This is a genomic window from Oxobacter pfennigii (assembly GCF_001317355.1).
GTDB lineage: Bacteria > Bacillota > Clostridia > Clostridiales > Oxobacteraceae > Oxobacter > Oxobacter pfennigii.
Genome location: NZ_LKET01000068.1, coordinates 288358 through 403700, shown reverse-complemented (window position 1 = coordinate 403700; position 115343 = coordinate 288358). Strand labels below are relative to the sequence as shown.

General features: G+C 40.0%; 118 protein-coding genes, 2 pseudogenes and 2 riboswitches (2 of these 122 only partly in view). Of the genes and pseudogenes, 76 read left to right on the top strand and 44 right to left on the bottom strand.

The genetic code is table 11. The annotated features are described in order from the left end of the window. The 9 genes from OXPF_RS21350 to OXPF_RS21310 all read right to left on the bottom strand — a co-directional run. Positions 1–185, bottom strand: the beginning of a protein-coding gene (locus OXPF_RS21350) for a zinc ribbon domain-containing protein (protein ID WP_054877229.1). It extends 382 nt beyond the left edge of the window; only the first 185 of its 567 coding nucleotides appear in the window; the start codon lies at positions 183–185; its stop codon lies beyond the left edge, outside the window. 235 nt (positions 186–420) lie between these two features. After that, positions 421–1515: an ornithine racemase Orr gene (gene orr / locus OXPF_RS21345; protein WP_278308417.1), complete on the bottom strand. Its 1095-nt coding sequence runs from the start codon at positions 1513–1515 to the stop codon at positions 421–423. Between the two features lie 73 nt (positions 1516–1588). Next, entirely contained in the window at positions 1589–2938 is a 1350-nt protein-coding gene (locus OXPF_RS21340; protein ID WP_054877228.1) for a GlmL-related ornithine degradation protein, read from the bottom strand. Continuing rightward, the gene (gene oraE, locus OXPF_RS21335) at positions 2928–5135 is read right to left on the bottom strand and encodes a D-ornithine 4,5-aminomutase subunit OraE (protein WP_054877227.1); all 2208 of its coding nucleotides are present in this window, start codon (positions 5133–5135) and stop codon (positions 2928–2930) included. The genes OXPF_RS21340 and oraE overlap by 11 nt, the downstream gene beginning before the upstream one ends. Further along, the gene (locus tag OXPF_RS21330; RefSeq protein WP_054877226.1) at positions 5135–5500 is read right to left on the bottom strand and encodes an ornithine aminomutase subunit alpha; all 366 of its coding nucleotides are present in this window, start codon (positions 5498–5500) and stop codon (positions 5135–5137) included. The genes oraE and OXPF_RS21330 overlap by 1 nt, the downstream gene beginning before the upstream one ends. Before the next feature lie 15 nt (positions 5501–5515). Beyond that, a complete protein-coding gene (gene ortB, locus OXPF_RS21325; RefSeq protein ID WP_201779753.1) occupies positions 5516–6931 on the bottom strand; it encodes a 2-amino-4-oxopentanoate thiolase subunit OrtB in 1416 nt (471 codons plus the stop codon). Next, positions 6924–7238, bottom strand: coding sequence for a 2-amino-4-oxopentanoate thiolase subunit OrtA (gene ortA / locus OXPF_RS21320; protein WP_054877225.1), 315 nt, complete (start codon positions 7236–7238; stop codon positions 6924–6926). The genes ortB and ortA overlap by 8 nt, the downstream gene beginning before the upstream one ends. A gap of 274 nt (positions 7239–7512) precedes the next feature. Further along, positions 7513–8559 carry a 2,4-diaminopentanoate dehydrogenase gene (ord, locus tag OXPF_RS21315; RefSeq protein ID WP_083480089.1) on the bottom strand — a complete coding sequence of 349 codons (1047 nt, stop codon included), beginning with the start codon at positions 8557–8559 and terminating at the stop codon, positions 7513–7515. 280 nt (positions 8560–8839) lie between these two features. After that, on the bottom strand, positions 8840–10237 hold the full coding sequence (locus OXPF_RS21310) for a sigma-54 interaction domain-containing protein (protein ID WP_054877224.1): 1398 nt from the start codon (positions 10235–10237) through the stop codon (positions 8840–8842). 182 nt (positions 10238–10419) lie between these two features. Between OXPF_RS21310 and OXPF_RS21305 the strand changes: the two genes are divergently transcribed. Together OXPF_RS21305 and OXPF_RS21300 are read left to right on the top strand one after the other, a co-directional pair. Beyond that, the gene (locus OXPF_RS21305) at positions 10420–10683 is read left to right on the top strand and encodes a hypothetical protein (protein ID WP_054877223.1); all 264 of its coding nucleotides are present in this window, start codon (positions 10420–10422) and stop codon (positions 10681–10683) included. A 40-nt stretch (positions 10684–10723) separates the two neighbouring features. Next, on the top strand, positions 10724–11131 hold the full coding sequence (locus OXPF_RS21300) for a hypothetical protein (RefSeq protein WP_054877222.1): 408 nt from the start codon (positions 10724–10726) through the stop codon (positions 11129–11131). Between the two features lie 21 nt (positions 11132–11152). On the opposite strand, the gene OXPF_RS21295 is transcribed toward OXPF_RS21300, so the two are convergent. From OXPF_RS21295 to OXPF_RS21280, 4 genes are all read right to left on the bottom strand, one after another. After that, positions 11153–11917, bottom strand: a complete 765-nt coding sequence (locus OXPF_RS21295; RefSeq protein WP_054877221.1) for a DUF364 domain-containing protein — start codon at positions 11915–11917, stop codon at positions 11153–11155. Between the two features lie 14 nt (positions 11918–11931). After that, positions 11932–12939: an ATP-binding cassette domain-containing protein gene (locus OXPF_RS21290; protein WP_423230590.1), complete on the bottom strand. Its 1008-nt coding sequence runs from the start codon at positions 12937–12939 to the stop codon at positions 11932–11934. A gap of 5 nt (positions 12940–12944) precedes the next feature. Beyond that, the gene (locus tag OXPF_RS21285) at positions 12945–13637 is read right to left on the bottom strand and encodes a GTP-binding protein (RefSeq protein ID WP_054877219.1); all 693 of its coding nucleotides are present in this window, start codon (positions 13635–13637) and stop codon (positions 12945–12947) included. A gap of 224 nt (positions 13638–13861) precedes the next feature. Next, positions 13862–14509, bottom strand: a complete 648-nt coding sequence (locus OXPF_RS21280; RefSeq protein WP_054877218.1) for a TetR/AcrR family transcriptional regulator — start codon at positions 14507–14509, stop codon at positions 13862–13864. A gap of 453 nt (positions 14510–14962) precedes the next feature. Here OXPF_RS21280 and OXPF_RS21275 point away from each other — a divergent pair, with 453 nt between their 5' ends. The 3 genes from OXPF_RS21275 to OXPF_RS21270 all read left to right on the top strand — a co-directional run bounded on the left by OXPF_RS21275 (position 14963) and on the right by OXPF_RS21270 (position 16961). Then, entirely contained in the window at positions 14963–16111 is a 1149-nt protein-coding gene (locus tag OXPF_RS21275) for a uroporphyrinogen decarboxylase family protein (protein ID WP_054877217.1), read from the top strand. A gap of 9 nt (positions 16112–16120) precedes the next feature. Further along, entirely contained in the window at positions 16121–16264 is a 144-nt protein-coding gene (locus OXPF_RS22735; RefSeq protein WP_160317291.1) for a hypothetical protein, read from the top strand. A 61-nt stretch (positions 16265–16325) separates the two neighbouring features. Beyond that, positions 16326–16961 (top strand): cobalamin B12-binding domain-containing protein, encoded by a 636-nt coding sequence (locus tag OXPF_RS21270; RefSeq protein WP_054877216.1) that lies wholly within the window; start codon positions 16326–16328, stop codon positions 16959–16961. A gap of 117 nt (positions 16962–17078) precedes the next feature. On the opposite strand, the gene OXPF_RS21265 is transcribed toward OXPF_RS21270, so the two are convergent. The 5 genes from OXPF_RS21265 to OXPF_RS21245 all read right to left on the bottom strand — a co-directional run bounded on the left by OXPF_RS21265 (position 17079) and on the right by OXPF_RS21245 (position 20896). Continuing rightward, positions 17079–17324: a spore coat protein gene (locus OXPF_RS21265; protein WP_054877215.1), complete on the bottom strand. Its 246-nt coding sequence runs from the start codon at positions 17322–17324 to the stop codon at positions 17079–17081. An 11-nt stretch (positions 17325–17335) separates the two neighbouring features. Next, positions 17336–17521: a hypothetical protein gene (locus tag OXPF_RS21260; RefSeq protein ID WP_054877214.1), complete on the bottom strand. Its 186-nt coding sequence runs from the start codon at positions 17519–17521 to the stop codon at positions 17336–17338. A 166-nt stretch (positions 17522–17687) separates the two neighbouring features. Next, the gene (locus tag OXPF_RS21255; protein ID WP_054877213.1) at positions 17688–18050 is read right to left on the bottom strand and encodes a DUF5658 family protein; all 363 of its coding nucleotides are present in this window, start codon (positions 18048–18050) and stop codon (positions 17688–17690) included. Between the two features lie 208 nt (positions 18051–18258). Further along, positions 18259–20226: a sensor histidine kinase gene (locus OXPF_RS21250; protein WP_054877212.1), complete on the bottom strand. Its 1968-nt coding sequence runs from the start codon at positions 20224–20226 to the stop codon at positions 18259–18261. Continuing rightward, entirely contained in the window at positions 20201–20896 is a 696-nt protein-coding gene (locus tag OXPF_RS21245) for a response regulator transcription factor (RefSeq protein ID WP_054877211.1), read from the bottom strand. Before OXPF_RS21245 ends, OXPF_RS21250 begins: the two co-directional genes overlap by 26 nt. A 460-nt stretch (positions 20897–21356) precedes the next feature. Between OXPF_RS21245 and OXPF_RS21240 the strand changes: the two genes are divergently transcribed. The 3 genes from OXPF_RS21240 to OXPF_RS21235 all read left to right on the top strand — a co-directional run bounded on the left by OXPF_RS21240 (position 21357) and on the right by OXPF_RS21235 (position 23892). Further along, positions 21357–22526, top strand: coding sequence for a uroporphyrinogen decarboxylase family protein (locus OXPF_RS21240; RefSeq protein ID WP_054877210.1), 1170 nt, complete (start codon positions 21357–21359; stop codon positions 22524–22526). A gap of 14 nt (positions 22527–22540) precedes the next feature. Next, entirely contained in the window at positions 22541–22663 is a 123-nt protein-coding gene (locus OXPF_RS23475; protein WP_278308416.1) for a hypothetical protein, read from the top strand. A gap of 95 nt (positions 22664–22758) precedes the next feature. Then, positions 22759–23892 (top strand): uroporphyrinogen decarboxylase family protein, encoded by a 1134-nt coding sequence (locus OXPF_RS21235; protein ID WP_054877209.1) that lies wholly within the window; start codon positions 22759–22761, stop codon positions 23890–23892. Between the two features lie 147 nt (positions 23893–24039). Here OXPF_RS21235 and OXPF_RS21230 read toward each other — a convergent pair whose 3' ends face one another. From OXPF_RS21230 to OXPF_RS21215, 4 genes are read right to left on the bottom strand one after another with little or no spacing between them, the layout of a single operon-like run. After that, complete coding sequence (locus tag OXPF_RS21230) at positions 24040–24894, bottom strand: ABC transporter permease (RefSeq protein ID WP_054877208.1); 855 nt, start codon at positions 24892–24894, stop codon at positions 24040–24042. Next, a complete protein-coding gene (locus OXPF_RS21225; RefSeq protein ID WP_054877207.1) occupies positions 24894–25796 on the bottom strand; it encodes an ABC transporter ATP-binding protein in 903 nt (300 codons plus the stop codon). The genes OXPF_RS21230 and OXPF_RS21225 overlap by 1 nt, the downstream gene beginning before the upstream one ends. 4 nt (positions 25797–25800) lie before the next feature. Further along, a complete protein-coding gene (locus OXPF_RS21220) occupies positions 25801–26976 on the bottom strand; it encodes a DUF4367 domain-containing protein (RefSeq protein ID WP_054877206.1) in 1176 nt (391 codons plus the stop codon). Further along, positions 26977–27501 (bottom strand): sigma-70 family RNA polymerase sigma factor, encoded by a 525-nt coding sequence (locus tag OXPF_RS21215; RefSeq protein WP_054877205.1) that lies wholly within the window; start codon positions 27499–27501, stop codon positions 26977–26979. Positions 27502–28394: 893 nt separating this feature from the next. On the opposite strand from OXPF_RS21215, the gene OXPF_RS21205 reads away from it, so the two are divergent. From OXPF_RS21205 to OXPF_RS21080, 29 genes are all read left to right on the top strand, one after another. After that, complete coding sequence (locus OXPF_RS21205) at positions 28395–29966, top strand: PucR family transcriptional regulator (protein WP_054877203.1); 1572 nt, start codon at positions 28395–28397, stop codon at positions 29964–29966. Between the two features lie 696 nt (positions 29967–30662). Then, positions 30663–32099: an SLC13 family permease gene (locus tag OXPF_RS21200; RefSeq protein WP_054877202.1), complete on the top strand. Its 1437-nt coding sequence runs from the start codon at positions 30663–30665 to the stop codon at positions 32097–32099. A gap of 219 nt (positions 32100–32318) precedes the next feature. Continuing rightward, entirely contained in the window at positions 32319–33110 is a 792-nt protein-coding gene (locus tag OXPF_RS21195) for an ABC transporter ATP-binding protein (RefSeq protein WP_054877201.1), read from the top strand. 15 nt (positions 33111–33125) lie between these two features. Beyond that, complete coding sequence (locus OXPF_RS21190) at positions 33126–34205, top strand: ABC transporter substrate-binding protein (protein WP_054877200.1); 1080 nt, start codon at positions 33126–33128, stop codon at positions 34203–34205. 111 nt (positions 34206–34316) lie between these two features. Continuing rightward, positions 34317–35075, top strand: coding sequence for an ABC transporter permease (locus OXPF_RS21185; RefSeq protein ID WP_054877199.1), 759 nt, complete (start codon positions 34317–34319; stop codon positions 35073–35075). Between the two features lie 60 nt (positions 35076–35135). Then, entirely contained in the window at positions 35136–36230 is a 1095-nt protein-coding gene (locus OXPF_RS21180) for a uroporphyrinogen decarboxylase family protein (protein ID WP_054877198.1), read from the top strand. 28 nt (positions 36231–36258) lie between these two features. Beyond that, the gene (locus OXPF_RS21175; protein WP_054877197.1) at positions 36259–36909 is read left to right on the top strand and encodes a corrinoid protein; all 651 of its coding nucleotides are present in this window, start codon (positions 36259–36261) and stop codon (positions 36907–36909) included. A 217-nt stretch (positions 36910–37126) separates the two neighbouring features. Further along, positions 37127–37303, top strand: coding sequence for a hypothetical protein (locus OXPF_RS22730; protein WP_160317290.1), 177 nt, complete (start codon positions 37127–37129; stop codon positions 37301–37303). A 194-nt stretch (positions 37304–37497) separates the two neighbouring features. Beyond that, the gene (locus OXPF_RS21170; protein ID WP_054877196.1) at positions 37498–37872 is read left to right on the top strand and encodes a hypothetical protein; all 375 of its coding nucleotides are present in this window, start codon (positions 37498–37500) and stop codon (positions 37870–37872) included. Positions 37873–38103: 231 nt separating this feature from the next. Beyond that, a complete protein-coding gene (acs, locus tag OXPF_RS21165; protein ID WP_054877195.1) occupies positions 38104–40089 on the top strand; it encodes an acetate--CoA ligase in 1986 nt (661 codons plus the stop codon). A gap of 560 nt (positions 40090–40649) precedes the next feature. Next, positions 40650–41276 (top strand): cobalamin B12-binding domain-containing protein, encoded by a 627-nt coding sequence (locus OXPF_RS21160; protein WP_054877194.1) that lies wholly within the window; start codon positions 40650–40652, stop codon positions 41274–41276. A gap of 62 nt (positions 41277–41338) precedes the next feature. Further along, a complete protein-coding gene (locus OXPF_RS21155) occupies positions 41339–42442 on the top strand; it encodes a uroporphyrinogen decarboxylase family protein (RefSeq protein ID WP_054877193.1) in 1104 nt (367 codons plus the stop codon). A gap of 157 nt (positions 42443–42599) precedes the next feature. Continuing rightward, positions 42600–43202, top strand: coding sequence for a GTP-binding protein (locus OXPF_RS21150; RefSeq protein WP_054877192.1), 603 nt, complete (start codon positions 42600–42602; stop codon positions 43200–43202). Next, positions 43202–43723, top strand: a complete 522-nt coding sequence (locus OXPF_RS21145) for a hypothetical protein (protein WP_054877191.1) — start codon at positions 43202–43204, stop codon at positions 43721–43723. Before OXPF_RS21150 ends, OXPF_RS21145 begins: the two co-directional genes overlap by 1 nt. After that, complete coding sequence (pgsA, locus tag OXPF_RS21140) at positions 43707–44321, top strand: CDP-diacylglycerol--glycerol-3-phosphate 3-phosphatidyltransferase (RefSeq protein ID WP_054877190.1); 615 nt, start codon at positions 43707–43709, stop codon at positions 44319–44321. Before OXPF_RS21145 ends, pgsA begins: the two co-directional genes overlap by 17 nt. 73 nt (positions 44322–44394) lie before the next feature. Further along, entirely contained in the window at positions 44395–45120 is a 726-nt protein-coding gene (locus tag OXPF_RS21135; RefSeq protein WP_054877189.1) for a hypothetical protein, read from the top strand. 153 nt (positions 45121–45273) lie between these two features. Continuing rightward, positions 45274–45924 carry a cobalamin B12-binding domain-containing protein gene (locus tag OXPF_RS21130; RefSeq protein WP_054877188.1) on the top strand — a complete coding sequence of 217 codons (651 nt, stop codon included), beginning with the start codon at positions 45274–45276 and terminating at the stop codon, positions 45922–45924. Further along, a complete protein-coding gene (locus tag OXPF_RS21125; RefSeq protein ID WP_160317289.1) occupies positions 45905–46633 on the top strand; it encodes a GntR family transcriptional regulator in 729 nt (242 codons plus the stop codon). Before OXPF_RS21130 ends, OXPF_RS21125 begins: the two co-directional genes overlap by 20 nt. An 8-nt stretch (positions 46634–46641) precedes the next feature. After that, complete coding sequence (locus OXPF_RS21120; protein ID WP_152967824.1) at positions 46642–47340, top strand: GntR family transcriptional regulator; 699 nt, start codon at positions 46642–46644, stop codon at positions 47338–47340. Positions 47341–47553: 213 nt separating this feature from the next. Further along, on the top strand, positions 47554–48264 hold the full coding sequence (locus tag OXPF_RS21115) for a DUF1638 domain-containing protein (protein ID WP_054877185.1): 711 nt from the start codon (positions 47554–47556) through the stop codon (positions 48262–48264). A gap of 109 nt (positions 48265–48373) precedes the next feature. Further along, the gene (locus OXPF_RS21110) at positions 48374–49531 is read left to right on the top strand and encodes a uroporphyrinogen decarboxylase family protein (RefSeq protein ID WP_054877184.1); all 1158 of its coding nucleotides are present in this window, start codon (positions 48374–48376) and stop codon (positions 49529–49531) included. A 17-nt stretch (positions 49532–49548) separates the two neighbouring features. Further along, on the top strand, positions 49549–49677 hold the full coding sequence (locus tag OXPF_RS23470; protein WP_278308415.1) for a hypothetical protein: 129 nt from the start codon (positions 49549–49551) through the stop codon (positions 49675–49677). Positions 49678–49942: 265 nt separating this feature from the next. Next, the gene (locus OXPF_RS21105; protein WP_054877183.1) at positions 49943–50581 is read left to right on the top strand and encodes a cobalamin B12-binding domain-containing protein; all 639 of its coding nucleotides are present in this window, start codon (positions 49943–49945) and stop codon (positions 50579–50581) included. 1 nt (position 50582) lies between these two features. Next, positions 50583–51758 (top strand): uroporphyrinogen decarboxylase/cobalamine-independent methonine synthase family protein, encoded by a 1176-nt coding sequence (locus OXPF_RS21100; RefSeq protein ID WP_054877182.1) that lies wholly within the window; start codon positions 50583–50585, stop codon positions 51756–51758. A gap of 13 nt (positions 51759–51771) precedes the next feature. Then, positions 51772–51927, top strand: coding sequence for a hypothetical protein (locus tag OXPF_RS22725; RefSeq protein ID WP_160317288.1), 156 nt, complete (start codon positions 51772–51774; stop codon positions 51925–51927). 58 nt (positions 51928–51985) lie between these two features. Then, positions 51986–52675, top strand: a complete 690-nt coding sequence (locus tag OXPF_RS21095; protein WP_054877181.1) for a nucleoside recognition domain-containing protein — start codon at positions 51986–51988, stop codon at positions 52673–52675. Next, on the top strand, positions 52665–53138 hold the full coding sequence (locus tag OXPF_RS21090; protein ID WP_054877180.1) for a nucleoside recognition domain-containing protein: 474 nt from the start codon (positions 52665–52667) through the stop codon (positions 53136–53138). The genes OXPF_RS21095 and OXPF_RS21090 overlap by 11 nt, the downstream gene beginning before the upstream one ends. Before the next feature lie 178 nt (positions 53139–53316). After that, positions 53317–54756, top strand: a complete 1440-nt coding sequence (locus OXPF_RS21085) for an SLC13 family permease (RefSeq protein ID WP_054877179.1) — start codon at positions 53317–53319, stop codon at positions 54754–54756. 94 nt (positions 54757–54850) lie between these two features. Beyond that, entirely contained in the window at positions 54851–55660 is an 810-nt protein-coding gene (locus tag OXPF_RS21080) for a methyltetrahydrofolate cobalamin methyltransferase (RefSeq protein WP_054877178.1), read from the top strand. Between the two features lie 706 nt (positions 55661–56366). Here the strand turns inward: OXPF_RS21080 and OXPF_RS22010 are convergent. After that, the gene (locus OXPF_RS22010) at positions 56367–56540 is read right to left on the bottom strand and encodes a hypothetical protein (protein WP_201779752.1); all 174 of its coding nucleotides are present in this window, start codon (positions 56538–56540) and stop codon (positions 56367–56369) included. Positions 56541–56641: 101 nt separating this feature from the next. Here OXPF_RS22010 and OXPF_RS23230 point away from each other — a divergent pair, with 101 nt between their 5' ends. The 15 genes and pseudogenes from OXPF_RS23230 (at position 56642) to OXPF_RS21015 (ending at position 69503) form a co-directional block, all read left to right on the top strand. After that, the gene (locus OXPF_RS23230; protein WP_054877177.1) at positions 56642–57772 is read left to right on the top strand and encodes a DUF3885 domain-containing protein; all 1131 of its coding nucleotides are present in this window, start codon (positions 56642–56644) and stop codon (positions 57770–57772) included. A 103-nt stretch (positions 57773–57875) separates the two neighbouring features. Next, positions 57876–58934, top strand: coding sequence for a hypothetical protein (locus OXPF_RS21070; protein ID WP_054877176.1), 1059 nt, complete (start codon positions 57876–57878; stop codon positions 58932–58934). An 18-nt stretch (positions 58935–58952) separates the two neighbouring features. Beyond that, positions 58953–59417: a VOC family protein gene (locus OXPF_RS21065; RefSeq protein WP_054877175.1), complete on the top strand. Its 465-nt coding sequence runs from the start codon at positions 58953–58955 to the stop codon at positions 59415–59417. 2 nt (positions 59418–59419) lie between these two features. Continuing rightward, positions 59420–59938, top strand: coding sequence for a methyltransferase family protein (locus tag OXPF_RS21060; RefSeq protein WP_054877174.1), 519 nt, complete (start codon positions 59420–59422; stop codon positions 59936–59938). A 210-nt stretch (positions 59939–60148) separates the two neighbouring features. Beyond that, entirely contained in the window at positions 60149–60493 is a 345-nt protein-coding gene (locus OXPF_RS21055) for a PadR family transcriptional regulator (protein ID WP_054877173.1), read from the top strand. Then, positions 60474–61877, top strand: a complete 1404-nt coding sequence (locus OXPF_RS21050) for a DUF2812 domain-containing protein (protein WP_054877172.1) — start codon at positions 60474–60476, stop codon at positions 61875–61877. Before OXPF_RS21055 ends, OXPF_RS21050 begins: the two co-directional genes overlap by 20 nt. Before the next feature lie 100 nt (positions 61878–61977). Further along, positions 61978–62604, top strand: a complete 627-nt coding sequence (locus tag OXPF_RS21045) for a flavodoxin family protein (RefSeq protein ID WP_054877171.1) — start codon at positions 61978–61980, stop codon at positions 62602–62604. 650 nt (positions 62605–63254) lie between these two features. Continuing rightward, positions 63255–64625, top strand: a complete 1371-nt coding sequence (locus tag OXPF_RS21040; protein WP_054877170.1) for an aldehyde dehydrogenase — start codon at positions 63255–63257, stop codon at positions 64623–64625. Between the two features lie 59 nt (positions 64626–64684). Next, positions 64685–65572, top strand: a complete 888-nt coding sequence (locus tag OXPF_RS21035) for a DegV family protein (protein WP_054877169.1) — start codon at positions 64685–64687, stop codon at positions 65570–65572. Between the two features lie 88 nt (positions 65573–65660). Then, the gene (locus OXPF_RS21030; protein ID WP_054877168.1) at positions 65661–66182 is read left to right on the top strand and encodes an RNA polymerase sigma factor; all 522 of its coding nucleotides are present in this window, start codon (positions 65661–65663) and stop codon (positions 66180–66182) included. Then, complete coding sequence (locus OXPF_RS21025; protein ID WP_054877167.1) at positions 66179–67123, top strand: hypothetical protein; 945 nt, start codon at positions 66179–66181, stop codon at positions 67121–67123. The genes OXPF_RS21030 and OXPF_RS21025 overlap by 4 nt, the downstream gene beginning before the upstream one ends. A 257-nt stretch (positions 67124–67380) precedes the next feature. Further along, a complete protein-coding gene (locus tag OXPF_RS23465) occupies positions 67381–67839 on the top strand; it encodes a catalase (protein WP_054877166.1) in 459 nt (152 codons plus the stop codon). Positions 67840–67844: 5 nt separating this feature from the next. Then, complete coding sequence (locus OXPF_RS23460) at positions 67845–67955, top strand: hypothetical protein (protein WP_278308419.1); 111 nt, start codon at positions 67845–67847, stop codon at positions 67953–67955. A 52-nt stretch (positions 67956–68007) separates the two neighbouring features. After that, a pseudogene (locus OXPF_RS23700) lies at positions 68008–68112 on the top strand (winged helix-turn-helix transcriptional regulator); the annotation flags it as partial. Positions 68113–68627: 515 nt separating this feature from the next. After that, on the top strand, positions 68628–69503 hold the full coding sequence (locus OXPF_RS21015) for a bifunctional 5,10-methylenetetrahydrofolate dehydrogenase/5,10-methenyltetrahydrofolate cyclohydrolase (protein ID WP_054877165.1): 876 nt from the start codon (positions 68628–68630) through the stop codon (positions 69501–69503). Between the two features lie 115 nt (positions 69504–69618). On the opposite strand, the gene OXPF_RS21010 is transcribed toward OXPF_RS21015, so the two are convergent. The 3 genes from OXPF_RS21010 to OXPF_RS21000 form a co-directional block, all read right to left on the bottom strand. Then, entirely contained in the window at positions 69619–70164 is a 546-nt protein-coding gene (locus OXPF_RS21010) for an ECF transporter S component (RefSeq protein ID WP_054877164.1), read from the bottom strand. A 261-nt stretch (positions 70165–70425) separates the two neighbouring features. Continuing rightward, complete coding sequence (locus OXPF_RS21005; RefSeq protein ID WP_054877163.1) at positions 70426–71280, bottom strand: arylamine N-acetyltransferase family protein; 855 nt, start codon at positions 71278–71280, stop codon at positions 70426–70428. A 97-nt stretch (positions 71281–71377) separates the two neighbouring features. Next, entirely contained in the window at positions 71378–71926 is a 549-nt protein-coding gene (locus OXPF_RS21000; protein ID WP_054877162.1) for a signal peptidase II, read from the bottom strand. Positions 71927–72243: 317 nt separating this feature from the next. Between OXPF_RS21000 and OXPF_RS20995 the strand changes: the two genes are divergently transcribed. The 13 genes and pseudogenes from OXPF_RS20995 to OXPF_RS20935 all read left to right on the top strand — a co-directional run bounded on the left by OXPF_RS20995 (position 72244) and on the right by OXPF_RS20935 (position 86615). Then, positions 72244–73308 carry an iron-siderophore ABC transporter substrate-binding protein gene (locus OXPF_RS20995; RefSeq protein WP_054877161.1) on the top strand — a complete coding sequence of 355 codons (1065 nt, stop codon included), beginning with the start codon at positions 72244–72246 and terminating at the stop codon, positions 73306–73308. Continuing rightward, positions 73305–74303 carry a FecCD family ABC transporter permease gene (locus OXPF_RS20990; protein ID WP_054877160.1) on the top strand — a complete coding sequence of 333 codons (999 nt, stop codon included), beginning with the start codon at positions 73305–73307 and terminating at the stop codon, positions 74301–74303. Before OXPF_RS20995 ends, OXPF_RS20990 begins: the two co-directional genes overlap by 4 nt. 26 nt (positions 74304–74329) lie before the next feature. Beyond that, a complete protein-coding gene (locus OXPF_RS20985; protein WP_054877276.1) occupies positions 74330–75364 on the top strand; it encodes a FecCD family ABC transporter permease in 1035 nt (344 codons plus the stop codon). Further along, the gene (locus OXPF_RS20980) at positions 75361–76173 is read left to right on the top strand and encodes an ABC transporter ATP-binding protein (protein ID WP_054877159.1); all 813 of its coding nucleotides are present in this window, start codon (positions 75361–75363) and stop codon (positions 76171–76173) included. Before OXPF_RS20985 ends, OXPF_RS20980 begins: the two co-directional genes overlap by 4 nt. A gap of 441 nt (positions 76174–76614) precedes the next feature. Beyond that, positions 76615–78189, top strand: a complete 1575-nt coding sequence (locus OXPF_RS20975; protein ID WP_054877158.1) for an ABC transporter substrate-binding protein — start codon at positions 76615–76617, stop codon at positions 78187–78189. Positions 78190–78293: 104 nt separating this feature from the next. Continuing rightward, entirely contained in the window at positions 78294–79253 is a 960-nt protein-coding gene (locus tag OXPF_RS20970; protein WP_054877157.1) for an ABC transporter permease, read from the top strand. A 5-nt stretch (positions 79254–79258) separates the two neighbouring features. Next, positions 79259–80173: an ABC transporter permease gene (locus tag OXPF_RS20965; protein ID WP_242854474.1), complete on the top strand. Its 915-nt coding sequence runs from the start codon at positions 79259–79261 to the stop codon at positions 80171–80173. Between the two features lie 4 nt (positions 80174–80177). Then, positions 80178–81167, top strand: a complete 990-nt coding sequence (locus OXPF_RS20960; RefSeq protein WP_054877155.1) for an ABC transporter ATP-binding protein — start codon at positions 80178–80180, stop codon at positions 81165–81167. Continuing rightward, positions 81164–82135, top strand: a complete 972-nt coding sequence (locus OXPF_RS20955) for an ABC transporter ATP-binding protein (protein ID WP_054877154.1) — start codon at positions 81164–81166, stop codon at positions 82133–82135. The genes OXPF_RS20960 and OXPF_RS20955 overlap by 4 nt, the downstream gene beginning before the upstream one ends. Positions 82136–82302: 167 nt before the next feature. Next, positions 82303–82455 (top strand): annotated as a pseudogene (locus OXPF_RS22220) (glutathione-dependent formaldehyde dehydrogenase); the annotation flags it as partial. Positions 82456–82574: 119 nt separating this feature from the next. Beyond that, positions 82575–83288: an ABC transporter ATP-binding protein gene (locus OXPF_RS20945; RefSeq protein WP_054877152.1), complete on the top strand. Its 714-nt coding sequence runs from the start codon at positions 82575–82577 to the stop codon at positions 83286–83288. Further along, positions 83285–84877 (top strand): putative ABC exporter domain-containing protein, encoded by a 1593-nt coding sequence (locus OXPF_RS20940; RefSeq protein ID WP_054877151.1) that lies wholly within the window; start codon positions 83285–83287, stop codon positions 84875–84877. The genes OXPF_RS20945 and OXPF_RS20940 overlap by 4 nt, the downstream gene beginning before the upstream one ends. Before the next feature lie 376 nt (positions 84878–85253). Continuing rightward, entirely contained in the window at positions 85254–86615 is a 1362-nt protein-coding gene (locus OXPF_RS20935) for a uroporphyrinogen decarboxylase family protein (RefSeq protein WP_054877150.1), read from the top strand. A 74-nt stretch (positions 86616–86689) separates the two neighbouring features. On the opposite strand, the gene OXPF_RS20930 is transcribed toward OXPF_RS20935, so the two are convergent. After that, positions 86690–87694, bottom strand: a complete 1005-nt coding sequence (locus tag OXPF_RS20930; RefSeq protein ID WP_054877149.1) for a DUF3231 family protein — start codon at positions 87692–87694, stop codon at positions 86690–86692. Positions 87695–87913: 219 nt separating this feature from the next. Between OXPF_RS20930 and OXPF_RS20925 the strand changes: the two genes are divergently transcribed. From OXPF_RS20925 to OXPF_RS20910, 4 genes are all read left to right on the top strand, one after another. Further along, on the top strand, positions 87914–88276 hold the full coding sequence (locus tag OXPF_RS20925) for a VOC family protein (protein WP_054877148.1): 363 nt from the start codon (positions 87914–87916) through the stop codon (positions 88274–88276). 126 nt (positions 88277–88402) lie between these two features. Next, on the top strand, positions 88403–88846 hold the full coding sequence (locus OXPF_RS20920; protein ID WP_054877147.1) for a MarR family winged helix-turn-helix transcriptional regulator: 444 nt from the start codon (positions 88403–88405) through the stop codon (positions 88844–88846). 4 nt (positions 88847–88850) lie between these two features. After that, positions 88851–90236, top strand: a complete 1386-nt coding sequence (locus tag OXPF_RS20915; protein WP_054877146.1) for an MATE family efflux transporter — start codon at positions 88851–88853, stop codon at positions 90234–90236. 73 nt (positions 90237–90309) lie between these two features. Next, complete coding sequence (locus OXPF_RS20910; RefSeq protein ID WP_054877145.1) at positions 90310–91749, top strand: cobyric acid synthase; 1440 nt, start codon at positions 90310–90312, stop codon at positions 91747–91749. A gap of 53 nt (positions 91750–91802) precedes the next feature. Here the strand turns inward: OXPF_RS20910 and OXPF_RS20905 are convergent, their stop codons facing one another. The 6 genes from OXPF_RS20905 to OXPF_RS20880 all read right to left on the bottom strand — a co-directional run bounded on the left by OXPF_RS20905 (position 91803) and on the right by OXPF_RS20880 (position 97559). Beyond that, entirely contained in the window at positions 91803–92558 is a 756-nt protein-coding gene (locus OXPF_RS20905; protein WP_054877144.1) for an ABC transporter ATP-binding protein, read from the bottom strand. Then, positions 92559–93557, bottom strand: a complete 999-nt coding sequence (locus tag OXPF_RS20900; protein ID WP_054877143.1) for a FecCD family ABC transporter permease — start codon at positions 93555–93557, stop codon at positions 92559–92561. Then, entirely contained in the window at positions 93544–94509 is a 966-nt protein-coding gene (locus OXPF_RS20895; protein ID WP_054877142.1) for an ABC transporter substrate-binding protein, read from the bottom strand. The genes OXPF_RS20900 and OXPF_RS20895 overlap by 14 nt, the downstream gene beginning before the upstream one ends. Positions 94510–94633: 124 nt before the next feature. After that, positions 94634–94830: riboswitch (cobalamin riboswitch) on the bottom strand. Positions 94831–94889: 59 nt separating this feature from the next. Continuing rightward, positions 94890–96044, bottom strand: a complete 1155-nt coding sequence (locus tag OXPF_RS20890) for a double-cubane-cluster-containing anaerobic reductase (protein WP_054877141.1) — start codon at positions 96042–96044, stop codon at positions 94890–94892. Positions 96045–96179: 135 nt separating this feature from the next. Then, positions 96180–96389 (bottom strand): ferritin family protein, encoded by a 210-nt coding sequence (locus OXPF_RS20885; protein WP_054877140.1) that lies wholly within the window; start codon positions 96387–96389, stop codon positions 96180–96182. Positions 96390–96440: 51 nt separating this feature from the next. Then, the gene (locus OXPF_RS20880; protein ID WP_054877139.1) at positions 96441–97559 is read right to left on the bottom strand and encodes a SpoIIE family protein phosphatase; all 1119 of its coding nucleotides are present in this window, start codon (positions 97557–97559) and stop codon (positions 96441–96443) included. 514 nt (positions 97560–98073) lie between these two features. On the opposite strand from OXPF_RS20880, the gene OXPF_RS22825 reads away from it, so the two are divergent. Together OXPF_RS22825 and rsgA are read left to right on the top strand one after the other, a co-directional pair. Beyond that, positions 98074–98226 (top strand): hypothetical protein, encoded by a 153-nt coding sequence (locus tag OXPF_RS22825; RefSeq protein WP_162838570.1) that lies wholly within the window; start codon positions 98074–98076, stop codon positions 98224–98226. Beyond that, entirely contained in the window at positions 98226–99266 is a 1041-nt protein-coding gene (gene rsgA, locus OXPF_RS20875) for a ribosome small subunit-dependent GTPase A (RefSeq protein ID WP_054877138.1), read from the top strand. The genes OXPF_RS22825 and rsgA overlap by 1 nt, the downstream gene beginning before the upstream one ends. A 139-nt stretch (positions 99267–99405) precedes the next feature. Here the strand turns inward: rsgA and OXPF_RS20870 are convergent, their stop codons facing one another. From OXPF_RS20870 to OXPF_RS20850, 4 genes are all read right to left on the bottom strand, one after another. Then, positions 99406–100347, bottom strand: coding sequence for a hypothetical protein (locus OXPF_RS20870; protein ID WP_054877137.1), 942 nt, complete (start codon positions 100345–100347; stop codon positions 99406–99408). Between the two features lie 21 nt (positions 100348–100368). Continuing rightward, positions 100369–101019, bottom strand: a complete 651-nt coding sequence (gene anfO, locus OXPF_RS20865) for a Fe-only nitrogenase accessory protein AnfO (RefSeq protein WP_054877136.1) — start codon at positions 101017–101019, stop codon at positions 100369–100371. 247 nt (positions 101020–101266) lie between these two features. Then, the gene (locus OXPF_RS20860) at positions 101267–102013 is read right to left on the bottom strand and encodes a C40 family peptidase (protein ID WP_054877135.1); all 747 of its coding nucleotides are present in this window, start codon (positions 102011–102013) and stop codon (positions 101267–101269) included. Position 102014: 1 nt separating this feature from the next. Next, positions 102015–102149, bottom strand: a riboswitch (cyclic di-AMP (ydaO/yuaA leader). Between the two features lie 245 nt (positions 102150–102394). Continuing rightward, positions 102395–102991, bottom strand: a complete 597-nt coding sequence (locus tag OXPF_RS20850; protein ID WP_160317287.1) for a DNRLRE domain-containing protein — start codon at positions 102989–102991, stop codon at positions 102395–102397. Positions 102992–103118: 127 nt separating this feature from the next. On the opposite strand from OXPF_RS20850, the gene OXPF_RS20845 reads away from it, so the two are divergent. Continuing rightward, on the top strand, positions 103119–103406 hold the full coding sequence (locus OXPF_RS20845) for a hypothetical protein (protein WP_054877132.1): 288 nt from the start codon (positions 103119–103121) through the stop codon (positions 103404–103406). Positions 103407–103638: 232 nt separating this feature from the next. Here OXPF_RS20845 and OXPF_RS20840 read toward each other — a convergent pair whose 3' ends face one another. The 7 genes from OXPF_RS20840 to OXPF_RS20810 form a co-directional block, all read right to left on the bottom strand. Beyond that, positions 103639–106305 carry a cation-translocating P-type ATPase gene (locus OXPF_RS20840; RefSeq protein WP_054877131.1) on the bottom strand — a complete coding sequence of 889 codons (2667 nt, stop codon included), beginning with the start codon at positions 106303–106305 and terminating at the stop codon, positions 103639–103641. Positions 106306–106562: 257 nt separating this feature from the next. Continuing rightward, complete coding sequence (locus OXPF_RS20835; RefSeq protein WP_054877130.1) at positions 106563–107375, bottom strand: hypothetical protein; 813 nt, start codon at positions 107373–107375, stop codon at positions 106563–106565. Between the two features lie 7 nt (positions 107376–107382). Continuing rightward, positions 107383–108348, bottom strand: coding sequence for an ABC transporter ATP-binding protein (locus OXPF_RS20830; RefSeq protein WP_083480084.1), 966 nt, complete (start codon positions 108346–108348; stop codon positions 107383–107385). A gap of 2 nt (positions 108349–108350) precedes the next feature. Then, the gene (locus OXPF_RS20825; RefSeq protein WP_054877128.1) at positions 108351–109325 is read right to left on the bottom strand and encodes an ABC transporter ATP-binding protein; all 975 of its coding nucleotides are present in this window, start codon (positions 109323–109325) and stop codon (positions 108351–108353) included. Positions 109326–109334: 9 nt separating this feature from the next. After that, positions 109335–110891 (bottom strand): ABC transporter substrate-binding protein, encoded by a 1557-nt coding sequence (locus tag OXPF_RS20820; protein WP_054877127.1) that lies wholly within the window; start codon positions 110889–110891, stop codon positions 109335–109337. Between the two features lie 68 nt (positions 110892–110959). Then, positions 110960–111862 (bottom strand): ABC transporter permease, encoded by a 903-nt coding sequence (locus OXPF_RS20815; RefSeq protein WP_054877126.1) that lies wholly within the window; start codon positions 111860–111862, stop codon positions 110960–110962. Positions 111863–111873: 11 nt separating this feature from the next. After that, a complete protein-coding gene (locus OXPF_RS20810) occupies positions 111874–112815 on the bottom strand; it encodes an ABC transporter permease (protein WP_054877125.1) in 942 nt (313 codons plus the stop codon). Between the two features lie 600 nt (positions 112816–113415). On the opposite strand from OXPF_RS20810, the gene OXPF_RS20805 reads away from it, so the two are divergent. The 4 genes in view from OXPF_RS20805 to OXPF_RS20790 are tightly spaced (at most 23 nt apart) and all read left to right on the top strand, a layout consistent with a single transcriptional unit that may run on beyond the window. Then, entirely contained in the window at positions 113416–113874 is a 459-nt protein-coding gene (locus OXPF_RS20805) for an Lrp/AsnC family transcriptional regulator (RefSeq protein WP_054877124.1), read from the top strand. A gap of 23 nt (positions 113875–113897) precedes the next feature. After that, the gene (locus OXPF_RS20800) at positions 113898–114452 is read left to right on the top strand and encodes a chromate transporter (protein WP_201779751.1); all 555 of its coding nucleotides are present in this window, start codon (positions 113898–113900) and stop codon (positions 114450–114452) included. Then, positions 114433–114960: a chromate transporter gene (locus tag OXPF_RS20795; RefSeq protein ID WP_054877123.1), complete on the top strand. Its 528-nt coding sequence runs from the start codon at positions 114433–114435 to the stop codon at positions 114958–114960. Before OXPF_RS20800 ends, OXPF_RS20795 begins: the two co-directional genes overlap by 20 nt. A gap of 19 nt (positions 114961–114979) precedes the next feature. Then, on the top strand, positions 114980–115343 hold the 5' portion of the coding sequence (locus tag OXPF_RS20790) for a hypothetical protein (RefSeq protein WP_054877122.1). Its footprint extends 8 nt past the window's final position; only the first 364 of its 372 coding nucleotides appear in the window; it begins with the start codon at positions 114980–114982; the stop codon falls past the right edge of the window.

Genomic DNA, 115343 nt, shown 5'->3' with positions numbered 1-115343 from the left:
GCCGTATCCATTCCCGAAAACTTTTTCCAGGCGGAAGCTTCTCTTGCTTGAACAATGTATTCGTTATTGCTTTCAAAACTTTGGGTCTCTAATTTTTGAGTATTTTTCAGATACTCCGAAATTTCTAAAGATAATGCTCCAAGATCAAACCCGCTATTAACTGTATACTGCTTTTTATCCGCCATAAGATTAACCTCCTATAAATTTGCTGTTTATATTTAAAAGACAGGTTGCTGAAAACAGGCTTAGTTGCACGCTAATACCATTCTACTACCGGCCTTTTAATACTAGCAAGTGGTTTTTGTGGAAATTAATCAAAAAATAGTAAATAAGTGCGTAATAAGTGAACATATACTATAATGGCTGTTTGTTGATTATTGGAAGCAAACAGAGGATGAAGCTCAGAGTGCGAGGCAAAGCTTAAAGAGATGCTGTATTCGGAGAGTTACAAGGGTTAAGCATTACCTTTTTTACATAATTTGATGTCATGGAGCTTAAGAGGCTTCCATAGCCTAGTTTGAATTTGACTTCGCTCCCCGGTTCATATTCAGCTTTACACTCTGTTATATCAAGGAGCAGATGATCGCTGCTGGCGCCTAATATTTCCATACTGCTATCACAGGGTATAAGATCCTCGTGTCTTATATCCTGACGACCTAAAGCAACTATTGCTCTTTTACTCATACCTTTATCGGTAAACTCAGGCTTATTTCCAAAAGCATCCATATTGATCTGGCCAAAGGGCAGAGAGGGTTTTCTCTTTACCTCTATTATTTCGCCATAAAGCATAAAGCAATCGTCATATAAGCCTTCAATCTGCCTTCCATAGGCAGTTTCCCGGCCTAAGGCTATGGCTTCACCGATTCTTAAGTTGTTAATACCCTCAGGCATATTTTTATTTTCTATAAGATGGAGGCTGCTGGAATTGCCTCCCGATACAATGGGAAGTTCTATATTGAGCCTTTGTCTTATTTCTTTTGCTATATTTGTTAAAACAGATAGATTCAAGTTGGTGGGTATAACTCCGCCGTAGCAGGTTAGGTTTGTTCCGATACCTGCTATTTCTACGCCCGGAAGATATCTTACCTCCTCTATAAAGTTAAAATAATCTTTATACCATATGCCTTCTCTTAAATCTCCCAGGTCAAACATGAGTATTATCTTATGGGTTTTGTGCTGTTTTACGCATGTGTCAGAAATTTTATATATGGTGCCTATTTCTGAATTTAAGCTGTAATCGGCATATTCCACTACCTGTTCAACTTCACTGGGCATTGGAATGCGTAAAAGTACCTTCGGGATGCTAATGCCTTTTAATGCTATTATATTTTCGATTCTGGAATCGGAAAGGTATTTTACGCCGCCCTTTACCATTTCCATCGCAATGTCATAATTGCCGCAAAATACTTTTGCAACTCCCATTACGGATATATTATTGCTCTGACACAATTTAACTATATTTTCAGTATTATGCCTCAGTTTGTAAAGGTCAATTTCAATCCTTGGATTCACCAAGCCAATCACCTCCTTTTAATGTCTTCGATAATTATTTTATAATTCCTCTATAAACTGGTGTTAAAAATCATTGTTAAAGACTTAAGCTTTCCTTAAGAAGGCTAACTGCAGCCCTTTTATACTTTTTAGACAATACTCCAAGGGAAGCCATTATATAATGATTATCTATAAATATACTGAAATTGCCTTTGGGATAAAGGCTTCCCGTATTGGCTGACAGTGCTTTTTTTAATAGTTCCCTGCCGCTAAGCCTGGTTAAAGCACCCCCGGTGCCTATAACCCATTTCACATTCGTAAGGTCCTTGCCTTCGGCAATGGTTTTCTTGCCCGAAGGCCCGTAAAAAGACCGCAACTTTCCCGCGTGACGTCTTAGGGCAATGCTTACCGCCTCGTGAGTAATTTTTTCAATAAAGGATTTTTCCATATTGGTTTCCGGGATGGGTTTAGGGTCACGGATGAATTTTTCAATATCTTTTCCGAATTCTTCTAAAAGCTTATCATACTCAAGATATTCAATGATATTATGAAGATTGATATAGACACCCAGGTCTCCTTCTACCGTCCTTTTAGCCGCTGGCTCAGGGCTTATGAGTATTTTTTGTATTTCGTCGCTGCCTTCAGTAACCGAATGCACATCTGTTGTAGCTCCCCCTACATCAACAACAAGGAGGTCTCCTATATCTTCATAAAGAGACATGGAAGCCTCCATGACGGCACCGGGAGTGGGGATAATGGGTCCATTTACCAGTTCTTTAATCTTTGCCATCCCCGGAGCCCTGGTTATGTGCTCTTCAAAAGCCTGCTGTATTGCCTGTCTGGCAGGAGTGATATTGAGATCATCTATTCTTGGGTATACGTTATCAACCATATAAATTTTCTGATTGGCATCTTTGGTAATATCCATTATTTCCTGCCGGTTTTCTATATTTCCGGCATATATTATGGGAGTTTTAAGCCTCATATTTAATATCAATTCCATATTATAAAGAGCGGTATCCCTTTCACCGTAGTCAACTCCGCCAGCTACCAGTATGAGGTTAGGGTCTATTTCTTTTATTTTATTTAAATCGCTTTTTCGAAGTTTTCCGGCAGTTATATATTTTATTATGGCGCCGGCTCCCAGGGCAGCTTCTTTAGCTGCCCTGACAGTCATATCATAAACCAGGCCGTGAACCGTCATTTTAAGGCCTCCGGCGGCGCTGCTGGAAGCGAAAAATTCATTCCACTCCAGTGTATCTGTTTTCATATTTTCTTTTAAGTTATCAATTGACCTAAAAAGGCCTATGGTGACATCGCCCATCCCTACGCTTGTGGGTGCCTGGCCCTGCCCTAAGAATATTGGCTTGTCGGAGTCTATAGCGTCAAAGGCGTTGACAACCGTTGTGGTGCTTCCTATTTCCGCAACTAATATGTCAGCTTTCATATTGAAATTCACCCATTTCCATTTTCTTTTTTACAAGGAAGCTGGCTACGTCGTTTCCATGGGTGCCTCTCCCGAAGCCTGCATCTAAACCCGCTGAAACCGCTATTTCATTGGATACCTGGGTGCCGCCTCCCACCAGTATTATTTTATCCCTGACTCCCTTTTCAGTGCACAATTGGTTTAATTTTGCCATGTTGTCAATATGAACATTGTTGTGGGTTATAATGGTGCTTATGAGTATGGCACATGCATTTATTTCAATGGCGGCATCCACCAGCTTTTCAACAGGGCAGGAGGTACCGAGGTAATGGCATTCTATGCCGTATTTTTCTATACCGCCGTGCTTAATATCTATGATTTCCTTTAATCCGACGGAATGCTCATCTTCGCCTGCAGTTGCAGCCACGATTTTTAACGGATATTCCATTATGAAATTTTTTATATCATCATCGGACAATACTTCCGGTTTTTCAGGAATTACAAGGCTTGATATATCGATGGAAAAGGGAAGCTTCCCTTTTACTTCCACCAGGGTGCCTTCCGCATCCTGCATCTTTTGCCTGTGTATGACCACCACATCTTCAAGGCCCATTTTCTTTGCCATTTCTATTGCCGCAAATTCTGCCGTTCTTTCATTTACCGGCAAAAAGAATGTGGTGCTTATAATGCCGTCCCCCGCCCATTCCACCTCGGGCTTTAAACTATCTGTCTTTCTGTATTCATAGGTGGATTCAAGCCGTGAAGATACATTATCCTCTTCATCCAGTTCGTCTATATATGAAATCTTATCATGGTTGCACAGGGTGCAGCCGCCGATTAAATCACAGGGATTTTCGACATCATGAGGAAGGTTGTTATATCCGAAATGATGGCATACGGGGGCCATATAATCAGCGTCCCTTTCAACAACGGTGCCAGCGCCTGAACCGCCCTTTATGCTGCGGGCTATTCCGTCACCGTTTCTTTCGGGATAATATCCGGAATCTACAAAAAAGCCCTGCTCCACGGCGTTAAAATATCCGCCGTATTCCAATATCTCCTCTAAAAAGAGCACGGCCCGCTCTTTTAATTCCCTTACATTTTTTCCAAGCTCTCCGTCTCTTTTAATCTCCAGTATCTCATTTATGCCGTCCATGCCTAAAAGGGCCTGCTTGGCGGTGTTTATGGCATTTATATTGTTATAGTGCCAGGGCACGTTTCTTCCTTCATCCGGTGTTATGGTGCTTTGTATGTCCGCACCTGTAAGCCTTGAAATGAGAAGGTTAAGGGTGTGGGTCACCGTGGCTTCCCTCATGTCGGATTCCATATATTTGGTGTTCATCTGTGCCCTCATCTTGTAGCCTTTGAAAAGCTCCCTCAAAGCTACGGCATAAGGGAGGTCAATCCTTATACTGGGTGCCGGAGGTGCCGTAGGAGGTACTGTTGACAGTGAAATATTCTGGGGTTTCATTCCTGCCATCTTTGAATAGGCGGAGTTTATTCCATGCTGCACCATTAATTCCGGCATAACCTTCCAGGCTTTAACGGCTGTTGCATTGGCGTTATGAGCGCCGTCAATCTGGAGCATATCGGCAAAGGCCATCACTTTTTTTGCAACGGCAGCGTCTACAAATGACCTTACCATGTTTATATTCCTGTAGAGCACATTGTATTGCGGGTCCTGGTGAGCCCCGTTAACTCCTTCTTCAGCAAACATTACGGCAATATCCGGTCCTGCCACGCCGCTTATATAAGAGTGAAAATTAATGGGCCGCCCTACTTCCTCTTCGATTAAATCCAGTGCTTTCCTCGTAACCCGCACCTGCTTCCTTGAAATGGGCACGCCGCCGACACCCTCCGGGGTGCCTTCTATAAGTCCGTCAAAATGGCTCTGGCCTGCCGTGCGGATTACCATTATGTGATCTGCTCCGTTCCAGGCTGCCATCCTCATCCTTCTTATGTCATCCTCAAATCTTCCCGAGGCAATTTCCGTGGTGATTACACAGTCGGGCTGGGGGTCCATATATCCGAAACTTTTGGATGCGGGAAGGGGTAGGCTGTTTTTTAAGGGCTGTGATGCCTGACGGTATTCAAACTCTCCTATGTTATGAATACCTTTGTTTTCCCTCCAGTGCCAGCCTCTTCGCTTGGGCTTGTAGCTTTCAAGATCCTTTAATATTTCTTCTATATCGATTTTTACGTCTTTATTCAATTTCATCACACCCTTACCTCCTTAAAAAGCCCCAGGGCCTCCTCGGTATAATCGCCTTTTGAAAGGGCAAGCCCGGCTTCTTTAATTTCCAGGTTTTTTAATTTTGAAAGCCTGTATACGACGTTCCCGGCTCCCTTATTAAGGAGGTTTAATTCAATAACCCTGTTTACAATGGCCTTAGCTTCAATGCTTGAAAATCCCATTCTTAAAAGCACCGACCGCTCTATGGAAGGGGAAGTATTGGTTTTGGCCAATTCTATCATAGGCTCAACTATTTTGTTGCACAATTCCCAGAATCTTTTTTCCAGTTGATCTTCCGTCAAATCCTTTAAATGCTGTCTTCTCATTTCAAAATCATCTTGTCTCTTCATATAAACATACCTGCCTTATAAAACATTTATATCCATACTTTTTAGCACATTTATCACATAGCTAACATCTACATTAACATCTTCTGATAAGAATTTAAGGTCTTCTTTTGTGACCGACCGAACATTGTAGTTATCAATGCAATTTTTGATATATGATTTTTTAAGCCTGTCAAGGTCAACTTCTCTTGCCTTAATTAAAGAAGGGTGGGAGGGGATTATAATATTGGCGCCGGGTACTTCATCATCAGGATTTCCCGTAAGTATATCAATACCATTTTCTTTCGCGAAGGAAAGCTGGGGCAGGTGATGCTTGCCGGCACCTGTATATTCGGTTTCCTGAACGACGATGATTCTATCTTCCGGCATCTCTGAAGCCAGGGCAAAGGCTGCCGTAAGGGATGTATTTCCGGCTGGGCCTCGCTCCAAGCCTTCAAGCTGGGATAAAGCCTCGGTAATATAAAATACTTCCCCCTGATGAATAGTTACATATTTGTCCAGATACCTTAAGGGCCTTGCGGCACTGCGTGGTACATCGGACCTGTCAGGCCAGGTGGCAAAAGGTATTCCAAATCCTGTGTGGCCGGTGGTGAAGGACTTTCTGTTAAAATCCCTGTCGGAGGCCATATGAAGCCCCTTTAAATCCACGCTTGCGCCTATTATTTCTGCCTTTGATTTTGCTTTTCTTACTCCCCTTGCCGTTCCCGTTACATTGCCGCCTCCCGCATGGGTGACTACAACGGCATCAGGGTCCTTTCCCGTCCTTTCCCTGCACTGCTCCACCAATTCATAGCCTAAGGTTTCAATTCCAGCTATGCCGAAGGGGGAGTAGAGGGAAGCATTAAAATATCCTGTTTCCTCCAGCAATTTTAAAAATATATAGAATAATTCGGGGCCGACGGAGAGCTGGACTACTTCAGCGCCATAGCTTTCGCATTTTCTCTGTTTTTCAAGTATTTCCGGCTGGCCGGCTTTTTTGCTGTCGTAGCATTCCTGGACTATTATGCATTTTAAGCCCCTCATGGCTGCCTGGGAAGCCACTGCTGCTCCGTAATTGCCGCTGGTAGCAGAAATAACGCCCTTAAACCCAAGTTTCTTTGCATGATATACGGATACCGAAGCTCTTCTGTCTTTAAAGCTTCCGGAAGGGTTACATTGCTCGTCCTTTATAAAAATCCTGGCTCCGTACCCTAGTTTTGACAGCTTCCTAACCAGCTTTGTCATATTCTTAAGCTCAATTAAGGGTGTGCTGCCGACCCCTGTTTCTTTCTGTATTTTTGTTATTTCATCCAGTGAATATCCGGTATCCTTCATCATCCTTTCATAGTCAAAGGATATTGAACCTCTCTCAAAGTTATTGTAATCAAGGCCTATGGCCTTTTTCATGATCTCATTTTTCCTGGACATGACGCCTTTATAGCTCATATCATTCATTATTCTTTTCCTCCCATAAGATTTTTTTCAGATCTAATCCTATATGCAAAATCTCAGGGACGCATTTTCCAAAGCCGTGGCTGTAGCCGGGATTTATTTCGGTAAGCTCACCCTTTACGCATCTTCCGGTCACCGTAGTTATTTCTACTGTGTCATTAAGTTTGCCGTCATGGTTTATAAAGCCCTTTATCCACATTTCAAGAGGTACGTTTTTGGTGTCCTGGGGGAGGTTATCAGCCCTTTCTCCGGGATGGAGGACCACCTGGTGAATCTGCACCCAGTCACCCTTAACTGCCTGCTCGGTCATGTTTAATCATCTCCTTAACTTCTTGGTTTTTTAAACAGCTTAATATGATTCCATCCACCTGCTTCGTGACTTAGAGGCTGTAAACTCAGCTGTTCAATGTATGGGGACACTCCTCTGATTCGTTAAGGAATGTCCCCAACTTATCACCAAAACTCGCTGACGCTCAAACAATGGTGCAGCTATCCTGCGCCTTGTTAACAGTCTCTACAGTCCCTCCGCAATGTTCCTTCCATCATATTAAGCTGCTCTATCGAAATTAAATTATTGCGCTTAATTACCGGCCGGCTTTTATAAGCTTGGCGACATCTCCCATGAGAGCCCGGGGTATGGGAAGATCCTTCATGGTAACAAGGCCGGGCGCGGAGTTTATAACATGGGGTATCATATTTACCGCCGTGGCAATGGTACCGATTCCGCCGGGAGTTTCAGGCTTTATGGAAAGATTCAAATCCGGATCGCCTTCCAGCCAGATGTAATCTCCTGTATCAATATTTTCAACGGAAGGGTATATTTGCTGGGGGTGTTCTAAAGTTATAACAGCCTCCCCGTTTTTCATGCCATATCCTATGTGGCGGCATCCTGCCACCATGCCAGGTTCCACCTTTATATAGGGGGTTTCTCTGTAAGTATTCGAAATAATGGGCTCTCTTGTCTCAATAACTTCATCTATTTCTATGCCGATAGAGTCGGCAATCATAGTAATAGACTGCTTAAAGCCTATATGGCCTACTATGCTGCCGTCAGCAATTCCTTTTTTGAATTCTTCAGGTGTAGTCCCGACGCCCTGGGTTTTCATTACTGTTGTTCCAAAGGGGGATAAGTCGTTTATCCTTGCTGCCTTTATCTTTTTCACGCTTCTTTGGGCACCGGTCAAGGTTATAATAAGGGTATCCAGTACAAAGCCCGGATTTATTCCTGTACCCAGCACCGATACCTTATTTTCCTTAGCCAGTTCATCTATCTCTGATGCCAGCTTTTCATCAACAGTGTGGGGATAAGCCATTTCTTCCGCTATAGTGATGCAATTTTTACCGCTTTCAACTATAAGCTTTATCTGCGGGAATACATTCTTCAAAAAAGAATCGGTAGCCAGAAGGACTATATCCGCTTCCGTTTCTTTTATGGTTTTCTCATAATCTGCCGATACGGCCACATTAAGATTTCTGTTTAAGTTTAATACCTCTCCTAAATCCTTACCTGATTTTTCAGCCCTGCCGGCTATGGCGCCTGTGATTTTTATTCCTTCCTTTTCTGCAAGAAGCTTTGCTATGCCGCCGCCCATAGCACCGAGACCCCATATGATAACTTTTACTTCACTCAATCTAAAACCTCCAATATGCGTTTAATTATAGTGTTATGTATATAATAATTACTAATGCAAAACTTATGCCAAAATTTTATGACACTTGTTAATGCAGTTAAATATATGAAAATAGCGGCAGTATTGGATTATTATGCAGCTATAAAAAGAAACCCATATGCAAAATTATTTGCATATGGGTCGGTGTTAATTATTAGAATTATGAAAAAAATAGGTGTATAGCCACAAATATACTATGCAAAAATTATTGCAGGATGCAAATGATTTTGCACATATACGGCTATAAATTAAATTTTTTAATTTTATGCTGCAATGTCTGCCTTTTTATGTTTAAAACCCGGGCACATTTTGATATGTTGCCTTCACATTTCTTTAAAGCATCGGAAATTATTTTTTTCTCCACCATAAGAAGGGTATGGTCTAAGCTTATCTTTAATTCATAATCCTTAGGAGGAAAATCATAGTCCTTCTCCCTGAAAAGATTGGACTGGGCAGTGCCGGTAAAATGTTCCCTGCTTATTATATGTCCTGAGGAAACCATATTCATGGCGCCTTCAATATAATTCCTAAGCTCCCTTACATTACCCGGCCATGAATATGCCATCATGCTGCGCTCCGCATCCTCTGATATATACCATATATCTTTGGTCATAGCTTTATTGTAAAGGGCTATAAAATGCCTTATAAGCAGCGGAATGTCCTCTCTTCTCTCCCTGAGAGGGGGGATAGTAATGTTGACTACATTGAGCCTGTAATATAAGTCATCCCGCAGTGTACCGTTATCAACAGCTTTTATAGGGTCCACATTTGTAGTGGCAATTATCCTGACATCTATGGGTAGATCATTTACTCCGCCTATTCTTCTTATAGAGCCTTCCTGGAGAATTCTAAGAAGCTTTGACTGTAAATTTATATTCATTGAATTTATTTCGTCAAGAAGCAGCGTTCCTCCGTTTGCCTGCTCAAAAAGCCCCGGCCTGTTTACCGCACCGGTAAAGCCTCCTTTAACGGTGCCAAAGAGTATACCTTCAAGAAGGTCTTCGGGAAGGGCAGCGCAGTTTTGTGCAATAAATGGCTTTCCATGCCTGTTCCCGGAACTGTGTATACCCTGGGCTACAAGCTCCTTGCCTGTCCCCGTTTCCCCGTAAATAAGCACAGTGGAAGAGGAGCGGGAAGCTTTCTGGGCAACGGAGACTGCGTTTAAAAAATTAAGGTTGCAGCCTATTAAATCTTTAAAGCTGTAATGCCTTGTGCCGCCGCCGTTTTCTTTATTTATTATTTCCTGCTGCAGCGTGCTTATTTTATCATAGAGGGACTTTAAACCTGTATAATCCTTTGATATTTCAAGAGAGCCAATAATTTCATCATCCAAAAGGAGGGGGATGGTTGAATTTAAAGAGGTAATCTTGTAGCCCTCTCTGTTTGTATAGGTCTGGTACCTGTCTATAATAGGGGAGCCTTCCGTTAAAGCTTTGTACAAGGTACTTGTGTTTTCATCAAGGCTGGGGAATATATCAAGAAGATTCTTTCCTAAAACATCTTCGCTTTTTAATCCCTCCAGCCTTTCCATGGCATTATTGTAAATTATGGTGTTTCCCTTCTTATCAATGACATGTATACCTTCATCTATATATTTAAGCAAGACGCTCAGTACCGACCTTAAAATATTATTATCCATTATGTTTGCCCCCTTTTAGCACCACATACTGCGGCACTAGTATAACATAAAAAAATAATATTGTAAAAATGTAGCCAATTGTTAAAAAACAATTTAGCAGGATATTTTACAAGTTATATGATATAATGAATCCTTGTAGGATTAATTTTATATATGAGAATTATTATCAAGCGGGGTATTTCATGAAAACTGCCAAAGCAAAAATTTACGATGCTCATAAGTATTATAACGTACCAATTGATGTGGAACTGTTGAATAAAAAAATAAAGATTTATGATGAGAATTTTGAAAATACCGGAATTATTTTTTATGAAGGTTCAGTGGGTAAATTCTTAAAGGAAAGAAACCCTTCGGAATATCTGGTAAACCTTTTGATTGAATTGAAGGGCAAAGATAAGATATCATACAAATTGAGCAATGTGGAGAACTTTATCGAAAGAATATAATATATAAGTAATGCACCTTATATTGGGATGAGGGATTTAGATGGTTGCTGCACTTAAGTTTATTTCTGACATGCTTAATAATATGCACGACGATATAATGGGGATATGCAGTAGTTTAGGCTTAAACCTGACAGATAAGGAGCTGCATTTTTGGATAATCGGCATAACGGGAATTATCATATTTATCATAGCTGATTATGTTTTTAAAAAGCTGTCTAAATGGAATGTATCAATTATATCATTTATATATACTTTCACGGTTTTGATAGTGCTGGTATTCAGCCTGGAAATCCAGCAAAAAATTACCGGAAGGGGAAGGATGGATTTTGCCGATATTGAAGCTGGATTATACGGGTTTGCATTGGCATTTGGGGTGTATATTCTATTAAGGCTAATAGTTTATTTATGCGGCAAGCTTCTTAAATTTATAAATAAAAAAGTTCACTAGGGCTTAACTGTAAATATTAAATTATTCAGTTTTCTTAAAGGACACCTTTTGACCTGTTGAATATACTGTGGAGTTAAAAACTCCTGCTACTACATTAAAAGCTTTTTCGGCGTCTTTTATTATAAAGCCGGATAAATCATTAATTCCTGCTTGCAGAAGATAGGGTGAAAGAGTGGTAGTGGGGCCGACCAAAACAACATGCTCCGCATTTTTGGATAACTCTAATAGTCTTGGAAAGGTTTTGTCCACCATGCTGCGGGAGGAAATATAGACATAATCGCTCTGGGGCAGAATATATTCGCAGGCTGCAAAGGGGAAATCGCCTTCTTCTATTGGCTCCCAATCGATTATGCTAAGTTCGCATATAGGTTCAAAGAAGGTTTCAAGGTACGGGAAATGACCCATGACGGCTACTTTTTTACCTTTTACAGCATTTTGAGAAGTTATGAATGGGTCATTTAGCCTGTCCTCTGTATGTCTTGAATCGGAAAAAATTACTCCGTTGCTTCTGGCAATGACGGGGTTATTATAAAAGGAATTTATGGCGGCGTGGCCTATGGAAGCTTCGGGAAGGTTCCAGGACTTGACAAGCTCAGCTACCTGTCTTAAAGGTTTGCCTATAAGATTTCCCGAAAACAGGGGCAAACGGGTTTCCACCGGCATAACGGTGGAAACACCGGCTCCGTATCTATTAACTACTATGCTCATCCAGCTTCCGCAGACTATTTTATCTGCTGTAATATCAGCCGGTATACCTTCTATTAATGCATCATAAATTTCCCACATAAAAACCTTCCTTTCTAAATTTCAGTAATAAGCTCTCCGAACCTTAGCTTGTTTCGCAATTGCTGCATTGTATTGTCCATTTTTTCTATTTGTTCGAGAATGCGCATCTCTTCCTGTGTAGTCTCGATGACTTTGTGTATTCCGCCGTTTTTAATAACAATGCGCCGGTCAGCGCTTAAGGCAAGGAGGGGATCATGTGTTGCAATGAGGACTATTTTATCTTTTTTGGTCAGAACCTTTATGGCCTGTTTCCTGTCAATTCCGGCGTTTTCAATCTCGTCTATCAAAACCAAAGGAGAACTGCTTATAAATGCAGTATCTGCAATCATGAGGGCCCTTGATTGGCCGCCGCTTAACTGAGTCACCTTTGTATCGCCTGAGAATTTTTCGCCGGCAAGGCCGTTGGCGCAGTCCATGCAAAGGCTTATGGTGTTTTGAATGTCGGGAGAAAACCTGCTGCGGGCGTGGATTTCTAAAAATTCCCTGACTGTTAAATCCATTATATAATTCATGTTTTGTGAGAGCTGGGCTACCAGCTTTCCGTTCATATCAAATCGCTTTTCTTCCGTAAGTTCTTTGTTGTTTATAAGAATCAGCCGGTTTGTGGGGGTGTCACGCTGTGCCAGGCATTCTATATCTCCTAAAAGGCGGCTTTTTCCAGAGCCTGTAGGACCGACAATGGCCGCAACGTCCCCTTTGTTAAGAGTCAAGCTTATATTTTCGGCCTGGCCGGATTTGTTGCATCCGCCGATTATAGTAAGGGAGGATAACTCATCTTCACCTGAGCATGTATCATTGAAGGTCATTAAAAATTCATAAAGGTGAAGGGGCAAATCTATTTTTGAAATTCCGAACTCTTCTTCTATTGTCTCATCCACAGTATCCAGAATTTCAGGGAAGGCCATGTCCTTTGAAAGAATATTTATCCTCATATTGGCAAGAAAATCCGAAACAAGAGGGTACCTGTAAATAAGCTCGGATAAGGGAAGCGTATTTATTAATTTATACAGTTCTTTGTCCATAGTCATCAATCCAAATCGAAATTTATTTTTTTCATGGTGCCAAACTGGTGGGATTCGCCGATTCTGGTTTCACCGGTGCAATAGGAGCATACGGCTGCAGGGGTGGTAAATTTAAGCTTCATATCCTTCAAAGTTACCACATCTCTGGCAGCAGATAAGTGCTTTGCCAGCATGAAGGAGCCCTGGCCGGTGATGCCGTTCATATTTATGATTTTTGCCGTATTGTTGACCTGCCTGATATTAAAGGTAAACACTTCTCTTTCGGCCTGGGAGACTATATCGCCTTTGGTTACGGCGATTATGTCGGCAAGCTTTAGCATGGGACCGATTTTTCTTGGGGTATACACTCCTGATAAATTATCGATTACACAAACGGACATTATGCCGTTTATATAGGGAGAACAACGGTTGCACAATCCGGCGCTTTCCGTTATAAGAAAGTCGTAGCCGGAATTTAAGCCCCAGCGGACGGCATCTTCGATATTGCTTACGAAGAAATGGTCGGGGCATGTTTTGCCCGAATAGCCGGTTATGACTTTTACGCCCACCTCTTCATATCGAAGATAATCAAAGGATGTGAGACAGTCAAATTTGACGATTCCTACGCGTTCAGGGTTTACTTTCATTGTTTCAAGAAGCTTTATTATTACAGAGGTTTTCCCCGAGGAAGGAGGTCCTGCAACTGTTATCATTTTCATAGTTCCAACTCCTAAAACAATTAGTGATATAAAACAGCACATTTGTCTTATTATGTTTGGTATTACATCGTTATGAAAAACATTTCAATATAAAAATATATAATTTATGTCTTGTTTTGTGATGTTTCATATTGTTTAATATTATAGACCATGAATTTGAACAATTCAAGCCCTTTGAAGAATTCATTTTTACAGAATGTTGTTTTAAATAAATATAAAGACTCTTATATAAGAAATTTTATTTTGCTATAGTCCAGGGAGTTGAATATGGATATGGAATCCATCATGATGCTGTCTATAAAATGCTGATTCAGTTTATAGAGCCTTGGTATTATGCTGTTTACAACTGTTACAGCTTCTTGCACTGAAAGCTTTATGTTGCCGCTAAAGTAATTCAGGAAGAACTCCCGTCTGGCACCGAAGTCTACAAAGGAGTATGTATTGAAGAGCTCATCGGAAATTATTATGCTGTTATCTTCTATGTATTTTTTATATATATTGATAATGTATTCATTCAATATATGATAGTTTGACTTGTTTAAAAGCACCTCATGGTACACCCTCTTATTGTTGGAATTGTTCAGGATGATATCATAATATATCCTGGAGGTTACGGAGTGGGATAATAAGGAATTTGTGAATATTTCCGGCTTTGTTTCACGGAGGAAGTCCACAATGTTATCGAGAAAATCCTTATAAATACAGCTTATTATCTTATCCTTTTTGCAGAAGTAATAATGTACAAGGCTGATAGGCGCATCGCTTAATTCAGCTATTCTTTTTATTGTGGTATTGGTATAGCCAATTTCATAAAGCAGTTTTTTTGCTGTTTTGTAAATCTCTTCTTTTTTATCCTGTCCTTTTTTGTACATAATAAAGCCTGCCTTTATAAATTAGTAATGTATATATATTATAATACAAATTGTTAAAAGGAGGAAAGCCAAGGAGTTAAAATGCATATAAACTCCTTGGCAAAATTGATGAACATCAATATAAATCAATATTAATATATTTCCCTTTATAAGTAAATACTATATAAATGAAATAAAGTTTCTACATAAAAGCAAGTAAATTTTGCTTTTATAATTAAGCTGTTTGTACAAGCAAAACAAAAGCGCAGCGGTTTAATCCGTATTCAGTCCAAATAAATTCTTTTGGAAATAAGAATTTATTATGCATTTTAAATAATTAATTTATTGATATAAATTTTGATTTTAATTTATAAAAATCAAATTATTGCGTTGACGCATAATAAATTTTTCCATTATAATTAAATTGAATTATTTGGCTTAGTTAGAAAATTTTAATTTTACAAGGAGGATAAAATGAAATTAACAACAGAGCAAAGAGTGGAAATGATTAAAAAAGCCATCATGTGTGAAAAACCTGAAAGGGTACCCGTTGTTAACAAGGCAGAGCCATCTTATGCAATACAGTATGCGGGATATGACATGAAAAAAGCATTGTGGAGTCCCGAAATGATTGTAGATGCATATGACAAGTTGTACACAGATGTTTATGTGGATGCAACAGGCGGTTTGCCGAGATTTCCCTTGTTTTACAAAACCACGGGATCAAGAGCTTTTGTTCCAAGAGAGCAGGACGATTTTGTACAGCACCCCGAGGTAGAAGGATTACAGGCTGATGAATACGATGAATATATTGCCGACCCCTTCAAATGCATCGTAAACAAAATTGTTCCCCGTATTTACCCAAAGCTTGCTAAAGAAGGTGCTGAAGGCAGCCTCAATTATCTTCGCGCCATGATCGCCGACAACCAGATTAAGGCTAAATATATGGCGGGAACTATAGCAGTTGAAAAGAAGCACAACCTTGTTAGCATCCGTCGCGGTGCGGTGGAAGCACCTTTTGACTTTGTTGCCGATTTGCTTCGTGGATTTACTGGAATTTCAATGGACGTCAGAAGAAATCCCAATAAGGTTAAGGAAGCCGTTGAAGCAACTTTGCCTATAATGTATAAAGTGGCAAAGCTTGTCAATCCTGTTCCCAGCATTACCAATTCTTTGTTTATCCCTCTTCACATGCCTTCTTATATGAGGACCAAGGACTTTGAAAACTTATACTGGCCTACATTTAAAAGATTGGTAGTTGACCTTATTAATGACGGATATACACTTCAGATATTCTTTGAGAAAAACTGGACCAGGTACTACGAGTTCCTTCAGGAGCTGCCTAAGGGAGTCATTGCTTATTTTGAAGAAGATGATATGGGAGTAGTCAAGGAGAAAATAGGTAAGCAGATGTGCATCATGGGTAATTTCCCAATTACCATGTTAAGGCTTAACACAAAGCAGGAGTGCATTGACAAGGCAAAGGAAATCATTGATAAAGCAGCGCCCGGCGGCGGATATATGTTCTGTATGGATAAGTCCATTTTATCATTGAGCGATGCTAAACCCGAGAACCTTATTGCAGTAAGCGAATTTGTCCATGAATATGGCGTATATAAATAGGAGGTAGCTATGGAAGTTAAAAGTGAATTATTAAATTTCTGGGAAGATGCTCCAGTAGAGGGCTATAAGGCTGAAGAAGCAGATATCGTAAAAGATCCTCTTAATAATGTAGAAGACGCTTTGTTTGCATTTATAGTTACTTTGCTGTACTAATTGTTGTATAATTTAAAAAGCACAATTTGATTTTTATCAAATTGATTAAGGGAGGAATTACATTATGGATTTAAAGATTTTAACCCAGGCAGTCGGAGAGTTGGACGAAGAGAGAGTATTGGAAATGCTTCAAAGCTTTGTTGAAGGAAAGCCATCGGAAGAAGAAGCACAGAAGGTTGTAGCAGCTTGCCAGAGCGGCATGGCAATAGTCGGTGACTTATATGAAAAAGGCGAATATTTTGTCGGCGACCTTATATTTGCAGGAGAGCTTTTAACAAATGCAATAAATACATTAAAGCCTGTATTGGGCAGCGACAGTACTGCAAGCGCAGGAACAATTGTTTTAGGAACTGTTGCAGGAGATCTGCATGATATCGGAAAAAACATATTCAAGAGTATGTCAGAAGCAGCCGGTTTCAAAGTAATCGATTTAGGTATCGACCAGCCTGCCAGTGCTTTTGTTGAAAAGGTTAAAGAAGTTAAGCCTGTGGCAGTTGGAATGAGCGGTGTATTGACACTTGCCTTAGAAGCTATGAAAGATACCGTTGACGCTCTAAAGGAAGCCGGGCTTCGTGACAGCGTAAAAATCATAATCGGCGGAAACCCTGTTACTAAAGAAGCTTGCCAGCAGATTGGCGCTGATGCATTTACAACAAATGCAGCAGAAGGCGTTAAGATTATCCAGGGTTGGGTATAATAATAGAAGTTACTTAGCTTGCCTTAAAATTTCAGGCTGCAGCGAATTATTTGCTGCAGCCTGAAATTTTTTGAATATGTTACAGATTGTGTATTTTCTTAATCTATATTGGTTTTATTAACTGCCAAGCTGGGATTTAACCTCTTGGACATCCTGGTTATCCGCAGCCTGAGCCGGCTTATAAAAACCTTTTTGCTCAGCAAGCTTGTAAAGTTCATATTGTGATGCTTCGCAGCTGTTTCTTATCTGCTGAATTGCCGATCTTAAAGAAGGGTTGGAGCATTCAGCTATAACATTTGCATATGTCGTCATGCTGCTTTTGACAGAAGTAAGTGCATCATTTACCATAATCTTATCGTTCATAGTTATCCTCCTTAACTTAAAAATGACATGAGCTGCTGTTTTGTTTTCATTGCATCCTGGGCGGATTTCTCAAAATATGATTTAACCTGAGGGTCGACACACTGCTGTGCATAGTCTTGCATTTTCTGATATGCAGTGTCATGCGCACCAATGAGATGCCTTAAATTTTGAAGCTCCATTTGATTTAATTGTGACATAAGCTTTCACTCCTTTCATGTTAGTTCCAATAATTAGTGTCTTCAATTAGAAGTTAAATATTCAGAAACCGGACAGCTAAAAATTAAATTTGTAAAAACATATAATAAAAAAAGCAGCGTAAAACAGCGCAGCATACACATACTAAATGAAATTTTAAAATGTATTCTATATAAAAGCTCTTTTGAATACCGGCAGCATTAAAATCCATAATAAATGGGACATATTAACCATTGCATACATGGCCAATATACTGTTTATGAGAAGGTTTGATTTTTTTAATTGTTTGTCTGTTGCCTTTTGTATTCTAAGGTAAATGTATATTAAAAGCAAAGCAGGCAGAAGCACCTTCAAAATAAAGCTCGATGACATGCTTTGTACTGCTTCCACCATCAATAAGTTCATTTCTACATACATCCCGGTTCCGATTAGTAAAAGGGTAAATACTATATCCGATACATTAAGAACGTATAATATAAACAGCTTGAATTTTATGTTTTTCAAGCAATAGTCTTTTATAAAAGCTTTCATTTAAAACACCTCAAGTAAATATTACCATATCTATAAATTTGATTTCAATGTGGGAGTGCCGCATTTAAGGGAGTTTTTGCTATGGCAAACGGAGGCTGCCTGCCAGCGCAGCCTCCGTTTGGGGGAATTTCCACCTGTTGAAATATGAGTATATCGGATTATTTATTAAGTTTGTGAACTGTCCCTTAGCGGTGGAGCACTTAGGCTCCTACATATATAAGGGCATAGAGAGTGTGGCCTTGAAGAGGTCGCCGTCAATGTCGATGCTGAATTTTCCGCCCTGGAGGGTTATGAGGCTTTGGGCTATGGATAAGCCTAAGCCGGAGCCTTCGGTTGTCCTTGATTCATCACCCCGTACGAAACGCTCTGTCAATTGATCGGGGGAGATGTTCAATGGATGGGCGGACATATTTTTTATTGTTAAAGTTCCGTATTTGCCGTTTTTATCGATATTTATATACACCCTTGAATTTGCCATGGAGTATTTTGCGACGTTTGATAAAAGGTTGCCTACGATCCTCCACATATGGCTGCCGTCGGCCGCCACATATATTTTTTCTTCCGGTTCGCTGATACGGATATCAAGGCCGGCTGCATTTAGTTTTTCCTCATATTCACCGACAGACTGGGTTATTAGTTCATTAAGAACGATTTTTTCTTCCTTTACCGAAAGGTTGCCGGAAGATGCCTTGCTGGCTTCCATTAGGTCTTCAATCAGGGTTTTAAGCTTTGATGATTTTTCATCCAAAACAGCTACATATCCTGCAGCGGTCTCGTTATCAAGCTCTTCCTTTTTCAATAAATCCACATAATTTATTATGGAAGTAAGAGGAGTCTTCAAATCGTGGGACACATTGGTTATAAGATCCGTCTTCATGCGCTCGTCCTTTATGGCTTTCTGAACTGCCTTTTTAAGCCCTCCTTGAATGCTTTGTATGTCTTGCGAAAAACTTTTAAAAACTGCAGATATCTTTGTGCTGTCCAAAGGATAATCCAGGTTTCCCGATGATATTTCTCTTGAGGCTTCCATTATAGTTGTAAGTGATAATAAAGACTTCGATGCAAAATAGAGGACGGCGATGTTAAGGGGCAGCTGCAAGAATATAAATACTCCAATAGAGCCGCCGGTTACAGTTATTCCGAACAAAATTGAGTTTATTCCGGCATAAACCAGAAGCAATATTAATAACCAGGGCTTGAAGAGCCTTCCGCTGAAGCACAATAAGAATAATTTAAATATGCCGAGCAGAATTTTATAAATCAGCGTATGCTTAAATAGTCTTTTACCTTTGATCTGCCTTATGATGGAAAGCAGGTAGACTAAAGCTATAACCATATCAACGGCAAAGATTATCATGACGGTGATCAAGGACTCCCCAAGACCGATGTAACCCATTGAGCGGGCAAGGTCTAAAGATAAGAAAAAGATTATGATTATCAGTACAGTTGATACATCAGTATATAATCTGTCTATAGCAGTAAAATTTATACCGCCTCCCTTTTCATGCCTTCCTGTTACACAGGCAAGGTATATAAATGTGATAATTGCTATAAGAATTGAGGCTGCCATAGCCCCCAGGCAATAAGGATAGTACTGTTTAACTAAAGTATAAGTTTTATATTCATCATAGAAGGAATCACCTTCTATAAATTGAGTTCTTACTGCCGCAGTAACCTCATAGGGAGTGTTTGCAAGCATTGCCGATATATCGTCCTGAAGGTAGTTATAAAAAGAATCCTCCCATTTGTTTGCATAAACGAAGTATTTCTGTGAATTTATAAAGCTTTCAGCATTGCTTTCGGGTACGTTGGTTATGATTTCTCCTGTTTCTGTATTCTTTAATAAATATAGAAAGTTTACCGCTTGGGAAATGTTATTTTTTGCACGGCGCAAGCGGCTAAGATTATCAGATATTACCTCCCTATGGTTTCCCGAGTTTCTTATGCTTTCTTCATTTCTAAGTACAACGTTCATTTCCACTGCGTTATGAACAAGATTGGAAAAGCTGTCTTGAAATCTATATGTGTCATAATAATTATTGCTTCTTATATATTCGCCATAATTGCCGAATAAAAATAAACTGCCGACGGCGATAATGCTGCACAGCCATATTATAAAGGCGGCAGTAAATTTTGCGCCCCTTGAATAGTTAATACTTCTCGATTTTGTATCCAATACCCCACACCACCTTTAAATATTTTGGTTCTTTAGGATTGATTTCTATTTTTTCACGTATTCGCCTGATATGGACGGAAACCGTATTATCCGGCGAAAAGGAAGGTTCATTCCACACCTTTTCATATATCTGGTCCGTTGAATAAATACTGCCCATGTTTCTCATAAGAAAATGGATTATTCCGTATTCCGTTGCCGTAAGCTTTACGGCCTCGCCGTCCACTCTAAGTTCTTTTGCCTCGGTATCCAGTTCCAGGCCTCCGGTTTTTAAAATCTCCTCTTTTTTAACCATGCTGCCAAACTGGGTATAGCGGCGCATCTGGGATTTTACCCGGGCCATCAATTCCAAGGGATTAAAGGGCTTTGTAACATAATCGTCGGCTCCGAAATTTAAGCCCGTTATTTTATCTGTATCCTCGGATTTTGCAGAAAGCATTATTATTGGTATGTTCATTTCCTTACGGATTTTTATGGTAGCATTTAACCCGTCCAATTTAGGCATCATGATGTCCATTATTATAAGATGAACGTTGTGCTCTGATAATGCTTCAATTGCCTGGACACCGTTATAGGCTCTGAAAACCTCATAGCCTTCCTGCCTTAAATAGACTTCCAGGGCATCCACAATTGCCTTATCGTCGTCACATACCAGTACATTTAGCTTATCCATAAGATTTACCTCCTGCAATTCTTATCATATTTTCATCACCTGCCTTTAAAAAAAATTCTAGCAGGCATAATTTACAACAATGTCTATAAAAATCTTAAAACTTTCTTAAAATTAATGATCTTATTATATAGATAATACCATACCAAAAGTATCATCTATTTTTGAGCAATTTATTTAAAGTAGGTTTATAATGCATTTATTGTAAATTTTTTATATTTATAAAAAATAATTGACTGTTTAGTGTATTAGTGCCTATACTATAGTCATAAAAATACTATGGGACAAAATATAGGATTTTTATCCATTCTTATTTATTCAAATTCCAATACTCACTTCTTATACTAATTTTCATTGCTTTTTAAAAGTTAAACAATCCTGCAAGATATTTTTTCTCAAATTTTTTCCTGAACTTATGTCATTTATAAGGCTAAACAGTCTTTAAAATAAGGAGGAGAATCATTTGAATGTAAATGAATTGAGGGAAGCAAGGAAGAAAGACATCGCGGCTACCATTGAGTTCAAAGAACCAACCCGCGTTCCGGTGGGTATTGAGGTCATCACCTGGCCCATTGCCTATGCCGGATATAAAACGGAGGATGTAATTCAGGACCCGGATTTGATGGTGGAAGCCTACACCAAGGTTTTTGACAATCTTTATCTTGACTGCACAACCATGCTAAACGGGATAAATATGCCCATAGCAGCTATTAAGGCATTGGGTTCCGACGGATATGTGGTATCAAAAGACGGTGTGACCATACAGCATGTACAAAATACTGTTATGAGAGAGGACGAGTACCCCAAGCTTATAAACGATACCAGGAATTTTATGCTGAATGAGCTGCCGCTAAGAAAATTTAAAAAGCTGACAGGCAGCGATGAAGAAGCTTACGCAGCATTAAAGGAATCCATACGTTTATTTAATATACAGAGCAAAGGAAATGCAAAAATTGCCGAGACAATCGATAAAAAATACGGAGTCCCCAATATTACCGGTCCGGGAGGCCAATCTCCGCCTCTTGATGTTTTATTTGATGTGGTGAGAGGCTTTAAGGAAACCATAGCAGATTTAAGGCGCCGACCCAAAGAAGTTGAAGCTGCTTTGGAAGCTCTTTATGAGTTTGGAAAGCCAGCCAATACCGAGGAAGTGGTGGCTAAAAACCAGCCTTTTCCCTTTGCAATGACAGCATTACATACAACACCATTTATTAACAAAAAACAAATGGATGAATACTGGTGGCCATATATGAAAAAAATCGTCCAGAGAGTGGTGGATGCCGGAGGCAAGTTCTACATTAAAGGTGAAGGCAATACCAGTGTTATATATGATTATATGAAGGAGTTCCCTAAAGGAACTTTTGTGCTGCACTTAGGAGAAGAGGACGATGTATATGAGGCCTATGAAAAAATAGGTGACTTATCTGTTATATGCGCCGGCTTATCTCCCGTTCAGATGAAATATCTATCAAAAGAAAAATGCCTGGACGAGGCCAAGAGGATAGTTGATACCCTGGCTCCGGGAGGCGGGTTTATCTGGATGCCCAACAGGCCTCTTTTGTGCGCCGATGATGTTAATGTAGACAATCTCTTTACAGTCTATAGCTTCGTCCATGAATATGGAAAATATTAAAAGGAGGGTACCTTATGGAAGATAAAAAAATTACTGAGATGCTGGAGGAGCTTAAAAACGATGAATCCTGGGAAGAAGATTCCGCTGTAAGAGAAGCGGCTGTAAAAGCCTTTGAGAGAGTGTTAACCAATATGTAAATAAGCCGGGAAAATTCCTTTGAGTCTGCAAGGGTTTTTACAAAAAAGAGAAGGAGTGTCTCCTAACATAATATTGATAGAAGGAGGAAGGTTAAATGAAAACAGGTCAGGAGCTTTTTAAGGAAAGGCTTTTAAGAACTAAGCAAGCCGTTGCTTTGGAGAAACCCGACAGAGTCCCAATTTGCCTTGCCGGTCCCAGCTTTATTAAATATGGTGACCCTACTGCCGTATTGGCAGATTACTTAAGGAGGCCGGAATGGGCGGATGAAATGATATTCAAGGCCTATTCCATGCCGGTTTTAAACGAAATTGACAGCACCCCTATGGCAGGCTTTGACGCTTCGAGAATGGGAATGATTTGGTTCGCACAAATGAAGTTTCCCGGACGTGATTTGCCGGAAGATGCATTATGGCAGATTGTTGAAAAGCAGGTAATGTATGAAGAGGATTATGATACCATAGTTGAAAAGGGCTGGAATACTCTAAAGCCCGAGCTGTTTAAAAGGGCAGGCTATGATTTGGAGAATATGGCGCCTCCCAATGCGGAAAGAACAGCAAAGGTTCAGGCAAAATTCAAAGAAATGGGCTTTGTAGGGATGTTCGGAGGAGGGGGAGTATCCTTAATCCCGCCCTTTGAAGTGCTAAGCGCTGCCAGAACTCTTCCTAAATTTTTAATGGATTTAAGAAGAATACCCGACAAGGTAACAGCTGCCATTGATGTTATGGAAAAGGAAATGTTTGAGGACATGGAAAAGATGGTAGCCGCGTTGCCTGAAGTACCTCTGTTTACCAGCATGGGCGGAACCCGTGCTGGAAGTGATTTTATATCGCCTAAGTACTTTGAAAAATTCTATTGGCCCTTTATAAGAAACTATATATATAAGATTATTGATATAGGCTCAAATGCATGGCTTCATATGGATTCAAACTGGGAAGGATTTTTGCATTACTTCACTGAATTCCCCAAAGGCAGGGTGGTATTTGACCCTGACAGCGCTACGGACATATTTAAACTTAAGGAGACTTTGGGGGATATAATGTGCATCACGGGAGATGTGCCTCCGGCTATGTTAGCATTGGGTACCCCTGATGAAAATTACAACTATGCTAAAAAACTCATAGATGCCTTTGACGGAAGAGGGCTTATAATGATGTCCGGCTGCACCGTACCGCCTAATGCAACCTTGGAAAATGTAAAGGCCGTTATCTATGCAAGTATAGGGAAGTAAAATCCGGGGACGGTTCATTCCTATATGACTTTTATCAAGGTTGTCTATCCTTAATAAAGGCAACATAAGAATGAACTGTCTCTTAAGCTTAAACCTAAAAAAAGATGATACCATTGAGCAGAAGGCTCAATGGTATCATCTTTTTTACTATGATATATCTTTTTTTGAAAAGTATCTCATCGAAAAATATATAAAGCCTATTATATATATAAATATATAAACCATCATCCATGTGCTGGGCGAGCCCCCGGACATGGATCCCATCGGTGAAAAGATGCTGGCTAATCCCAAGGATGGGAATATGGTTGATACAAGCTTGCGGTATATTACATCAAAGGGGGATATGAGGCTCATCATAATGCCCCAGTTTATAAGGCTTTGATTTTTAATGGCAGAGCCAATCTGCTCCATGAAACCGCCTATTAACCCCATAATATATATACCTATTATAAGTATGCCGTTAGGCAGGGTTTTAAAATGGCTGCTTCCCCATATGGAAATGGACAGTATGGCAATGGGCTGAAGAATAAACAATAATAGGCCTTTAAACAGGTCAACCGTACTGATTGAAGTAATCACCGGAAGTTTCAATATGGAGCATATTAAAAGTACCAGAGCATATAACAAAATTGAATACATGGAAATTAAGATTGAAAGGCCTAAATATTTGCCCAGTATGTATTCCGACCTTTTTATGGGGCGGGTGATTATGGAATGGATTACTCCGCTTTCAATCTCAGAGGATATACATCCGACGGACATCATTATGGCTAAAAAAGCCGTCAGCATGCTGGAAAAATAAAACCCAAGGACGGATATGAGCTGGGTAACTACAACATATATGCTTAAATTATCCCCTCTGTTCCATTTGGCCATTTCACTTAACGAATAATGAATTATGACGCCTAAAAGTATGAGATATATAATTGTAAGTATTCCGATGAGCAAAAATATCCTTTTTCTTAAACTTTCTTTAAAGGTCGCAACAGCTATGGCAAACATTATACATCCCCCCCATTAATTGCGCTTAAGAAAGCATTTTCAAGGCTTTGCCTGCTGGGAGTCAATTCATATAACTTGCCTCCGTTATTTATAATTACAGCTGCTATGTCAGGGATATCATCATTGTTTTCTATGGAAATTTCAATGGTATCATTTCTATGAATAAGATTACTGCCGAATACAGACAGCTTTTCTAAGATTACGTCGTTTATTTTTGCATTGATTTTAAGAGTAATTTTACTCTTTAATATATCCTGGATTTTTCCGAAGCTGACCACATTGCCTTTGTTGATTATGGCGGCGCTGTCGCATACCATCTCCACTTCGCTTAAAAGGTGGCTGTTTAAAAATACCGTCTTTCCCATATCTTTTAATTTAATTATTATATCACGGACTTCTTTTCTCCCTATGGGGTCCAATGCTGAAGTGGGCTCATCCAGAAACAAAAGGTCGGGGTCGCACAAAAGAGCGCAGGCAATCCCCGCACGCTGCTGCATTCCCTTGCTGTAGGTGCCTATCCTGTATTTTTCATGTCCTTTTAAGTTGACAATATCAAGGACTTCATCTAATTTTGCCGGGATAGTTTTTTTGGCTAATTTATACAAAGACGCATGAAAAGACAGGAGGTCTACCCCTGTCATCCATTCCTGATACTTGAAATTCTCCGGAAGATATCCTATCTTTTTTCTTGCCTCTACGTTTCCGATGGGCTTATTAAGTACAAATGCCTTGCCGGATGTAGGAAATAAAAGTCCGGTGAGAATTTTTATAAAGGTGCTTTTACCTGCTCCGTTAGGACCTAAGAGGCCGAAGGCTTCGCCTTCGGCAACTTCTATGCTTATCTTATTACAGCCTATCTTGTCTCCGTAATATTTGGTCAATTCCTGTGTTTGAATAACCATTACATCACCTCATGGATTTTGCTATATCCACTATTTCATCTCCTGAAATATTTCCAGATATATTATAGATTATACCATCCTTATACCACATTATAGACGAATAGTCACTGTTTTTATCCGGTATTTTTTGAGTACCGCCGGAGGAATGTTCTATGGTAACCGAAGCATCCTCAAAGTCTTTTGTGAAAAGGAAGGCTTTTGTGCCGTTTAAATCAATTTCTTCAGTTTCTTCTTCAATAACGGGTATCGGCAATGTGGTTTTCCAATCCTTAATGGACAGTAACTGATTCCTTAAATTCTGAGGAATAAGAGGAAGCTCTACCAGGGATTCATATATGCTGTCCACATCCACATTGTCGGGGACATGTATAACAGGTGCCATGGTTTGTGCTATGTTGATGTATTTCTTATCGGTGCTGTAATTTAAATTAACGCCGGAGGAAAAATCCACTGTGAAGGTTTTGCCGTCTATGTCCGAAGGTAAAAGCTTCTCTGCTCCTAAAGTCTTTAATATTTCATTTATGTTAGGAACGTTTAACGTAAGCTCCATTGAAGCAGGAAGAGCAACACCAATTTCAGCTTTAATATCTTCCAATGCTGAAGGGAAGGCCGGATCAAATCCTGCTTTTGTTTTTAATTCTTCCTGCGTTACATTTACATATTCCCCGCCGTCTATTTTTATCTTGCCTATCTTATCCATATCAATTTCAGGATTACTGCTTGAAAGTTTGTCTCTTATTTCTTTTATATCATTTAATGTAATGCTTACAGCCTCCATTTTTTGAACTCTGAATATGGAGAGGGTGCTGGCGATTGCCGTCCTCACAGGCTGAACGGTTATACAGGTTATTACTGCTGCTGATATAATTGCAGCTGTTATTGCTTTTTTATGTTTAATCATGAAATTATTAACTCCTTTCTTGCTTTCAAATTGTTTAATGCCGTTGATTTCCGATGGTGCATTCGTGTGTAATATATGAGTGGGCACAAAGTTATCTTCACTGAATGCCCGTAAATTTTTTAGCTTTGAAAATGTAAAATCGTCATTTTCTTTTAGCTTCTTAACTGTTTTACTGCATTTATCACAGCCTGAAATGTGATTTTCAACTTCTTTTTTTAGATTGATATCCAATTCACAGTCTATATATTCCTGGAGTTTACCTGTATCAGGGCACTTCATTTAATCATGCACCTCCCTTAAATAAATTTTTTTAAATTTCTCCTGGGCTCTTGATAAAATCTTTCCTACGGAGTTTTTTTCAATTCCGGTAATTTCAGATATTTCATTGTATTTATAACCTGAGAATTTAAGAAGCAGGCACATTCTATCCCTTGAGCTTAAGCGCTCCAAGATTTTTCTGGTGGTGCGAATCTCATAATCTCTTACAACTATATCTTCTAAGGATATGACGTTGTGCTCCTTATTATCAATTTCAGGCAGCTTTTTTATACGGGCTCTTTCATTACGTATATAGTTATATGCCAGGTTGGATGCCACTCTAGAGAGCCATGCTCCTACGTTTTCTATGGTTTCGCAGTGGTTATATAACCTTATGAAGGTTTCCTGGGCAATATCCTCGGCAGCAGCTGTGCTTCCCGTAAGGTATGAAGCGTGCCGCAATATTATGTTGTAATAATCTTTGTACCAGGCTTTGAAATTTTCAGAAGCGTTTGTGTTTTCGTTGGGATGGCTGTGATATAAAATATGTATCCCTCCTTTGCATTTAAATGCGTTGCCGTCCTTACCTGTGTTTATTAAACCTAATTAAGTCATGTGCTTCTTTATATATAGACACATAACTGATATATTTTGTGACATGTTTTATAAAAAAATTATATCAGATGGCATCAGAAAAGAAAAAATGTCCCAAAATTAAAAAAATCCCAGTAGCCTCAGGCTATTGAGCTTTTTTTATGTTATGCTGCTTTGAAAGTGTGGGGACAGTTCATTCCTATTTATCTTTTATTGAGTATCATCCCTTTATATTTCATCAAACTTCATAGGAACTTATATAAATATTCAGTTAGTTAAGGCTAAGGCTTTTCTATCTCTTTTTTAATTGCTTAAATGTATAGAAAAGAAAAACTCCTGATAACAGCGAAGAAAATAAGTCGGAAACAGCTCCGGTAAGCCAGACCCCTTTCAAGCTGTAGAGCCTGGGCAAAATGAATAGCATAGGAATCTGAAATAATAGCTGTTTCGATAAACTTAAAAAAACAGATATTTTTACATTTCCGATTGCTTCGAAATATTCAATTCTATGAAGCGGAGTTATAGGAAGCATAAACAGAAAAATACCCATCCCTGCGGAACCTACATTAAACACTGTAGCTGTATACCTGCTCGCTTAATCAGAAGCCGTCATCATAAATATCTATTTAAAATATATAATAAATTTTATATATTTTATAATTTAACAGTAATATAAGGATAATTATTGAATCAGGCAAAAAGCTGGATTTGATGTATGTATATAGTAAATCACTATACTTTGTAACTGTCTGTCTTGTAAATAGAAACAAACTTATTAACTTGTGAAGTGTTAACCTAAATGGTATCATTAATATTAGGAAAAAAATTACATAGGGGGCGTCATTATGGATCTCGGTATTAGCGATATCTTAGGCAGATTAGATGATTACAACCCTGAAATATTCAGATGCAGCAGTCATAGCATTTCAAACATAAGAGGCATCAGCTTTTTATCTTCCAATCCAACCTCATTTGAACAGGATATCCTATATATATGCTTATCCTCGGAATATTTAAAACAGCAGTCAGCAGATACATGTGTAAATTTAATTTGTACAAGCAATGTGAATTTAAACGCCATTAAAGAGAAGTTTGAGAACTTTAATTTGGTTGTGTTTGATGAGTCGGCAGATTTATTTGAAATACACAACAAAATTCAAAATATAATTTTGGAACATAGAAGAACAAACGAGGCTCTGGGGAAAATACTGAGCAGCCTGGTAATGGGCAAAGGCTTGCAGTATATGCTGGAATCAAGTTATGAACTGCTTAAAAATCCCATGGTCATTACAGATGCGAATTATAAGCTGCTGGCTTATACCAAGGGCTTGGAATTTAATGATCCTATGTATAACGAAATTATAAAATACGGCTACGTGCCCAATGATGCTCTGATATCAAAGGATTCTCCGCCGATAATTGTAGACCGGGAAAATTACAGAAAGGGAAAACCGTATATTGTAAAAATGAGCAATCTTCTGCACAGAAGGATGTACGGCAGGATTACAGCTAAGGAGCATCGCCTGGCTCATCTTATAATATATGAAGTAAATAAGCCCTTTGAAGATAATGATATTGAGCTTGCCAATATGTTATGTGATGCCTTCTCTCTGGAGATACAAAAAACCGCATTGCTTCAGCAAAAAAGGGTCTTTAATGAAGAAACCTTTTTTACAGAGCTTTTGGACGGCAAATTAGAAGAGATGGGAGTTATCCGCAATACGGCAGAAATACTGAATTTGAGGCCGGAAAAGAAGCTTTATATTTTTTCAATTGATTTGAATCAATGCGATATAAATAAATTCAGCTTGGCTTACGTGCAAAAATCTTTGGAGGAGATGATTCCTTGCTGCCTATCGGCTCATTATGAAGATTGGATTGTGATGCTTGTATCCTGTGAAACAGAGATTTTTAATGATAAGAACTTTTTAAGCAAGCTATATTATTTTTTGAAGAATACCAAGGTTTATGCAGGTTTGAGCATGTGCTTTTGCAAACTCTCTGAAACCAGAAAATATTTCCTTCAATCGGTTAAGGCCATGGAATTGAGCCTGCGCTTAAAGAAGAACACCTTTCTTTGCAGTTACAAGGATTATTATATCTATGACATCATTGAAATGGCTTCGGAAAAAGGTGACTTGGCCAAGTCCTGCCACCCGTTAGCTTTGGAAATATTGGAGCACGATTATGCTCATAATACATTTTATGCCGAAACTCTTTATGCTTATCTTATAAAATTTAAGGATAACTCAGCCACGGCAAGCTATCTTCATATTCACAGAAATACCCTGAACTACCGTTTAGGAAGGCTGGAAGAAACCTTCTATATAAACTGGGAGGATCACAACACCTTGCTTGACTTGCTCCTCTCCTTCAAAATACTTGAGTATCACGGGCTGCTGGCTCATCATAAATAATAGGTAAAATAAATTGAGGACAGTTCATTCCTGATTTGCTTTTGGATATGCTTTTTAAAACAATAGAAGAATGAACTGCCCCTTTATTTTGCAAAAAAATCGCAAAATAATACTATTTTTTAATACAAAAATGAACACAATGTTCAATATGTGCAAATTGAACAATGCGTCAAGCAGGTTTATGCATATTTAACAAAGACGTTCTATATAAATAATGATATCATATAAATTAACATATAATGGTGTATTAAATTTTCAAATTTAATCGATCTATTGTAATTTTTTGCGATAGAAAGAAAGTTTCCAAGTTAAAATCCAGTGTTAATACTTATTGTATCGGTAAGGCGTATTCTTAGATACAACTGGATTATTAAGTCAATATTTAAAGGGAGGTGAAAAGTTAGGGGATATCGTTCTTATAGGTTTATAAGGTTCAAAGTCTCCTGAATTTTTTTAGCATATGAATTGTACATGCGTGCATTGATTTGTCTTAATTATCATCCACATCCCATTTAAATTATAAGTATCAATTGATTCATCTGATAAACTGCTGATATTTAGTATTTACTCAAGATATATGTGTTGCATATCTTCGCTGTAAAATATTGCTGATTCATAGAAATCCTTTAATAATAGAAAAAATCGACAAGTATTAATCTTGAGAGCTTGAATTTTATTATGAGAGGGGTTTTAAAATTGAATTTTTTGAAAGATTACAAACACTATATTATTACGCTTGTTTTAGGTCTGGCAATAAAGCTTTTCGTACAGCCGGTGAATGGTCTTACTCCCGTCGGAGTGAACGTGCTTGCAATTTTCCTGCCCACCCTATATTTATGGGTTTTTGTAGGTACTGAATGGGTAAGTTTTTTAGCTATAGTAGGTATAATAATTACCGGTGTTTTAACACAAACCGAAGTATTTGCACAATCCTTCGGTCATTCCGTTGTTCCCATGATTATATCAACGATGGCCTTAAATGTATGTATGACAGAAACAGGGGTTATACAAAAGGTATCAACTAAATTTGTTACACTAAAAATAGTTCACAATCGGCCCTATATGTTCATCTTTATGTTTAATCTCGCATGCTTGCTTTTAGGCTTCATCGTCGGTGCCGGAGCCCTCACCATAATTTTCATGGCTTTGGCTAAAAATGTATGTGAGGATATAGGTTATAAGCAGGGAGACCCTTTTTATACATGTCTTATGGCAGGCGTTATGTGGCAGGTTGCTTTTACAGCTTCAGCCACCCCTATCGGCAAAGCTCTTCCTTTAATTCTAATGGGTGCAGCAAAGACATCCCATGGAATTGAGATTTCCTTTGCTCAATGGATGGCTGTGGGCATTCCCTTTGCCTTTGTTGCTTTCCTTGTTTCCATGCTGGTTGTCATATTCGTTTGGAGGCCGGACACATCAAAATATAAGAATTATGATATAGAAGCTGTAAAGCAAAGATCCAAGCCATTATCAACAGAAGGAAAAATTACAGCTGCTATATTTGTTGTTGTAGTTATTTTATGGATATTCCCTGATTTCTTCGGAGCATTAGCCCCGGGCTTTGCGGCGTTTTTAAAAAGTGCGGGTACGGTAGTGCCGCCGGTTTTGGCTATAGCTCTTTTGTGTGTTATACGCATCAATGGTAAGCCTATCGGAGATTTTACTAAAATGGCAAGGTCTGTTCCCATGGGATTAATAGTATTTGTAGCCTGTGTTTGTGTTCTTGGAAATGCAGTAAGCTCACCAAAAACAGGAATCAGTGAATTCCTGAAGAATTTGCTTGCTCCCGTTACGGCAGGATTGCCGCCAATTGCCATCGTTGCTTTTGCATTTTTAGGTTCAATTATTTTAACAAACTTTATTTCAAATACGGTCACCATGCTGCTTTTCTACAGCATAGCATTGTCACTTCTGCAGGGAACCACTGTCAGCATGCCGGGCTTGGTAATTATGATTGGGCTTATGTCCTCCGTTGCATTCTTAACTCCTGCCGCATCAGTAACAACTCCAATTACCTTCGGTACCGGAGATGTCACTGTTGCCAACACCTTGAAACCAAATCTGGTTTTAATTGCGGCAGTGTTCATCGCTACCATGGTTGCGGTATGGCCTTTTATACCTATGCTGCTCTAAAATACCTTCGTTGCCCGCCGGCTTTTAGCCGGCGGGTATTTTTATTTAAGGAATGTTTATGAACGTACTTCCATTTCATCAGTTAATTAAGCTATTAAAAATATCAATTATACATAGAATCAACATATGTATTATCTATTAGACAATTGTATTGCGGACGTGATAAATTTATACATGACAAAACAGGTTAAATCCAAATCATGCTAAGGAGAATAATTAATGCTTAATGTATCGGTAAAAAACTTAAGTTTTTCTTACGATAAAGAATTGATACTTGCCGATATTAGTATGGAGGTTAAGGCAGGGGCTTTTGTGTGCTTACTGGGCCAATCAGGATGCGGTAAAAGCACTTTTTTACGCTTGCTTGCAGGATTGGAAAAACCCAGAATGGGCGAAATACTTGTAGACAATGAACCTGTTTTAAAGGCAGGCTTGCAAAGGGGAATGGTTTTCCAGGACTATGGTCTTTTTCCATGGATGAGTGCCGGAGAAAACATTATGATAGCTCTTAAGCAGAAATTTAAAAATATGAGCACCCATGAGCGCAAATTGGAAGCCATAAGAAGAATAAAAGATGTGGAATTATTAGAATCCATTTTTGATAAGCGGCCTAAAGAGCTCTCTGGCGGCATGAAGCAGCGCTGTGCCATTGCCCGGGCCTTTAGCATCGACCCTCCTATACTTCTCATGGACGAGCCCTTTGGTTCACTGGATGCAGTGACAAGGGCAAAGCTTCAGGAGCTGGTAGTTAATCTATGGAAAAAAGAGACCAAAAACCGCAAGACCATTTTTTTTGTTACTCATGATGTGGATGAAGCTCTGCTCCTGGCAACGGATATATTTGTCCTGGGCCAGTCTCCCAGCAAAATCATTTATAATTATTCATTCAACGGTGACAAAAAACTTGACAGAAAAACCATTTATGACAATCCTCAGGCTGTACAGCTTAGAAATGAGCTCATAAAAATTATACATAATGAAATACAGATGAAGACAAACAATAAAATGTGAAGAGGGGTATGGCAATTGAGAAAAATTTTAAGGTTTATATTATTATCCATTACAATAATTTCATTACTAACAGCCTGTGCTGCCGGCAACGGCGGTGAAAATACAAATAACCCGAACCTTGAGGAAAATTCAAAAGATAAGCTTAAAGTCAAAATAGCTGCCCAGGCTACTTCGGGCCAGGTATTTCAGTTCCTTGCAGAGGATAAAAATTTCCTCGCTGAAGCAGGAATAGAAGTTGAATTAACATACATAAACAATGGGACAGACGCTTTTCAGGCATTGAGTTCAGGACAGGTAGATATTATTTCCACCTACGGCACCGGCGGGCCTTTGATACAGATCGCAAACGGACAGGACTTCACAATTTTCGGCGGTTACATGATTATAGGCGCCACTCCTGTTTTTGCAAAGCCCGAGACAGTTTATAACAGCCTGGAAGATTTCAGGGGCAAAAAGATTGCCATCATGAGAGGCGGTACTCCCGATATAGTATTAAAAGGGATTTTGCATGAGGCGGGTTTTGACCTTAATAAAGACGTTACCTTCGTAGAAATGAAAAAGAATCCCGATGTAATGGAAGCGGTGCGCAACGGCGAAGTTGATTTCGGAGCCGTATCCACAGGATTTGAGCTTCAAATCGCCGATGCGGGGATGGAAATAGTCATGTGGCCGGATGAACTGTGGCCGGACCACTCCTGCTGCCGTATGATTGCAAAGACTGATTGGCTTGATGAAAATCCGGAAGCGGTGAAAAGATTGCTCCGCGCATATTTAAGGGCTGAAGAGGTTATGCAGGGAGACATGGACAGGGTGGTTGAACTGACAGTTGAAAATCTGGATATGTCTGCTGAAACGGCAAAAAGTTTCCTGTTAAGCCCCCATATAAAATACGAAACGGATCCTTATAAAAACAGTGTCATAAAGATGTGGGAAAAGATGCAAGATTTTGATTATATAGTTAATCCTGAAATCAAAGTCGAAGATCATATTGACACATCACAATATAAAGCGGCTTTAGATTCCTTGATTAAGGATTATCCAAACAGCACTTTCTTTAAAAATAAGCTGGATATGTTCAACGATAATAATATGTAAATATACATTAAGCTGTGACAGACTTGGGATGCAGGTGCATACCAAGTCTGCCTTTTACATGAAAATCTGTAATCACAATATAATTTTTTCTATTTTTTAAGGAGCATAAGCATGAAAAGATTTATAGCAGACAGATTGGGAATGATTGTGATTTTTATCGGAATAATAGTTTCCTACGAGCTTGCAACGGATATTTTTGGAATATTGGATCCCTTTTTATTTCCAGGCTTAAGCAAAATTTTACCGGGATATATTTCCCACTTTGACAAGTTGTCCAAAGGGTTTGTAAGTTCTTTGGGGCTGCTTATACCAGCATATTTTATGGCGTCGGTCTCAGGTATAAGTATTGGAGTGCTTATCGGTTTAAAAAGGCTGCTAAGAAAAAATATCACACCTTATATCAATGCCTTCAGCGCCGTGCCGGCTACTCTTATGACGCCTTTTGCCATTCATATTTTTCCCTCCTTTCGGAGTGCGTCAATATTTATAATATTTTTAGGAGCATTTTGGCCTATATTAGGTACAACGGTAAATGCAACCATGACTATTGATAAAAGATACCTGGAAAACGCAGCAACCCTGGAAATAAAGGGAGTAGAAAAATTGTTCAGGATTATACTTCCAGCAGCTTCTCCCACCATATTATCCGGTTGTGCGGTAGCTCTTAAATTCTCCTTTGTATTGCTTACTGTAGCCGAAATGTTCGGAGCCACCTCCGGTATGGGTTATTTTGTTCAATATTACTCCGACTTTGCACGTTTTGATCTTGTAATGGTGGGATTTATATTTATGGGAGTTGTATTGGTGGGAATAATGGGTTTATTTGATATTGTAAAATCGAGGATTTTAAGATGGACTATAAACAATTAAAAAAATTAAGGTTAAAGAGAAATTTAGCTTATAAAATATGTATGAGAAGGAGGATTATCCATGTTGTATACCGATTCCATGACTCCGGCAGAGAGAGCAGCGGCTATAGCCAGCGGGGCTCAAGCCGACAGGCTGCCCTGTAACCCCAATATTGCAAATGGAGTAGCCAGAATTTATGGCTGTAAGATATCCGAGTTTAATCATAACCCTAAAGCTATTGCACAAGCACAAATGGCAGCCTATCACAAGTTTGGAGGCGACAGTCTTAGAATATTTACGGATTTGTTTACCTGGGCGGAAGCTATGGGCGCAACAGTTGACTATCCTGATGATAATACTGCTGATTTAAAAAAGCCTGCTGTCTCCTGTATAGAGGACATAGGTGCCCTGCGCCCTGCTGACCCTTACAAGGACAAAAGATTGCCGGTGCACTTAGATGCGATGAAATATCTTCGGGATATGGCAAAAGACGAAATAAAATGCTCAGCCGGTATTGTAGGACCTTTTACCAATGCCTTTTTTCTCTTTGGCGTAGATGAAAGCTTAAAGCTGATTCATAAAAATCCGGAAGCGCTGCATAAGCTTTGCAGAATTTCTCTTGAGACCTGCAAGGAATATGCCAAAGCAGTTATGGATATTGGCTTAAATCCCACAATTTCCGAACCCATGTCTTCAGGTACCGTTGTCGGTGAAAAAGCCTTCCGCGAATTCTCGCTGCCCTATTTAAAAGAGCTCATTGATTTTATCAGGGAATATAACGGTACTAAAGTAATGCTTCATATATGCGGACAGACCAAGAAGATATGGAAGGATGTTGCCGATTTAGGTATAGGAGGCATGAGCATTGATAACGTTGCCAGCTTAAAGGATTGCAAGATTGCCATTGGGGATAAAACCAGGATACTTGGCAATGTGGACCCTAGCGGGGTAATGTATTTAGGTACACCGCAGGATGTGCGCATCAAAACTCTGGAGTGCATTTTGGATGCTTATGATTCTCCGAAAGGATATGTTGTCATGTCAGGATGCAGCCTGCCTGTGGAAACGCCCTTTGAAAACATTCAGACGATGATGGACACAGTGAGGGAAGTGGGGTATCCAGTGGACTGCGATAAGATAAAATATATGCTTGAGGCTGCAGCAGGCAAGGCTTAAAGCTTTAACCGGGAGGGATCAAATATAAATGAGAAGTAAGGAAGAGCTTTTAAGATTATTGTCGGAATGCGTAGAAAAAATGGAGGATGAAGAGGTTGTTACGGTGGCCGAAGAATATATACAGGCCGGATATCCTGCCATTGAAGGAGTTTTAAACGGCCTGACGGACGGCATGAACAAGGCTGCAGCCATGTATGAAAATGAGGAATACTTTATTCCCGAGCTCTTAATTTGTTCGGATGCAATGTATAATGGACTGGATGTTTTAAAGCCCCATCTTGAAAAATCCGAAACTGAGCCTAAATGCAAGGTTGTCATAGGGGTTGTGGAAGGGGATACCCATGATATCGGGAAGAATTTAGTAAAAATCATGCTGGAAACGGCGGGATATGAAATAATAGATTTAGGGCGCGATGTACCTGTCAACAATTTTATAAGTGCGGTAAAGGATGAAGGGGCAAAAATACTTGCTTTATCTACGCTTATGTCCACAGCCATGAGCAATATGAAAAGGATAATAGAGCTATTGGCAGAAGAAGGACTTCGGGACGATGTAAAAGTTATTGTAGGAGGAGGGCCAATTTCAGATGAATTCGCCAAAAATATAGGCTCCGACGGTTATGCAAAAAACGCAGTGGAAGCGGTCAAATTGGTAAACCGTCTGATGGGAAATATATAATTAAGCTTGTAAAATAGAATCCAATATCCTCAAAAACCACAAAACAGGCCGATGATTTATTGCTCATAGAAAAGAATGATTTAAGCAATATTAAGATTTTGCAGTCTTATGAGCAAAATGCAAATGCCCAGGGTCAAATCCCAACAATTATAGATTTCACCTCATTGACGATTATGTTGTTTATGAAGATAGAGACTTATATTGGAAGGTTCAGGATGTGAGGACTAAAGAGATATACAAAAGCCAAGAAAACATAAGTAACCTTACCATAGCTGACCCTTATTACATGTCTTTTGGAAAGTATATATATATTTTGAAATATATCGAGGATGAGTCTGTACTTGCGTTCGATACAGAGGCTAAGGAATTCATTGTAATACATGATAATAAGTAAGAGGATATCAATAATCTTCTTGCAGCATGAACAGAAAGATCTAATGACTGGGTTTCTAAAGAGATATGCCACATCTGATTTTGGATATATAAGCATTCTGTTTATTATCCATTAAAACGTGGTATAATGTTGATAGTTTAAGTGGATGTCCTAAACTAAAAACCTTGTCAAAGGTGAAGTGAGGTAATGCTATCATGGACGATGAATTAAAGAATATGTTAATAAATATTATGGAAGGCCAGGAAGCATTGAGGCTGGATGTTTCGAATTTAAAGGAAGGCCAGGAAGCATTAAGACTGGATGTTTCGAATTTAAAGGAAGGCCAGGAAGCATTAAGACTGGATGTTTCGAAAATCGGAGTTAAAATTGACGGAGAGATTTCAGATAAGCTTAAATTATTGTCTGACGAGCAGAGTATGATTAGAAGAGAAGTTGCGGAAATCAACCAGGGAAGGCTTGCAGACAGACAAATAATACAAGACATCAAGCTTTCAGTAGATACTTTACATAACAGACAAAGACAACAGGAGAATAAAATAATAGAGATGGATAAAAAGCTTGCAAAATAACAAGTCATGGTTTAAAAGAGCATGAAGGCCAATGCTCTTTTTTATATTCTTCGAATCCTTACTTCTTACCTGTATATGTCCGCGGCTTTCTGTCTTCGGTTTTTAAATTTCACTAAAAGACAAAAAAATGTGAACTGTCCCTTTCCCTGGTTGCGCTTGCGAATTATATATGGTATACTTTAAAACAAATCAATCTGTTATATAACAATAACAAAATAGGGGGAGTGTAATATGTCAGGACAGACACCGAAATCAAGTACTATAGATACAGTTTTAGAAGAGCAAAGGGTTTTCAACCCTCCCGAGAGAATTAAGGAAACGGCACATATAAGGAGCTATGAGGAATATAAGGAGCTGTATGATTATTCCATAAAAGAGCCTGAAGCCTTCTGGGCTAAGCAGGCAGAGCTTGTGGATTGGATAAAGCCATTTAAAAAAGTTTACGAGGGAGACCTTGTTGAAGGTGAACACAAATGGTATTTAGGCGGGAAATTAAATGTGTCTGCAAACTGTATAGACCGGCACATCAATACCTGGAGAAAGAACAAAGCGGCAATTATCTGGCAGGGCGAAAAAAGGGATGAGACAAGGGTTTTAACCTATAACGAATTATATAATCAGGTATGCCGCGTTGCAAATACTTTAAAAAAATGGGGAGTAAATAAGGGAGACAGGGTGGCATTATATATGCCAATGATTCCCGAACTTGCCATAACAATGCTGGCTTGTTCGCGAATAGGTGCCATACACAACGTTGTTTTCGGAGGTTTCAGCGCCGACAGCTTAAGAGACAGAATAAACGACTCGGGTGCCAGAATACTCATTACAGCCGATGCCGGTTTCAGAAGAGGTGCATACATTCCGCTGAAGGATAATGCAGACAAGGCATTGGAAGGCTGTCCGGGAGTGCACACCTGCATAGTTGTAAAGCATACAGGTGCGGATATTAATTTCTGGACTCAAAGGGATAAATGGTGGCATCATGAGATAAATTCTCCGGATATATCATCAGTATGTCCGCCGGAGGCTATGGATTCGGAGGATCCATTATTCATACTGTACACATCGGGCAGCACTGGAAAGCCTAAAGGGGTTATGCATACAACAGGGGGATATCTTGTATATACTTCCTTGACCATGAAATATATATTTGACTTAAAGGAAGAGGACACATTCTGGTGCACGGCAGACAGCGGCTGGATTACCGGGCATTCTTATGTGATATACGGCCCTCTTGCATTAGGCGCCACCACCCTTATGTATGAGGGACTTCACAATTACCCTAACCCTGACAGGTTGTGGCAGGTGATTGAAAAATACAGAGTAAGCATTTTCTATACAGCACCTACAATTATAAGGGGCCTGATGAAAGAAGATGAGGAATGGGTCAAAAAGCATGATTTATCAAGCTTGAGGCTTTTAGGTACTGTAGGAGAGCCAATAAACCCTGAGGCCTGGGTTTGGTATCATAAAGTGGTAGGCAATGAAAAATGCGCCATTGTGGATACCTATTGGCAGACTGAAACAGGCGGTGTAATAATTACTCCCCTTCCGGGAGCAATCCCCACAAAGCCAGGTTCTGCAGCAATGCCTTTTTTTGGAATTGAACCGGCAATTGTGGATTCCAACGGTGAAGAATGTGACTCCAAAGACGGCGGCAGCCTTATAATAAAGCGTCCCTGGCCGGGACTTATGAGGGGTGTATATAACGCACCTGACCGTTTCAGGGAAACTTACCTTACAATGTATCCCGGCAATTATTTTACAGGAGACGGAGCCCGTGTTGACGAAGACGGATATTACTGGCTGTTAGGCAGGGTAGATGATGTGCTTAACGTATCGGGACACCGCTTAAGTACAGCCGAAATTGAAAGCGCACTGGTAAGCCATAATAAAGTAGCAGAAGCTGCAGTTGTAGGATATCCTCATGATATAAAAGGCGAAGGAATTTACGCATATGTACTTTTGAAGAATAATGCCAAAGCCAGCAGCGAACTAAGAGCACAATTAGGCCAGCATGTCCGCAAGGTCATAGGGCCTGTTGCCAGCCCGGATAAAATTCACATAGTAGAGCAGCTCCCCAAAACAAGAAGCGGTAAAATAATGAGGCGTATTTTAAGAAAAATTGCTTCAGGTGAATTTGAACAATTAGGAGATACTTCTACTTTATCCAATCCTGAATCTGTAGATGAACTTATAAAAACCAGAGAAGAATAAAGAACACCCGCTGACCTTGGGTCAGCGGGTGTTTACTTGACTAAATATGGAAATAAATATAAAATTTATTTATAAGCTACCCACTGTTCAATTTGAACAAAAAGCCTATGAAGTTTCTCCATGTCAAACAAAGACATTAATAGTTTCTAGTGCTATTATTTTCCTATGACAGCCATGACTAAAGTACCAAATTAATTCAAGTTTATGAACCAATATAAGCTTTGTTAAAAAAACACAATACCTGCTCATTTTACTCATCTATTAAACTTACAGCATACTATATATTCCATTTATCTATTATGAAGTATATTTATAAATTTATAATAATTTTCTCACTAAATATGAGCTAAAAAGCTTATTTATTTTGCTGCCGTGGGCATTTCGGCTTATGCTACGCCTACCGGCAAGTCCAAGAGCGCACAGAAATTGGCTGCTTAATAAGTTTTTGAAACCCATGGAATATAAAACTATAAAAATTTTCATATAAATAAACAGAAAACTTTTATCAGTTTATGCGCCTCTTTTGTAAGGGGTGAAATAATAAATAGGAGGTAAGAAAAATGTCAGAAAAATTAACAAACGCAATGGCGGAACTGGATGAAGATTTAGTGTTCAGCACAGTTAAAGAGCTTCAGGAAAGCGGGACTCCGGCTTTGGAAATCATAGCTGCACTTCAGAAAGGTATGGACATCATCGGTGAAAGATTCGAGGCCAAGGATTATTTCTTATCGGAATTGATTTTATCAGGAGACGTATTTTCAAGTGCAGTAGCTCTCTTAGGTGATTCCTTTTCAGCTGATACGCCTAAGCTAGGAACAGTTGTAATGGGTACTGTAAAGGACGACATTCACAATATAGGAAAAGACATTGTCGTTTCATTATTAAGCTGCAATGGCTTTAAAGTTGTAGACGTAGGTATTGATGCTCCCGCTGAAAAATTTATCGAAGCCATAAACCGGCACAATCCACAGGTAATAGGCATGTCTTGTCTTTTGACTTCCTGTTTTGACAGCATGAAAAACATAATTGAAGAAATCGATAAAGCAGGCTTAAGGGAAGGAAGAAAAATCTTAATTGGCGGAGGCACCATAACAGGTACAGTTTCAGAATATGTTAAGGCCGATGCTTACACCAACAGTGCACAGCAGGCAGTGCCCCTCTGCAAGAAATTGATGAATATAGCCTAAAAAACTTCATGAAATAAAGTATAAAACCCTGACATGTAAAATAAATAAAGAGGTGAATTTTTATGAAGACTCCACAGGAAATGTACGATGAACATTATGCGAGGCTTAAAAGAGCTTTTACCTTCGAAAAACAGGACAGGCCGCCTATTGCCTTTAACTGTGATGTTTTTACCACAAGATACATGGGTATTAAATTAGCTGAACTCATAACCGATACAGAAAGAGCCAACACTCTTATGATGATGGGTACACTGCTCTTCGGAAAAGGCGAAATAGATGCCGGCGGAGCCGGCTCGTATCCTCCGGGAAGAGAAACTACAACTCATATGAAGCTCCCCGGCCGTGAGCTTGGAGAAGACGAGCTATGGCAGATGAACGAGCAGGAAATAATGACTGCTGATGATTATGATACAATCATCAACAAGGGCTACGGCTACTTCAAAGGAGAGTATTCCAAGAGAATAAACGGCGGTGCAATGGTTGAAAAAATGAAGGAAATGGGTCCTGTAATGGGGAGGCTTTCAAAGGTTTTAAGGTCGATCGGTATCGTCAGCTTAAGTCCTGTCTTATCTGACGTATTTACCGAAACCTTTATGTCCATGAGATCTATGCCTGAATTCTTAAGAGACCTTCGCCGCATCCCCGATAAGGTGGAAGCAGCTTTTGATGTTGCTATTGAAGAGCATATTCCGCAGCTTAGGAAAATGATCCAGACCGTGAAGCCTTTGGCTGTATTTGTCGGGGGCTCACGCTCTGCGTTCCTTTCAGCTAAATTGTTTGAACGCTTCGACCTTAAATACAGAAAGATGATTGTTGATACAGCTATAGAGGAAGGCGCTTTTGTTAACTTCCATCTCGATGCCGACTGGGAACCCAAGTTCAATTACTTCCTGGACTTCCCCAAACATAAATGCGTGCTTACATTGGACGGTACCTGCGATATATTTAAAGCTAAAAAGGTTTTGGACGGTCATATGGCGTTGCAAGGCGACGTTCCCGCATCCCTTTTAACTTTGGGTACTCCTGATGAAGTATACAATTATTGTATGAGGCTGATAAAAGAAGTTGGTCCTGAAGGCTACATACTTGCTGCAGGCTGCAGTGCTCCTCCTAATGCAAAGAAGGACAACATTGAAGCCATGGTTTGTGCAGTTACAGGAAAATAAACTAACCCAAATTGGCTGCCTTGAAGTTTTAATTTCCAGGCAGCCTCTTTTTATTTGTAAATATTGTAATCTTAAACTTATCTTTGTGTAGTATAATATATATAGAAATTCCAGGTACGTGAGCAGAATATTTTATATTAAATTGGGGGAAGGAAAAATGAATCTGATTATTTTCGGAGGTTTTTTAGGCTCGGGCAAGACCAGTCTTATATTATCCCTCGCACATCATATAATTGATAAATCGGTTATAATCGATAAACCCAAGCTTGTTATTATTGAAAATGAAATAGGTGAGACGGGGATTGACGATAAGATATTAAAATCCGGGGGATACAGCGTCAAAGAATTGTTCGCCGGCTGCATATGCTGTACCTTATCCGTTGATTTAACCACTACCATCAATGATATTTATAGAAATATAAATCCCGAGTGGATTATTATAGAGTGTACCGGCATTGCATATCCTGGAATGGTTATGGATTCATTGAAGAAATACACACAGGGAATCGACATGATAAAAGTTGTAACCGTTGTGGATGCCGAGCGCATGGAGGAGCTTACGGATATCACTCCTGTTTTGGTTGAAAAGCAGGTAAAAGACGGAGATGTGGTTTTAATAAACAAAATCGATCTTATTTCTGAAGAAGAGCTTAAAAAGGCAGAGGAGCATGTGGCTGAAATTAATTCAAATGCCAAAATTTATAAGGTTTCTGCAAATCAGGATATAGTTAAGGGTTTATGGAATGAGGTGACAGGTTAATGGATGAAAACAAGCATCCTCACAAACATGATGAAAATTGCGACTGCGGCCGTAACCATGAACACGAGCATGACGAAAACTGTTCCTGCGGTCATGACCATTATCACGGCCATTCACATGAGGAAATATTCGGAGCTAAGGATGAAATACCGGGAGTCTTTTCCCATTCCATTGAAATGAATTTAGAAAATAAAATTACTGCAGAGGAACTTAAAGAGGCTTTAACAAAATGGATTGAAGGCCTTAAAAATTGGGTAAGCACAAATAAATATTATATAGGCCACGTTAAAGTATTTGCCGGAAGCGATGATGTAAACCTGTGGCTTTCCACCACAGGCCGTCAGATAAATGTAAAGACTTCGGAAAATTCCACGGACAAAATCATGGATAAATTCACAATAAACATTACAGCTATTATCTTTGGTGCACAGGAAAAAGCACTTAAAGATGAAGCCATAAAAGGTTTAGAAGAAATTTTCAAATATAAATTAAGTGGTGAGAATAATGAATCTTCCAAATAAAATAACACTTTCCCGTATTTTTCTTGTACCAGTATTTATGCTGTTTATAATTCCCATACCCGAATGGATGCTTACAAGTGAATATTTAAGCTTCATGCATGAGATTTTGCTGGATACCAACAATTTTATATTAAACTACGGAAACTATGTAGCGGCGGTTATTTTCATAATAGCTGCCAGCACGGACAAAGTAGACGGCTATATCGCCCGAAAGAAAAACCTGGTCACCAAATTCGGCATATTTTTAGACCCTATTGCCGATAAGCTTTTGATTGCGGCAGCGCTCATCGCCTTGGTGCAAAGGAATCAGATAAACGGCTGGGCAGCCATGATAATTATATCAAGGGAGTTTATTATAACAGGCTTCAGACTGGTGGCCGCAGGGGAAAAGCTGGTGCTGCCTGCAGGAATATGGGGTAAATTAAAGACTGTCATTCAATCAGTTGCGGTGGCATTGGCACTTTTAAAAAATTACCCTTTATCCTTGATAAGCAATTTTAGGTTCGATGCCTTTGTAATGTTTCTTGCAGTTATCATTACCGTTTACTCAGGCTATGATTACATTGCAAAGAACAGCAATGTCATTAAAGAAACATGATAAATTAAATAGCAGATGGGCAGTCATATACATAATATAATATGCAGAGACTTATTTTAAATAAGGAGAGTCCATGTATAATTATTATTACAAGACCAATATGATATACCCTAATGTGGTGGCTTATAAAAGAGGGGATGTAAACGGTGACAAAGTCCCCGACAATGTGTATTTAACGGGTGTAAAAACCCAGGACAGTCCATTTCTTCAAAACATAACCCTGGTTGTACAGGACGGGATGACGGGGATATTTATAAGCGTACCCCTTAAGCAAAATGAGGGATACGAGCCCGCATTGTTTTTAGGTGATTTCAACGGGGATGGTGTGGAAGACATAATGGTAAGCATCAATTCCGGCGGCAGCGGCGCAATAATGTACCATTACATTTATACATTTTTAAACAACATGGCAAAGGTTATATTTGATTTTGAAGAGTATAACGACAAATACAGTTATAAGGTTAACTACATGGATAACTACAAGGTTGAAGTTATAAGCGAAGAAAACAAAGAAAAATACATTATAGATATATCTCTAAGAGATAAAGAATATTTAGACGAAATTTACGATGAAAATGGTAACCTGAAAAGCCCCATTGAAGGTTTTGTAAATCCCCTAAGCGGATTATATCCCGTAGATTTTGACTCGGATAAGGTCTATGAGCTTTTGGCTTATCAAAAGATAGCCGGCCGATATAATGCGGATTCCTTAGGATATATACTGAATACTTTGGGATGGAAAGATAAAAAATTCCAGCTTGACAATCAAAACGTAGCAATATTCGGCTCACAAATGTGAGCCGTTTTACGTTTAAAAAAAAGCGCTATATTATTAATAGAATATAGGGTTTTATTTTAGATATAAAACATGAGCTGGAACCATATAGCGAATTATTATTGTTTGTGGTATCATTGATATAAGAATTACATGTATAGGGCAGGTAGATAAACTTTGAAAGATTTAATTATTTCTGCTGTAGAAGAACTAAATGAGGAAAAGGTATATAAACTTGTAGAGGTAGCTTTAGACAACGGTTTAAGTATAAAAGAAATTATTGACAGTGTGAAAACAGGAATGGATCGTGTAGGAAAGCTTTACGAAGAAAAAAGTTATTATATAGCGGACCTTATTATGGCGGGTATCATTTTTAAAGAAATTCTTAAAATGAAAAATATGCAGCCGGAAAAAGATGATAATGAAAACACAATAGGTACAATTGTTATCGGCACTGCGAAAGGCGATCTTCATGATATTGGTAAATATATTTTTTCCGGAATTGCAAAAAGTGAAAATTTGAAAGTTATTGATTTAGGCACTGATGTATCTTCGGAACAATTTATAAGCGCAATTAAAAAATATAATCCTGATATAGTTGGCATCAGTGCAATTCTTACGTTAGCTATTAACAGCATGAAAAATATAATTGATTCTATAGAATCCTCAGGATTACGAAATGGTTTGAAAATAATAATCGGAGGCTGCTCGGTATCAAAGGAAGTTTGCAGATTTGTAGGTGCAGATGCATATACCAAAGATGCATCAGATGGGATGAAAACCTGCCTTAAATGGATAGCTGAAAAGAGTGAAGAAAAAAATGAGTAATGTACCAATATATATTAGTATAGCTGAAGATATAAAGGAACAAATAATGGCGGGTAAACTGGCTCCTAAAGATATTATTCCAAGCGAATATACTCTTTGCGAACAATATAATACCAGTAGAATGACGGTACGTAGAGCACTAAGTACTTTAGTTACTGACGGTTTTATATACTCTATACCCGGAAAAGGCTATTTTGTCAGTGAACCAAAGCTAGGTAAGTATATTCTTGAATTCGATGAAAAGAAAAGTATTGGCGTAAAAATTGATGAAGAAAAATTACTGAATGTAGATATTATAAACCCAACAATCGAACTGGTTTATAACCTTCAAATACCGCAGAACAAAAGGGTAGTAACAATCAAATCCTTATTTTTAAATAATGGCAACCAGGTAGCCTATGACGAAAAATATATACCTTATTATACTGGTATACCTATTGTAGAAGAGGAAATATCGCTTATGACTTTTAAGGATATGGTATCAAACAAATCCTCCTCTTTTGCTCTTAAGAAGCAGCTAAAAATAGCAGTAAATAAAGCAAGTAAGGATATAGCCGATTTGCTTGATATTAATCCTAATAAAGCGATAGTAATAATTGAGCAAAAAATATCTGATGAGAATTATCAGCCGGTTGGTTGGAGAAAAATATTTTGCAGAAACGATTATTTTAATTTATCAGCAGTTTCAACAAAGAAGGAAGATATTTGAGGTTATTTATGGAAAGGCAATTATATCTTAATATTGTAAATAATATAAAAGATAAGATAATAAAAGGAATACTAAAGCCAGGGGATAAGCTGCCTACAGAGATTGAAATGTGTAGTATCTATAATGCTAGTAAATCAACTATCAGGCATGTACTTGTTCTGTTAGCTAATGAAGGATATGTTTATTCCATACCTAGAGTTGGCTCTTATATTAAGAGTCCTTCTTCAAATAATTATCTAATAAGATTTGATGAAATGAATATGGGTGAAAATAAGATTGAAAAGATAGAGGTTAAAAGTGCCCGTATCATTAAAATGGAGGAAATTCCTTTTGTCTTTGAAAACATATCATCAGGAGGACGCGCATTTGAAATATCTAGAATTTTTTATACTTTTGGTATGCCTATTGCTTATGATTTAAAGTATATGATTTTTAAAAAGAGGCTGGTAATACCTACAGATGAGCTTGAATTTGCAAACTTCGCTGATATAATAAGGCAGAATATTTCTCTGTTTACCCTCAAAAGTGAGCTGCATGTGTCAGGAATAGACGCAGATGATAATCTTATGAATATTTTAGGGCTTAAAGATAGCATCCCATTATTAAAAGCTGAACAGCTTTATAGTGACAAATATGATAAGCCCTTCGCTCTTTCAATCACATATTACAAATATTCATTTGCGGAAATTATTGCAGAATCGATATAGCATATAAGTTTATACCTCAATGATAGTTTCCAACAGATTTAAGTAAAAATCTATTTATTATGAGAGTTCTGTTTTGTTCTTAAGCTCTGATTTTGAAGCAGTGCTTAATGTAACAAGGGAGGACTCTTTTTTAAACTTAAAAAAATGTTGACAAGCCATATCGATTTTGTTAGTATGGACTTGTACAGGGCAAATAAAATGCGGAGATGATATATGAATAATCTAATAGTTGCATGTGAGACACTAAAAGATGAGGTATATAAATCGTTGGAGATAACAAAGTGCAATTTCCCAGTCTTATGGCTGGATTCAAAATATCATCTTGATACAACAAACTTAAAATTGAGGCTACAGTATGAAATTAACTGCCATGAGGGATTCGATAATATCTTGCTCGTCTATGGAAACTGTGGTAACGCAGTAGTTGGTCTTGAAGCTACAACAGCAAATCTTATTTTACCAAATACTGAAGATTGTATATCAATGATATTGAAAAAAAACAACTCTGCCATACGGTGTTTTAATAATGCATATTTTTTAACCGGAGGATGGTTAGAAAGTTCAATAGGTTTATATTCCGAATTTGAATATTGTTGTAAAAAGTATGGTATTAAAAAAACAAATTATATTTTTGGCGAAATGCTTAAAATGTATAATAAACTTATACTCATTGATAATGGTACATATTGTCTCGATAAATATAAGGCTAAAGCAGAAATGCTTTCAAAGTTGCTGAATCTAGAGCTTGCTGTGGAAAATGGCTATATTGATATCATTTTGAAACTTTTTACCGGACAATGGGATGATGACTTTATTAAAGTGAAGAAGGGTAACAGTATAAAGCTTGAGGATTTTAGAATAGTAACTGGTAATAAAGCTAATTTTTTTGACGATATTGGTATGTACAAGAATGACCAGAAGTAAAAGAAAAATATTCAGCGATTAATCGTTAAGCTGATTTTGGAATGGTCGCCCTGTATAGTTAAATCCAAATCTGCTTAACAGATTTTAATTAAATTAAGGAGGTTTTATTATGATTGACCCAAAAGCATTGTATCAGGAAAGGCTGGATGACATAATTGCTACTACTAACCATAAAGAGCCCAAAAGGGTACCTGTTATGGCCAACATGAGTTACTGGACGTTAGCGTATGCTAATGCAAAGTTTCGCGACGTGTACAAAGATGGTGATTTACTTGCCGAAAAATACACAAAATTCTTAGACGATATATACTTTGATTCAACTTTTTTTGTCGGTATTTCTACTCCTTTTGAAATTATTGAGATATTAGGTTCAAAATCATTCTTTATATCTGAAGATGGTACAACCCTACAGCATCATGAAAATGCAGCCATGCTGCCAGAAGATTACCCTGAATTTATTAAAGATCCTATGAAATTTATGATTGATGTCCTTGCGCTAAGAAAATTTCCTAATCTGAATAAAAGCAGGGAGGAAGCGTACGAAACATTAAAAACAGCGTTAAAAGCATATGTAAATTGGCGAGCGTGTAATGCGAAGGTATCAGCTCTTGCCAAAGGGAAATATGGCCTTGTAGAAGTAACCGGACCTAGTAAAGCATACGCACCTGCTGATCTTATTTTTGATAGGCTGAGAGGCTTTGCCGGAATGCTGACAGACATAAGAAGAGCTCCTGGATTATTGGAAGAGGCTGTAAACGCTTTATCCCCTATATACACTAATCTTGCTACCAGTTCAATAAATAGTCCTTTCCCATATTCCAGATCAACGCTCCATTGCCCAACATACCTTGGTGCGAAAAATTTTGAAAGATTCTTTTGGTCGACATATAAAGAGATGCTTTTAAAAATACACGAAAAAGGCTGCAAAACACTTATGTTCCTTGAGGGTGAATGGGAAAAATACTATGACTACATTAATGAGCTGCCAAAATCATCCGCACTTGGTTTTATAGAATATGATGACGTAATTGAGGCCAAGAAAAGGGTTGGTAATACTATAACTATTGTGGGCGGCGTTCCTTTGAATAAGCTCCGTTTTGCACCAAAGCAGGAATGCATAGATTTTGCAAAGAGAATAATTGATGAATGTGCACCGGGTGGGGGTTTTATATTCTCTACTGATAAAGCACTGATCTCAAAAGATGATGTCAACATAGATAACTTTAGAGCAGTTAATGAATTTGTCCATGAATATGGAAAATATTAATGGAGAGGAGGTGCAGTATGGATAAAGAATTTTCTGTTATTGAACTGTTGGAAGAGCTTAAAAAGGATGATTCATGGTTAGAAGGCGACGATGAAGCAAGGGCAAAGATTATTAAAAGTTTTATGTTCTCTTTAGTGGAAATTTAATTGGTAACTCGTTGTGCTGGCTTTATATACAAGCAAAAATTGCAGATGAAAAACCCAGCATAATATTGTAACCTATCATTATCATTAATGGACAAACTGATGATAGAGGTAACAATATTTGCTGGATCTTGATGAGTAATTCTATCATAGATATTTAAAAAAACTAAAAGACTTGGAATTTATCATACTTAAGTAATTTAGTAATTTTAATACTGCTATACAAGGATTAATGTAATTTTAAAAAATGAAATGGAGGAAATTTATTATGGTAGATTTAAAAGCTTTGACAGCCTTAATTGGTGAGCTGGATGAGGAAAAAGTTCTAGAGGTACTTAAAAGTTTCGTAGCCACAAACCCGTCTGAAGAAGAAGCGCAGAAAGTAGTTGCGGCCTGCCAGAGCGGCATGGCGATTGTTGGAGAGCTATATGAAAAAGGTGAATACTTTGTTGGTGACCTTATATTTGCTGGAGAATTATTAACAAACGCCATCAACACATTAAAGCCTGTATTAGGTACCGACAGCAGTGCAAATGTAGGTTCAATAGTACTTGGAACTGTTGCAGGAGATCTGCATGACATAGGTAAGAACATATTCAAGAGCATGTCTGAGGCTGCCGGGTTTGTCGTTTATGACCTAGGCATAGATCAGCCTGCCAGTGCATTTATTGAAAAAGTAAAGGAAGTAAAACCTGTAGCAGTTGGTATGAGCGGAGTATTAACTCTTGCATTGGAGGCAATGAAAGATACTGTAGACGCTCTCAAAGAAGCAGGATTAAGAGACAGTGTCAAGATTATAATCGGAGGAAACCCTGTTACTAAGGAAGCTTGTGAACAGATAGGTGCAGATGCATTCACAACTAACGCTGCTGAAGGCGTTAAGATCTGCCAAGGGTGGGTGAAGTAAGTTGTCTGAAGCAGTATCAAAATATGATGTAGGAATACTTAAACAGGAAAGAAAAGAGCTGTTTGATGACTTATATAATGGAAGGATTCCAAAGAGAGTGCCAATAACTATAAAAGTGAATAATGATTTTGGCATGCAATATGTCGGTATGGACACAATTGACGTACAGTGGCATCCGGCAAAAATGGAAGAAGCTGCTGATGCAATTTGTCGTGACTTTTTTTCAGATACTAATCCATTTGGTTCAAGGCGATATCCGGCATTTTATCAATTCATGGGGGCAAAAACATTTGTGATGGGCTCCAATGGCTTTTTACAGCATCCTGAGAGTCAAGGCATGTATGTCGAAGACTATGATGATTTCATAAGAAACCCCTACGACTGCCTGATTGAGAAGATACTTCCAAGGCTTTACACAGCACTTGATACAGACTCAAGTAATAAGGCAATTGTCATGGCAATAGGAATGACGGCACAGAAAGATGACTATGCAACGGCTGCTGCAATAAAGAAAAAGATGAATGAGAAATACGGCTATTTCGAGCCACCGGCGAATTCTGCTGGAAATGCAGTTTTTGCACCTTATGACTTTATTGCAGATAACTTAAGAGGCTTCACCGGGATTTCAATGGATATAAGGAGATGCCCGGAAAAAGTAATTGCTGCTTGCGAAGTTGTCACACCCATGCTGATTAAAAGAGGGATTTCAAAAAATCCTAATTTGATGGGCGATTGCTATGTACCACTTCATATGGCTCCATATATGAGGGAAAAGGATTTCGAAAAATTTTATTGGCCCACTTTTAAAAAGTTTGTTGAAGGAGTTATGGATTCTGGACAGGGGATATCTTTCTTTTGTGAGAATGACTGGTCAAGATACCTTGATTACCTTCTTGAGCTTCCAAAAGGTATAAGGATGAGGTTCGAATACGGCGATCCTAAGCTTATTAAAGAAAAGCTGGGTAAAAAGCATATAATATCAGGTTTCTATCCACTTTCGCTTTTAAAAACCGGGACAAGAGAACAGTGCATAGATAAAGCAAAAGAACTTATGGACATACTGGCACCAGGCGGAAGATATTATTTCGATGTTGATAAGGTTCTTGCAACCTATGAGGGCGGCAAGGAAAACTACATTGCTGTATTAGATTTTGTTCATGAGTATGGGAGATATTAAAGGGGGAAGATTTATGGATTGGATAAAAGAATCAAAGTATTACATAGTATGGGAAAAATATGAAGACCAGCATCCAGAACTCTTTGAAAGAAATAAGTCAGCTATGAAGGATAGGTTTGAATCTTACCAGGATATGATGTTCGATTTTTTAATGTCCCTTCTTTTCTAAAGTTATTAGTTTAAAAAATTCTAATATTTAAATTTTTAAATAAGAGGAGGCAAAATTGATGGGAGAAGTAAAATTAGAGGAAAATTCAATGAAGGAAGAATTATTAAAACCCAAGGTAGAATTAAGAGGTTATATAGCGCTGATCCTGGCTATATTGGTTTTTTCAGGGATATTTGCAAATTTTAATAATATATTGAGGATATTTGACTATACAACACTTTTGGGTAAGTATGGGAAGGTATTTAAAGATGCAACGGCCGGATTTAGAGGTTCAGGCGGTATAGGTGCAAGGGAAGGATTTATGTTTGCACTTGAAGTACTTCCGGCAGTTGCTTTAGCATTAGGCTTAATTAATGTAATTGAAGGACAAGGCGGACTGAAAGCCGCACAAAGATTATTAAATCCGATTTTAAGACCACTTATGGGAATCCCTGGATGGACAGGCCTGGCATTGGTCGGCAGCCTTCAAAGCAGCGATACCGGCGCTGCGCTTACTTCAGACTTAGTAAATAATAATTTAATAACAGAAAAAGAGTTAGGTATTTTTTCAGCATTTTTATTTTCCGCTTCTGCTACAATAGGTAGCTATTTTTCAGCCGGAATAGCATTGGTACCATTTTTCGAGGATAAATTGCCCATGGTGCTTCCAATGCTGGTAGCTATAGTATGTAAAGTAATAGGCGCTAATCTTATGAGATTGTATATTATTTTTGCAGAGAGAAGGGTGGAGGCAAAGAATGGCAAGTAATCAACCAACAGGTAACATAATGAATGATTTTGTCCAAGGATGCAGAAAAGGAGTAGAGACCAATTTATATAACCAGGTGCCTAACTTTATTATGGCATATGTATTAATTCAAATACTTGAAATAACAGGATTAATGTCAATAATCGGAAAAATATTAGGTCCTATAATGGGTTTATTCGGATTACCTGGTGAAGCTGCAGCTGTTCTAGTTACTGCATTTCTTTCCATAGCCGGTGCAATAGGTGCTACAGCAAGTTTAGTACAAAAAGGAACATTAGTCGGTATCCAGTGCGCAATATTACTCCCTATGATATATTGTATGGGGCAACAAGTGCAGCAATTAGGAAGAATACTTGCAGTAGCTCAAACACCTAAAAAGTATTATGGTCCATGTATGATAATAGCAGTTATAAACTCAATAATAGCTGGATTTATAATGAGAGTTATTGTTAGTTTCTTATAGTAGTTTTTACGGGGATATATCAATATTTCCAACAAATCCTTATCTATTGCTTATAGGTATTGAAAGATTTTAGGCAGATTTACTGATTATCCCCGCTTACATTTTTACTGCATATCAAACTTTTGTATTGATGCTCAAATAAATTAATGGAAAGGTATTAAAGGAGGAGAAATTATCCATGTTAAAGAAGAGTTATAAATTTTGGATTAACTTATTGTCCGGTCCTTTAGTATGTCTTTTAGTTTACCTGATTCCAATACCCGGAATGGATCCAAACGGACATATAACCGTTGCTTTATTTGCCTGGTTGATATTTTGGTGGATGTTAAAGCCCGTACCATGGGTTATCACATCTTTTGTTCCTATTTTATTTTTTACTGCCACCGGTTTATTAAGTATCAAGGAGATTGCATCGTTTTATGGAAATCCCATATTCCAGTTGTTGATGGGTGTATTCCTCTTAAGTATAGCTATCGAAAAACATGGCATTGGTGAAAGACTGACACTTAGCATTTTAACTGTTAAATGGATAAAAGGCTCTGTTATACGAACGATGTTTATGTTTATGGTGGTTTCGGCTATATTAGCATCGATAATTAGCGCCAGCGGATTAGCTGTATTAATACCGATTGGCACTGCAACCATCACAAACTTGGTTAAAAAATATGAAGAAAAAGGTATTGAGGTAAGCCCTGCCAGACTTGGAACTACTTTTACTTTAGCAGCTTTATATGGAGCTGAGGCAGGATGTGTAATGACACCTTTGGGAGCACCTCATAATATGATTTCATTATCATTACTTGAAAATACAACCCGCATTACTATAACTTTTACACAATGGATGTTCACTGGGGTTATCATTGGAATAATCCTGTTACTGTTAGGATATTGGGTAATTAAATGGTTATTTAAACCAGGAGTTGAGAATCTTCCCGGTGAATTTGAGGAATTCAAAAATCAGCTAAAAGCATTAGGGCCAATATCAAAGTCCGAAAAGATGGTTATTATAGCAATAGTTGTTATGGCTGTGATGTTAATTCTTCCATCATTTGTATCATCATTTAAATTTATGGATATATATTGGGTGGTGACTTTCATAGGGCTCCTCCTATGTATGCTTCCTGCCAATGAAAGTGAACCATTGCTGTCCATAAAGGATGTATCTACAAAAATCAACTGGGAAATTACATTTATGGCAACTACCGGAGTTGCAATGTCAGGATTGTTATCCAAATTTGGGGCCATCGACTATTTGTCTACCCAATTGGCAGCGCTAAATGGAGTAACAACGTTAATTGTAGCAGTACTTTTCACAATTATACTAACTAATTTTGTTTCCGGTACTGCTGCGACCACCGCAATGGTTACGATTTTGTTCCCTATCATGGGCAATATAGGAATTCATCCCGCAGCAGTCGCAAGAATTATTCCTGCCCTGGGAGTAGGAATGATCTTCCCATGGGCGGGTGCTACGGCAGCAACAGCCTTCAGCAGCAGTTTTCTAAGTATAAAAGATATGATCAGGGGCGGGCTCATTATGACGGCAATTTTTGTAGTCGTTTGTATGGTAGGATACATATTTTTTGTACCGTTTTTTGGTGCATATAAAATATTATAGAGAATGACATATTGGCTGAATAAGAGATGATTTGTATTACTCTTGATGAAATTAAATATACGACAAACTATAAAACTTAAGGAGTAGAAATTATATGATAGTAATTGGAGAAAAAATCAACGGAACAATACCAAGTGTAAAGAAGGCCATTGAAGAAAAAGATGAAGAATTTATCCGCAATCTTGCTGTTAAGCAGGCTGAGGCAGGAGCTGATTACATTGATGTTTGTGCCAGCACAGCACCGGAAATTGAAGTGGAAACTCTCAAATGGATGATGGATATAATACAGAATGCTGTAGATAAGCCCCTTTGTATTGACAGCCCTAACCCAAGAATGATAGAGAAGGTTTTTGAGTATGCCAAAAAACCCGGCATAATAAACTCTGTTTCAGAAGAAGGAGATAAATGCGAAGTAATATTTCCTTTAATGAAGGGGACTGACTGGCAGGTTATAGCATTGACATGTGACAATAAGGGAATTCCCTCCGATGTTCAGGCGAGGGTGGATATAACAAAGAGAATAGTAGAAAAGGCTGCAAACTATGATATTGCACCGGACAGGATTCACGTAGATCCTCTTGTAATGGCAATGTCTGCAGAGAATAAATCACTTCCAAACTTTGTGGAAGCACTTACAAAAATCAAAGAATTATATCCAACGATTAAGATTACATCGGGATTAAGCAATATATCCTTCGGTATGCCATTAAGAAGGGTTATAAACCAGCATTTTTTAACAATAGCAATGTTCGTTGGAATGGATTCAGCAATAATGGATCCTGTAAATCGGGATTTGTATACTTCACTTATAACAATTGAAGCATTAATGGGACAGGACAGGCTGTGCAGAAGCTTCACCAACGCATACCGTAAGAACAAGATAGGGCCGGTAAAAATTGAATAATAATATGTTTTAGCTTTAGAAAAATTATTTGTCTAACATACACTACCTCCTTTGTGTTGTTTAGATCAGGCTGTTGAACATGAATATGATATCAACAGCTTGAATTTTTTTATCGGAGGAATTTTATTTGATTCTTACCAGAAAGGAGCTTACCTTATCATTCACCTGCCAAATTATTTACACTACCTAAAGGAAAAAACTATATTATTAATAAAATATAAAGGCACATTGCGTTACTACATTATCATCACCGGTATAATGCATGTTTAAGTTGCGAATAGTATTTATAGTATCTATTCCATACATTTTAAACTGATGTATTATTTCATTACATTCTTTAGGCTTACTATTATCAAGAAAACTTGCGACAAAAAAACTTTGTTTAAACTTATCATTTAGAATTGAATATGATTTTAGAATGTGCTTCTAAAAATCATCTAAACTGTTCAGAATTCCATTTACATCTATAGATTCATCTAAATTATAATATTTGATCAAAATTATCACTTTATCATATTTATCATTAAAGCAAGGTATTCAAGAAGACTGAAGGTATATCTCCAGGGCAATTTAGGAAGCTAAAGCCGTAAAGGCATTTTAACATTAAAACCTGGAAGTGTTTGCTTAATTAATCAGTGAAAATTAAAAATAGCTTCATAAAATTATAGCAGGATACATGTAATTTTGTATCCTGCTGTTTTACATATCACCTCATACAAACGGGTATCACCCATATTTCCATTATGGAGGTATCGGAATCTATTTGATAATACTTCTCTGCTGAAAAAGGCTGTGTAACCAGTTGGTGGTTTGCAAGCCATGTGCCGTATAAACATTTCATGGCTTTTTGCCATACTGCTTTACCATAAACTTTTTTCATAGTTTGTTACAAAACTGCTCTTTCATTTGTTATTATAAAATAAAAAGGTTTGACTGATAATGGAGTTAACAGGAGCATGAAGAATTAAAAGGAGCTTAATTATGAAATTAAAAAGACAATTGCAAATAATTTTAAATAAACATAACGGCTATGAGGGTATTTTGTCCCAGCTGACTTCCCCGTATGCTCTGTATCAGAAGTTGTCTCCAGGCAGTCCATACCGTTCGGAGGATATGGGAGGAGGCGTTAATCCCGAATATACAGAGAGCTGTGTACAAATTGCTGTTAAGCTCTATGAAAGCATTGCTTTTAAAGAAGACCTGATTGTTGTTTATGAAGACAGGTACAGTGAGGGAAACCTGGAGGAAGTAGCTTTTGTGGAAAGCTGTCTGATTTCAAGGGAAGCATCCGAGCTCGCCACCTTTTTATGGAAATGCCGGCCGGAGGAAGGAGATTGCACTGCCGCCGGGGATTTAAAGGAAGGAAACTATACCTGCACCCGCCGGCTGTATGGGGTCAAAGGCATTGACACCAAACGCCTGTTCAGAGAAATAATTATGTCTGATATAGGCGGCAGTTACGAGCTTGCTTCTAAAGTGTTCATCATTGACATGGAATCCGCCTGTATATTCCACCTTTACGACGATCGCGGAGCAGTGATTTCCGCGCCTGAAGGAAATATATTATCCGGCATCGGAACGGAGCATGATGATGTGCCGGAGGCAGAATATATTTTTTCTGTCCATTCCGGACATTTTCATTGGTTAAAAGCTGACGGCGACGACCCGGAGGACTTATGCCTGCACGGGCTGGTATCGGTAGGAATAGGGGCTGAGAAGTTTTCCTATCCTTGCACGGTCAGCGCTGCGGCCTTGCAGATGCTCAAAACCCTGACAGAAAATCACGAGCCCACATACTTTGGCGGGAAGATGCTTCCCTGCTGCGGTCATACCTTATATGCCAATGATAAGCTGGATGAGGTTGATATCACCGGATGTGAAAACGGTATCGACTGGGCCGTACGCCATGAGGGGGAAAGAATACGGTTAATTACGGCAAGCGGGCGGGAAACTCTTGTAGGGTTTGTGCTTTACCGCCGGGTGATATGCAAATTTGCCGATGCGGTGGAGTACTTTTACAAAAAGGCCTCTCCTAAACAGATACCGCAGGAAAACGGTCTGGACCGGGACGGTTATATGGCTTTTTGGCAGGAATGGCATAGGAGGAGATAAACAACTTATGCCAGCAGGAAACCATTGGCGGCATATATTCTGTTTCAGCATGTACTTATGAGATAAAATACCCTTGAAACTTATAGCTTTACGGAGGTTTATCATGAATTTTGAACTTTTACAAGCTGCTATGCCCGCGTTCGACGAACTTAGGATCATTAATAAAAGTATTGTTAAAGAGGGGTCTGCAATCCAGATTGCAGGTTTGATACGCCAGGGAAAGACACTTAAATTGTATGCCTTACAGTTTGACGAACAGGTTTATGAGGCAGAACTTCTGGCGGAGGAACAGGAACTTTCCAAACCTTCACGAAAGAAGTCCCTTACCAACCGCCAGAAAATCTGTAATGTAAACAAAGTTGAATATGGGATACCAATGACATGCATACAATCGATTAACATCGGGACACAGGAATTCAAAATCTCCTGTATTTCTTCTTACCGCCTTAATGATAACGATTTTAAACCTGTTTTCTTGATCGCGGAATTTATAAAAAACGGCCTTAAACCTTGCAGCAGACTTGCATTAAGAGATTTTTCCCATCTTATTTTTGCTGAAATAGAATTAGAAGGGGAATATGAGAATATACCTTTTGGGAATCAAATGGGCGGCGTCATGCTGCGCTTTGGAAATAACCATATCCGGCAATACCCGGTTGGAAAAAGGATGCGTCTTAATACAGGCAGGAATTATTCCCGTTCCTTTCAATTTAAGGATAAGCAGTCGGAAAGAATTCACCGCTTTTATATTCACCGCGTCTATCTGATGGATATATGGGAGGAAATAGAGAGGAGCTTTTCAGACCCCCGCCATCTCGAGAGAATGAGCGAGGTGGATTTGCTTAAGATGAAAAAAAGCTTCTTTGAACAGCTTGAAGTTATATGCCCAAGAGGAATGTATTTTCCCGTCATCGAATATGAAGCAGAGGATGATATTTCTTTTGAATTCCATACCGTTGAATATCTCAACAGCCGGCACGAGATTTTATCAAAAAACGGTTCCATCGGAATAATCATTACACCGGACCAACCCATAGGAAGGCATGGCATGAAGCTTAAATCAGCCGTAATTCAAAGCCCCGTTTCAAAGGAAACAGAAATGTTGTATGTTGAACTTTTGCGGTATAATCAGATTATAAAGCACGAGGATTTAATATTTTAAAATGTGAGGGATATTTGTATGAAATATGTGTGTACATTGATTGCCGTAAAAGATATAGAGCAATCAAAGAAATTTTACCATGATTTGCTGGGCCAGGAGGTCATCGAAGATTTGGGTGCAAATGTGACGCTGACAGGAGGCTTTGCACTGCAGACTTCGAAAAGCTGGCAGGGGTTTATTCACAAGAAAGAGAGCGAAATTGCATATGGAAACAACGATGCGGAACTGTATTTTGAAGAAGATGACATAGACGGCTTTATGGATAAGCTGAACAGTTTTGAAGTTGAATATGTGCACCCGCTAAAAGAACATTCATGGGGCCAGTGCGTTGTGCGTTTCTATGATCCGGACAAACACATTATTGAGGTTGGAGAAAATATGGCAGTCGTTGTAAAAAGATTTATTGACGGGGGCCTGACAGTTGAACAAACTGCCCTTCGTATGGATGTCCCCGTAGATTATGTGAAAGCGTTGCTGGCGTAAAAATGAATGCATTTTTGACAGTAATACCACTTATACTTATAAGGTTCGGGCTTTTAAGCATATTAGACAAAAAAGCGTTAAAACGTGCGGCTTTCTTCGCTCCATTGATTGGAAAAGAAAAGGCGGCATACTGGTTTTATCAGGTTTCAAACATTCTGATTTTTGTATATGTGTGCTTACTCAAGATTACGACTAATCCGTATTGGTTTTATGCAGGTTTGGTGATATATGGATTAGGAGTCTTATTGTGTCTTGTGTCCGTATCAAATTTTGCAAAACCTGACGATAATGGTATCAATCTTAAAGGACTCTACCGGGTTTCCCGCAATCCGATGTATGTGGCATATTTTATTTATTTTTTAGGTTGTGTGCTGCTTACTCAGTCGTTGATACTGCTTGCAATACTATTAGTATTTCAGGTATCAGCGCATTGGATTATCCTATCGGAAGAAAGATGGTGCGTAAAGAAATTTGGGGAAGAGTACATAAATTATATGAATAAAGTAAGGCGTTATATCTAAAGATTAATAAGTATATTTTCCAATAAGAAAAATTCAATAAATTTCAATTAAACGGGCAGTTTTGAACTGCAGATTATTACTATCAAATAAAGAGCCTATCCACAGAGAAAAGTTCTATGGATACTTTTTTCTTGACATTAACGATATTCGATAATATACTGTAAATAGAATTAACGATATTCGATAATAATTGAAAGGGGAGCACCGGATGTGGCAAGAGAAAAGTTTCAAACGTTGACGGAGCAGATGTTTTACATCCTTCTCTGTTTACAATCGGAATGCTATGGCATGGACATTATGGAAAAGGTCCGCACCATGACCGCTGGACGGGTATCCGTCGGTCCCGGTACTCTCTATAATCTTCTGGAGAGTTTTTTGAAAGCCGGCATGATTTGCGAAACGAAGGTCGAAGGCCGCAGGCGCAGTTATTTGATTACCGGAACAGGTATGCAGGCCCTTGAGGAGGAATATAAGCGGTTGATGACACTGACGGCCGACTACCGGCAATATTCGGCAAGTAAAGGAGGCAGCTCTGATGAAAGCGATAAAGCGTAGATTTGAACAGTTCCTGTTCTATGACTATACAAGTATTGAAACCCATCTGGCGGAAATGGCCGCTAAGGGTTGGCAGCTAAAAAAAATCACCCCATTTTATTGGGAGTACCGCAGAACAGAGCCACAGAAGATTACCTATGCCGTTACTTACTTCTCCGAAGCTTCGGAATTCAACCCTTATCCTACGGAGAATCAGCAGACTTTCCATGAATACTGCAAGGAAGCTGGCTGGAATCTAATAACAGAGTGGGCGCAGATGCAGATATTCTGTACGGAACAGGAAAATCCAACGCCTATTGAAACAGACGAATTAGTTAAACTCAAAGCAATCCACCGGGCCATGAAAAAAAACTTCCTGCCCAGCAGTGCGTTGCTGCTGCTCTTGTCCCTGTTTCAGATTATTTTGCAGTTATACACAGTTAAAGATAATCCGGTTTACCTGCTGTCAAACGGCACGGCTCTTTTCACGGCGGCAACCTGGAATATCCTTGCTGTCTATATACTGGTAAACTTAACCGGTTATATATTCTGGTATCGAAAGTCCATGAAATCGGTTGATATGGGAGAAGCCTGCATTAAGAGCAGCAGCGGCTATAAGAAAATATCGCATTTTTTGCTGTTCTTGGAAGGAATACTAATAGCCTTGGCCGCATTTCACATATTATCACAACGCTCTGGTTGGATGATAATTTTAGGGATAGTAAATATAACAGTTTTAATTGCCTTGGTGCTCGCAATCAAGAATGCTCTTAAGCGGGTGAAGGCTTCAAGACAGGTCAATCTAACCGTTACGATGGTTTCCTGCGTGGTTTTGTCCTTGCTTCTGACCGGCGCCATGGCTTGGGGCATTTTCAGGGGAGTGAATGCCGGCTGGTTTGGCAATCAACCGGATGAAACCTATACCACCATACAACCGAATGGCAGCACCTGGACCTGGGATATTTTCCATGATTCGCTGCCTTTGAAGGTTGAGGATTTACAGTATGTGGATTATGACCGCTACTCCTACGAATGGACGGCAAGAGAATCTTTTATTCTGGCTCAGTTTGATGCACGGCAAAACTCTTTTCCCGATGACCGGTATGCTCCCGAATTGAAATATGAGATTGTAAAGGTTAAGCTGCCTGCATTGTTTAACCTCTGCCTGAATGATTATTTAGACCAATATCACTATGAAAAGGACGTCCCCCAAGAAGATAAAAGGTACTTCAAGAAGACGGATGACCCCACGTGGCAGGCTGATGCAGTTTATCAGCTATATCAGCAAAATGAGGGACTGGATGAATACATCCTCTGTTGGAGCAACCGGATTGTTTACATCGATTTTGATGAAATTCCAACAGCAGAGCAAATTGACATTGCAGCTGAAAAATTGAGCAAATAATTGTATAGGCAGTCACCGGTGAAGGCTGTGGCTGCTTTACAGAAATTTATCAAACAAATATAATGAAAAGTATAAATTTATATTTTGAGGGGTGAATTTAATGAAGGTTTTACTTATCAACGGAAGTCCCAATGCCAAAGGCTCCACATATACGGCATTAAGCGAGGTGGCTTCGGCCCTTAACAAAGAAAGCATAGAAACTGAAATTTTCCACGTGGGGAAGGAGCCCATCCGCGGATGCATGGCCTGTCGCAGCTGTAAAACAACCAATTCCGGAAGGTGTATATTCAGCGATGACACAGTAAACATAGCTTTAGAAAAAGCAGAAGAAGCAGACGCATTTGTATTTGGTTCCCCTGTTCACTACGCAGGAGCATCGGGAATGATAACATCATTTTTAGACAGGCTGTTCTTTGCCGGCACATCCTTTGCATATAAACCGGGAGCTGCAATTGTGTGCTGCCGCCGCGGCGGTGCAACCGCAGCTTTTGAGCAATTGAACAAATACTTTACCATTTCCCAGATGCCAGTTGTATCCTCGCAATACTGGAACATGGTCCATGGAAATAATCCCGAGGAAGTTAAGCAGGATTTGGAAGGCATGCAGACCATGAGAACTCTGGGCAAAAACATGGCCTGGCTTTTAAAATGCATAGAGGCAGGTAAAAGTGCGGGAGTTGCACTTCCTGAAAAAGAACCCAGGGCCGTTACGAATTTCATAAGATAAATTTTCCCTTGATGTTTATAAAATTTTTAAGAAAAAAAGTAAATTTATATTTGTAAACACAGTGTCATCAAGGGCTAATATCAAACTGTTTCACGTGAAACAGTTATTGGAATTTTTGTAAATAGACAACAAAATTAAGGCTGTCCGGAAATCCGGACAGCTTTGAATTTTATATGAAATATCATGCTGTTAAGGAAAACAATAACTAATTTAATTGGTGAAAATATCACAGGGATTAATAAGAATATATTATTTATTGTTATAAACGGCAATTCATTATTCCGAACATCGGTCTGGTTATTTTTATCATATTAATAGCAAAATTAATAGTATTATTAAATAAAAAGTATTATTTGAGTGATTATTACAAATGGTAGGCCTCTTTTCTAAGAGTGTGCAGGGTATACAATCTGTCCCATTGCCCCCTTTTTAGCCTTATTATTCAAAAAATGTTTGGAGATGACAATATACCTATTGGAAAAATAGTTAAAATGATATTAGAGGCTAAGTAATTTCTTCACAATTAAATTATTTGACAATATCTCTTTCCTTATTGGTTGGTTGACTTACTTACCGATAACACAGATGTATATGGCTCTGGAGATTTGGAAAATTATTTTTAAATGGTGAGATTTTAGGAGGCAATTATTATGTACGATGTCAAGAAAACAATAGAAAAGCAGAGGGATTTTTTTGATACAGGAAAAACAAAAGATGTTAGCTTCCGTATTGCCAAGCTTAATTTGCTGCGTGACACAATCAAGAAATATGAAGGTGATATCATAGCTGCATTGAAATTTGACCTAAATAAAGCTCCCTTTGAAGCCTATGAAACAGAAGTCGGGATTGTATTGGAAGAAATCAGATATACAATCAAGCATATTTCAAATTGGGCAAGACCAAAACGTATCAAAACGCCAGTTATACATTTTCTTTCATCAAGCTACATATACAGAGAGCCTTACGGTTCTGTCTTAATTATGTCTCCATGGAACTACCCGTTCCAGCTAGCAGTGGTGCCATTGATCGGTGCAATAGCAGCAGGAAATTGCAGTATTGTAAAGCCCTCGGAGTATTCATTCCGCACATCTGAGATTATTGAAAAAATCATAAGTGAGATTTTCGACGAATCATTTGTTGCGGTTGTGCGCGGCGGCAGAGAAGCCAATAAAAGGCTTTTGGACGAAAAGTTCGATTATATCTTTTTTACCGGCAGTCCGCAAGCCGGAAAAATTGTCATGGAATCGGCTTCAAAGCACCTTACTCCGGTTACTTTGGAGCTGGGAGGGAAAAGCCCCTGTATTGTTGATGAAACCGCAAATGTTAAACTTGCCGCAAAAAGGATTGTTTGGGGGAAATTCTTAAACGCAGGCCAAACTTGTGTGGCTCCGGATTATCTTCTTGTACACCGAAGTGTGAAAGATGAACTTATCAGCGAAATGAAAAACTGCATTAAGGTTTTTTACGGAAATAATCCGGCAGCAAATGACGATTACCCCAAAATCATCAATCAAAAGCACTTTGAGAGGCTTTCAGGATTGATGAAAAGCGGGCGTGTTGTTACAGGAGGGCAGTCAAATGAAAAAACAAGACAAATAGCGCCCACAATCCTTGAGGGGATCACATGGGAAAGTGATGTGATGCAGGAAGAGATTTTCGGCCCGCTGCTTCCAATAATGGAATTTGAAGATCTGAATGATGCGCTGGATATGGTAAACAGGCATCCCAAGCCACTTGCCTTTTATTTCTTTACCACAAGCAAGAAAAACGAAGTGCATGCAATAAGAAGGGCTTCTTTTGGCGGCGGCTGCATTAACGACACGATTATCCACCTGTCAAATTCCAACCTGCCCTTCGGAGGTGTTGGAGAAAGCGGTATGGGGCAATATCACGGAAAAGGGAGCTATGACACCTTTACACACAAAAAAAGCATTATAAAAAAATCAAACCTTCTGGATGTCCCTCTTAGGTATCCGCCATTTAGAAATCATCTGGGCTTGCTGAAAAAGATTATGGGGTAGACCCGGTATGAGAATCATAGGTAAACAATGAACGACTACATAAAAAAGGAGGATTAAAAATGTCAAATTATATGCTTACATGCTGTTCCACTGCCGACATGCCCAAGGCCTATTTTGAAAAACGCGGCATACCCTATGTATGCTTCCGTTATTTCATGGATGGAAAAGAATATTTCGATGATCTTGGGCAGAGTATGAGTTTCAAGGATTTTTACGACCGCATTGCTGCCGGAGCGATGCCTGTAACATCGCAGGTAAATGCAGACCAGTTTGTTTCATTCTTTGAACCCTTTCTTCTAGAAGGGATGGACATTTTGCATGTTACGCTTTCTACGGGGCTTTCCGGCGTCTATAATTCCGCCTGCATCGCTCAGGCAGAGCTTATGAATAAATATCCCCGGCGTAAAATTGTTATTATTGACAGCCTCGGTGCTTCAAGCGGCTATGGATTACTAATGGATATGGCGGCAGATTTGCGCGACGCCGGCGCTTCAATGGAGGAAGTATGCACATGGCTGGAAGAAAACAAACTTAATATACATCATTGGTTTTTTTCTACTGACCTTTCTCACTATAAAAGAGGAGGGCGTATTTCTGCCAGTGCTGCTATGGTCGGCACCATTTTGGATATTTGTCCTCTGATGAATATGAGCTTTGACGGTAAGCTGATAAGCCGCGAAAAAATCAGGGGTAAAAAGCGAGTAATTAAAGAAATCGTGCAGAAAATGCGTGAACACGCCGCAAAAGGTTTGAATTATGACGGCAAGTGTTTTATTTCAAACTCCGCTTGCTTTGAAGATGCGCGCAGGGTGGCAGACCTTGTGGAGGGCTCATTCCCAAATCTGTCCGCCCCTGTAATGATTAACAGTGTAGGAACGGTAATAGGGAGCCACACCGGACCTGGTACAGTCGCATTGTTCTTTGTTGGAGATAAACGAACCGACTAATATGGCATTCGCCACAAAATAAAATTTTTTAATCCACCAATAAAATCGCACTCTTAATGCGTCATAGTAGGTGAAAGGGGGCGAAGGAGTGACCAATGAAGAATTACAAATAAAACTTGCCGCTTTGAGCAACGGTGACAAAACAGCCTTTGAAGAAATCTACAAACATCTTAATAAACCGATGTATACGATTATCCTGCGTATCACACAGGACAAAGCGTTATCAGAGGACATTTTGCAGGAGGTTTTTATCAAACTGTATAAGTCACCACCAAAGCCTCCGATCAGAAAACCTCGCGCTTATATATTCCAGATAGTTCGCAATCTGGCAATTGACAGTGTGAGAAAACGACCGCAGTTTGCTGATCTTAAGAGTATAGAGGACATTGTATACCTCCCGACAGACGATTTTTCACAGAAAATGGATATTGACCATGCTATGAAAACCCTGCCTTTGCAGGAATGTCAAATTGTGTCCTTGCGCATTAACGGCCAATTGAAATTTCGGGAAATAGCCGGTATGATGGACATTCCGTTGGGAACGGTTCTCTGGAAGTATCAAAAAGCAGTAGGGCGGTTACGCTCTATTTTATCTGGAGGTGCGATATGAAAAGATTTATAATAATTTTGATGACACTTGCATGCAGCCTGTCTGTGTCTGTTAATGCATTTGCCGCAAGTAAAGCTCCCGTACAGGCACAGGATGGAATCCTTTATATTGACAAGGCTCCAAAAGCAGATACTCCCGTTTCGGATGATATGCCTGCATATTTAAATGCTCCTGATAAAGGCACATACAGAGAGGAGCCGGGGAATAATGAATCCTCCCGTCTACCTGATGGAAAATATTCAAATATTGTAGAATTATTTGAATACTGGGAGCAAAAGGGATATCCTGATTATGTCGGAGGTGTAGTAAGCACCGACGGCAGCATGAACAATCTAACGGTTCTGCTTGTAAATGACGATGGTACCAAAGAAGAACAGATACGTGCCTTGCTTGCTGACCATTCAGGAGTGTCATTTGGCACAGCGGCATACTCTCACAACGCGATGAAAGCAGTCAGTGAGGAAATTACGGCAAATTATATGGGAAGCGGTAATAAGGTATACAGCGTAGGTATAGGCTGGACTTCGGCAGATGGAAAAGTTACCGGCTTCGGTGAAAGTAGAAAAGAATCAAGAGTAGTCGTATCCGTAGACGAGAGCGTTTTAACGGAATATAAAAATAAATTTTACAAGCTTTACGGAGATATGGTTGTAGTAGAAGCAGGCGGCGCTCCGATATTACTGGATGACAGCACAGCCGCCAACAACCTATGGCTGTCGCCGTTGCTTATTTCCATGATAGTAATTGCCGGAGCCGGCATACTGTTTTACAATCGGATTCGCCTTATTCCGGCTATTCAAACAGCAAAAGGCACCGTTGTTACGCAATCAGCTGCTGTAAGCACAAAAGAAACCATAGCAGCCATTAAAGATAGCGAAATCTCCCCAAGCGACGAAGTATTCAAATCGATTTTAAGCAAGATTGAGGAACACAACGCTTAATAGCTCTTCTTCTCAAAGGAAATGCATAAACCGCCTAAAGGGCGGTTTTTCATTTTATAATAAAATATAGAGGTATATTCTAAATTCAAAGCTGCTGTTTATTCTTTAAAAGAGGAGACCGCGGGGGCGTTCCCCCTGATAATAAAACCTGATGCGCGGTTTATGGAAGATTAGAACATGCGTAACAGTAATGATGATTTTGAATACACTGTATTATATGATTATCGTGCTTTTTGCACGATTTGGAGGGTTTATAAGTGGATAATAATAACGGATGGTTTCGATTAGAGCAAGAGAAAGCACGGCGCGAGGAAGGTGGACAAAATGAACAGATCAAGCGCAATCAATATCAACCACCCTTTTCGGGTGCTTATAGGAACGGCAAGCCAATGGCTGCCGAAACACCCCGTTCAAACGCAACGCCCGCAAAAACAGGGGGCTCGGATGTATCCCATTCGCAGACGGTGGGTGTACGGGGGGGGCCTGTCCTTATGCAGGACACCGCTCTGCATGAGACTTTAGAGACATTTGTATTCTCCACCACGCTGCCACGGCGCATTCATACAAAAGGATATGGTGCTTTTGGACATTTTCGTACCACTCACTCGATGAAGGAATATACCAAAGCTGGATTTTTGCAAACATCCGGTCAACAGGTGCCGGTGGCGGTGCGCTACTCCCTGCGTCAAGCAATCAGGGAACGCCGGACACCTTGAGAAATGTGCGCGGGTTCAGTACCAGGTTTTATACCGACGAAGGAATCTTCGCAGGGCAAATACTATCCAAGCATTTGGCAGGTTCCTTGGAAGCGGTAAACATTTCAAAATTTTAACGTCTACCATTCTTGTAATCTGGCTCCTGCCCAATAGCGCTCAATGAAATAAAAATATATTAAGAGTATTTCTTTTAAGACGCTCAGCACCGCGCTAAAAGAGCTGGAAAGCGATGGTTTGATCCATCGCAAGGAGTATCCGCAAATTCCCCTAAAGTGGAGCATTCACCGGAGAAAGTTGCTTCGATTGACAAGAGGTATCCGAGTTTATGGGTACAAAATATGCAGAAATCATCTATCCTTTTGGTTATACCTGGACGATTAACTAAATTATTCAGGAAGTCTCTTATGAAGAGCGCTATCAATTTTATGTGGAGAAACATGAGAGTGCAGAAAAGTAGGGTTTTTCTCGTATGCAGCCGAAGCTCTCAAATTTTATAGTGAGAACAACAAGTAGAACTGGCTTGCTAATATCGGCATTTGCACATTGATCTTTTATGGGTTTAATAGTGCGGACTGGAGAGTCCCCAGCAAAAGTATAGATGAAAAGCAGTTTATTATACTCTTCCTTTAATAAAAATCTGCATTTTTTGAGATTCAAGTCACAGAATTATAAGCAGCTGTTATGATAGTATGTACTCAAAGAAGCATTTCCGGTATATTTATTTAAATTTCCAGAAAGCTTGCAGCATGCTGTAGGGGGTATTTATACCGGGTTTAGGAGGAGTTAATATGGAAAAGTATTTATTTAAAGATGATATTAATAGCATGGAATTAATAAATTGCAAAGAGATTGCACATTCAATAGAGGAAGAAACAATAGAGAAGATTAAGAAGCTGAAACAAGAAGGAGTTACACCCACTCTGGCTATAGTAAAAATAGGTGATGATGAAGGCAATATCTCCTATCAAAAAAGCATCACCAAAAAGTGTAAGTCCATGGGTATAGGATACAGGCTTTATGAGATTAGCAATGATGAAAAGAATGCATCGGATAAATATTTAAGCCTGATTGATTCTTTAAACGGGGATGAAAGCATCCATGGAATAATGGTTTTAATACCTAAAGGTTCAGCTGCCGATGCCATTACCCGTATCAATCCAATAAAGGATGTTGACAATATAACAGGCAAAGGCCATATGTATCCATGTACGGCAGAAGCGGTAATTGCTATCCTTGACTATATAAATGTAAACCTGGAGGGAAAAGATGTTGCCATAATGGGCAAAAGCAACAAGGTAGGCAAGCCTGTTGCGGAAATGATGATGGACAGGGATGCCACTGTAACCGTATGCCATGCAAAAACCGCCGACACACCGGGAAAAACAAGGCAGGCAGACATTCTTGTTGTTGCTATAGGAGTGCCCAAATTTGTAACACAGGAATATGTAAAAGAGGGAGCTATTGTTATAGATGTAGGTATAAATCTTGACGAGAATGGCAGGCTATGCGGTGATGTAAACCTTGACAGCATAAAAGAAAAAGCAGGGGCATGCACCCCGGCAGTAAACGGCGTAGGAGCAGTAACAACTGCCATGCTGATGAAAAGCATATATTTATGTGCTTACAAACAAACCATGGGGGAAATAATATTCCATGCTGCATAGTAGTGAAATTGTACTTATTGAATTTTTGGACTCCCCAATTTTGAGGAGTCCAAAAATTTTGATTTGAAAAGGTTTTGTAGTTCACAGAAACCTTTTTTGTAACCAGAACCGGCTGCTACCTTTTCAAATTAAAATTCAGCTTTGTTTTTCTTAAGGCCAGTATAAATGGGATGGCAACAAGGGCGCTTACCGTTCCCTGTACTATGTTCCCCGGGAGGTTAAAGACTGCTGCTGTGAATCCAAAGGATTCATTGGCAAATAGCAATCCTCCTATTTTAAATTCAAATATAAAATATCCCAGGACCATCCATGCAGCGGATATGATTACGGCAGGAATCATGGACTTTATAGTGGCCTCCTTATCCTTTCTGTTTGCAATAAGTGCGCATAAAAACCCTTCCAGTCCTTTTATTACAAATGTGGCCGGCGCGTACACAGAGTAGCCTAAGAGCAAATCAGCCATAGCAGAGCCTATGCCTCCGGCAAGCATACCAGCCCTTTTGCCAAGGAGCACAGCGGTTATGAATATAACTATATCGCCGAAGTTTACGTATCCGCCCTTTACAGAAGGTACCTTTATTATCATGGTACATAGTGTTACCATGGCTATACATAATGCCGTATAAACCATAAAAGTTAGTTTTTTATTTGATTGATTCATTTACAAGTACTCCTTTGCAGTAAATTGTATCGATACAATTAATTTATTTTTTATAATGGCCATATATAGATGACAATATATAATAGCAGGTTCTATGTGTTTGTCAAGGAATTTTTATATATAGATGAAGAATCAATAATATTAAAGGCCTATACCGGTTTTATTTGGTATAGGCCTTTAATATTAATTAATGCTGGCTGCCTTGAAGCACTTATTCATAATGCCGTCCTATTCTTAAAATTTTTACTATGCCGTCTTCTTCTAAAACCATTCTCTCGGGAAGTCGGTACTGAATGAAAGCTTAGGCACTATCATGTTGAATTCCTGGGTAAGTATCTCATAGAGCCTTTTGTTGGTGGTTATTTCTTCTTCTAATATTTTCTTGTCCGCCTTTCGCCTGAAGATCTTGTTGTCTATTACTATGCTGCCGGCCTCAGTCCTCAATCTCACCACTCGCCTCTTTAGGAAGGGTGACTCCGGGTTGGTGGAGGTATTATAATTGGGGCCTATGAAGTCTAAAAGCGTATGGGGCTTTTTGTAGACTGTGTAGAAGTCAGACTCTGTCCCGTCGTCAAAGTGTTTTACAAGGGTCATGTCTCCATAGAAGCCGCCGTCATGATGCCTTATGGAGAACTTGTATCCTAAGATATCCTGTATTCCCGGACTGCTCAGACTAACAGGCCCCTCGGCGCAGCCGGCTCCATATCCTACATCGCAGAGGTACTGATCATTTCCGATGGTTACAATGGTAGTCCTGTGTGACATTGGGCCGGCCACATCTTTGCCGAAAAGAAGCCTCCCGGAAAGAGGATAGCAGTCATAACCGAGGGCCTCCAATATTCCCATGAAGAATCCGTTTATCTCGTAGCAATATCCGCCCCTCCTGTAAAGTACGAATTTTTCAAACAGGTGCGGGAGCGCAAAGTCGACCTTACGTTTGTAGTCGTAGATGTCAAGGTTCTCATAGGGCACATGTGTTATGTGTGCATACATAAGTTTTTGAAGATTGCCGACATCCGGCGAATAGTCTCCTTTCGGATCAAGGCCTATGCGCTCAAAGGCCATGCCGATGTCCGGCATCGGGGCAAAGTATTCCGGCATTGAAGCTTTAAGCATACAAATCCTCCCTTTAATTTGCTGAAGCTGATTATATGATTATCAGTTTTTATTGAAAATAGTAATGGAGCAATTCGTCAGCACCCGATAATAGTTACTATCCTATGGGCGATGAAGGCATACCATTTTTTATCCAGAGGCAGAGTCCCGTTTGCTTGCGTTCTGCTTTGCTCATTTTACTGTATGCTTTTATGAGATAGTTCCCGGTATAAAAAAGTACAAAGCCTGAGGCGATGTTCAAATAGACATCCTTGAAATCAAAGGTGAACAAATCAAATAGCCGCAAAAAATCCAGGCTGCCACCCCAAAACGCTACATCAATAAACGAACACATTATACCTGCAATAAAAAATATCAACATTCCATTTAACAGCTTCTTTCCTTGATTCCAGAGATATGAGAGATAGCGGTAAGAAAAGGTAATTATGGCTAAGGAAAAAATCTGAATAACAATCATAAGCAAGGCAGGTGTTTTATAATCAATTATGCTGGCAATCCACGTTAAATTGATGTTTTGAACAGGGCGGAAAAATAGAATACCTGGAAGTAAAACTGCATCAGCATTTATATAATAATGTGCAATAAACAATTTGATTGCCTGATCTATTACAATTAGAACAAGAGAGAAAACAAAAGGCTTTTTCATATTTACCTTCCTTTTTTGAAGTAAATCAGAAATATATAATTTGTGAAGCAAGGATTCATAGCTTACAAAATATTGATTATCCGCATGCTATATTGGCTGAACGCCTCTATATTATACAGCTTTTTCCTTAACTTCACAATCCCATCAAGCTTTGGGCTAAGTCAGCCCGAAGTTACGCTTTTGACCTGCAATCTATCAGAAAGCATCAAAAAAAAGCAGGCTTCAGGGTACTTGACAAAAATGGATGTGGATGATAATCTGAGTAATGTTAGAGTGGTCTAACATTTATATGACAGGATTAGAATAGGAGGCAAGTTATGAAATTAAAACAATTTACAAGTTCTATTTTAGCAATTGCGTTATCCGTATTCTTAATAGCGTGCTCTAATAATACGTCCGATACACCCGGGAAGGAGAATACGCCTTCCGGTGGAGAAGAAACAGCTGCCGTAGATGTTGATACGGCTGAAGCATATCCCATAACCATAAAGCACGCCTTTGGTGAAACTATAATTGAAAGCAAGCCTGAAAGAATTGCAACAATTTCTTGGGGAAATCAGGATGTGCCTTTGGCCTTAGGGGTTATTCCTGTTGGTATATCCGAAGCCAATTACGGAGTAACAGATGGCAGTGGTCTGCTGCCCTGGACTAAAGAAGGATTTAAAAAACTGGGTGTGGATAATCCTGTCCTTTTTAAGGATACCGACGGCTTGGCTTTTGAAGCAGTTAGCGATTCTGAGCCGGATGTAATTCTTGCGGCCTATTCCGGTATCACTCAGGAAGAATATGATTTATTGACTCAAATCGCCCCGGTGGTTGCTTATCCAGCTATGGCATGGCAGACCTACTGGCGCGACCAGATTATTATGGATGCTGCGGGAATGGGGATGAAAGCAGAAGGAGAGAAGCTGGTTTCAGAACTGGAACAGCTGATTTCTCAAAAAATTGCCGCATATCCCAAAATTTCAGGAAAAACTGCTGCCTTCTTCTATTTTAATCCTTCGGATTTAGGTAAGTTCTATGTTTACCTGCCTGCAGATCCCCGGGCCGCTTATCTGACCGATTTGGGGCTTAAATTCCCGGAAAGTGTATTGAGTCTGGCCAATGACTCGGAAAGCTTTGCTGTTGAAATCAGTGCGGAAAATGTGGACATCCTAAAGGATGTGGATATTGCCATTGCTTACGGTAATGCGCCCTTGCTTAAGAGCTTGCAGTCAGATTCCCTGATGGGAACAATGCCGGCAATTCAAAGAGGTTCCGTAGCCCTGATTCAGGACGGTACCCCGCTGGCTGCTTCCGGTACGCCCAGTGCCCTTTCCATTCCTGCCACCATTGACGAATACTTAAGCGTAATCGGAAAGGCTGCTGACCTGGTACAATGAAATTAAGGAAAACGTTGCTACTTATAAGCGCCGGGGTTATCGGTGTTGTTCTGTGCATTGGCGCTTCACTGGCCTTAGGCGCACGCAATGTAGGGCTGGGAGAAGTGTTTCGGGCTCTGTTTCAGGACAGCAGCAACTCTTTTGACGCTCTGGTGGTTTGGGAGAGGATCCCCAGAACTGTGTTTGGCATAGTCGCCGGAGCCTCTCTGGGGGTCGCCGGAGCTCTGATGCAGGCAATTACCCGAAATCCAGTTGCCGATCCCAGCATTTTAGGTGTAAATACCGGTGCATCATTGTTTGTGGTAAGCGGCATTGCCTTTTTTAACGTAAACACCGCCGGAGAATATATTTGGTTTGCCCTGGCAGGGGCTATGGTAACGGCTGTTTTTGTTTACCGGATCGGTTCTTTAGGTTATGGCGGCGCTACGCCTATAAAACTTGCTCTGGCAGGAGCGGCAACCAGCGCTGCCTTATCCTCTCTGGTCAGTGCCGTCATTCTGCCCAGAACCGATGTCATGAATGTATTCCGGTTTTGGCAGGTGGGCAGTGTCAGCGGCGCCACCTGGGAGGGAATAATGACGGTGGCTCCCTTTCTGGCTGCCGGTTTGCTGATGGGAATCTTAATGGCACCGGCCTTAAATGCCCTGGCCTTAGGGGACGATGCAGCCACAGGGTTAGGCGTGCGAACGGGACTGGTACGAAGTACGGGAGCAGTGGCCGGAGTGCTGCTTTGCGGCGCCACAACGGCTCTGGCCGGACCTATTGGCTTTGTGGGGCTGATGATTCCCCATACCGTGAGGCTTATTTGCGGCCCGGATATGAGGTACATACTTCCTATGTCTGCCCTGGGAGGAGCCATGCTGCTGACGGTGTCAGATATTGTGGGCAGGCTTATCGGCCAGCCCGGTGAACTTGAGGCCGGCATTGTTACGGCATTTTTCGGAGCGCCTATATTAATCATGATTGCCATGAGAGCGAAGGTGCGTTCATTATGATTAAAGATGAGATGTTCAATAATAGTATGAGCAAAAATAAGCTTAACCCAGTTCGGGCAGGATTTCAACGCCGGAAAGCCCGTTTGACAGCGGTGACCATTGCTTTGGCCTTTCTGGTTCTGGTTTTGTGCCTGGGGATGCTTTATATGGGAAATACCCGGTATTCCCTGAAGGAAGTTATCCGTGTTCTCTTAGGAGAGCAGATAAAAGGTGCAACCTTTGCCATTGGCACCCTGCGGCTGCCCCGGATGCTGTCCGGACTGCTGGCAGGAATGGCCTTTGGCATGGCAGGGAATACCTTTCAGACCATGTTAAGGAATCCTCTGGCCAGTCCGGATATCATCGGAGTCACGTCCGGCTCCAGCCTGGCGGCGGTTTTCTGTATTATCGTTATGAAAGTCAGCGGCAATCTGGTTTCCTTGGCGGCGGTTATCACAGGGCTGGCAGTGGCATTCCTTGTTTATATGCTGTCTAAAAGAGGCAGTTTTTCCGGCGGAAGGCTGATTTTAATAGGTATTGGCATTCAGGCCATGTTAAACGCCGCCATATCATTTTTGCTTCTTAGGGCAAACCAGTACGATGTGCCTGCCGCCCTCCGCTGGCTCAGCGGCAGTTTAAACGGCATGCAGATGAAAGCTGTGCCGGGGCTTTTACTGGCGGTGCTGTTCTTTGGATGCCTGCTGGTCCTTTTGGGCAGACAGCTTAAAATTCTCGAATTGGGGGAGCCGTCCGCCATTACCCTGGGCTTAAGGACGGAGCGGATTAGACTGGTTATGGTTTTAAGCGCGGTTTTCTTAATTGCATATGCCACTGCGGTGACAGGCCCCATTGCTTTTGTCGCTTTTTTAGCCGGCCCCATCGCAGGCCGGCTTATAGGGGCAGGTTCTGCCAATGTGCTGCCTGCCGGACTTACGGGAGCAGCTATGGTGCTTTTAGCGGATCTTACAGGGCAGTTTGCCTTTGACATACGTTTCCCGGTAGGAATTATTACAGGAATATTAGGAGCGCCGTATCTTTTATATTTACTGATACGTATGAATAAAACCGGAGGAGCAGCATGAAAAAAACGCCTTTACTTTCAACCAACCATATCATTGCCGGATATGATCAAAAAATTATTATAAAAGATATTGATGTGGTAATTCCAGAAAATAAAATCAGCGTAATAATTGGAGCTAACGCCTGCGGTAAATCCACCTTGCTGAAAACCATGGCCAGGCTTATAAAACCTGTTTCGGGCGAGGTTGTTATTGACGGCAAGCAAATCAGTACTATCCCGCCTAAAGAGCTGGCCCGGGTTTTAGGTTTGCTGCCCCAGTCCCCGGTGGTCCCGGAAGGAATCACCGTTGCCGACCTGGTTTCCAGGGGACGGTTTCCTTACCAAAGCTTTTTCAAGAGCCTGGGGAAAAAGGATTATGAGGCGGTGGAAGAGGCCCTTAACATCATGGGGATCACGGAGCTTGCCAACCGCAGTGTGGATGAACTGTCGGGAGGGCAGCGGCAGAGGGTGTGGATTGCCATGGCTCTCGCCCAGCAGACGGATATTTTGCTTTTAGATGAGCCCACCACATTTTTGGACATAACCTATCAGATTGAAATTTTGGATCTTTTGACGGATTTGAACCGGAGGCGGGGCACTACCATAGTCATGGTTCTTCATGATATCAACCTGTCGGCCCGATATGCAGATTATATCTTTGCCGTTCAACAAGGAAAGTTGATTGCCAAAGGCACGCCTAAGGATGTTATTACGGCAGATTTAATGAAGCAGGTTTTCGGACTGGACTGTGTGGTGATTCAGGACCCGGTTTCTGATTCTCCTTTTATTGTGCCCAGGGGAAAATATCATGTAACAACTGACAAAATGTAAAAAGGGTATCGCCTGGATACCATAGAATTGTTGTAAAGTTCCTAAGAAAACAGCGAGGATAAAAAAGCTAAAATATAAAGGATTTCCGGACGGGGCTAATCATGATTTTGTAATCGGATGGCTTCGATGATGGGAATCCTTTATTTATATGTTGGTGGGAACATATAAGTGTCTGAAAATTGGATAATGTTGAGCGGATAACATTATGTAAATGCCTGAACGGGACAATTTCACCGCGCCTTATTTCTATGAGATAGGAATGCATTGCCAATTTGGACATAGAATAATATGAAAAGAACTTAAATGATAGCTAGCCACATAGTTTACGTTGACAAGCAAAATTGGAATTGCTATAATAAATAAAACGTACTAATCATATTGGTTAAGTATGAATTATAAGTGTTTGTTTGTTAAATCAGACATATGAAAGTAGGGGGAAAAATGAAAAAAAACAAATTTACTTATGTAGCCGCAGCAATTTTGAGTATATCCATGTTACTGGCGGCATGCGGCAAGAGCCCTTCATCGGCAGATACAGAGCCTACGCCTGAAGCTGCGGAATATAAGGATGAATTAAATATAGCTATTACAGCTCAGCCGCCCACACTGGATGCGCCTACGACCTCATCCAATGTTGCGGCAGGTATAGCCGCACATATTTTTGAAACTCTGTATACTCTAGACAAGGATTACAAGCCGGCTCCCATGCTGGCAGAATCTATGGAAATAAGCCAAGACGGTCTTTTATATACTTTCAAAATCCGGCAGGGCATCAAGTTCCATAACGGCAAAGAGCTGACAGCCGAGGATGTGGTGGCATCCATGAACCGCTGGCTTATTACATCTTCCCGTGCCAAGGTTCTCTTGGCAAATGCAAAGTTTGAACAGGTGGATAAATACACCGTAACCCTCAAAGTAGAGCAGGCTGCATCGGATATAATCGATCTTTTGGCTGCACCGGCGCAGTTCCCGGCTATTTCTCCGAAAGAAGTTATTGAAGCAGCCAAGCCTGAAGGCATTACGGAATATATCGGAACCGGTCCCTATAAGCTTGAAAACTGGCAACAGGATCAGTATATCCAGCTGGTCAGAAACGAAGATTACAATTCACTTGAAAGCGACTCCAGCGGATTTGCAGGTAAGAAAACCGCTGCTACTAAAGATATTTATTTCCGCTTTGTTACCGACCATTCAACCCGAATTGCCGGAATAAAGACAGGTGAATACGACATAGCTGAAAGCATTCCAATTGAAAATTACGAAGAACTCAGCACAAATACGGACGTAACATTGTATTCCAAAGCAAGCGGTACGCTAAATTTATTTATAAATACAGCAAAGGGTCCTTTGGCAAATTCTGACTTAAGGCAAGCTGTACTGGCAGCTTTGAACAACGAGGATATCATGCTGGCCAGCTTCTCAAATCCGGACTTATATAAATTGAATCCGGGATTTATGAATCTAAGTCAGCCCCAATGGGCCGTAGAAAGCGGCAAGGAGTATTACAATCAGAACAATCCTGATAAGGCAAAGCAGTTATTGACACAGGCAGGTTACAACGGAGAGCCTGTTGTATTGGTAACAACAAAGGACTATCAGGAAATGTACAATGCAACTTTGGTAGTACAGGATCAACTGAAAAAAGTGGGTATAAATGCCGAAGTTGAGAGCTATGACTTCCCTGTATTTATGGAACATAGAAGCAATCCTGAACAGTGGGATCTGTTCATTACAAGCAACAGCTACCAGCTGACACCGCCCCAAATTTCTGCAGTTAACCCGGATTGGGCCAGTTTAAAGAAAGATGAGGTTACTAACGGTTTAAATGGTATTCGTTTTGCAGCAAGCAATGAACAAGCAAAAGCCGAGTGGGAAAAGCTTCAGTCCTTCTTGTATGAATACGGCGCAGCCAGTGTGTTAGGACATTACAGTGCCGCACAGGCTACACGTAAAACAGTAGAAGGGTTTGATTATTTCCACTATCCTGTCTACTGGAATGTGAAAGTAGCAAAATAATTCTGTGGGAGATTATCCCTTTCCATAGGGCAGGTATAATCTCCCTTTTTAATATTTATTTTAAATTTGAAGCAGTTTATTATATGTAGTTAAGGAGCTTATCCATGCGTTCTTATATAATAAAGAGGATATTATCCCTCATTCCCGTTTTGCTGGTGGTTTCCATGGCGATATTTCTTATTACCTATCTGACACCAGGGGGCCCCGCTTCAACTCTTCTGGGAATGGAGGCAACCCAAGAGCAAATCAATACATTAAATGAGAGTATGGGCTTTAACCGCCCGATCTATGTGCAATATTTTGATTGGATCATAAAGGTGTTACAGGGTGACTGGGGGCATTCCATTTTTATGCGTCAGCCTGTGCTGGAGGCAATCAAAGAACATTTTTCCCCAACCTTAAGTCTTGCAGTATTGGCACAGCTTGTAGCAATATTTCTTTCAGTTCCCGTTGGCATTTTTGCTGCCTATAAGAGAGGCTCCGCTCTGGATTTGACCCTGGTATCCATTTCACTTTTAGGTATTGCCATTCCGGGATTTCTGCTGGGCATGTTTTTAATGCTGTTTTTTGGGGTTTACCTTAAGTGGCTGCCGGTGGCGGGGTATGCGCCTTTAAGCAAAGGGCTCTTAGAGCATTTGAGGTATATGATACTTCCGGCTATTTCCTTGGGAACGGTACAGGCTGCACTGATAAGCCGGATGACACGTTCTTCCATGATTGGCGTACTATACTTGAACTATATAAAAACTGCCCGGGCTAAAGGGTTGAGAGAAACCCGGGTATTATTAAAGCATGCTTTTAAAAACGCCGCTTTGCCCATCCTTACCGTCATAGGGCAGTCCTTTGGTGCTCTGGTAACAGGCGCAATTGTCACCGAAACGCTTTTTAATATCCCCGGTCTTGGCCGCCTTATTATAAATGCCATATCCCGCAGGGATGTCTTTGTTATTCAAGGCGTTGTCCTATTTGTTACCCTGCTTTATGTGGGTGTTAATTTAACGGTGGATCTGTTATACGGAGTATTGGATCCCCGTGTGAAGCTGGAAGAAAATAAAGGGGGTTGATGTCTATGGTGAAAAATTCAAAGCTTTCAGCCATAAGCGCTGAAATGAAAAAAGAACAGCGAAGCATCAGAATGGAAAGGATAAAGTCTAATTATGCATTAATAATAGGCGGTGCTTCTATTCTTATCATCAGCCTCATTGCAATTTTAGGGCCGGTCATAATTTCAATAGATCCAAATGAAATGCATGTTGCCAGCCGGCTTAAGCCTCCCGGTCCCGGTTACATTTTGGGAGCTGATGAATTTGGTCGGGATCTTTTAACAAGAATCATTTACGGCGCCCGGGTATCCATCAGTGTAGGGCTTTTTGTTTCGACTTTATCATCACTGCTGGGATTAATCATCGGTATATACTCCAGTTATTTTAAGGTATTGGATCATATTCTCATGCGTATATGCGACGGACTTATCGCTATTCCCGGTGTGCTGCTGGCAATTGCCCTTATGGCTGCCTTAGGCTCATCCATCTGGAATGTCATAATTGCCTTGACGGTGGTCTTTACGCCAAGCATTGCCCGCGTCGTACGCTCAAGCGCACTTGTAGCTTCGGCGCAGCCTTATGTGGAGGCGGCAAAAGTACAGGGCGCAGGTGATTTTCGTATTTTATGGAAAAACATTGCGCCAAATGTGCTCTCTCCTCTTTTGATACAGGCCACTTACGTATTTGCTCAGGCTATTCTCTCAGAAGCTGCTTTGAGCTTTTTGGGAGTAGGGATTAAGGCCCCCGCTGCCAGCTGGGGGAATATACTGCAAGCCAGCAAAATGGTTCTTCATAAAGCGTGGTGGATGGTTGCCTTTCCCGGCACCGCAGTCATTATATCCGTTCTCAGCCTGAATCTTTTGGGAGACGGACTAAGGGATTATTTTGATCCACGTACAGCAACCATACGCAGAAAAAAAGACTTTGCAAAACAGGAGTAATGAAATGGAGCATAAACCACTTCTAGAAATAAAAAATTTAAAAGCATATTTTCATACGCGAAAAGGCAGACTTCCCGCAGTGGATGGAGTGGATCTTAAGGTAGAACCCGGGGAAATCATAGGCATTGTTGGCGAATCCGGCTCCGGCAAAAGCGTAATGTCTCAATCTATTCTGCGTCTGCACGAATACAATTCGCCCATCGATTACGAAGGGGAAATACTGTTTGAGGGAGAAGACATCTTATCTATGTCTAAGCTTAAGCTCAGGGAAGTGCGGGGCAACAGAATTGCTATTATTTTTCAGGATCCGCTGACTTCTCTTAACCCTGTTTACACTGTAGGCAATCAATTAGACGAGGTACTGACTCAGCACAAAAAATTATCAGCAGCTGATGCCAGAAGGCGTACCATTGAACTGTTAAAAAAGACGGGTATTGCCAGTCCAGAGCGCTGTGTCAGACAATATCCCCATGAATTATCCGGCGGTATGCAGCAGCGTATAATGATTGCTATGGCACTGGCCTGTGAGCCCAAGCTTTTAATTGCTGACGAACCTACCACAGCTCTGGATGTTACCATACAGGCACAGATTCTGGAGTTGATTCTTGAACTCAATAGGGAACTGGGTACAGCTGTTTTACTCATAACTCACGACATGGGGGTTTTGTCTGAAGCATGCACCAGTGTGCGCGTTATGTATTTAGGGCAGGTCGTAGAAGAGGCAGAGACAGATGAGTTATTCGAAAATCCGCTGCATCCATATACCAAAGGATTGCTTCAGTCAATCCCTAGGATGAATTATGACAGAACTAAAGAACTCCATGTGATACCCGGAACGGTACCTCCTTTATCCGAAATTCCTTCCGGCTGCCATTTTTCCACAAGGTGCCCATATGCAGAGGCGCGCTGTTTTCAAAGAGAACCTCCTATTTTTGATGCTCAAGGAGAGAATCACTGGGTCAAATGCTGGCTTGCAAAGGAGGAATTGCTATGAGTAAACTCCTTGTTGAAGTAATCAGCCTGAAAAAGAAGTTTCCCGTGTATGGCCCATTTGGCAAACTCATGGGAGCAAAATCCTATGTAAATGCCATATCAAATGTTTCATTTAAGCTATACGAAGGAGAAACCTACGGACTGGTAGGCGAATCCGGCTCGGGGAAGACCACCGCCGGGCGGGCTATCTTGGGCCTGACAAAAGTGGATTCCGGCAAAGTTTTATATAAGGAGCATGATCTGACCAAATTATCTCCCAAAGAGTTCCGGCCATTACGCAAGGATTTGCAGCTGGTATTTCAGGATCCTTTTTCTTCTCTAAATCCGCAGCAAAGGATCGGCAGTCTTTTAGAAGAGCCCTTAATAATTCAAAAAATCGGTGACGGCGAGCAGCGCAGGGAAATGGTACTTGAAATTCTTGATAAAGTAGGTCTCCCTTTGGAGCATTATTTCAGGTTTCCTCATGAGCTTTCCGGGGGCCAGATTCAGCGCCTTGGGCTGGCCAGGGCGCTGATCATAAACCCCAAGGTCATCGTTTGTGACGAGCCCGTATCCTCCCTTGATGTTTCAATTCAGGCTCAGATTTTGAATATGCTGAATAAACTGCAAAAAACCATGAAGCTTTCTATGCTTTTTATTACCCATGATATAAGCGTCGTCCGCTATATTTCCACCCGAATCGGCGTCATGTATCTGGGAACTATCGTTGAGGAGGCGCTCACGGATGACTTGTTTGAAAGACCTCTTCATCCTTATACCAAGGCATTGTTCTCCGCCGTGCCTGATATCTCTTCCCGTAAGGAAAGAAGCCGTATAATTCTTCACGGCGAGATTCCCACCCATACCGATGCTTTTTGGGGCTGCGCTTTTCATGCCAGATGCCCCAGCGCAACGGAAAAATGCAGACAGGAAACCCCGTCAGTACGTGAAGTTTATCCAGACCACTTTACCGCCTGTCATTATGTATAAAGATTTTCTATGTTTGAACGAAATTGATGCTGGGCACCAAAATTAAGATTATATAAAAGCAGGCAATTCATAAATTGAGTTGCCTGCTTTTTGCGGGAGCATCCATAGCGCATATTTATATTCCAGACGGAAAAGCTAATTCTAACAAATTATGCGGAAGAATCAGAATGAAGGCTATTGTATATGAAGGAATAAAAAATGTTAAAGTAAAAAATATCGGCGATACGAAAATCATAAATAATGATGACATCATCGTCAAAGTAACCTCAACTGCCATTTGCGGTTCGGATTTGCATCTGATTCATGGCATGGTGCCCAACAAATGAAGGCAGGCTTGATGCCACTGATATTATAACTCACAAGCAAGTAATTTAATGCGGCTTTAAATAATGCTACACTAATGAGAGAAACACTATTTTTAATTAATAAAGGTGATTTTATGATTAATGTTCTTGGCATAACGAAAAAATACGGCAAGTTTAAGGCCAACGACAACATTACACTGTCAGTGGGCAGCGGCGAGCTTGCCGTGCTTCTCGGACCAAACGGCGCGGGCAAATCAACCCTGATAAAATCTGTTTGCGGCCTCCTGCGTTTTGACGGCTCCGTTACCATCGATGGGCATGAGAACCATACGACGGAGGCGAAGCGGCTTTTGGGGTATGTGCCGGAGTTTCCCGTGCTGTACCCGATGCTGACGGTGTCGGAGCACCTTGAGTTTATTGCCAAAGCGTACCGGCTGGACGCCTGGGAGGGAAAAGCGGGGGAACTGCTCCAAAGATTTGAGCTGAATGACAAAAAAATGAAGCTGGGCAAAGAGCTTTCTAAAGGGATGCAGCAAAAGTTAAGCGTGTGCTGTGCGCTCCTTCCGCAGCCTAAGGCCATTATTATGGATGAGCCTCTTGTCGGTCTTGACCCCCATGGTATCCGCGAGCTGAAAACGGTTATTTCAGAACTGCGGGAGAACGGCTGTGCGCTGCTTATCAGCACACATATCATCGGAAGCATGGAAGAAAACTGGGATACAACCTATATTATGGTTAAGGGCCGGATCCAACGCGTCTGCCGCCGGTCGGATCTTAATGCAAACCAAAGCCTTGAGGATGTCTATTTTGCTATTACCGAAAATAAAAGTCAGGAGGATGAACTATGAGCAGTCTTGTTTTCCTTCTGACAAGGAGTGTAAAAAATAGCTTTCTGGAGCTTTTGCGAAAACCGGCGAAACTGATGTTGTGGGTGCTTGTGATTGCAGGCATTGGAGGAATTTTTATCCTTTCGCTGTTTACGCGCCAGAATAGGGGCAGCTTCCTTGATATCGTCTGGCTCAAGGGTATTCTTTTCCTGTTCATTTTATTTTTTATAGTCATCGCCATACAAAAGGGCCTGTCAAAGGGCGACGTGATTTTTGATATGAATGATGTCAATTTACTGTTTGTTTCCCCTGTCAATCCGCGTTTGATTTTGATGTATGGAATCACCCGAATGGCAAAGATGTCGTTTTTCTCGGGCTTTTTTATCCTGTTTCAAGGCAATTCCCTTGGTGCAAATTTTGGCGTGGGTATTGACGCAGTGCTGCTGGTACTGTTCGGTTTTATTATGGCTGTCAGCCTGCTTCAGGTTGTGTCGCTTATGATATACAGTCTGACAAACGGAAAGCCTGCACGCAAGCTCATGGTTAAGATGATGGCCGTCTTTGCCTTTCTTCCGCTGAGCGTTTATATTTGCGTGCAATTTTTAAGAACCAAGGATCCGTTTTTAACGCTTGAAAACACACTGCGTTCGCCTTTAACCTCCTGGACACCGGTGGCGGGCTGGGCGTCAGAGGGTGTCGTTTCGTTGATTTCCGGCGATATAGGAAAGGGATTGCTGTTTTTAGGGCTGATTTTTCTTTCAGCAGCACTGCTGATCCTCTATATAGCCCTGAGCAATCCCGATTATTATGAAGACGTGCTGGTTGCCACGGAAACCGCCTTTGAGAAAAAACGCATCATATCCGAAGGGCAGATTAACACGGAAGCTGCTTCGACAAGAAAAGTGAAGGTTACAAAGACCGGTATCGGCGGTCACGGAGCAAATGCTCTTTTTTATAAGCATTTGCGGGAATCCTTTCGTGCAAACTGGTTTGGCCTTTGGGGGCTGCCGTCCGTCATCATGATATTGGGTGCGGCTTTGTTTTCCTTGTTCCTGCACGGCGAGGCCGGCGGAATTATAATTCTTCTGCAGATTCTGATGTGGATGCAAATTTTTCAGATCGGGACAGGGCGCGGCCTGAAAGAGCTTTATATACATTATATCTATATGATTCCTGAGAGTTCCTTTCGTAAAATAGTCTGGAGCAATGTTGAGATCGCCTTCAAGGTATTGGTGGAAAGCCTTTTCATTTTCTTTATTTCAGGCCTTATTATGAGCGAATCTATTCTGATGATTGTTGAGGCTATTGCGGTATACACACTTTTTTCATTTTTGCTTTTGGGTATCAACTACCTTTCGCTGCGTTGGACGGGTGCGGACATCAGCGCGGGAGTTCTGATTGTTATTTATATCATTGCAGTTGCCGTAATCATGCTGCCCGGCTTGATTGCCGCCATTGTCATCGGCAGCATCTTCGGTGAGACTGGCGTTTTGCTTGGATGCGTGATACTGGCATTATGGGAACTCTTTGCTGCGCTCGGCTGTTTTGCATTTTCAAAGGGAGTTTTGCACCGGTTCGATATGCCTGTTATGAGAACCGGAAAACAATGAAAAGTAATTTAGGGATCTATATTCTTTAATTCAAAATCTGATTAGCAAGGCCTTAGTTGGTCTGACATTCAAAAAACAGCAGATTCAGCATTGCTGCAATTGGATATTATTATAATAATATCCAATTACTTATACATAATATTTTACTAATCATAAGATAAATCAAGGATAGTGGCAATATTATACATTAATTGTATATTTACTTAATAAAATAAAAAAATACAAAATTTGTACTCATGTTACAATAAAGTTAAACTGAATTTAGTAGAGCATTGCTATCATTGCAGGTGTTATATATGCCTAAGTTGATATATCGGACAAACTCCCTGCATATATAGTAATAAGAACTAATTCAATTTAATAAGGAGGTACATATATGAATGTAAAAGAGTTAAGAGAATACCGTACCAAGCTTATAACGGATGTTTATTCCGGCGTAATTCCGGAAAGATTCCCCGTTATGGACGGTTTAGGCATTGAGTATATGATACAATATGCCGGCAAAGACTTGATGACAACTCAGTATTCATACACAAAGGAACTGTTGACGGAAGTTTTTGAAAAAGCGATGGAATTGCTTCGAGGCGACGTATTTCCCATGGCCTTTGCCAGAAATCCGATAGCAATGATGTTCCAGCAGTCCAGGGTAAACGTAATGGGCTCAAACGGTTTTATTCAGCATCCCGAGACTTCAAATATGGATCCCGAGGATTACGACGAATTTATAAAGAATCCTTATGATTTTATTGTTGAAAAAGTTTCCCTCCGCCAAAATCCAGGCTTCGATACCGATCCTATCACAAGAAGCATTAACTTCGCCAAAACCTTACTTGCCACCATGGACCAGGGCAAAGTATTTTCAGAAGTAAGCGATGCCATGGCTGAAAAATACGGCTTCTTCACAACACCTCCGGGGGTAAACGGAATGCAGGCAGTACCCTTTGACTTCTTGGCGGACTTCCAGCGCGGCTTTACAAAAATTCCTCTCGATATAAAGAGACAGCCGGAAAAGGTTTTGGAAGCATTGGAAGCACTGGTTCCATATTGTATCTGGAGAGGACTTAACCCTGTGACTTCAATTCTCGGAAATAACATGATAATGACTCACATGGCTACATTCTTAAATACAAAAGATTTCGAAAAATTCTATTGGCCCACATTCTTAAAGATTTGTCATATCTGTGCTGAAAGAGGCCAGGCTATGCAGATTTTTGCAGAGCATGACTGGACACGCTTTATTGATCATATGGCTGACCTTCCCCAAGGAACCCGCTTGTGGATGGAATATGGTGATGCTCAGAAATTCAAGGATAAACTGGGCAAGAAAATGATTCTTAGCGGATTCTACCCATTGACATTATTGAAAAACGGAACTAAAGAACAGTGTATCGACAAGGCTAAAGAGCTTATCGATATATTGGCGCCCGGCGGAAATTTCATATGGAGATTTGACAAGAGCACATTGACACTTAATGATATCAATCCCGAAAACTATGTTGCAGTTATGGAATATGTTCTTGAAAATTCTAAGTATGACAATCCCGGTGAGCTTGTTACTACTGCTAAAAAGGAAGATTCCATCGTTAAATATTCACATCTTTATCCTGAATTTAAATCCAAATACATCGTTCCTTTTGATGAATTTAAGAAAGTATATCCTCCTGTCGATGACAGGATTGAGCCCCTCATGCGTGCGGCTTATGACAAATACAACAATATGGTCATTCCCTTCCTATAATATTTATAATTAGAGCGTATCAAAAATACCCTGCCTGAAATTATTCTTGCAGGGTATTTTTGATTTTTAAAGCGTCATACCGTCGATAGCTGGTCATGCCTTATTATCTGGGGAGGCTGTTCCAGCCATCCGTTTTTTATCATTATATCTGTGCCTAAAGCTGAATATTTAATAATCTCTGCTCCGAATTTTGAATGGGTAGTCAGCAAATCCAACCGCATGGATGAGGCAATGGCAGCACCGTCCACACCTACTGCCATGGCACAGATTGAAAGTGCCTGGAACATCATGAGTTTATCTGAAAAAGGAGGGACTGTGGAGCTGGTTATAAAGGAATCGGATATGGAAGGAACAGGTATGTCCTCATCGTTTAGAATCCTTGAAAACTCTTCAAAATGAGCTGATGTGATATCCCTGCCCTTAAACATAAAATCCCTTACTTCCTTTGATTTTGCAACCTGACCAAAGCCGGTGGATATTCCTCGCCATATCAAATCAAATAAAGAACCGGCAAATACATTTGTTGCTTCTCGGGCCAGAAGAGGACGGGGTTTGCCGAAAATTCCGCTTAAAAAGCTGTCCTTTTCTATGTAAGTGATTTTATTTGATACTTCAACTCTGGGAGCCTTCAGATAAAGGCCTTTTGACAAACGAAACATAGTAACTTTTTTTAAAAGCTCCGATGCTTCATGCAAGCATTTAATAAAAAAGTCCATTACGTCAGGCCGTGCTGTGTAGCGTGTAATCAGTGAATATCCGTCCATGCCAAACCCTGCCAAAGTGCCTAAGTAAAAAAGATAAAAGGGCTCCGTAAAAAGGCGGGGAGCTGATTCATTAACATCATCCTCGCCGAAACCATCGGGTATGGCAAGGCCGTCTTGCTCCAAAAACAATTTTATATCTTCAAGATGACGCTCGGATAGCGATAAAGCATCATATAAAATAGTCCTTGTCTCCTCATCGTCCGTATATTTTAAAAAATATTTGAGCATACATATGGCAGCGCTGTCGTTCATATAGGTGTTATATAGGCCTGAGATTTCTGATACAATCAAAGGTATTTTCAAAGAACCATCCATTATTAATCCTCCTTAATTTTGGTACAATCAATAAATTGGCGGCATTCCTTTAGGAGTGCACCTTTCATTATTCAGTGGTTATTTTCCTTAATCCGCTTTAGTTTTAGAATATTTGAATATTAATATTCAGTAAATGCTTTAAAAACAATAAATGGCATACAAAATATGGTACAATATAAATATAAAAATAATTTTAAATAATACAGAAGGGGTGGTATTATGAAATTTTGCTGGTGTACGTTTTCGGTAAAAAATTTGGAAGAATCCATAAAGTTTTACCAGGAAATCGTGGGACTTTCATTGGACAGGAGATTTAAGGCAGGTCCAAATACCGAGATTGCTTTTTTGGGGGATGGAGAGACAAAGGTGGAATTAGTCTGCAGCGAAGAGAAAAAGGAAGTAAATGTAGGAGCGGACATTTCCCTTGGATTTGAAGTCAAGTCCGTGGATGAAATGATGGCTTTTGTAAAGGACAAGGGGATAGATATATTGAGCGGACCTATTTCGCCTAATCCTCACGTAAAGTTTTTCTTCGTAAAAGACCCTAACGGATTGAGGATTCAGTTTGTAGAAAACATGTAGTTACATAACGGCAGAAAAACACCTTTCATATGCTTAATTAAGCATGTGAAAGGTGTTTTTAATTAGTTGACTTATCAAGCATTTTTATGTATAATGGTTGATAAGTCAACCAAGGAGGATAAAAACTTGAAAAAGAGCATTGGACGCTTATTGTCTATTTTGCATCGGCAATCCCAGGTGTACATAAATTATGCTTTGAAGGAGTATGATATTACTTCTGCAGAGTATTCTTTTCTTTTAAGGCTGTATGTACAGGACGGAATAACCCAGGATGAACTGTCATGCTATTTATGCATCGACAAGGCCGCCACAGCCCGGGCTATAAAAAGTTTAGAGTGCAAGGGCTATGTAACAAGAGACAAGATTGATGATGACAAAAGGGTTAACAAGGTTTATCTCTCGGATAAAGCAAAGCAATGCAAGGATGAAGTAATCAAAAAAGTATGGCAGTGGAGCGATATCTTAACTGAAGATATGAATGAAGAAACTGTTGAAGCAGTAATGACCGCACTGGAGAAAATGGTTGATAAAGTAGAACGCAGAAATTTTAAAAAAGAAAAGGGGAAGTAGTCAAATGCAATATGAAAATCCGTTAGGTAAAGAGAAGATTTCAAAGCTTTTATTGCAGTTTTCGGTGCCCGGAATTGTCGGTATGACTGTCAATGCATTATATAATGTCGTTGACAGAATTTTTATCGGCAACAGCAGCAGTTTAGGTTCAAACGGCCTTGCGGGAATAACGATCGGTTTTCCCATTACAATTCTTTTTATGTCCATGGGACTATTGTTTGGTACCGGAGGAGCAACCTTGTTTTCCATAAGCCTGGGAAGAAAAGAGGATGAAAAGGCCGAAGTAGCCCTGGCAAATTCTTTTGTACTCTTATTGGCTTCTGGATTAACATTTCTTATTATAGGTGAGATATTCCTAAAACCCATACTCATATTGTTTGGCGCCAGCGAAGCGGTATTGCCTTATTCCATGGAATATATGAGAATTATATTCTTTGGTACGGTATTTCAGATAGCCAGTTTAGGAATGAATAATTTCATACGTGCCGACGGCAGTCCAAAGATTGCCATGATGACCATGTTTATGGGAGCAGGATTAAATACCATTCTAGACCCATTATTCATTTATGTATTTGATATGGGAATGGCAGGTGCTGCTTTAGCTACCATATTGGCACAGGCAACCTCATTTATATGGGTGGTATCGTATTTTACGGGAAAACGCAGCAAAGTTAAGTTAAAATTAAAACATATGATACCAAGGCTTGATATAGCGTCCCAGATAGTTTCTCTCGGTATTCCTGGTTTTTCCATGCAGATTTCCAACAGCTTTTTAAATATGATTCTTAATAAGAGCCTTTTGGCTTACGGCGGAGATGTGGCCGTGTCGGGTATGGGAATCATAAACAGCCTTCAGACCATACTTGTAATGCCAATCGGCGGTATAAGGCAGGGTGTACAGCCAATTGTGAGCTTTAATTTCGGAGCAAAAAAATACGACAGGGTTAAAACGGCAATAAAAATGGGCATAACTGCGGCATCGTCAATTGTCATCATAAGCTATACCATATCAAGGATATTTCCGGAATTTTTAATATCACTTTTTAACAGGGAACCGGAGTTATTAAAATTCGGAGTTTATGCCCTGGGCGCATGGTTTTTGTGCCTGCCCGTTACCGGTTTTCAAATGATTAGTTCAAGCTATTTCCAGGCTATCGGAAAATCAAAAACAGCCACATTTTTAACTTTGACAAGGCAGGTAATATTCCTTATCCCTGCAATAATAATTTTCTCAAAACTGTGGGGATTAAACGGAATACTTTACGCCGCTCCCTTTGCGGACTTTACGGCTGCTTTAGTTACAGGCGTATGCTTCTATAGAAGCATAAGGAAGCTGGGTACGGAAGATAAAGGTGAAGTCACCGAGGTGTTGATGATGGAAAATGAATAGAAAATTACTTTCAGTATCTTGGGTTTTTAGATATAATTTATTTTAAGATAAATAAACGAAAGGATTTTAAATTATGGCATTATCTATTATGCTTCAAGGTACAGCCTCTAACGTGGGCAAAAGCATGCTTGCCGCCGCATTGTGCCGTATATTCAGACAGGACGGATATAGTGTTGCACCTTTTAAATCATGGAATATGGCTCTAAACTCCTACATCACCCGGGAGGGCCTGGAAATAGGACGGGCTCAGGTAGTGCAGGCGGAATGTGCGGGCATTGAGCCGACGGTAGATATGCAGCCCATTCTTATAAAGCCAATGCGCGGTACAGAGCCCCAGATTATACTCCATGGTGAGGTTTTAAATCTTAAACCCGGAGATAATTGGAAAGAAATTGCAGGAAAAGCAATTAAGGAATCCTGGGACCATCTTTCAGAGCAATATGACGTAATCGTTATAGAAGGTGCGGGAAGCCCCTCTGAGATAAATATAAAAGACGGTGATTTGGCTAATATGTTTGTGGCTAAGCTGACCAATTCACCGGTGCTATTGGTAGGTGACATTGACCCGGGCGGGGTATTTGCTTCAGTTGCAGGCACCAATCTTTTGTTTGACGAAGAAGAACGCAATCACTTCAAAGGGGTACTGATAAATAAGTTTCGGGGTTACAAGTCTCACTTGGAACCCGGCTTAAGAATGTTGGAGGATATAATTCATAAGCCTGTTGTGGGAGTAATTCCATATACTGAGCTTGATATCGATGATGAAGACAGCTTAACGACGCGGTTTACCGCTAAAAATAGCGGAGGAGTGGATATTGCCGTCATACGCTTGCCTCATATATCTAATTTTACCGATTTTAATGCACTGGGCCGTATACCGGGACTTAGTATACGCTATGTAAAAAATCCCGCCGAGCTTGGCAAACCGGATCTTTTAATCCTGCCTGGTACCAAGAATACCATGGGAGACCTTTTATGGCTCCGTGAAATAGGACTGGAGGAGCCGATTGCATCTCTTGCAGAGGAAGGCCGTAACATACTTGGTGTTTGCGGAGGTTATCAGATGTTGGGCGAAAGGCTATCTGATCCTAAAGGAGTGGAAATAGGCGGCGAAATGGAGGGACTGGCTTTGCTTCCTCTTAACACTGTGTTTGAAGGGGCCAAGACTCGCACCCGGGTTAACGGGACCTTCGAAGGTGTATGCTATGATGCCTATGAAATACACATGGGGGTGACCCGTGCATCAAATGGAAATCTTCCTTCAATTATTTATAAAAAGGGTAATATTTCAGGGACCTATCTTCACGGATTATTTGACGGGGATGCGGCAGGTATGCTGAAGCTTTTAAAAGTAAATTTGCCGGAATTAAAAGACCTGCCAAGCTATAACGATTATAAGCAATCCCAGTACGATCTTTTAGCAGATACCTTCCGTGCAAATGCCGATATGAATAAAATATATGAAATAATGAATTCCTTTAAGAGTTCATTCGACATGAAAATTACTTCGTAATTTTCATGAATCATGTAAAAAAGGCGTTGAGTAAAAACTCAACGCTTCTTATATTATTGCCATTGTCCGTACATATCTTTAAACCAGGCATATACATCAAGAGAATAGGCGCTGTGCAAATTTTCTCGGGAAAAAACCTCCGATATTGGCCCTTGAGAAACCGTCTTGCCGCGATGTAAGAGCAGTGCCTGTGTGCCGTAAGCCTTTGCAAGGCTCAAATCATGCACTACCGATATTACCGCACGCTCAGGCTCCTTAAGCCAGTCCCGGATCAGTTCAAAGACTTCCTTTTGATACTGTAAGTCTAAATGGTTTGTAGGTTCATCCAATATCAATATCTTGGGATTCTGGGCAAAGAGCTGTGCTAAAAATGTACGCTGAAGCTCACCGCCGGATAATGTCAGCACAGATTGCTTTAAAAATGGCTCCAGGCCGGTACGACTAATAGCTTCGGCAACAGCATCATCATCAGCTTGCGACTTCCCCGCAAATAACCCCGGAGAATGGGCATACCTTCCTAACCGCACTATTTCCTCCACGGTATATCCGTAACCTACGCTGTGACTTTGTGACAACACACCTACGAGCTTTGCAAGCTCATTGGGCCGGTAGCTCTTGGCATTGCGACCTAATACGCTGATATTACCCGAATATGACGTACCGCCGCTTATGGAGCTCACTACCGTTGACTTACCTGCACCGTTAGGTCCGACAAGCATCAGCCATTGTCCGGCTTTCAGAGAAAAGCTCACCTTATCTGTGACTGTGAGTTCTCCGTATCTGACGGTTAAGTCGCTAACCTTAAGCATCTAACGCCTGCCTCCTTTACTTGATGAGTAGAATATCCAGATAAACAGCAATGCTCCGACGAAACTGGTGATTATACCAATGGGCAATTCCCGAGGATTTAAAAAGGTACGTGCAGCCAGGTCCGAAAGCATAAGGAAAATTGCTCCTCCGAAGGCGCTTGCCGGGAGCAGTCTCTTATGGTTTGGCCCTACAACCATGCGTATCATATGAGGTGTTACCAATCCTACGAAACCGATAGTTCCGCTAATGCTGACACACACGCCGATTAGCGCTGACACACAGATTAAAACCAGAAGCTTGACTTGTCTGACATTCACGCCGATGTTCCTTGCATTGTCCTCTCCAACGGCAAAAGCATTGAGTTCTCGGGTCTGGAGCATCAGTAATCCGCCGAACAGAACCAGGGCACCTAAAAGCATTGCGGCGTTTCCGTAAGTGCATCCCGCAAAGCTCCCCATAGTCCAAAATACTATGGTCTTTACCTTTTCGCCTGCAAAGGTAACTAACAGCGAAGTTATGCTGGATACAAACATATTGAATATCACGCCTAAAAGGATTATGGTATTGGTTGACAGAGAAAAATCCAGCTTATAGGCCAGCGCAAGCACCGTTATAATGGATATAAAAGCAAATAGCATAGCCGTTAAGACCGTTCCGGCAAAAGGAAAGCCGGGGATTGACAGACCTAACGCAATGGCAAGGACGGCGCCTAAGGAGGCACCTCCGCTGACCCCAAGGGTAGTCCCGTCTGCCAGGGGGTTTTTAAGCAAGCCCTGCATTGCCGCACCGCCAACCGACAGTGACGCTCCTGCCAGCGCCACACACAGCACTCGCGGCAAGCGTATGGTCATTATTATTACGCTTTTCATAAACTCCGACAGAGGCACATTCACGCTGCCCAGCGCAACGCACAGTATTGCCACAACGAGAGTTACCGCCCCGAAGATCAGGTACTCAGTAAGCCGGAAACCTTCTGGCTTGGATTTATTGGCCGCCATAGACAAAGTTGTAGAGCATCTCTACTCCGTCGGCAAGGCGGGGGCCGGGACGTGTCAGCTCGTTATTCGGCATATTTATAATTCCGTTATTTGCGACAGCCTTTACGTTATTCCAGCCGGGACGGGATTTGATACTTTCGACAGGTTCAAGACCCTCACCAAAATACATAGTTACTGTCATAATGTAGTCGGGATTGCGTTCCAGTACTTGCTCTTCAGAGATTTCTGCCCAATCGCTGATGTCTCCGAAGGTATTTTTTAAGCCTAATATATTAGCAGCCTCATCCATAAATGTATTGCTTCCAGCAGTCCACAAGCCAAATTCCAGAGGCGAAACCTCAAAGTAAATGCTCTTGCCGGATGCTTTGGCAGAGGCTTTTGCACCAATGTCATCAATCTTTGTTTTCATATTTTCAATTATTTTAGCCGCTTCTTCATTTCTATTGAGTATCTTGCCCATAAGTGCGATACTCTTGTATGTACCAGCAATATCAATTGCATCGGAAGCCACTACGGCAATGCCGGCTTGAGTGAGTTGGTTTATTTGCTCATTTGTTTGAGCCATGGTCCCCATAAAAACTACTTGAGGTTTGAGGGAAATAATCTGTTCAATGTTGGTATCATTGCCCGAGCCGACAGACGCAACTTCAAGTACTTCCGCCGGGTAGTCACAGTATTCGCCACGGCCTACCATAGTATCACCTAAGCCAAGAGCATAGACAATCTCGGCATTGGCAGCAGTGATTGCAACTATCCTTGTAACGGGTTCTTTTATTGTCACTTCACGCCCGGTCATGTCCGTTACAGTGAGCGGATACACAGTTTTGGCTGTAGGTTCAACTGTACCTGTGGGTGTCGGCGACGGAGTGTTTTCAGAATTGGTTGCACAGCCTGCTAACATGGATATGGCAAGAGCTGCAGATAAAGCAATTGACAATATCTGGCGTTTCATAATGAAAAGCCCCTTTCTTGTATATATTTGTATAAAAGAATAACCGCTCCCATCCAGATAGGAGCGGCAAGAAACATTTTCAGACTGGCACAATGCCTATACAGCCGACCATCCCAACCCCAGAGGTAAGCATAATGTCTATACAGGTCTCCCGGCTTGGCTTCATCTTACTGGGGTGCCTTCCCACCCTGCGGCAGTGACTTAATACCCTTTCATCAGCTTCACGGTTACTGGGATAGCCCCGAAATTACATCGGCGTCCCCACAGAGCGGTAGTATAACGCTCCGGCGCATTTTACGCATACAGACGGATTATTCTAGTTGCTGTATAATTTTAACCCGCCAGGACAGCTTTGTCAAGGGGAATGAGTGTTTTGTGCATCAGGCGTCAAGCATTTCAACAAAGGCAGCCAGCCTTGTTTTAAGCTGACCTGTATCATTTTGCGAATAATCGGTTTCAATGCTTATATAAGGCAAATTCTTCTTTTCATTCACAAGTCTTTTAACGCTGTAGGTTTCAATATTATAGGTATGACATGCTTGAAGAATGACGTCTATTACTCCCTGAACCCTGTATTTATCTATAAGCTCTGATAATAATTCAATCCTGTTGTTATTTGGCGACATACAGGAACAGGCTATACTTATATATTTTTCAGCCAGCGCTTCAAAAGGGTCTTTATCTTCATCAACAAGTGTATCTATAGCTTTAACACCGCTGCAGTTTTCAAAACAAACTATCACACCGCCGTTGTCCTCAACAGCCTTTACTATTTTTTCACTGACACCGCCTATGGGGCAGCCGGTAATTAGTATCCTGGGGCTGTCTTGAAGATTTCTCCTTGCGCCTTTATCATAAAGCTCTTTTATTTGCTTTGTCAGGGCAGCAACGGAGTCAACCTGTTCTTCTTTGCTGGTTTTAAAATTTGCACCGTTAAGTACCTGAAACATTTCGTAGCCTGAAATAGGGGGAGGGCAAAACAAAGCCAGCTCGTAAAACTCCTTTAAAGCTTTTCTTTGTTCGTTTCTGTCCTTTATTGCCTTTTTGAGCTTTTCATAGGTTATTTCAACATTGAACTCTTTTTCCACTCGTTCTTTAAGGGAGATTATTTCATCTCTCCAAAGCGCAAGAGATTTACCGTTGCTGCCGGACTGGGGCAATTGCATTATATGCATTGGTTTTATCTCACCGAGGTATTCGTACATTTTCTTTTTTCCGTCACAGGTGGTTTCACCGACTAGCATGTCTGAAAAATAAAAATAAGGGCAGGTATCGGTAATTGCATGTCCATAACTGGATTTTATAAGAGGGCATAAGTTTCTTGGAAGTACTTCTTCAGCCGCAGCTATGGGTTCATTGCTTGTACCGCAAAGGGATATGGGTATAGCGCCTGCTGCCATTATGATTTCCCAGGGGGTAAAAGTACAGTAAGTTCCGACAACTTTCCTGCCTTCTTCCTTTAATTTCATGATTTCAATAAATCCTGCTTTTCTTGCTTCACTGAATGTATCAAATGCTTCAGGCAAATTAATCATCAAATCACTCCAAGCTTTCATTTTAAAAGTAATTATATATGAATGACAGCCTTATTACTAATTGAAAAAACCAATATAACAGCCATAATTAATTTAAAAAAGCAATTCTCTAAATGATTAAGATTTTAGGGTGGTTTATTTTTCTTTGTTTGCTTTCAGCATTTTTGCAAAACCTTCATAACGGGTGCGAAGTATTCTCTCATGCTCTTCTTCGTCTGTTCTCATCTGTTCAAAAAATTTCTTTACCATTGGATCCTCTGCGTGGTCAGCCAGCTTTTGATAATGCTGCTGGGCTTTAATTTCATCTTCGATAGCTTCCAAAATGCCAGTCAGTATTTTTTGCATATAATCTATCCCTTCATAATATAAACTTAAAACTTGTCAGCATGTTCACGCTTATAGCAGTTTTACTGCAACCAAAGTTATATCGTCCCTGGTTTTCTCATAACTTAAAAAGTCAATGAAATCCTCATGAATTTTATTAACCATTTGAGCAGGATTCAGTTGATGAATTTCGGCAACCAGTTTCTTAAGCCTGCCTTCATAAAATTCATTGTGAGACATTTGTTCTGGCAGTCCGTCAGACATAATGAGCAGGGTCATCCCAGGAGAAAAGTGTGCTGTAGAATCCTCATATTTTAACAATTGGGCACCTATGGCTGTTGATATGGGAAGATTCGCATTGCCAAGCTCTGTTATATTTTCTTTATCCTTTATTAATAAAGGACTGATATGAAGGCCGGCATTGCAGTAAGTAAGTTCATTTGTCTTCAAATCAATAACTGCCATAAGCAAGCATACCAGATATTCCTCGGGATAACCTTCCTTTAAATAGTGTTCAATAAAGAAATCCATGATTTCTTTAGGCGATAATAATTGACCGGGTGTATGTTTTAACCTGAAAAAACTTCCTATAGTATCCTTTATAAAAATCGCCAGCATGGCACTATCCAATCCATGTCCCGAGACATCAGCAATAAAGCATACATATTGCTCAAAGAAATCATTGAGCAAACCATTGTCAACTTTAAAAGCATCGAATATATCTCCGCCCAAATCTTCAGCAGGAATGTACAAAGAGGCAAAAGATATGTTTTCATTATCCGGAAGGCTCATAGGCAGGGAGCGCTTGTGTATCTTAATTGCATTTGTTATTTCAACATCCAGCTTCTTCTTAATTCTCTCAAACTCAATATATTTTTCATTTCCATAAATATATATAAGATTATCTTTCTTTACAAACTTAAAATGAAGTTTAAATACACCGTGTTTGCCCTTTAATAGAAATTCATCCCAGGAAGAAGGTATATCTGAAACGCTGCTGATGGCGGATTGTGCTTTATTGATGTGAATGTCTGCTATGTAATCTAAAAATTTTTTTTGTTCCAGTTCTAAAGCATCATAGCCTAAATATGACTGTACGGGCTTATTGGAAAAAACAATCTGGCCATTGCTGTCACATACTAAAATATGATCATCGATCATATCGGCTATTGTTTCATATATTTTCATCATTAAAAGTTCAACTCCAAAGTATTTACCCCCAATTTTACTACATTTTTCACCTTTTAGCTACATTTTTATACGTATTATAATGTAATTTATACGTAAATTTCATGCAGCAGGATTTCAACAAAATCTTGTACTTCCTTAACTTAAATGAAGTTACAGCTTGACAATTTATGGAATGATTCATATAATATAGGAGGCAGAGTAATAGTCTGCCGGATACTTATTCGAAAGGAGTTGTTGTTAATGTCTGTTATAAATGCAAAGGTGGTTTTTGAATAATTGAATATCGGCACAGGCGTTTAAATTGCCGGTGCGCCTTCTTTCGAGCAACCTGAATAGTGTGAAAGCAATGTGCACGCTATGAGCGTGTTTTTTATTTGCTTTTTTTACAATCCCGCAGGCGGTCGTCATCTGCGGGATTTTTGCGCCCTTTTCCAGGAACAATATTATTAAAGAGACGATTAAAGCTTATACGACTGAGTCTACCCGCAAAATTATTGTAACAGGAGTGATAATTATGAGTGATAAGAAAAATTTTTATGATTATATGAAAACACTGCGCCGGAGCTGGGAGATAAACCCAAGGACAAGGGTCCAGGAAAATGATTTGAATAATAAAAAGAAGAGAAGACAGCAAGAAAAGAAAATTATAAAGGATGGATTTGAATAATGAATATAGAAGACTATGGTTGGGACGGTTATTTTGAAAAGGAGTGGAAGAAAAAGCATAAAGAGGGAATGCTTCCTGCAAGAATCATATCTGACTACGGTCAATTTCTTCGGGTGGTCTGCGAAAAGGGGGAAGGGCTTGTTAAACGCCCTGTGCAGAAAGCATATGACGAGATCAATCTGGCGGTTGGAGATTGGGTTGCAGTTGATGATTTAAGTGAGGATCAGAGAAGCATATGCTTTGTTTTGCCAAGGAAAACCAAATTTTCCAGAGCTGCTGCAGGTTATGAAGTAAAGGAGCAAATCGTTGCGGCTAATGTGGATGTGGTTTTTCTCATACAGTCATTAAACAGGGATTTTAACATGAGAAGGCTGGAGCGATACTTAATTGCAGCATGGGAAAGCGGAGCCATGCCCGTTGTGGTTTTAAGCAAAGCCGATTGCTGTGATGACCTGCCGCAAAAACTTGCAGAAGTATATGAAACAGCTCCGGGTGTGGACGTTCATGCCATCAGCTGTGTGACGGGAGAAGGCATTGATGATATTAAAAAATATATATCAAAGGGAAAGACTGCAGCGTTATTAGGTTCTTCCGGTGTCGGCAAATCAACTCTCACAAACCTATTAGCTGGGGCTGAATTGTTAAAAACCAGCGAGGTAAGGGAGAAAGACTCAAGAGGCAGGCATACTACAACACACAGGGAACTTATATTGCTGCCCCAAGGCGGGCTTATAATGGACACTCCCGGAATGAGGACTCTGCTTTTATGGGAAGCAGATACGGGCATGGAGATGATGTTTGGCGATGTGGAAGAGCTGACAAAAAAATGCCGCTTTTATGACTGCAGGCATGAAAATGAACCGGGCTGTGCCGTAAAAGAAGCTTTAGAAAGCGGAAGTCTGGAGAATACAAAATGGGAAGCGTGGGTAAAGCTGCAAAAAGAGCAGGAATACCTTGAAGCCAAAAAACAGGGCAAACTAAGACAGCGTGAGAAAAAATGGGCTAAACAGATAGCAAGTATCAAGACTGATTCCTATTAAGAGGCTTAATAAGATAAGAACCCCGCCAGCTATAGCATCATAGATAGCTGGCGGGTCCAGGGAACCTTGTTGTTGCACAATAAAAAAACAGCAAAGTCACTTATTTGACTCTGCTGTTTTTTATATGGAGGTTAAGAAGTCAACAGCATCCTTTGCAGTTTGCACATGAATCACAGATTTTCTTTACAAAATGCCTGACTGAAAATGAATGAGTTGATAAGGAAAATTCATTTTCAGAGTTATCGTTAAATGTAACTTTTCCATTTGAAAAACTGATTTTTAAAGGAACTGTATCCATCACATCAAAATTAATGTAATCCCGCCTGCTGCCTGGCTCGAAGATGAATTTATTGCCGTTAATATCAGTAATTTCTATAATATCCGTTGATGTTGTAAGGGTTTTTATACTGCCATTCTCATAGAAGGACAAAGAGTTTGAATCTGCGTTTATTCCAACTGCATCTTTATCATATGCAGCAATTACGCCTATGGGAGTATCAGTTAAAATCGGATTATTTGGCTCACAGGATTTAAGGCTTCCGTTTTCATACAATGATATGCCAATGCGTGTATCTACGATTGCTGCCGGTGAACTTATACTCGCTGTTTCTTTAGGCCAGAGCGTAAGGCTTTTTATCTCTCCTGACGGATAAAAGAAAATACCTATGATTTTGTTTTTTATGATCCCGAAGGAAAAGACAAATTCAAAATCCTGAGCCAGGCTGTATTCGTTTTCTTCTGTCCAATAGCCTGTTATTTCTCCGTTCAGCGGAAAGATTCTCTTTATACTTTCATCTTCATAAAAGGTTACATATTCAGCCGGAATAAGGCCGTAGTCCGTTTTTATAGCCGTCTGTTCCTGGAGGGATAAGGATTTTAAATTCCCGTTTTTATAAAAGGACAGAGAACTTGTATTTTTTCTTCTGGCTTCATCATCCACATACTGAGGAACGAATTTTCCAAAAGGAGTTTCAATCTCGTTAAGTTCATCTATCGTACATTCTTTGATGCCTCCGTTTTCATAAGTTTCTAAATGGGTTATTCCCTTTAAAGTGCCGTACTTGATATTTATTTTATTCATATTAGCCTCCTTCTTAATGTTTTATTCTGCTGCATTGCAGGTTTTGGGACGAACAATAATTTTATACTCATTGTTTTCTCTGCTGATTATATTGCCTTTAAGGTTGAGCCTTTCAAATTCTATTTCAAACCATTGGGGTACATGGCTGCATATAATCTCCAGTTCATAAAATCGTGTGTTTTTCAAAAAAGGCAGCAGCGCCTGTTTTGAAGAAACATTGGATTTTATATTCTGAAGCGGCTTTAGATCCATGAAATAATATCCATTCTGGTTTGCCTCAACAGGGTATGGTATGGGAGGGAATTTTGCTTCACATGGGGATTCTGAACTTTCAGCTTCGGTCTCTTTCCCCTGTATATAATCTAAAAAATCCGCAGGTTTGCCCTCAAATTCCCAGGAATTGAATCCTTTCATTTCAAGGATGTTATAAACAAGCCCGTTTACTTTTTCACCTACAAATACCCTGCAGTCACCAAGCTCGTCAATTATGGCGGAAATCTGATCCCTGATGGATCTAAGCCCTGACGAGCTGTCAAGGTAAAAGAGGATTTCTTTTAATACTGTCCATTTACCCCGTACCCTTTTATAAATCTTTATAATGCCTTTATCATCTACAGACGATGTATCTCCGTTCTTATCCAATAAAACTGCAATTTCAATATTCTTTTTCATTCTCATCATCCTCTCTTTCTTCATAATAATCCTTGTAAATTAAATAATTAAATGCAAAAAAGGTACAATGTAAGCAAACATTGCACCTTTGCAAAAATTCCTTATTAACCCTTGAAATATATAATTTTTACTGCCCCTAAGAATGTTTTTAGTATTATAGCAAAAAAAATATTTATTTGCAATGTACATCGCAGCCAAAATTTACGATATAAAAGAAGTGCTCCAAAATATCAGAGCACTTGTAATGTTAGTTTATGATTCTTCTCGCAGTCATGTAATTGCGATTATAATAATCTTCCGATAAACTGCTGTAGCGTACTTTGCCGCCATAGCCTGAGGCTGCATGAATAAATGTGCTGTCTCCTATGTATATGCCTACATGAGTGATGTTGTTATGGCCTCCGTTGGTATCGAAAAATACCAAATCGCCCATTTGAAGCTGTGACCTTTCAATGATTGTACCCTGATAGGCTTGTGTGGAGGCTGTACGGTTTAAGCTTATCCCGTTGTTTTTAAATACGAACTGGGTAAAACCGGAGCAGTCAAAACCCCGCTCGGACGAACCGCCGTAAACATATTTTATGCCCAAGTATTTTTCGGCAGTTCCAATTATCTGCTGTGCTTTTGTTACAGTTTCGGCAGCCGGTGTTACAGCTGCAGCCGGTACTTCAGGCGCAATTATTGCATCAGAGCCCCTGGAACTTAAATCAATTGATGGGATTGTATCCAGTAAGACGTATTCACCCGCAACCCAGCCTGTAATACCGTCAAAAGTTACCTTGTGCCAGTTGCCTGAGGTTTCTTCAATAGTGAGTTTTGTCCCGGGATACAGCTTGCCTATGACGGGATAATCAGTGCCCGGTGACTGGCGCAAATTGAGATATCCGGTGCAATTAACCGTGCCTGTGGTGCTTTGGGCATAGGCAGTAGCAGAGAGAAAAGCAAACATAACAAGCATTGTTGAAACAAACACTGCGAATTTAAGCCGTTTCATTCTATCCTCCTATTTTTAGCTTCCGAAGTTAGCTGACGGGTGCGGGCAAAGAGGCGTCCCTACCATACAAAGATGGATTAACCCCAATTTTGGTTTCTCCGTACTCCCTGAAAAGGAGATTCAGCTTTTTTTGTGCGGTGCATATTTTGACAGGTTGTCCTACTTTTAGCATTAAAGGTTGTCCAAAATATGCTGCACAAAATTATGATAGAACTTTTGTCGCCTAATGTCAATTCTGTTATGTTTATCATCTCTATTGTCTGAACCTTAAACCTAGGCAACAAGTGGCATTTCGGAACAATGTTAACTTTTTGTGACAAAAAAAGAGTAAGAAACAACATTTTCCCTCTCTGGCCTGACCACGATATTGGTTGAATTAATTTATACCTGGACGGGTTTAGATATCTTCACGTCACAAGGAACCGTTTGTAATGTGCAGAATCGTTCAGCGTATTTGCAAGTCAGTCTAAGCATAGGACGCATCTCGGATATGCGATGCTGGCTTGATGCATAGAAAATATAAGGTGAATTATCTTTGCCCATAAGTAGAAATCCGTTGTTTTCCAAAGTATCATTGCTCCAGTCCTGTACAATTTGTGTGACGTCGATTTCGGTATAACTGCGTCTGTATGAGTTTTCAAAAGTTACACATCGACTCAAATCTACAGCTGGCGGTGTATGCATACAACCGCAGACGTTGAAAACTTCGAGCAATGGATACAGGGTGTAGTGAGCTTTGGTATTTTTCTTACTTGTAACTTTCCCCATATTGCATGTATCATACGGAAGTTTAAAAAGAATCAATTTGGCTTTTAGTAAAACGCACTTGCATAACCAGAGGGGCCAATTGAAAAACAAATAGATTATTTTTTCATAGCCCAATAACAGAGATTGCTTTGGCTTCTCCCGATAGAAGCTGTCTGTGGAATAATTAAATGCCGATTGAGGACGTAAATCTATTACACTCACTGTTCTCACCCCTTACATAATATGCAGTGCTTTGACATGTGCGACTGTACAACTTTTGAAAATCCTGGCATATACTGTAACTGTAAAAGAAAGCTAGTTATCTTTTTATACAGAATAACCGCAAGGAGGCTTATTCATGGCTATTGTTAATGTTGCTGCAAACGTGACAGCATTATCTGAAAATTCACCTTATAGTGTTGTAGAACTCATATTTAATTATGAAGGCACTACGGTTCAAAACGGAACTGTAATTTACTACAGCGCTCATCTTTCGGATGGGACTAATTCTGAGGATGTCGTGTTCCCGTTTACGATAACTGCCGGAACGGAAATACCAGCTACAGGAAATTTTGCATATACACCCGGAGTAACTTTTATATCGGAGATCAATGCTACAGAAGGAAAAATCTATTATACTGCATAAGTAACATGAAAGAAATTGGTGAAATGAACTGCTCCCTGTCAAGTCAACGTAATTAAGTTAAGCATTGGATGAGACACCCATTATTACGAAAACGATGAACTTACTTAAGCAAGTTCACCGTTTTCGTATTACAATGCTCTAATATATGGTAAAAAAGGCTGCCGCCCAATAAGTTATTCAACCACTAAAGCGGCAGCCTGAATTTTTTGAATGATATTTTTTTATTGTTAGTTTAATTTTCTTTTTTCATTCTCAGGAAAATTTTAACTATTTCATTTACAACAAGGGGAACTATGGATAATAATCCAACGGTAATCCAGTCGCCGGAAGTTAGGTTAAACACCTTGAATACCTCTCTTAAGAAGGGCACTGTTATAACTACATCCTGAAGGAGTATGCCTATTACGATAGATATCAGAAGGAACTTGTTTGTGAACCAGCCAACCTGGAATATGGACTTTCTTGTGCTTCTCATGTTAAGGGAATGCACAAGCTGGGATACGCTAAGTACCACAAAGGCCATGGTCTGGGCATGAGTCAGTGCTTCTTCGGATATATTATCCGGGAATATGGGGAACAGGGATGTTGCTCCTGAATATACCCTTGCACCTATTATGAATGCTGCCAGTGTTAAAATACCTATGAGTATACCGTTTAATATAAGGCTAATGCCTGCACCGCCTGAAAACAGGCTATGCTTTGGATTACGGGGCTTTTCTTCCATTATGTTAGGATCTCCAGGGTCGACACCTAGAGATAATGCCGGCAGCGTATCCGTTACCAGGTTAACCCACAGAATGTGTATGGGTTTTAAAGGGGAAGCCCATCCAAACAGTATGGCAAAGAACAATGCGATAATTTCACCGGTGTTGCAGGATAAAAGGAATATAATGGATTTTTTGATGTTGTTGTAAATATTTCGTCCTTCTTCTATGGCAGATACTATGGTCTTGAAATTATCGTCAGTAAGTATCATGTCGGATGCGCCTTTTGCAACGTCTGTTCCTGTTATACCCATGGCAACGCCGATGTCAGCGGCTTTTAGGGAAGGTGCGTCATTAACGCCGTCTCCTGTCATGGATACAATGTTTCCTTTGGATTTAAAGGCTTTTACTATTTTGACCTTGTGTTCAGGAGAAACCCTGGCAAATACCCTCAAGTTATCTATCTTATCTTCAAGTTCCGCATCGGATAATTTATCAAGTTCGGTGCCGGATATCGCCTGGGATAAATCATCGGTAATTCCAAGCTCCTTTGCTATGGCAAAGGCGGTATTTTTATGATCGCCTGTTATCATTATGGTTTTGATTCCCGACTTTTTACACAAAGCTATGGAATCTTTAACTTCCAGCCTTGGCGGATCTATCATACCTATAAGTCCTATAAAGGTCAATTCGCTCTCTAAAGAGTCTATGGCGACATTCGATGATCCAATTGTCTTGTATGCTGCGCCTAAAACCCTCAGAGCATCATCAGACATTGTGTTTGCATTATCCATTATTTCATCTATTATTGCATCGGTTAAAGGAACTATTTCACCGTTTAAGTGGATGTTTTTGCATATTTTAAGAAGGTTATCGGCGGCACCCTTTGTGTATACAAAATATTCGTCCCCATATTTGTTTACAGTGGTCATCAATTTTCTGTCCGAATCAAAAGGCACTTCATTTATCCTGGGGTGCTGCTTTTCAAGCTCGTTTTTGAATATATTGAACTTGACTCCGGCTTCTAATAGTGCAATTTCCGTCGGGTCTCCGGTTTTTGATTCTACAGAGTAAGTGGAGTCGTTGCAAAGTACCAGGTTTTCTATCAAAAGCCTATGTTCCTTTTTCGTTGTATTAAGTTCAGAAACATCATCCATCGTTTTGCCGGCATAGAATTTTATTACTGTCATTTTGTTCTGTGTCAGCGTGCCTGTTTTATCGGAGCATATTACGTTTACAGAACCCAAGGTTTCAACAGCCGGAAGCTTTCTTACTATTGCATTTTCCTTAATCATCCTCTGGACGCCCATGGCAAGTACAATTGTGACTATAGCCGGAAGACCCTCGGGAATTGCAGCAACGGCAAGGCTTATGGCTGTGAGGAACATTTCAAAGAGAGGCCTTCCCTGAAATATTCCAACTATAAACATGACGGTACAAATTCCTAAAGCTGCAAAACCAAGTATTTTACCAAGCTCAGCCAGCTTTTTCTGCAAAGGTGTCTGCTCTGTTTCGCCTTCTTCCAGCATTTTTGCAATTTTACCTATTTCAGTGCTCATCCCTGTACCTACGGCTATACCGATGCCTCTTCCGTAGGTAGCCAGGGTGGACATAAATGCCATATTCTTTTGATCTCCTAATGGAGTATCCTGTGCTTCCAATTTAAGCTCAGCACTCTTTTCAACGGGTACGGATTCTCCTGTAAGGGCGGATTCTTCAATCTGAAGATTGGCTGTTTCAATCAATCTTATATCGCAGGGGATGTATCGCCCGGCATCTATTATAACTATATCGCCGGGTACTACTTCCGCTGAATCAATTTCTTTTAATTCTCCGTCCCTTTTTACTATGGCTTTAGGGGTGGACAGTTTTTTTAAGGCTTCCAGCGCTTTTTCCGCCTTGCTCTCCTGTATAAGCCCTACTATAGCGTTAATTAAAATAACCAGGGCGATTATTATGGAGTCGCTCAATTCTCCGAGTATGCCCGAAATAAGTGCTGCTCCCATGAGGATATAAATCATGGCGTCGTTTAACTGGGCAAAAAATAATTGCAGCAATGTTTTGCTCTTTTTAGTAGCCAGCTTGTTCTGACCGTATTCATTAAGCCTTTTTTCCACCTCAAAAGAGGATAGGCCGGATATCGGGTCAACCTGAAGCTCTTTTAGAATTTCATCTCTTTCTTTTACAAACCACATACATTTCACCTCTTAATTATAATTAGCCTAAATTGAAAAATTATCAGTTTTTCTGACAGAGTAACATAAAAAAGACCTCTGCCAATTATTCTAGGCAAAGGTCTTGCAATCTCATATGAGCTAACTGTCCGGGTTTTTAACCGTACTGACGAACAATTAGAAGCCGTAAGCTCCAGCTACTCCCCTTTTTTTATAGTATATCACGTAGTTTTTAATAACACAATATATAGTTTGCTTAACAAAGAAAAAAATTATGTTTATATTATGCCATTGATACCTGTTACTTCAATTCCCAGGGCTTCAAGCTTTTTAATAAATGGGTTAATTCCGACGCAGTCACTGGCTATATGGCCTGTAACAATGAGGTTTCCTTTGTTTTCATTTTTTAACCTTTTATAATCCGGATGTGCAATGTGAATGTATAATACCGTATTTATGCCGCATTCAAAGCATGTGTTGGCAATGTCATAGCCGCCGTTTGTATAGGCACCGTGAGCAAAAAAGGTCTTGCCGGCTTTACTTTTGCCGTTGCCCATGAGAATTTCAATTTTAGTCCGTGCACGCTGAAACTCAGAAATCCCGTTAAGACCTTTTACGATATCATCAAGTACAGCCTCAGGGTTTTCTTTTAAGATATCATCAATGGCATCCTGCATTATTTTACGTCCGATCTCATCTAAGGGCTGATGTATATTTAAAAGGGGCATATTAACTAATTTTGCTGCCGACACGACCTCATCATAATTTTTGGTGCTGGCTGTTATCTTAAGCGCTTCGTACTTATCTTCCACAGCCTTTCTGGCATATTCTTCAGGTACTCCGGCATTCACCATGAGCTTTATATTTTCCAGGAATACATTATATGCTCTGGTGGAGCAGGAAAGGGGGTGATGGTTTATCACGGCATCATATCCGGCTGATTTTGCCATATATATATCCGCGTTGGTCATATCTATGCCGAAGAGCACTTTTTTTATATTATCGCCTTCAACATATATTTCAGAATCATCCGGGATATTTTTGCAGCCGGACATTTCAAGGGCCAAATTCATTATATCCGAAGTATTCATAAAATAATTACCTCCTGTTATGGCAGGCTACCATATGGCCGCCGCCTAAATCAATCAATTCCGGTTCAATTTTTTCACATACATCTGTTTTCTCCGGGCATCTTTTGCAGAACCTGCAGCCTTCCGGTATATCAATAGGGCTGGGTACATCCCCCTGGAGCCTGACTCTTTTGTGCTTTATTGAAGGGTCAGGCACAGGGATAGCGGAAAGGAGGGCTCTTGTGTAAGGATGCATCGGATTATCGAATAATTCATCTTTATCTGCCATTTCAACTATTTTTCCAAGATACATAACTGCTATATTATTGCTTATGTGCTTAACAACTGCCATATTATGTGCAATAAAAATATAGGTTATTTTATACTTTTCCTGAATATCTTCCAGCAGATTTATTATCTGCGCTTGTATGGATACATCGAGGGCAGATACAGCCTCGTCGCAAATTATTAATTTAGGATTTACCGCCAGGGCTCTGGCAATTCCTATCCTCTGCCTTTGCCCGCCGCTGAATTCATTGGGGTATCTGTTGTAGTGACTGCTTGATAAGCCCACAGTATCTAAAAGGCTTAGTATTTTTTCCTGCCTTTCTTTTCCGCTTGCAATATTGTGTATATCAATAGCTCTGCCGATAATTTCTCCCGCAGATAATCTGGGGTTTAAAGAGGCATAGGGGTCCTGGAATATTATCTGCATGTCTTTTCTTTTCTTTCTTAATGATTCTTTATCAAGGTCGGTGAATTTAATTTCATCGATAATTACTTCACCGGAAGTTGGCTCATAAAGCCTTAAAATTGTTCTTCCGGCAGTAGATTTTCCGCAGCCTGATTCACCCACCAAGCCTAGAGTTTCACCATTTACAATATTAAAAGAAATTCCGTCTACGGCCTTGACATAATTGACAGTTTTTGAAAACAGTCCTTTTTTTATAGGAAAGTATTTTTTTAAATCCTTAACCTGAAGCAAATATTCCATAATTATACCTCCCCGTTAGGATATAGAAAGCACCGTACCTGTCTTCCATCAACTTCAGTCAGGTCAGGTTCAGATAAAAAGCACATATTATTTGCCATGCTGCATCTTTCTGCAAAACGGCAGCCTTTAAAATTCTCTGTAAGATTAGGAAGGGAACCTGCTATGGATTTAAGGCGCTTGCCTTCGGTTTTTATTTTGGGTACGGATTCCATAAGACCTTTAGTGTAAGGATGGAGGGGAGAAGAAAAAATACTGCTGACATCTCCATATTCCATCAGTTTGCCGGCATACATAACTATTATCTTATCTGCCACGCCGGCTACTACTCCTAAATCATGGGTGATTATCATGACAGACATATTGAATTTGTCTTTTATATCAGAAATAAGTTCAAGTATCTGCGCCTGTATGGTAACGTCCAATGCAGTCGTAGGCTCGTCTGCAATAAGCAAATCAGGACGGCAGGAGAGAGCCATGGCAATCATAACTCTTTGTCTCATACCGCCGCTCATCTGGTGAGGATAATCTTTAATCCTCTTTTCGGGAGAAGGTATTCCAACCAACTTCAGCATTTCAACGGCATTTTCTATGGCCTCTTTTTTGGATAATTTCTGATGTATCATTATTGCTTCGATAATCTGATCACCGATTGTAAAAAGAGGATTTAAGGAAGTCATGGGATCCTGAAATATCATGGCAATTTTATTTCCCCTGATTTCCCTCATATCTTTATCTTTTTTTGAAAGTATATCTTCGCCGTTGAAGATAATTGAACCATTGATGATTTTACCGGGAGGGCTTGGTATCAGGCGCATAATGGAGCGGGCAGCAACGCTTTTGCCGCTGCCCGATTCTCCGACAATTCCAAGAGTTTCACCTTTATTTATAGAGAAACTCACGCCGTCTACTGCCGGTACGATACCTTCCATAGTATAAAAATATGTTTTTAAGTCATTAACCTCAAGGAGTACACCCATAATATCACCTTATTCTTTGTATGCGTTATTAAGCCTGAATTCATTATTTGACTCGAATGCTATACCTTTAACATTTTTTCTTGCGGCTAAAGTAACATTGTCATTGAACATGGGTACCCATGCAACGTCATCTGTAAATTTGATATTGGCTTCTCTTAAATACTTAACCCTTTCAGTCTGATCTACAGTGACTCTTGTCTTTATAATAAGTTCATCCATTTCAGGCTTGTTATACCTTGAATAATTGGATGCACCTATGCTTTTTGAGTAGAATTGAGGATACAGTAATTCTTCTCCGTCACCTGTTACATTTGACCATCCGTTTATGTACATTTGCTGCTCGCCGGCTTTGCAGTGTGCAAGATAAGATGCCCAATCCAATACATTAAGTTCAACATCAATGTTTATTTCCTTAAGCTGTGCCTGTACATAAGGTGCCATCTTCATATACATATCGGTATTTCCTACGGAAAGTACTGCTTTAAATCCGTCAGGATATCCGGCTTCAGCGAGGAGCTGCTTTGCTTTTGCTACATCATAATCGTAGCCGTGATTTTCTATTTCTTTGTCATAACCTATAAGCCTTGGGCCGATTATGCCCTTTGATTTGTAGCCTAAACCATTTAATGTACCTATGTAAGCATCTCTGTTTAATGCATAGGATACAGCTTGTCTTACCTTTAAGTTGTCAAAGGGGGCTTTTTCGAAGTTAAAGCCTACATATCTTGTAGGGTTTCCTTCGAGCATTGTTACCGTAACATCAGGATTGTTCTTCAACCTGTCAAGATGTTCCGGAGGTACGCTGACCATGAAATCGGCTTCGCCGTTTTCTATCATTGTAACTGCAGTCGCCATTTCAGGGACAACTTTATATATAACTGTATCAAGTTTTGGCTCGCCCTGCCAGTAATTTGGGTTTTTAACAAGGGTTATATGGTCACCTGGAACCCATTCTTTAAATATGAAGGGGCCTGTTCCGGCATTGGTGGCATCTCTGTTTATGTCACCGGCTTTATCTGCTGCCGGGTTTACTATGGACAGATTGTCATGGGCAAGGGCTGTAAGCATAATACCGTAAGTCTCACTTGTATGAAGTATTACTGTATAATCATCCGGAGCTTCAATTTTATCTACTGATTTTATCAGACTGGCTCTGGGTGAAGCAGTAGCAGGATCCAATATTTTTTCAAAAGTGTATTTGACGGCTTCCGAGGTAAAAGGAGTACCGTCCTGGAATTTGATATCCTTTTTAAGTGTTATAACCCATGTGTTCGGGTCGGGGTTTGTATAGGATTCTGCCAATAGGGGCTTGATTTCGCCCGTTACGGGGTCTTTCATGAACAATGTTTCATAAACTCCTCTCAAAACATTGCTGGATGCCGAGTCGTTTGTAAGTATGGGAGATACGCCGACAGCATCGGTCATGGAAACGTAGGTAAGCTTTTGTTCCACAGGCTGATTTGTCGGCTGGTTATTCTGTCCCTGGCTGGAAGAAGAGCCGCAGCCTGTAAATAATGAAGATAAAAGGGTAACTGACATGACTATACCTAGAAGTCTCTTTTTCATTTTTTCATTCCTCCATTTTTTAAAATTAATTGGCTGATTTATTTTAAGTGAGCATATACTCACCCAAACTACAGATTATTTTTAAGGTTAGGGTCAAGTGCATCCCTCAAACCATCGCCTAAGGAGTTAAAGCCAAATACCACAATTATTATGGCAGCACCGGGTATGAGGGTAAGATGGGGAGCTTGATATATGAAATTTCTTCCTGTTGAAGCCATGGCACCCCATTCAGCCATCGGAGGCTGGGCACCAAGGCCAAGAAAGCTTAATGTGGCAGCGGACAGAATTGCTGTCGCCAGTCTCATGGTAGCATATACAATAATCGGTGATATGCAATTAGGAAGAATTTCTCTGAATATTATATTGAAGTCTGTATCCCCAAGTGCTCTGGCAGCCGTAACATAGTCAAGCTCTTTTATATAAAGCACGGTACTTCTTACAACTCTTGCAACGGTAGGTACAGACCATATTCCAATGGCGATTATTACATTTATTATTCCGGGGCCAAGAGCTGAAACTATGGCGAGAGCCAAGAGGACTCCGGGGAAAGCCAAAAGTATATCGACGATTCTCATTATTATACTGTCAAGCTTTGAATAGTATCCTGATACAAGGCCTAATATTACTCCGAAAATCAGCCCAAAAGCTACTGAACAAAATCCGACCAGAAGAGAAATTCGTGCACCGTATATGACTCTGCTCAATAAGTCTCTGCCGTATTCATCAGTGCCTAAGATATGCCCAGGGGAGCCTATTTTCAAAAGGCGGATGGTCACATCCTGCTTATCAGGGTCGTAAGGGGAAATCAAAGGAGCAAAGAGGGCAACAATAAAAATTATTGATACTATGAAAAGTCCCGCCATGGCTAATTTGTTTTTCTTGAGCCTTTTCCATAATCCTAGCCCGGGTTTTTTTGAACTGCGGTTTTTAACTTTTTTTTCTGCCTGCGTGTCTTTGCTAATTTCTGCCATAATTGCACCTCCTACTTGTAAGATATCCTTGGATCTATAGCAGCATATATTATATCGGTTATGAGATTTACCAGTACAAAGGTAGTAGCAACAATTAAAACCGCGCCCTGAACCATGGGAAAATCCCTGGCGTTTATAGCCTGAACCATAAGCCTTCCAATTCCATTAATAGCAAATACCGATTCAACGACAACTGTTCCTCCAAGAAGGCTTCCGAAATTAACACCGATAACTGTAACTATCGGAATCAAAGAATTTTTTAATGCATGCTTTAACACAACAATTTTTTCACTTAATCCCTTGGCTCTTGCGGTATGTATGTAATCCTGATGGATTATTTCAAGCACTGAAGAACGGGTCATTCTGGCTATCATAGCTGCAGAGTTAAAACCAAGAGTTACGGCAGGAAGCACCATGCCTTTTAAACCTTCCTTTGTCCATATTTGCCCCGTGAATCCTGATATGGTGAATATTTTGAATTTCACACAAAATACGATAATAAGCATAAGGCCAATCCAGAAAGTAGGAGCAGATATCCCCAAGGTTGCAACAGACATACAAAGATAATCAAACCAGGAATTTTGTTTTACAGCGGCTATGATTCCTGCACACACTCCGATAATGGCAGCCACAACTGCACTGAAAACTGCCAATTTAAAAGTATTGACATATCTGGTTTTAATTGCTTCGGACACCGGCTGGCCGGTCTGAAATGAAAAACCCAGATCACCTTTTAATACTCCTGACATATATCTTAAATACTGTTCATGCATAGGCCTGTCCAATCCAAGTTTAATCCTTATATTTGCGACCTCATCTGCAGTAGCGGCAGGACCACCGATAATTTCAGCGGCATCACCAGGGATAAGATAAATCATCAAGAATACCACGATGGATACGCCTATCAATACGGGTATAAGCTGAATAAGACGTTTGATTATATAGTTTAGCAAATCATCTCACCTCGACTATTTTTTTGATATACCATATATAAAGCAGAAATAAAAATAGTTATTGCATGCTCTGCATTAATTGAACAGAAAATTATTACCTTCACCCCCTTAAATAGAAAATACAAAAAATTTCGACAATTTAATCATTATACAAAAACCTCCAAATGAATAATTATTCATTTGGAGGCATGACACTCTTAAAAAGAACTAAATCGCCGGATACTGCTATCAAGAATATGGTGTTTGTTTGGTGTGCCTTATTAAATTGATAAATATTTATTAAAAAGATAGCATAAGCAAAAATGAAAGTCAAACCTTGCGCCATACACATGTTTCGATTGCTTGATACAGCATAAAATCTAGTGTTTCAGATAATATATGTAAGTGTGTGAATTACAAATGTCCGATTAATAAAGATATAATTCACAAAAGGAAAGAAAAACATCAATGCATAAACAAAAAAACTACAAAACGCAATAAAGAATTTTAATAAGTGTTCAACATTTTAATGATATAATGTATAAGTGTAATAAAACTATTACGTATTGTAATAATTAGTGTCTTTTAAATTGTATAGTTAATTGAAAGGATGGGAGCAATATGAAATTTAATAATTTAGATGCTATAGATCAGCAGATACTTGATCTGCTGACTCAAAACTCCAGGATGTCATACAGCGAAATCGGAAAAAACGTAAACCTTTCAAGAGTCGCAGTTAAAAGCCGCATAGAGGCTTTGGAGAAAGAGGGTGTTATTGAGCAATACAGTATAATAATAAATCCCCAAAAGGTCGGAAGGACAGTTTCGGCTTTTTTTGATATAGAGGCTGAGCCTAGATATCTTTATCAGGTGGCCGCTGAACTTGCATCTAAAGAGCAAATAACCGATATATATCAGATGACCGGATCTTCCAATCTCCATGTTCATGCTGTTATGGAATTGAATGAAGACCTGGAAAAATTCTTGCGGGAGGAGATTTATGTGATACCGGGCATTGTCAATATTGAAAGCAATCTTATTATATCCAGAATAAAAACCAGAAAAAGTATCAGAATATAATAGTTACAGGAGGTGTCCAGACATTGGTAAAATTACTTGAACTTTTCATGGTGTTCTTTAAAATCGGAGCATTTACAATAGGCGGCGGTTATGCAATGGTTCCCCTCGTTCAAGAGGAAATATGCAATAAGAAAAAGTGGACAACGGAAGAAGAATTTTTAGATATTATAGCAATAGCTCAGTCGCTTCCAGGTGTATTTGCAATCAACACAGCAGCAATACTAGGTTATAAATTATTTGGGCTGCCCGGAGTAGCGGTTGCCTGTTTAGGCGGAGTACTTCCATCCTTTATTATAATACTTACAATTGCAATGTTCTTTGCACATTTTACACAGTACAGAGTGGTGGAATTAATTTTTAAAGGAGTACGTCCGGCAGTAGTGTCATTGCTTGCTTATGCGGTTTTCAAGCTGGGGAAAAATGTTGGAGTATCAAAGTTTAATATAATAATAGGTGCTTTGGTAGTTGTACTTTTACTCTTTAAAGTTCATCCCATATTTATTATAATCATATCAGGCCTTATCGGAGTGGCAATAGAATATAAAGGGGGTAAGAAAAATGTTGGAGAAAATAATTGATATATTTCTTACTTTCTTAAAAATTGGCGCCTTTACTTTTGGCGGCGGTTATGCGATGATACCCTTTATACAAACTGAGATTGTTGAAATACATAAGTGGTTAAGCCCCAATGAATTCATCGATATCTTAGCCATTGCAGAGATGACTCCGGGGCCAATTGCCGTTAACAGTTCTACTTTTGTAGGCTATAGGGTGGCAGGTATTGCAGGGGCTTTGGCAGGTACTATAGGAGTTGTAATGGTATGTATAATATTGTCCACCATTGCAGCAAGATATTTTTTCAAGTTTAAAGACAATAAAATATTAAAAGCTCTGTTTAACGGTATAAGGCCGGCAGTAATTGTGCTTATAGCATCATCAATTGTATCTATAGGCAAAGTGGCATTTGTTGATATAAAAAGTATTTTAATATGCATAGGGATATTTTTAACGCTGTTTAAATTCAAACTTAATCCCATTGTTGCAGTATTGATATCAGGTATTTTAGGAATTCTATTATATTTTTAACAAAAGAAGGAATACCTTTATGAGAAGACATGAAAAAAACAGGTTGTTTTTAAGCATAATTGCTATCTTATATATTTTAAAAACTCCATTTTTAAACACCGGCTTTGATGTCTTAAAAACCCATCCAGAAAGCAGAGCCGATTGCGCATATACTTTTTCTCGGAATGTTTCTTTCATAGATTTATACACTCCAAGTGAGAAAACATGTGTCCATCATAAAACAACAGCCATATATAATGGAATAAAATCAGAGTATGCAGTTTTGGTATTGATATTGAAGTTCATAGCCTTATATATAACCGTTTATGTTGCAAAAAAATTAATGGAATTGAATGCAGTGAGGTTCAACGGGTCTAAATATAAAGGGGGATACTCGCTTCCTG

Bases quoted from the DNA above. Each gene is read 5' to 3' on its own strand.
- acs (WP_054877195.1), top strand. From the start codon at position 38,104: ATGTCAGGACAGACACCGAAATCAAGTACTATAGATACAGTTTTAGAA.
- OXPF_RS20990 (WP_054877160.1), top strand. From the start codon at position 73,305: ATGAAATTAAGGAAAACGTTGCTACTTATAAGCGCCGGGGTTATCGGT.
- OXPF_RS20960 (WP_054877155.1), top strand. From the start codon at position 80,178: ATGGAGCATAAACCACTTCTAGAAATAAAAAATTTAAAAGCATATTTT.
- OXPF_RS21105 (WP_054877183.1), top strand. From the start codon at position 49,943: ATGGTAGATTTAAAAGCTTTGACAGCCTTAATTGGTGAGCTGGATGAG.
- OXPF_RS21070 (WP_054877176.1), top strand. From the start codon at position 57,876: ATGAATTTTGAACTTTTACAAGCTGCTATGCCCGCGTTCGACGAACTT.
- pgsA (WP_054877190.1), top strand. From the start codon at position 43,707: ATGAATCTTCCAAATAAAATAACACTTTCCCGTATTTTTCTTGTACCA.
- OXPF_RS21330 (WP_054877226.1), bottom strand. From the start codon at position 5,500: ATGAAGAGACAAGATGATTTTGAAATGAGAAGACAGCATTTAAAGGAT.
- OXPF_RS22735 (WP_160317291.1), top strand. From the start codon at position 16,121: ATGGAAGTTAAAAGTGAATTATTAAATTTCTGGGAAGATGCTCCAGTA.
- OXPF_RS20820 (WP_054877127.1), bottom strand. From the start codon at position 110,891: ATGAAAAAGAGACTTCTAGGTATAGTCATGTCAGTTACCCTTTTATCT.
- OXPF_RS21050 (WP_054877172.1), top strand. From the start codon at position 60,474: ATGAAAGCGATAAAGCGTAGATTTGAACAGTTCCTGTTCTATGACTAT.
- OXPF_RS20825 (WP_054877128.1), bottom strand. From the start codon at position 109,325: ATGGGTGTACTCCTTGAGGTTAATGACTTAAAAACATATTTTTATACT.
- OXPF_RS21185 (WP_054877199.1), top strand. From the start codon at position 34,317: ATGAAAAGATTTATAGCAGACAGATTGGGAATGATTGTGATTTTTATC.
- OXPF_RS21095 (WP_054877181.1), top strand. From the start codon at position 51,986: ATGGGAGAAGTAAAATTAGAGGAAAATTCAATGAAGGAAGAATTATTA.
- OXPF_RS20955 (WP_054877154.1), top strand. From the start codon at position 81,164: ATGAGTAAACTCCTTGTTGAAGTAATCAGCCTGAAAAAGAAGTTTCCC.
- OXPF_RS21150 (WP_054877192.1), top strand. From the start codon at position 42,600: ATGAATCTGATTATTTTCGGAGGTTTTTTAGGCTCGGGCAAGACCAGT.
- OXPF_RS20900 (WP_054877143.1), bottom strand. From the start codon at position 93,557: ATGGCGGCCAATAAATCCAAGCCAGAAGGTTTCCGGCTTACTGAGTAC.
- OXPF_RS21230 (WP_054877208.1), bottom strand. From the start codon at position 24,894: ATGTTTGCCATAGCTGTTGCGACCTTTAAAGAAAGTTTAAGAAAAAGG.
- OXPF_RS21000 (WP_054877162.1), bottom strand. From the start codon at position 71,926: ATGAAAAAGCCTTTTGTTTTCTCTCTTGTTCTAATTGTAATAGATCAG.
- OXPF_RS20830 (WP_083480084.1), bottom strand. From the start codon at position 108,348: ATGGAATATTTGCTTCAGGTTAAGGATTTAAAAAAATACTTTCCTATA.
- OXPF_RS21235 (WP_054877209.1), top strand. From the start codon at position 22,759: ATGAAAACAGGTCAGGAGCTTTTTAAGGAAAGGCTTTTAAGAACTAAG.
- OXPF_RS21255 (WP_054877213.1), bottom strand. From the start codon at position 18,050: ATGAAAGCTTTTATAAAAGACTATTGCTTGAAAAACATAAAATTCAAG.
- OXPF_RS23230 (WP_054877177.1), top strand. From the start codon at position 56,642: ATGAAATTAAAAAGACAATTGCAAATAATTTTAAATAAACATAACGGC.
- OXPF_RS21035 (WP_054877169.1), top strand. From the start codon at position 64,685: ATGTCAAATTATATGCTTACATGCTGTTCCACTGCCGACATGCCCAAG.
- OXPF_RS21160 (WP_054877194.1), top strand. From the start codon at position 40,650: ATGTCAGAAAAATTAACAAACGCAATGGCGGAACTGGATGAAGATTTA.
- OXPF_RS21155 (WP_054877193.1), top strand. From the start codon at position 41,339: ATGAAGACTCCACAGGAAATGTACGATGAACATTATGCGAGGCTTAAA.
- OXPF_RS20915 (WP_054877146.1), top strand. From the start codon at position 88,851: ATGCAATATGAAAATCCGTTAGGTAAAGAGAAGATTTCAAAGCTTTTA.
- OXPF_RS20905 (WP_054877144.1), bottom strand. From the start codon at position 92,558: ATGCTTAAGGTTAGCGACTTAACCGTCAGATACGGAGAACTCACAGTC.
- ortA (WP_054877225.1), bottom strand. From the start codon at position 7,238: ATGACCGAGCAGGCAGTTAAGGGTGACTGGGTGCAGATTCACCAGGTG.
- OXPF_RS21085 (WP_054877179.1), top strand. From the start codon at position 53,317: ATGTTAAAGAAGAGTTATAAATTTTGGATTAACTTATTGTCCGGTCCT.
- OXPF_RS21340 (WP_054877228.1), bottom strand. From the start codon at position 2,938: ATGAAAGCTGACATATTAGTTGCGGAAATAGGAAGCACCACAACGGTT.
- OXPF_RS21145 (WP_054877191.1), top strand. From the start codon at position 43,202: ATGGATGAAAACAAGCATCCTCACAAACATGATGAAAATTGCGACTGC.
- OXPF_RS21175 (WP_054877197.1), top strand. From the start codon at position 36,259: ATGAGAAGTAAGGAAGAGCTTTTAAGATTATTGTCGGAATGCGTAGAA.
- OXPF_RS21060 (WP_054877174.1), top strand. From the start codon at position 59,420: ATGAATGCATTTTTGACAGTAATACCACTTATACTTATAAGGTTCGGG.
- OXPF_RS20925 (WP_054877148.1), top strand. From the start codon at position 87,914: ATGAAATTTTGCTGGTGTACGTTTTCGGTAAAAAATTTGGAAGAATCC.
- OXPF_RS21285 (WP_054877219.1), bottom strand. From the start codon at position 13,637: ATGAAAATGATAACAGTTGCAGGACCTCCTTCCTCGGGGAAAACCTCT.
- OXPF_RS20985 (WP_054877276.1), top strand. From the start codon at position 74,330: ATGAGCAAAAATAAGCTTAACCCAGTTCGGGCAGGATTTCAACGCCGG.
- OXPF_RS23475 (WP_278308416.1), top strand. From the start codon at position 22,541: ATGGAAGATAAAAAAATTACTGAGATGCTGGAGGAGCTTAAAAACGAT.
- OXPF_RS22825 (WP_162838570.1), top strand. From the start codon at position 98,074: ATGAGTGATAAGAAAAATTTTTATGATTATATGAAAACACTGCGCCGG.
- OXPF_RS21065 (WP_054877175.1), top strand. From the start codon at position 58,953: ATGAAATATGTGTGTACATTGATTGCCGTAAAAGATATAGAGCAATCA.
- OXPF_RS21290 (WP_423230590.1), bottom strand. From the start codon at position 12,939: ATGGACAAAGAACTGTATAAATTAATAAATACGCTTCCCTTATCCGAG.
- OXPF_RS20860 (WP_054877135.1), bottom strand. From the start codon at position 102,013: ATGAAACGGCTTAAATTCGCAGTGTTTGTTTCAACAATGCTTGTTATG.
- OXPF_RS20970 (WP_054877157.1), top strand. From the start codon at position 78,294: ATGCGTTCTTATATAATAAAGAGGATATTATCCCTCATTCCCGTTTTG.
- OXPF_RS22725 (WP_160317288.1), top strand. From the start codon at position 51,772: ATGGATTGGATAAAAGAATCAAAGTATTACATAGTATGGGAAAAATAT.
- anfO (WP_054877136.1), bottom strand. From the start codon at position 101,019: ATGAAAAAGAATATTGAAATTGCAGTTTTATTGGATAAGAACGGAGAT.
- OXPF_RS20870 (WP_054877137.1), bottom strand. From the start codon at position 100,347: ATGAATAAAATAAATATCAAGTACGGCACTTTAAAGGGAATAACCCAT.
- OXPF_RS21180 (WP_054877198.1), top strand. From the start codon at position 35,136: ATGTTGTATACCGATTCCATGACTCCGGCAGAGAGAGCAGCGGCTATA.
- OXPF_RS20945 (WP_054877152.1), top strand. From the start codon at position 82,575: ATGATTAATGTTCTTGGCATAACGAAAAAATACGGCAAGTTTAAGGCC.
- OXPF_RS20965 (WP_242854474.1), top strand. From the start codon at position 79,259: ATGGTGAAAAATTCAAAGCTTTCAGCCATAAGCGCTGAAATGAAAAAA.
- OXPF_RS21170 (WP_054877196.1), top strand. From the start codon at position 37,498: ATGGACGATGAATTAAAGAATATGTTAATAAATATTATGGAAGGCCAG.
- OXPF_RS21275 (WP_054877217.1), top strand. From the start codon at position 14,963: ATGAAATTAACAACAGAGCAAAGAGTGGAAATGATTAAAAAAGCCATC.
- OXPF_RS20835 (WP_054877130.1), bottom strand. From the start codon at position 107,375: ATGAATACTTCGGATATAATGAATTTGGCCCTTGAAATGTCCGGCTGC.
- OXPF_RS21115 (WP_054877185.1), top strand. From the start codon at position 47,554: ATGAATAATCTAATAGTTGCATGTGAGACACTAAAAGATGAGGTATAT.
- OXPF_RS20980 (WP_054877159.1), top strand. From the start codon at position 75,361: ATGAAAAAAACGCCTTTACTTTCAACCAACCATATCATTGCCGGATAT.
- OXPF_RS20840 (WP_054877131.1), bottom strand. From the start codon at position 106,305: ATGTGGTTTGTAAAAGAAAGAGATGAAATTCTAAAAGAGCTTCAGGTT.
- OXPF_RS21005 (WP_054877163.1), bottom strand. From the start codon at position 71,280: ATGCTTAAAGCTTCAATGCCGGAATACTTTGCCCCGATGCCGGACATC.
- OXPF_RS21120 (WP_152967824.1), top strand. From the start codon at position 46,642: ATGGAAAGGCAATTATATCTTAATATTGTAAATAATATAAAAGATAAG.
- OXPF_RS20910 (WP_054877145.1), top strand. From the start codon at position 90,310: ATGGCATTATCTATTATGCTTCAAGGTACAGCCTCTAACGTGGGCAAA.
- OXPF_RS20935 (WP_054877150.1), top strand. From the start codon at position 85,254: ATGAATGTAAAAGAGTTAAGAGAATACCGTACCAAGCTTATAACGGAT.
- OXPF_RS20815 (WP_054877126.1), bottom strand. From the start codon at position 111,862: ATGGCAGAAATTAGCAAAGACACGCAGGCAGAAAAAAAAGTTAAAAAC.
- oraE (WP_054877227.1), bottom strand. From the start codon at position 5,135: ATGAAATTGAATAAAGACGTAAAAATCGATATAGAAGAAATATTAAAG.
- OXPF_RS20890 (WP_054877141.1), bottom strand. From the start codon at position 96,044: ATGATTAATTTGCCTGAAGCATTTGATACATTCAGTGAAGCAAGAAAA.
- OXPF_RS20795 (WP_054877123.1), top strand. From the start codon at position 114,433: ATGTTGGAGAAAATAATTGATATATTTCTTACTTTCTTAAAAATTGGC.
- rsgA (WP_054877138.1), top strand. From the start codon at position 98,226: ATGAATATAGAAGACTATGGTTGGGACGGTTATTTTGAAAAGGAGTGG.
- OXPF_RS21280 (WP_054877218.1), bottom strand. From the start codon at position 14,509: ATGTACAAAAAAGGACAGGATAAAAAAGAAGAGATTTACAAAACAGCA.
- OXPF_RS21260 (WP_054877214.1), bottom strand. From the start codon at position 17,521: ATGTCACAATTAAATCAAATGGAGCTTCAAAATTTAAGGCATCTCATT.
- OXPF_RS21025 (WP_054877167.1), top strand. From the start codon at position 66,179: ATGAAAAGATTTATAATAATTTTGATGACACTTGCATGCAGCCTGTCT.
- OXPF_RS20940 (WP_054877151.1), top strand. From the start codon at position 83,285: ATGAGCAGTCTTGTTTTCCTTCTGACAAGGAGTGTAAAAAATAGCTTT.
- OXPF_RS20930 (WP_054877149.1), bottom strand. From the start codon at position 87,694: ATGGATGGTTCTTTGAAAATACCTTTGATTGTATCAGAAATCTCAGGC.
- OXPF_RS22010 (WP_201779752.1), bottom strand. From the start codon at position 56,540: ATGAAAAAAGTTTATGGTAAAGCAGTATGGCAAAAAGCCATGAAATGT.
- OXPF_RS21110 (WP_054877184.1), top strand. From the start codon at position 48,374: ATGATTGACCCAAAAGCATTGTATCAGGAAAGGCTGGATGACATAATT.
- OXPF_RS20805 (WP_054877124.1), top strand. From the start codon at position 113,416: ATGAAATTTAATAATTTAGATGCTATAGATCAGCAGATACTTGATCTG.
- OXPF_RS21040 (WP_054877170.1), top strand. From the start codon at position 63,255: ATGTACGATGTCAAGAAAACAATAGAAAAGCAGAGGGATTTTTTTGAT.
- OXPF_RS21080 (WP_054877178.1), top strand. From the start codon at position 54,851: ATGATAGTAATTGGAGAAAAAATCAACGGAACAATACCAAGTGTAAAG.
- OXPF_RS20845 (WP_054877132.1), top strand. From the start codon at position 103,119: ATGGCTATTGTTAATGTTGCTGCAAACGTGACAGCATTATCTGAAAAT.
- OXPF_RS21265 (WP_054877215.1), bottom strand. From the start codon at position 17,324: ATGAACGATAAGATTATGGTAAATGATGCACTTACTTCTGTCAAAAGC.
- OXPF_RS21090 (WP_054877180.1), top strand. From the start codon at position 52,665: ATGGCAAGTAATCAACCAACAGGTAACATAATGAATGATTTTGTCCAA.
- OXPF_RS21220 (WP_054877206.1), bottom strand. From the start codon at position 26,976: ATGAAGTGCCCTGATACAGGTAAACTCCAGGAATATATAGACTGTGAA.
- OXPF_RS21015 (WP_054877165.1), top strand. From the start codon at position 68,628: ATGGAAAAGTATTTATTTAAAGATGATATTAATAGCATGGAATTAATA.
- OXPF_RS21225 (WP_054877207.1), bottom strand. From the start codon at position 25,796: ATGGTTATTCAAACACAGGAATTGACCAAATATTACGGAGACAAGATA.
- OXPF_RS20995 (WP_054877161.1), top strand. From the start codon at position 72,244: ATGAAATTAAAACAATTTACAAGTTCTATTTTAGCAATTGCGTTATCC.
- OXPF_RS20895 (WP_054877142.1), bottom strand. From the start codon at position 94,509: ATGAAACGCCAGATATTGTCAATTGCTTTATCTGCAGCTCTTGCCATA.
- OXPF_RS21195 (WP_054877201.1), top strand. From the start codon at position 32,319: ATGCTTAATGTATCGGTAAAAAACTTAAGTTTTTCTTACGATAAAGAA.
- OXPF_RS21135 (WP_054877189.1), top strand. From the start codon at position 44,395: ATGTATAATTATTATTACAAGACCAATATGATATACCCTAATGTGGTG.
- ortB (WP_201779753.1), bottom strand. From the start codon at position 6,931: ATGAATGATATGAGCTATAAAGGCGTCATGTCCAGGAAAAATGAGATC.
- OXPF_RS20975 (WP_054877158.1), top strand. From the start codon at position 76,615: ATGAAAAAAAACAAATTTACTTATGTAGCCGCAGCAATTTTGAGTATA.
- OXPF_RS21045 (WP_054877171.1), top strand. From the start codon at position 61,978: ATGAAGGTTTTACTTATCAACGGAAGTCCCAATGCCAAAGGCTCCACA.
- OXPF_RS21300 (WP_054877222.1), top strand. From the start codon at position 10,724: ATGGTTGCTGCACTTAAGTTTATTTCTGACATGCTTAATAATATGCAC.
- OXPF_RS23470 (WP_278308415.1), top strand. From the start codon at position 49,549: ATGGATAAAGAATTTTCTGTTATTGAACTGTTGGAAGAGCTTAAAAAG.
- OXPF_RS21295 (WP_054877221.1), bottom strand. From the start codon at position 11,917: ATGTGGGAAATTTATGATGCATTAATAGAAGGTATACCGGCTGATATT.
- OXPF_RS21305 (WP_054877223.1), top strand. From the start codon at position 10,420: ATGAAAACTGCCAAAGCAAAAATTTACGATGCTCATAAGTATTATAAC.
- OXPF_RS21010 (WP_054877164.1), bottom strand. From the start codon at position 70,164: ATGAATCAATCAAATAAAAAACTAACTTTTATGGTTTATACGGCATTA.
- OXPF_RS21205 (WP_054877203.1), top strand. From the start codon at position 28,395: ATGGATCTCGGTATTAGCGATATCTTAGGCAGATTAGATGATTACAAC.
- OXPF_RS21310 (WP_054877224.1), bottom strand. From the start codon at position 10,237: ATGGATAATAATATTTTAAGGTCGGTACTGAGCGTCTTGCTTAAATAT.
- OXPF_RS21245 (WP_054877211.1), bottom strand. From the start codon at position 20,896: ATGGATAAGCTAAATGTACTGGTATGTGACGACGATAAGGCAATTGTG.
- OXPF_RS20885 (WP_054877140.1), bottom strand. From the start codon at position 96,389: ATGCAAAAAATACTGACTGGCATTTTGGAAGCTATCGAAGATGAAATT.
- OXPF_RS20880 (WP_054877139.1), bottom strand. From the start codon at position 97,559: ATGATGAAAATATATGAAACAATAGCCGATATGATCGATGATCATATT.